The following is a 112,234-nucleotide window of genomic DNA, read 5'->3' on the forward strand; positions in this document are numbered from 1 at the left end:
GACGAGATAGTTCGCGAACCCGAACGCGAACGGCGAGAGATACCAGAACACCATCAACAGGCCGTGGTTCGTCACCGACTGGTTGAACTCCATGTTCTCGAGCAGGCCGATCCCGCCGGACTCCCACATGTGCGTGCGAAAGAGCAGGGCGAGAACGCCGCCGACCAGCAGGAAGAAAACCGAGGTCGCGAGGTAGAGAATCCCGACGTCCTTGTGGTTGGTCGTGACCAGCCACCGCTTGATCGTCGTCCGCGGCGGCAACTCACTCATCGATGCGCACCTCCTGCCCTCCCCGCGTCCCGAGTCGCGCTCGCTGCGGGTCGGAGCCGCCCGTCTCGATCGCGAGTCGGCCGCCGAGACGGTTCGTCGGAGCGGCGACGAGATTCATAAGCACCATAGCCTCCGACGATGCTCCGTATCAAGGTGTCCGGTGCGCCTGCAGGCGATACTTGTTCGACCGTCGGTCCGACGTGTCGTCTCGGCCATATCGGCGTTTGTATGCGTTCGACCGCGATTCGTCTCGAGTCACCGAACGGCTCCAACCGTCTCGAACCGACGCTCCGCCGCTGTCAGGTCGAGTGGTGCGCCCGGTCGCTCGAGCACCCACCTAGTAGCACCTGAAACGATCGACACACGAATCGCAACGCGATCATGCGATCAGGTGTACAACGACGTTCAGGTGCTACTATAACCCGGGATAGTCCGCGATGATCCCGTCGACGCCGGCCGCCGCGAGCGCGTCGAACTGGACCCAGTTCCGCGCCGTCCAGGCGTTGACCGTCCGTCCCTCGTCGTGGGCCACTTCCACGATGTCCCGCTCGAGGTCGGCGTCCCACCCGCCGTCGTCGGCCGTCTCGAGAACGGCGTTTCGCGGCGGGTGGATCGCCTCGCAGTCGTACCGGCGTGCGATCTCGAGGCCGGCCGCGAGGTCGTCCCCGAACAGCGGGGCGGCCGCGTACGCGGCACTCTCGCGCAGCGCTGCGATGGCCCCCTCGCAGAACGACGAAAAGAGCAGGTCGCCGTCGAAGGCCGCACAGTCGGCGACGACGCGGTCGACGAACGGCTGCCAGATCGCGCGGCGCTCGGCGCACTCGGCAGGCGGGAGCGATTCGCCGGGTCGTCGCTCCCGGGTCCCGGGGTTTTTCAGTTCGACGTTGACGCCGACCGTCTCGGGGACGGCCGCGAGCAACGCGGCGAGCGTCGGGACCGTCGCGTCGGTCCCGAGCACTCGCGCCTCCCGAAGCACCTCGAGCGGCGTCTCCCGGACGAACCCGGTCGCGTCGGTCAGTGGGCGGCCGTCGCGGGACGCCGCGAGACGCTCGTCGTGAACGACGACCGGGGTTCCGCAGGCGGCCGGTTGCACGTCGATCTCGATCATCGCGGTCTCCTCGTGCTCGGCCGCTCGCGTCGCCGCTTCGACGGTGTTCTCGGGTGCAACGCCGGCGAAGCCGCGGTGGGCGATAACGGCGGGACGGGCCATAGTGGTCCGTCGACCGGCGGGGTAATGGAAGCTGCGGCGTCCCGCTCGAGGCGATGACGTGGCGCGTCCCGGCCCGTCTTTAATCCGGCTGCCCCGCGAACCGCCGCTATGACCGACCCCACGCTCGCGGACGCCGAGCGCGCCCTCGATCGCGCGGCCGACCTCGAAACCGAGGCGGCGATCTCCGTGTTACGGACGGCCCGACAGGACGTGCAGGCGCTGTCGACCGAGCCCGATATCGACGAGGATCGCCGGCAAGAACTCGAGACACGACTCGAGCAACGGCTCCGCGAGGTGTCGGAGCGCGACGCCTACGACGGCGGACTCGGGTCGGCGATGAGCCCGTCCGAGGACGACGCCCCCTGAGCGGTATCCCGACGGCGGGACGGCCACTCCCGCCGGTGATCCGACTGCTGGAGACTCGCGGTGACCACGGCGTCCGCTGCCCGCCATCCACGGGGAGCCCACGTCCGCTCCGCCCGATTCGCTCACTCGTGTCGCTCGGTTGCGCTTTCCTCATCGCATCACAAGACGCGTCACCGCCGTTGATACCGGCGTTCGGATCGGAATCTCACCGATCGCTGCTCCGCTCGAGCCGTCCGAGAACCCGGCGAGATCGGCCGCGCCCCGGCCCTTTTATTCGAGTGCCGTCCCGAGAGGTGCGTATGCGAATTGCACTACTCGGCGGCACCGGCGATATCGGCGAAGGACTCGCGCTGCGGTTTGCACGCGATACGAGCCACGAGATCCTCATCGGCTCGCGGGACCCCGAGAAGGCCCGCGACGCAGTCGCGGAGTACGAAGACGCGCTCGCGGACCGGACCGACGAGATCGACATCAAGGGCTTCGGCAACGAGATGGCGGCCGATCGCGCGGACATCGTGATCCTCAGCGTCCCGCCGTACTACGCCGGCGATACGGTCGACGCGGTCGCCGACAGCCTCGATTCGGACTCGGTGCTGGTCACCCCCGCCGTCGGCATGCAGGGCGACGAGGACGGCCTTCACTATCACCCGCCGGAAGCCGGCAGCGTCACTCAACTCGTCGCACAGCGAGCCCCCGACGGGGTCCCGGTCGTCGGTGCCTTCCACAACCTCGCGGCCGACGCGCTCTCGAACCTCGAGAACGATCTCGATCTCGACACGCTCGTCGTTGCCGACGACGACGCCGCCGCGGACACCGTCCTGACGGTCGCCAACGAGATCGAGGGACTGCGCGCGCTCGAGGCCGGGCCGCTGGCCAACGCCGCCGAGGTCGAGAGCGTCACGCCGCTGGTCATCAACATCGCGAAGTACAACGAGGAAATGCACGATGTCGGCGTGAAGTGGATCGGTGGAAGCAACTGATCCGGTTTGCACGCCGCTCGCACAGCCTTCATGCGACTACGTGTGTCGTGACGGTCAGCGGCCACGAGAGGCGACGCCGACTCAGTGCGACCCGTTCGTCGCTCTTCCGACGCAAGCGCGAATCGGCACGGGACGGCGCTTCGGCTTCCCGATTCGAACGATCGAACGAATGAACACGCTAGTGGTCGTCCCTACGCGCCGGCCGACTCGAGGGCGTCCTCGATGTCGTCGCGCTGGGTGACGCCGACGAAGCGTTCGACGATACCGTCGTCGTTTTCGATGATCAGTGTCGGCAGCGATCGGACCTGGTATTCGTTGGCGATGTCCTGTTGTTCGTCGACGTTTACTTTCTCGACTTCGAATCGGCCCCCCCAGTCGTCCTCGAGCTCCTCGAGGATCGGATCCTGGGTCTTGCAGGGGCCACACCAGTCCGCGTAGAAGTCCTTAAGTGTGACAGTCATGCGGTCAGCGCTAGTTGCCCCGCGCCGCGCATAAGGGTTTCCCACGCCCAAGGAGTTGCCGTGATCGGCGACGCGGCACGGTCGAAAGGTTTAGTTTCGGGGCCCCGTAGGAACGAGTATGGATAAAGGACAGAACACCGGCGGGCTGATGTCCAGTGCCGGATTGGTCCGGTACTTCGACTCCGAGGACTCGAACGCCATTCGAATCGATCCCAAGACGGTCATCGCGTTCGGCGTCCTGCTGGGCGTACTGGTCCAACTGCTGACGTTCGTCTCGTAACGCGGGACCGCGACCCCGCCGCTTGCGTGGTCCGTCGACTCGAGTAGCGAGCGCACTGCCGTAGCTGTTCTAGACCGATCAGCGGCTCGTTCGCGATCGATTGTCGCCCCATGAGTCGGTCAGGCAGTTCACCCGCACTCGTGTGTCCGCGCCGACGGAGCCAACACTCGCCGGCCTCGCGGTCCGCCCAGAGGTTCCGGACGGCGGCGATGCTCGAGTCACGAAACACGTGTGACGGACGCGGCTCCAGTACTCGGTCCCTCTATTCGCGTTGGTTTCGTCGTACTATCCGTTACCGGACACTCCCTCGCAGATATTGGATCTATCATGAACTTTTATGTTCTAGTGGCGAAAAGGGGGAGGTACAGATGTCGGTCGTACACGTAGCAGCCTGAGTTCGCCATTGCCGACGAGTACCGATCTCCGACGATACTTCAATCCCGACCGACATGAGCACACAACCACTGCAGCCACCGACCGACGCCGAACCGACACGAACGACCACTCGCACGCGACCGACCGCCTCGAGCGATGTCGCCGATCCGCGGACGGCCGCCGACCGCGCCCAGCGGATGTTTTCACACGGCAACACGGACCGACTCGAGAACCTGATCGACGAGTGGAACGCGGCCGTCGCGACCGCGGACACGGAACGCGGCTCGTAAGTCTGCGGTCGGCAGCGATCGCTCGAGCGAACCCAAACCGTCTTTGGAACGACGGCAGTAGAGTCACATGGCCGATGACGATGCACCCGCTCCGAGTCGGACTCGGCATCCGGCGCTGACGAGCCCTATGAGTGCCGAGGCCATTAGTTCTCGATAAACAGTCGCCATGTTACAACCGCTCCATCATCGGTACGTCGTGAGAGGTCGTCCGCTGGGACGTACCATTCCTCGGCTCCGTCGCGGATCATGGGACCGACTCCGACCGAACCGGTTTTGATCCGGGTCAATCCAGTGGCCGAGAGGAGGATATTGGCGATCGGTACGTACGGTCACATGGTGGCTGCGAATATCGCTCCGAATCCAGCGATGAGGCCAACAAAACTGAGTAGCTGTCGGCGAGCACGGACTCGAGTAGATGGGTATTTTCCGATGGGACCCTTCTAGCCGGTCATGCACTCGAAAACGGAGGATGCTCGTTTGCTCGAGAGGCCCGTTCGATGAACCCGACTCGCGTCGACTTTGTGGTCGATCTCGCCTACGGGATTATGATCTTCGCTGCGGTCGCGCTCATCGTTGCGGTGGGGACCGGAATCGGCATCGCGTTCGGGCTCGGCGTGTTGGCTTCCTACGTTATCCACGTCGCGTGGAAGATGGCCCGGTTCGACCCCGATTGGATGACGACCGAGGTCGCCGAACGCGTCGAGGAGACGGTTAGCGATACAGTGAGTAAGGAAGTCGAAGAAACCGTCAGCGATACAGTGAGTAAGGAAGTCGAAGAAACCGTCAGCGATACGGTCAGTAAGGAGGTTGGAGAAACGGTCAGCGACACGGTTAGCAAGGAAGTCGAAGAAACGGTTAGCGATACGGTCAGTAAAGAAGTCGAGGAGACGGTTAGCGATACAGTGAGCAAGGAAGTCGAAGAGACCGTCAGCGACACGGTCAGCAAAGAGGTCGATGAGGTAGCTGAACGGGTCGGGGAGACGGTCAGCGAGGACGTGACCAAGACGGTCGAAGAGACGGTTACCGACACGGTCAGTAAGGAGGTCGAGGAAACCGTCAGCGATACCGTCAGTGAGGAAGTCGAAAAGACCGTCAGCGAGGCAGTCGACGGCTCGGCAGACGACGAGTCAGCCGAGACTGACGCCGATTCGGACCGCGACGGACGGGATGAATCGCGTCCCTCGAGTTCGGCAGCACAGTAATCGGTCCGGGTCGGTCTCGTGCCAGCGGCGGCCGCGAGACACAGCGGACGACCTACTCCCGTGACGTGCGGAACGCGCGGACGGTATCTCGCGTTCCCGACTCGGCGTCGACCTCGCGGAGCCCGAGCCCGGTAAACACGCGGTTCCAGTTGCGGTGGTACAGCGGGAAATCGTCGTTGACGTAGCTCACGTCCGGCTCGGCCGACTGCGACTGATCGCTCTCGCCCTCGTTCTCGACGGTAACGAGAAGGTCGGCGGTGATCCGAGTCAGTTCGTCGAGGACCCACTCGGCGTCGGGGTGGAGGTGCTGGAGCGTTTCCACGGAGTAGACGGCGTCGAACCGCTCGTCCGCGAAATCGCCGACGACGGCTTCGATCGTGTCGTGATGGAACGTCCCGTCGGCAGCGAGGTCGGGATAGGTCTCCGCCATCACGTCGAACGCGTCGTCGTTGACATCGATCCCGTGCAGGTCCTCGAAGCCGTGATCGTGGAGGTGTGCGAGGTGGCGGCCCGAACTACAGCCGAGTTCGAGCACGGCCGCGTCTCGGTCGACGAACCGCTCGAGTCGACTGCGGACCGCCTCGCTGCGCTTGTCGGGGCCATAGTGGGCGTAATATTCCGGTGAGTACGCACCGGTCCGCTCTGCCCATTGGCGACGGACCTCGTTAGAATTCACGTGCGGTATTCACGGTGCGCACCTAAAGACTAGTCGACTCCACCCGCAGCGTCCGGTCCACCGTACAACTCGGATAGTGTTTATTTTTGTTGCAGAGGGGGGCCACCGAGAGATCACAGTTTGCAAAGGGGTTTTGCCTCTCCGGCTCGAGCCGAACGCGCCCCTCGATACGTCGAATGTCGAAACCGATCGGCCCGAAGACGACGCAGCACTCGGGACACGAGACGGATTCGAGAGCGGGAATACGATGGTACTGTCGAATCCCAAAGAGCCGAGACAAGTGCGGAGGGTCGTGATATCAATAGTAAATCGTTTATTGTATAGAGTTACCTACCCACGAGCCTACAGTCGTCGATAGGGGATTCGTCGAACGTCGACATATCGATCGAAAAAATATGAGTTATAGGTCTGGAGTCGAGCGGTTGATATACCGGCCCACACGATCCAATAATGTCTGGTAAATACGACTTAGTAATCGTCGGCGGCGGTATCAGTGGTGCGTCGCTTCTGTACACGACCGCGAAGTTCACTGATATCGATTCGATCGCCCTGATCGAGAAGGAATCCGAGATCGCAGCGATCAACTCCCACCACACGAACAACTCACAGACCCTCCACTTCGGGGACATCGAGACCAACTACACGCTCGAGAAGGCCGAGGAGGTCAAGGAGGGAGCGGAACTCCTCGCCGGCTATCTGGAGAATCAGGACCCCGACCGGGAGATGCATTCGAAACGCAGCAAGATGGTGCTCGGGGTCGGCGACGAGGAGGTCGCAGAGCTCGAGGAACGCTACGAGGACGAAGGCTTCGGCGACCTCTACCCGAAACTCCGGCCGATCGACCGCGAGGAGATCGGCGAACTCGAGCCGAAAGTCGTCGAGGGCCGCGATCCCTCGACGGATATGCTCGCACTCCAGACGCCGGACGGCTACGTCGTCGACTACGGCGAGACGACGAAATCGTTCGTCGAGGAGGCGAACGCCGAGGCGAACGTCGACGTCTTCACCGGAACGGCAGTCGAGGACATCACGCCGACGCTCGACGGCTACACGATCGCAACGACCGACGGCCGCTTCGACTGTGACGCGACCGTCGTCGCCGCCGGCTCGCACAGCCTCCAGATGGCCAAGGAACTCGGCTACGGCCAGGACAAGGTCCTGCTCCCCATCGCAGGGAGCTTCTTCCTCGCGGATGACCTCCTGAACGGCAAAGTCTACACCCTCCAGATGAAGAAACTACCCTTCGCCGCCGTCCACGGCGATGCGGACGTCCACGACGGCAGTATTACGCGCTTCGGGCCGACCGCGAAACTCGTCCCGACGCTCGAGCGCGGCCGCATCTCGACCGTGAAGGACTTCCTCGACGTCTTCGGGCTGAACGCGGCGGCGTTCCTCAGTTACGCCAACATCCTCTCCGACCGTATCCTCCTGCCGTACGTGCTTCGAAACCTCGTCTACGATCTCCCGAACGTCGGCCGGAAACAGTTCCTGCCTCACGTCCAGAAGGTCGTCCCGAGCGTCGAACTCGAGGACATCGAACGCGCGAAGGGGTACGGCGGCGTCCGACCGCAGATCGTCGACACCAAGAACAAGTCCCTGGACATGGGCGAAGCCAAGATCGTCGGCGACGACGTCATCTTCAACATCACGCCGTCACCGGGTGCCTCGACGTGTCTCAAGAACGCCATGCGCGACACGCACACGTTGCTCGAGTTCCTCGACGGCGAGTACGAGTTCGACGAGGAGGCGTTCCGATCGGCGACGATCGACAACTTCCCGCGTGCCGGCGATTCCGACGGGCCGAAAGCGGTCAAACCCAGCGCGGACGACTGAGCAGTCGGACGACGGCAGTTCCGTTCGGCCGTTCGTCTCGTGTCGGGACAGAACGTGCCCTGCAGCGAACCCCGGTCGACTTCTTGCTGAACCCATCGTGACGCCGCGTCCGCGTCCTATGGCGCTTCTCATACACCAGTATTGTCTTCTTAGAACAATATAATCGGCAGTAGTGAAATTCAATTACTGTAATTCTCCACAGTTGAGTTGCATTTATCACTACTGATTCTGGCTTTCTAGCAAAAAGACATGGCTATAGGACACAGGAATGCCCCATACGTGTTTTTATTCTAGATCGTTTCTTGTGGTATCAGAAAACCGATTTACGCGTGGTTTAGCCCTGATAAGGGTCAAATAACATTTACTGTGGAGTTTTCATGATTGCTATATGGCTGAATTTCTGCTCGGTCCGTACCGTCCCCCTATTGGGACACAGAGGGGACAGTGACCGCTCCACCAGTGGCCGTCGCCGCGTGTTCTCGCTGCGATCCGGGACGCCAGTTCGACATCCTCGGTTTCGTGATCTCGCCCGTTTCGCTGGTCGGTCTCGCACGGTCCTCGAGGCCGGCCTCCGTCTGCTTACGGCTCACTGTTCGCCGCCACGTATCCGTAGCTGTCGTGCTGATTGGACCCGAACAGGGCTCGCACGTCATCGATGTCACCACGTGCCGACAGCGCCACGAGGAGTTTGATGCGGGCTTTGTGAGCGGGGAGGTCCGATCCGAACACGACCCCGGCGTCCTCGAGGGTCTTGGCTCCGCCGTCGGAGCCGTACACGGGGGATACGACCCCATCACGACACCGGGTCGTGACGACGACGACGACATCGTTGTCGATCGCGGACTCGATAGCGGATGCCACGTCGGTGGGAACGTTTCCGAGTCCGAGCGCATCGACGACGAGACCGTCAACGCCGCGGTCGACGGCGTGTCGGATCGCGCTTCCATCGGTGTCCGTCGATGTCGTCACTAACTCGACGGTCGCGGTTATCGTCCGGGCCGGGATCGTTGCCGAGAGGCTCTCCGGCTGCCGGTAGAACCAGAACCCCTCGGGTGTCCGTTCGGCGACGAGCCCGTAGTCCCCGGAATCGTAGGCATCGAGATTGCTACTGTGCCGTTTCGTCACGGCTCGCGCGGCGTGCAGTTGCTCGTTGAACAAGACGTAGACGCCGTCCTGAACGTGGTCGTGGGCCGCCGCATCCAGCGCCCCACGTACGTTCGCCGGGCCGTCGGGACTGATCTCGTCGTGGGTTCGTTGTGCCCCGGTCAGAACCACGGGCACGTCCACGTCGAGCACGAGATCGAGATAGTAGGCCGTTTCTTCGATCGTGTCCGTCCCGTGAAACACGACGACGCCGTCCACGTCGGCTGCGGCGGCTCGAATCCGATCGCCGAGTGCCTCGAGGTCGTCGGTGGCTAGCTCGGAACTCGGGAGCTGCGCGAGCTGGTCCAATTGCACGTCGACGCGATCGAAAACGCCCGAATAGGCATCGGCCAATTCCTGTACCGACTCGGTCGGCACGGCACCCGCTCCGGTCGAGGTGCTTGCGATTGTCCCTCCAGTCGCGACGACGTGTACGGATCGCATACCCGGTACTGATAGACAGGATACGTATACCGATTATGATTAGCCATACCCCGCCACGAAGGGAGAGCACGGCCGAGACGCGCCGCCGTCCGATGGCCCAAAACCGGATTCGACGACCGATTAGAGCCCGAAGGTGACGAACGCGAAGACGAGGCAGAGATAGACGATGACGATCCCGACCGCCGCGAGGGGGATCGACGTGAGGAGGTCGTACTGGCCGTTTACGCGCGCCCCGTCGGATCTGGTTCCGTTCTCGAGCGCGTCGGTGTCGATCTCCCCGTTGTCGATGGCGTCGGCGGTCGGCATGACTTCCGGGAGGTTCTTGCGACGAGCATCGAACTTGTTCAAGACGACGACGGCGACCGCGGTGAGTACGACCGATAACGGGAGCAGGATCATCGCAGAGGTGATGCCAACCGCGTACAGGAGCAACACCAGAACGGTGACGCCGGCCGCGGTCATCGCGAACGGGATCTGCGTCCGCACGTGGTCGATGTGGTCCGACCCGGCGAAGATCGAAGACATGACCGTGGTGTCGCTGATCGGCGAGACGTGGTCGCCCCAGATCGCACCCCCGAACAGGACGCCCACGAGAACCGGCAGGATCGAGAGGCCGACGAGTTCGTACCCGAGTGGAATCGCGAGCGGCGTCAGGATCGCCATCGTCCCCCAGGAGGTTCCCGTCGTGAACGCGATGAACATCGCGGCGAGGAAGATGAGAAGGGGCAGGAACGACCCGGGAATACCGCTGCCGACCATCATGTCGACGATGTACTCGGCGGTTCCGACCTGTTCGGCGGCGTGCCCGATACTCCAGGCGAGAATGATGATCGCGGTCGCGATCATCATCGTTTTGAAGCCGTTGACCACGGTGTCACTCGCCTCCTCGATATCCATCGTCCCGAAGCCGAGGGAACCGAGCATTCCGACGGCCATGAAGGCGAACGAACCGTACAGGAGCCCGAGCGCAACGTCGGTTTCCTGAAACGCGGTCGCAATGTCGACGCCCGGCTGATGACCGCCGCCGAGCCACCACAGAGAGACGATACCGACGACCAGCAACGTTAGAATCGGGGCGAAGAAATTGAACAGCGACGGGTTTCGTTCGCTTGGCTCGCCGATATCCGTCGAGATGTCGGACAGCGGCGTCGCGTCGTCCCGAAGGGTTTTCTTCTCCTTTCGCGACCGCCATTCGGCATTGAGCATCGGTCCGTAGAACCGCTGCGTGATCGAGATGAACCCGACCATGAAGAAGGCCAGAAAACAGTAGATGTTCCACGGGATACTCTGCAAGAAAAGCCCGAACGCGGTAATACCGACTTCCTCGGCCGTGAACCGCGCAGCTTCGAACCCGACGATGATCATCGATACCTGGTATCCGATCCAGTTCGACACCGGTCCGAACGTCGTGACGGGCGACGTCGTCGAGTCCAGTACGTACGCGTGCATCTCCCGAGACGTGTGGTTACTCTCGGAAAGTTCACGGGTTGCGTTCCCCGTCACGATGGTACTCGTGTAGGAATCGAAAAAGATGAAGATCCCGATGAGCCACGTCAGGATCTGTGAATCGCGGGCCGTATTGACCCGCCCCCCGATCCAGTTCTGCAGCGCCAGAATGCCGCCGGATTTGTAGATGAACGCGGCACCTGCGCCCATGAACATGATCAGCACGAGGAACTTCGTGTCGAACGGCGACCGAACGACTTCGACGATCCAATCCATCGATAGCGCCGTTGCCGCGATCGGGTTCCAGTCGGCGATCATTAATGCCCCGATCCAGACGCCGGCGAACAGCGACACGAGCACCTGCCGCGTATACATCGCGAGCACGATCGCGATTATCGGCGGTGCTAATGACAGCGCTGCGAACGGTAACGATTCGTATGACATACACTTGCTAACGTGATGTAGGCCCTATTTCAATCTTTTGGGTGATGGCGACAAAAGCGTCCGTATGGATGTGTGACTGAAGCTTTTCTGCGTGATGTTCAACTAGATGGTCGCAGGCCACGGAGGAGTAGTGTATTCTGCCGCCATAGGGAACGGAACCGTTCGCTCGCTCGGACCCCGGTCAGACGAGACCTTGTGACTCGAGTGCCGCCTCGAACTCGGGAACGACCCGGTGGAGGATGTCGGGGAACTCCTGGTGGAGATCGGTGTCTTCGATCCTGTAGGCGGGACCGGAGACGGTAAATCCGCCGATGACGGTTCCGGACGGGTCCTCGGCGAGGCAGCCGGCAACGCGTTTCCCGTGGATCGATTCCTGATCGTTGACCGCGTAGCCGCGTTCTCGAACCCGGGCCAGTTCGTCGTCGAGTTCGCCTCGAGACGTAATGCTTTGCTCGGTGATCTGCGGGAGCCCCCACCGATCGACGATTCGGTCGATGCGGGACGCGGGCAAGCGTGCGAGTATCGACTTGCCGATCGCCGTGGTGTGCATGTACTCGTAGTTGTTCAGTCGCGAACTCGGGTTCGCCGAACTCCCGACGGAGTCGAACAGCGTCACGATGCGACCGTTTTCCTCGATCCCGAAGTCGGATTCCTCGTTCGATCGGTCCGCGAGTTCGATGACGTACTGCCCGGCCAGTTCGTAGACCTTGCTGCGGTTCCGGACGTACATTCCGAGATGGTAGAACCGGGCCCCGAGCTGATACTCGTCGCCGCTGGAAACGACGTAGCCGTGCTTCGTGAGCGTAAACAGGTGTTTGTAGACGGCGCTTTCGGATAGATCGAGTGACGCCGCAAGCGCTGCCGGCGTCGCACCGTCCAATTCGCGGATGGTTTCGATAACCGCTAACGACGTGTCGGTCGTCGTCAGCAACTGACTCTCGTCGGGCATTGGCAAGTCGTTATCATCGATGTGCATAAATCCACGTATTATGGAATCATGGCAGTCGTGCTGAACTCGAGCCATCGGTCAGTCGCCGATGAGGGCCTGTTCCGGTGTTACAGCGTCCAGCCTCAGTTGCGACGGACGCGGTACGTTCTACTGGATATAGAATTCATAGCTACTGCCTCGAACGATATGGCGGTCGGGACCCGGCATCCGACGCGGCCGCGTCGAGACGGGGCAGCGGCAGGTCCCGACAGTGTCTCTGGGGTTCGGTACCTGCCACTGGTTACAATACTACGGATGTAATACTTCCGAGAGCCGACAGGGCTTTCACACCAGATTACTCCGTCAGAAAAGGAGTTCCACAGTGCGTAGAACACGCCTTCCATGCTCCGACGATCGTTCTCTCACCGGCACTTTCGTGATCAGGAGCTCCGTAAGCTGGTGTTCTGAAACGCTGTCGGTCGTGTTTAGTTTGTAGCGTTCTGCCAGACGGCGAAGGCTTGGAGCCACGATTCTGCGGTTGATGGTTTAGCATGACTGAAACAGTTTGAGAACGAAGTGGTACGGCGTTTTATCTCTTTAAAGATAGGTTCGACAATCTTCCGATTTCCGTGTTTTTCGTATCGAAATTGGGGTCAGTGTCGATGGAGTGCTGTCCGGAGATGCTGTGCGCCATCAACGAGAAACACGGTATCTTCGACATCGTGTTTCTCCATGAGTTCTTGCAGAAACGTTCAGTCGATGCGGTTGCAGCCGTCGAGAACAGCCGTATATGGAGAATTTTGTTCGTTTCAGGATCGACGGCAGCGTACAGCCAATACCGGTGATCATCGATTTGAATCACGGTCTCGTCGAGCGCAACGTGATTCGGAGTCGCGTCAGTTGCTGGCTGTAGCTCGGCTTTCTGTACCCAATCGTGAACGGCCTTTCGTGATCGCTTGATACCGGACTTCTCGGGTTCTCGAACTGTATTCGAAATCGATAGTTCAGCAAGGTGAAGTCGAATACCGAGCTCCATTGGCTGACGCGGTGTCCGCTCTCGCTCCACAACACTCAAATTGATCCAGTCGCTACACCCGCTGAGGCGGCCGATTTTTGGCATGGACACCATGAAATCGTACCGCCTCACTGTTCACGCTTAACGAAACAGCACCCGCTCGAGTAGCCGAACCAGGATCAAAGCGACTCGTGACCGATGGTGGGCGGAGGTGGCCGCCGCTCACAGCCCTCCAGCGGGACTGTCTCGAGGGGATCGCGTGCCTCGAGCGCGGGGAGCGGCGGGGCGACGGCCGGGTCGAGTATACACCAACTGACGCCGGCCGGGCTCTCTTGCGGGCGCGCATCGAACGCCTCGCCGACGCCTGCGGGCTCATTCTCGTCGACCGTACTGACGGCACTCCGACGCGAGAAACCGACGGGTGACGACTGTCCGCTCGCCATCCCCGACGACGGTATCCGGTTCGTATGATCGAGTCCCGCCGCACGGGTACCCGGTCCGAGTGGGACCGTCGTCCTTGAGCCTGTAAGCCCGACAATCCGGCGTTGTGCGTTTCCATCGCCGTCGCTCGTCTCTTCACCGGTCGCAATGAGCAGTACGCCGCTCTCTCGACGCCGCTCTCCGGTCTCCCATCGACGAGGCAGGAGTACCAAACTGGACCCAAGTTCGGATCGGTTCATCAGTGACGTGTTTGGGCGGCGTGTGGCCGGCTATTCAGAGTGCCGAGAAACATCGATAGTTGTGCATTGAACGCAAAGCACATGCTTATTATTCCGGCGTGTCAGTTACGGGGCAGAAACAGATGACGAAGCCAATCGAAGGCGAGACGCGAACGTACGAGCGAACGTTCACGGTCGACGATGTCCAGCAGTTCGCAGCGCTCACGGGTGACGACCAGCCTCGACACACTGAGCCGGATGCGGACGGACGGGTGATGGTGCAGGGATTGCTGACGGCGACCCTACCGACGAAACTGGGAAGCGATAGCGAAGTACTGGCCAGCACGATGGAGATTGATTTCCATCGGCCGGTCTACACCGGCGAGCCGATCACCTGTCGATCGACGTACGACACGGTCGTCGAACGGGACGACCGCTACGAGTTCACGTCGGACGTGGTTTGTGAGAACGCGGCCGAGCGGGTCGTCTTGACTGCAGTGACCGAGGGAATCATCCAGAAGGACTCCTGACGGCGGGGCGGTCGCCCGCGTCTCACAGGCTGATTCGCGACGAGGGCGGTCGAGGAGCCGACCCGTCGTGCCGTCGCTCTCGATCGGTCGGACCCGACCCCTTTAGGTCGCCCAGCCCTCGAGTGATAACTATGACCGCCGAGCCGCCGCTCGTCCTCGATATCGACGGCACGCTGACCCGCCCGGAAGGCTGGGGGATCGACCCCCGCGTGTTCGAGCCGCTGTACGAGTGGGACGCACCGATCGTGATCGCCACCGGGAAGGCCTTTCCCTATCCCATCGCCCTCTGTCACTTCGTCGGGATTCCGGAACTCGTCGTCGCCGAGAACGGCGGCGTCGTCTATACCGGCGACGATGTCCACTTCACCGCAGATCGGGAGGCCGCTCGAGCGGTCGTCGAGGACTACCGGGCCGCCGGCTACGACCTCGGCTGGGGCGCGGCGGACACCGTCAACCGCTGGCGCGAGACCGAGATCGCGGTCAGCCTGGAACAACCGCTCGAGCCCTTACGCGAGATCGCCGCGGAACACGGCCTCGAAGTGATCGACACCGGCTACGCCTACCACGTCAAGGACACCGACCCGAACAAAGGCGAGGGAGTCGTCCGGATCGCCGATCACGTCGGCATCGACCCCGCGGACTGCGTCGCCGTCGGCGACTCGATCAACGATGTCTCGACCTTCGAGACCGTCGGGCGCGGGTTCGCCGTCGCAAACGCCGACGAGGCGGCGAAAGCCGCCGCGGACGAGGTGCTTGACGACGTCCACGCCGAGGGGACGCTCGCCGTCCTCGAGCGGGTTCGTGGCACGACGTGACGCGGTTTCGGGGCCTCGAATAGCCGATTCACGGCCGCGAAACCCGCTCCTACTTTTATGTCTCTCCTGGCGACAGTCCGAACTACCGTGTCTGCCCTTCCGAACTGGATCGATGAGCGGATCGACCGGAACCTCGACAATACCCTGACCCAACGGCACGTCGTCGAGACGATGTTCGAGTCCGAGCGGCCGTTCTTCTCGATTCGACAGTTGCAAGCGCTCGTCAAGCCAGACATCAGCAAGGCGACCGTTCGAAACCGCCTCCACGAACTCCAGGAGATCGATGTCGTCGCCACCGAGACGTATCCGGAGTCGGTGACGCTGTACTACATCGATTACCCGGCATCGGATTGGCCCCTGTCGCCGGAGGGGAAACGGGCGCTCGTGACCGACTCCCCGCTGGATCGGCTCTCCACGCGGGATTTTCTCACGATGCGGGATACGGCCGGCATCCGAACACTCGTCCTTGCCGGGTTTCAGCTGACCCTCGTGGCGTTCGCGCTCGGCGGCGGACTGACCGTCGTCGGCGCGGACATCGGCACGGAGAGCGATATCGTCCTTTGGGGGACGGCATTCGACCTGTTCGGGATCAGTCTCCTGTTGTTGCTCACCGAACGGGGGGCACGCTGGCTGCGGTCGCGGAACGTCCCGCCGAACGCGCTCTCGCGCGACTGAATCGACGAACTGATCGACCGGCGATATCGATCAAGACACGGGACCGAGTCCACACCCGCCGCTCGCGCCTCGAGCGCGATCGGTATCCGTTTCGAGCCGGTCCATTCGGCGGACGGCCCACACCCGCCAGACCCATCGCTATCCCGGCAGTCAGCGGTCCCGTTTCGGTCCGAACTGCATCCGCACAGCGACGACGCTTCCGGTCGAGGGGTGATTCGGCTCGAACGCCTGACTAGCCGTTTCACGGCTGCTAATGGGCGGTTCGTGGCCGCGAAATTCGTGCCCGGGTTTACCTATCCGTGATCGTTTGAGACGATTGCAATGTTCGGACTCCGAAATCGGTCCCCCCGACAATGCGAGAGCGAATCATCGACGACGACCACCGCCGTGAGCCGGCGGCGCGTCCTCCAGGGCGGTGCGGGTATGACAGTGCTGACCACTGCCGGCTGCCTGGGTGAGACGCTTACCGCCGACGACTCGAGCAGCGGCGACGGCGAGTCGACGAGCGCCGACGGCGGCACGGACGGCGACGAATCGACGGCGCTCGAGGACGAACTGCGGCCGCTCATCGACGACTATCTCGATGCGGCCGCCGCCGAAGACACCGAGACGATCGCGACGCTCACCCACGGCTCGAGTCCGCTTCATCCGGCGGGCTGGGAAGACGCGGGCTGGGAGTTCCAGGGCGACGCCTACGATGACATCGACGGCTACGAGATCGAACGCGTGATCGAAACCGCCGCCGTCGAGGACGTCTCCGACCTGGCGACCGCCGACTTCTGGTTCGAGGACGACGAACTCGCGACGGCGGTCGGATCGAACGATATCGCGATCGTCGAGGTTGCGTCCGACGACCTCGCGGCCGAAGAACTCGATGTGTGGGTGTTCGTCACGGAAGACGAGGCGTGGAAGGTATTCCTGATCGGGACCGAAGACGAGACGCCGGAGGACCCGACGGAGGCGTTCGAAGAGCCCATCGAGGACGCGGAGAACGATGTCGTCGCGGGGATCGACTGGGAGTTCGATCAGGACAACCTCGGCGAAGAGACGGAGTGGGCACGGGTCCACCTCACTGACTCGCCGGGTGTCGACGCCGATACCGTTCGCATCGAATCGACGATTGCCGGCACGGAGATCGAGTTCTACAACGACGAAAACGGTGACCTCTCGTCGACCTGGGCGGGCGCAAGCGGCACCGTCGAACTGAACCCGGACGGCGACCAGATCGTCGTGACCGCGATCGACGGAGACGACGAGCGGATCGTGCACCGCCAACACTACGAGCCCTGAGAGCGGTCGCTTCGACCGACGACACCCCTCGCCATTTTAGCTCTTTTCCGGGTTCGAGTCGTCACCACCCGCGCTGTCGGCGACCTCCTCGGTTTCGTCCTCGGCGGACGACTGCACATCGGCCATGTCGACCCTCGTGTCGACCTGCTCCTCGTCGATGACCCGCTCGAGGGTCTCTTTCTCGGTGACTGCGCCCAGTCCCGTCTCCGCGACCGCGGACCGGATCTCGCTGGCGTCGATCGCTGAATCGACGGTCCGATCGTTCGTCGACGACTCGAGCGCCCGTCGGACGATCAGGTACCCGACCAGCGCCGCGCCGCCCGAGGCGACCGCGCCCGGAATCCCGTATCGTTTGTAGCCGAAGGTGACTGCCTTCTTGCCGACCGTGTAGGCACCGATCATACACGACTAGTCGGCCGGAACGGGGAAGAACGCGCGGCTTTCGTACGGAAGCGAGGCGCGGACGGCCGGACGCGTCTCGGATCGCTCTCGTCGCCGATCCCGCGTACTGCCAGCCGTCGGCGCGTCGACGAGTCGCCGCGAGCCGGTCGGCGAATCGCGACACTGACTTACAGCCGGCGGGATAACTCGAGATATGGTTTCCCTGCAGGTGATCGCCGTCGCCGTCGTCGGGTTCGCGGTCGTCCTCGGCTGTGCCGCCGCCGTCTACAGGGACGCGACCCGGCTCGAAATCTCGCGGCCGGGGCTGTGGGCGGGGCTCGTGGCCGTCACCTGTGGCGGTGGCCTGGCCACGTATCTGGGTCCGCCGGACGTGCCGATCCCCGGGCTGCTCGTGATGGTGATCGCGGGCCCGGCGCTGTACCTCTTCGAACGCGACGATGCGAGACACGGCGACGAACCCGCCGATCCCCACGCGCTGCCGGACGGTCCCGGCGGCGACGGCGCGACCGAACGCCGAAACGAGGAGTAAGTGGCCCGGACACCACTGGCCTTTTGCCCGCGCCCGCCCAACGACAGGCATCATGAGCGACTCCGCGAATCCCGGGGCCGACGGAACGAGCGGCGACGCTACCGCCGAGGGCGACGGCGGCGGCCCGGCACAGGTCTCGAGCCCGGAGTATCACAGCGAGAACCACACGGCCGCCCAGACCTGCGGCTGGACGGCAAACGCCCTGCGTGGCGAGGGGAAGTGTTACAAGAACATCTTCTACGGGATCGAATCCCACCGTTGCATCCAAATGACGCCGGTCGTTCGGTGCAACGAACGCTGTGTCTTCTGCTGGCGCGACCACCAGGGCCACTCCTACGAGATGGACGACGTCGCGTGGGACGACCCCGAGGCGGTCGTCGACGCCTCGATCGACCTCCAGAAGAAGTTGCTCTCGGGCTTTGGCGGCAACGAGGAGGTGCCACGCGAGGTGTTCGAGCAGGCGATGGAGCCCCGTCACGTCGCCATCTCGCTGGACGGTGAGCCGACGCTGTATCCCTATCTCCCCGAGCTCATCGAGGCCTTCCATGACCGCGACATCACCACTTTCCTCGTCTCGAACGGGACCCGCCCCGAGATGCTCCGGGACTGTGACCCGACGCAACTCTACGTCAGCGTCGACGCCCCCGAACGCCACACCTTCGATCAGGTCGTCGGCGCGATGGAGGACGACGCTTGGGAGAATCTCCTCGAGACGATGCACGTCCTCGCGGAGAAAGACGACACCCGAACCGTCCTCCGGACGACGCTCGTCAACGGTGAGAACATGCACAACCCCGACTGGTACGCCGGCTTCTACCAGCAGGCCGACCCCGACTTCATCGAACTGAAAGCGTACATGCACGTCGGCCACTCGCGGGGTCGACTCGACCGATCCGCGATGCCCGAGCACGAGGAAGTCGTCGCGTTCGCCGAGGACGTTCGGGAACACATGCCCGGATTCGACGAAGTGATGGGCGTGCCGGCCTCGCGCGTGGCCCTCATCTCGAAGACCAACGACACGTGGGTGCCGAAACTACAGAAAGGCAGCGAGTTCTGGGAGCGCGACCCGGTCACGGGCGACTGAATTGGCGTTCCATTAAAACACCAATATTACCGTCTCCAGCAGGTAGAAAACGGCGGAATAGAGCGCCAACAGCACGACCGAAACACCGACCGCGGCGGACGGCCCGTACCACGTTTTCACGAGCCATCCGACGAGAAGAGCGATACAGAGCGCCGGTCCGACCGCGAGAAGCAGGAGATCGTAGGGAGACGGGATGTTCACGTAGTCGAACAGTCCAATCAAGAGTAGGATTTGAACGACGTACCCGGGGATGAACAGGCCGATACTAAGTATCGCTACCGTTGCGTGGCGCCCGTACCCTTCTGGGGGCGTCAGTGACCAGTACGAATCCATGACCTATATTCCATTCGAAATATTGTAAATATTGGGATGGCGTGACCGCTCGTTGCTATTCTTTCCAGATCCGCACGAGATACGACTCGACCCAGTTCCCATGGGTGACTTGGTCAGGATGCCTGGCTTTATTTTGTCCATGGTGGGCCTTGTAATAGTGGTCGTCTAAAAGTGCATTCGACTCGTGGTCATAGCCAACCACTGTAACTGCATGGCCTGACGTCAGACTGCTGTACGGTCCACCGACCATAGAGAGGACGACGGGCCGGTCGTTCTTGATATATTCGTGGATCGACGATGCGACACCGAATTTGTCTCTATTAGCATCGTACGAATACTGCCCGCGCGAATAATTCTTGACGTTATCGAGATCTAGCCTGTCGGTATTCCCATCATCATCTGTATTATGGATATCGTGAAGGTGATCAATCAGCGCATTCTTCTTATCTTCTTCCCGCCGACTGATGTCTTCGTGATACCCGATTACCATAGACGAAGCAATAGGGACGCAACCGTCCCAGCCGCCCCAAGCGTCCCGACCGTTACCATAGTTAGTTGACGACACACCACCGCCGTCAGATTCCGTCCAGTTCGGAACTCCGGTAATTTCCTCATCAGTGCTGCGCTCCCAGTCATCTCCATCTCCGTCCTTCCCTGCAATATTCACAGTCCCCGAGTCTGGTGACAATGATTCCATATTTTTCGCTAAAGGCTTCTCCCTTACGTACCCACCACGGAGATCAATATACGGACCTTCTTTTGATACGATACCAAATTCCACACCACCGTTGTAGAGGAACATCCGTTGCGCAGAGAGTCCCCGCGAATTAGCTGTCGCTCCGGCCTCGTCATAATAGCGTTGTGGCGCAGAACTCCGCCCATATGCGAGCACGGTGGAACCTGATTTTGTAGCATCAATTGTGATATACCCGACATCATCGCCTCGGTTTTCAATCGGGAAGACCCATGCACGTGGCTTATATGAAACACTTTGTCCGTTTTCGATTTGAGCCATGAAGAGTTCTGGACGGCGAATGCCTTGTGACCGCCAATCGCTGTATTCATCACGATTCCCCAGAATATCGGCAGCCTTTCGAGCCAGCTTCTTTGCCTCACGCTTTTTAACTGATACCATTCTTTCAGGCGCTGCACTGACACCTGAAGCTAATAGGCTGCTACCTAGTCCAATCGAACCAATTGTTCGGATTATACTTCTCCGAGTGCTATTACTATCCACCATAGCAAATAGATATAATATACTGACGTATTTAAAATTTCATAATACTATTAATAAAAACCATTAAATAAAATATATTTAAATACTTAACAACATTATATTGAAAGCTACACGTGCTGCATGTCATAGTCGAGATTAAATACAAAATTAAAATCAACAGCAAATTAGGGAGGTTCACTATATCGAACTGAGAAATCAATTAATAAACTAGGAACATGGTCCTTGGTCAGTTGAATGATGTATTAAAGCATTTCCGATGGGCTCGGCCAGCAATGGACCGACCGGCGGGAATGTGTAACTCAGATCCAATCCGCGATCACCGCCATCAATTAAGTGCGACTGTCATGATCACAAAGAGTCACCATCGCGTCCTCATGGTTGTTGGTCAATAGGCCATCCTGGTAACCGATATTTTCACAACCGATACGCGGGGACTCCATGAAATCGAGCTACCCCTCCTCACTAAGACCCGGGATACGTGGGTCCCGAAGCTGCAGAAGGGAAGCGAGTTCTGGGAACGTGACCCGGTCACGGGCGACTGATTCGAGTCCGAGCGCGGTACCAGCCTGCGAATCGCCAAGGGCGTCTGGTGGTACGGCGATGGTGCCGTTCTCGCGACGGTCTGGAGGGTCCCACTCGAGGAATACCTCTTTTTCGTGTTCCAGCCCGTTCTCACGTCGCTCTGGCTCTGTCAGTGGATTTGGCCGATAAACCGCTCGCTGTGGCTCCCGCGATCACACCGGGGTCTCGGGGGCGTCGGCGGGCTCGCGATCGAACTCGGGATCTGGGTCATCTCCGAGGCCCACACGACCGGCTACGTACTGGGCGGGCTGCCGATCGAGGAGGCGCTGTTCTTCCTCGTAACGAACGTCTTCGCCGTTCAGGGCGTGGTGCTGTACCTGTGTCTGCTTGACAGGCGACACGAGATTCCGTCGGTCGAGGGGCTCCGAAACGGCACTCTTAGCGCCGGTGACTGATCCATATTGAACTCGAGTCGTGAGTCGGCGAGAACATTTACGTGCCGAACGACGGAACGTTCACAGGTGTCCCTGCGATCGTTTATCGACGATATCGGAACTCCCGACCGGACGATCGCCGTCATCAGCGACGACACGACGGGACCCCTCGAGCGAATGCTCGCCGAGACGTTCGCGGAGCAACCGGTCGGCGTCGAATCGAACGTGACGATCCCGGCGGCTTCCGATATCGGTCCTGAGATCGAACGCGCGCTCGAGACGGCGGGCGATACGGCCGTGCTCTTCGAGGGCGGGCAGCCGGTCGCCGCCTCGCCGATGCTCGAACTGTACGATTCGATCCTCGCGATCAACTCCGATCTGTTCGTGACCGGCGCGCGCGGCGTCGGCGAGATCGAACTGCCGGCGGTCCTCGCGAACCTTGACGAGATGCGACTCCGGCTCTGTGGCTACCCGCTCTCGGACAAGGAGAAACTCCTGCTGATCATCGTCTCCCGGTACATCGAACAGCGCGCCTGGGCGACCGGTCGCGGCACGATTCGCTCGGCGTTCCAGCGCCTCTCGCGTATCGGCGACGAGATCGGCACGCGGGATGTCTACGCGAAACTCGCCGCGACCGGTGTCGAGACGCACGTCTACGGGGTCGACGACGGCGCGACGGTCGATCTCGACGTAGTCCCCCACACCGGCTCGGGAAGCGAGTATCGGGACGCCTGGTTCGTCGTCTATGACCCGGCCGGGACGGGGGCGACCGCCGCTGCCGAGTCGGCAAGCGGTCCCGTCGCGCTCGTGTGCCTCGAGACGGAACCGCGGACCTGGGACGGGTTCTGGACGTACGACCCGAATCGGGTCGCGGCGATCGACGCGTACATCGCTCGAGAACTCTAGAGGTCGAGTCGCGAACTGCGGACGACGCCCCTGATCGTCACGCGGAGTTTTTTGCTGATGGCCGCCAGCGTGACGCCGTAGACCGCCGCGCCCAGTGCGACGACCGCGAGGAGGTGATACCAGTGATCGATGGCAACAGCGCGCTCGACGGGGACGATCACGGCGACCATCACGAGGCTGGCGGCGAACTGTTCGCCCAGCGTCCGCGGGAACAGGACGACCGTCGAGAGTTCTCGTTTGACGACGGCGGCCGAGAGGGTGTAGCGGAGCGTTTCCGCGACGGCCGTCGCGACGACGACGCCGATCGCGCCGTAGGCGAGCGTCAGTGCGACGCCGAGGATCACGTTGATCGCGAGCGTCACGGCCGAAATTCGCGTGTTGCTGTCCGGGCGATCGATCCCATAGAGCACGCTCGTGAGCACGCCGGCCTGAGTTTTGGCGACCTGATAGGCCGCGAGGCCGACGAGCAGCGTCGCAGCCGCGCCGTACTCGGGCCCGAAAAGCGTCACCACGAGTTGCTTCGGCATGGCGACGGCACCGAAGAACATCGGGATCGCGATGATGCTGGTAAACGAGAGCGTATTCGAGATGTCGGGGCCGAGCGGCTCGCCCTCGCTGTGGCGGTGGCTCACGCGGGCCATCAGCCCGCTCGAGGCGGCCATCGTCACGAACGTCGCCGGAACCGTGAGTTTGAGCGCGACCTCGTAGTGGCCGGCGGCGGCCGGTGCGAGCAGGTAGCCGAGCAGGATGATGTCGAACCGATCGTAGGCCTGTCCGAGAAACGAGTTCGGAACGCTGTATCTAGCGTACGACCAGAGGTTCCCGACCGTCTCTCGAGTCGGTGCGACCGGCCGCGTCCGGATGAAACACCAGAGGACCGGAACCGTCAGGAACGTCGCGGCGGCGAGTCCGTACGCCATTCCCGCCGCGCCGAACCCGAGCACGATCAGGCCCAACTGGAGCGGGAAGGTGAGCACCGACCGGAGCGTGTCGGTCCACATCGAGGCCCCGACGCGCCCGCGGGCCTGAACGATCAGATCGAGCGGCTCGAAGAGTGTGACCGCGAACAGCAAGACGACGAACAGGATCGGCGCGTCGGGGAGCCCCGTGTAGGAGACGAGCCAACTCGAGGCGACGACCGCGACGCCGACGGCCAGCGCCATCCACACCAGGGTGAACAGGCCCAGACTGCCGAGCAGTTCCCCCGACGGCGCGTCGGCCTCCGAGTACCGCTTTTTCACCGCTGTGCCCCACCCGTTGACCGCCCGATCGGCGAGTTTCACGAGCGAAAACAGGAGATAATAGCCGCCGAACCCGGTCGGACCGAGCACCCGCGCGAAGACGATCGTGCCGAGGAACCCGATCGCGGCCATCGTGAACTTCGCCGCCGTTGCCTTGACGGTCTCGCCCCCGAGGCTGACCGACGTCGCGTCACTCATCGCTACCGGTGCGTCGGTTGCCGTCGCTCGTTCGATCGCCCGACGACGGTCGGCGGGAGCCGTCGCCGACCCGGTCGCTCGCACGCATCGGACCCAGGGTCACAGATATCCTAGCTCCTCGAGTTGGGATTCGAGACCGGAGAGATCGGCCTCGGAGAGCCCCTCCCGGCGCTCGAGGCCGGCGACCTGCCGATCGAGTGCCGCCTCGAGCGCCGCCGGATCGCAGTCGCCGATCGTCCGGGATTCGGTCAGATCCTCGAAGTAGTAACAGTCGGTCGTCGCAAGCCCGTGACGTTCGGTGTCGACCCGCGCGACCGCATAGCCGTCGGCCTCGAGCGAGAGCCGGCGTCGCCTGGAAATGCCGTGAAACTCCGAGAGCGTGTTCGACCGGAGTTCCAGCGCGGGCGGGTCGCTCGAGAGCAGCGGCCGAAGCGAGTTGCCTCGGCGGTGGTCGGAGTCGATGCCCGCGAGATCGAGCAGCGTCGCGTAGACATCGAGATGGGTCACGAGGGCGTCCCGCGTCGCTCGCGTCCCGCTCGCGTCGGGCGTCCGGTGGCCCGCGTGCGAACCGGGTGCGGAGACGACGAGCGGGACCCGTATCACGGGTGGATAGAGTCCGCTGCCGTGTTCCCACGCGCCGTACTCACCGAGGGCTTCACCGTGGTCGGCGAGCGTGACGACGTAGTCGAACTCCGCAGCGAGTTCCCCGTAGATGGCCCGGTATATGTCCGAGAGGTATCGGACGGCGTCGTCGTACGCGGTCGTGATTCGCTCCGGTTCGTACGGTGGCTCCTCGAGCGTGGCCTTCACGCCGTCGAAGTGTGGCGGGTCCGCGTCCGGATCAGTGTGGTACTCGTCGGGCGGGTCGTACGGCCGGTGGGCCTCCATAAGGTTCGTAAACAGGAACTCCCGATCGCGGTCCCACGAGCGGTCGCGAACGTACTCGAGCAGTTCTGTCGCGCCGTCGTCGCGATGGCGTCCCTTGAGCCCCATGTCCCGGAGCTTCATCAGGGCACCCTGCTTCAGCGATTGCGTCGTATCGCAGTCGCCGTCGACGCAGCGCCAGAGCGCCCGGAGGTACCGGTCGGGGCCGTCGGACTGGTGCTCGGCGATGAACGCGTCCCAGTCGAAGACGTTCTCGCCGAGCCCGCGGAGCCGCCAGCCGCCGTCGAACTCGTCGAACCCGTGGTGCCAGCCCAGCCGTTCGGAGATGTTGACGTTACAGCTGAACGCGCGCGTCCGATAGCCGCGGTCGCGGAGGAGTTCGGGGAGGCGCGTCGTGTGTTGATCGAAATCCTGTGAATTGATCGTCACGCCAGCCTCGCTCGCGTAGCGGCCGGTGAACAGCGACGCGTGGGCCGGGGCCGTCCAGTGGCTCGTGCTCCATGCGTTCGTGAACTGCACGCCCGGCAGCCAGTCGAAGTGCTCGTCGAATGCATCCGCCCGGAGCGTGTCGAGCACGACGAGGGCGATGGATGGCTCGTCTCCCATGGTCGCGTGTCCGCTCATCCTACCAGCCCTCCGCCGAAGAACCTGTCCCCGGCACTGACCGACCGCGGAACGGTCGCTGCCGGTCCACTGTGCATCGCGCTCATCACGCTCACAGGACCGTCGCGATCGCCTCTTCGAGCGCCGCGACCTGCGCGTCCGTCTCGCGCTCGAGGGCGTCCATATCGAACCGGACCGGCTCGCTCGTGACGTCGCCGTCGATCGGCACCCGATCGAACAGGTTCGCTCGCGGCGTGTCGAAGTAGAACTGCGCCCGGTTGCCGTAGGTCAGGGCCGGGAGGCAGGCGTGGATCCGGTCCGACCGCACCACGTCCGCGTTGGCGTAGAGAAAGAGGTAATCGGTCACGAGATCCGAGACGAAGGCGTTTTGCGTCTCGAACAGCGGCGTCTCGAGGCCGACCAGTTCCCGTGCCCGCTCGCCGACCGGGAAGTGATACGGTTCGTCGAACGGCGCGTGATCCGGCCGAATGATCGTCGCTGCGCTCTCGATGTCGGGCTCTGCCCGTTTGTCAAATGTATGGACATCGAACGGCTGATTCGCCTCGGGCGGCTGGTACCGATCGGCCAAAAAGAGCGAACAATCGATGCCGTCGTATCGGTACTCGACGAGATCGCCGTACGCCTCGTAAGCGGTTCGGTCCCGCGTGAGCAGGACCTCGATGTCGAGCGCGTCGAAGACGGCCGCGACGTCCTTCCGTTCGGCCTCGTCGTATTCCTCGCCGCCTCCACCGACGATGACGATGGGAATGTCCCGCTCCCGGAGCCGACTCAGCGTATCGAAGTACTTCCGGAACGTCGGTCGGGAGAGCACACAACCCGGGAGAACGGCCAGATCGGCGTCGAGCAGTTCGCTGATATTCACTGCGTTGTGCCGAAGCTGATGAGTCGGCGACTCGTAGTCGGACCCCCCATACCCCGCCATCCGCTCGAGTTTTCGGGTGCCCCGCCACAGTGCCGCGGTGTCCGCCGCGTGGTTGGGATAGCCGCCCGTTTCGACGATCTCCGCGTCGGGAACCGCCCGCTCGAGCATCGCCTTCGCCCCGTAGTCGATGAACCCGTTCCCGATGTTCGTCGTCCACGTCCGCAAAAGCAGGATTCGCATTGCGCTCCTCTCCACCGGAATCGGGCATAATTATGCGGGGGCTACACCCCCGAAACGCCCAGTTCGGCGTCGGAGCCCCGGCTACTCGTTCGGGTATCGAGAACGGGGCTGGCGGTCCTTCGATCGGAAAGACGCCACCGAGGGGGCCAGTGCGGCCGACGCGGACGTGGTCGTTCGGCGTGGGGAAGACCGGACGCGAATACCAAGCCTTAATCGTGGCCAGCAGAGAGGAACAGACAGCGGGATGGGATAGCCAGGAGATTCCGGCGGGCTCATAACCCGCAGACCGGTAGTTCAAATCTACCTCCCGCTATGTTTTAGCCGAACGCAGCAAGGAACGGAATGACGAGTGGTGTGGGCGTCGACAATCGTTCGGAGCGGAGTCGAAACGCGATGCGTCGCAGTCCACTATCGTGGCAGCAGAGAACGACCACACCCTCCCCAGCCGATTCGCTCCCTGCGGTCGCTCATCCCTCGCGCAGTGGTGTCGACCGCCCTCGCTCGCACTCGGACGGTCGACAGCGCGCGCCGCCGCATATCGATCAATCGGAGCGATACATCGCCTACTGAGACGGGGCGCGTAGATTCCTCGAGGCTAGTCCGAACGGGTCCACGAGACTACTGACTGCCGGTGTCGATCGATTCGGTGTACGATCAGTCGAGATAGCCGAGTTCGCGCAGGCGGTCGGTTGGCATGTCGATCCCCTGGTCGCGGCCGGCCGTGCCGGTGTCGGACTGGGCTGCGCGTTCCTCCACCCATCGTCGGACATCGTAGACCGACTTCGGACAGGTCTCAGCCGTCGAACTCGCGTACGCGCGCCAGGAGTGACTCGCCGGGTTCTCGCCTGCGTCGGGCGGATAGAATTCGGTTCGCATGCCGTGGTCGCTGACGACGAGGAGCTCGTCGTCCTCGCCGAGGGCGGCGACGATTTCGTCGACGAACCCGCCGACGCGGTCGTAGGCGCGCCCCAGTGCGGCCTCGTCGTCGGCGTAGGCGTGACCCGCGGCGTCCAGCGTGTGGACGTGGACGCCGGCGATCGAGACCGGATGCGCGAGCATCTCGCGGGCCCAGCCGAACTGCTGGGCACAGAGCCCGAACAGTTCGCGTTCGAACTCGTGGCGGGGCATCCCGTCCGCCACGGCGTTCATCAGGTCCCAGGCGCGCTGGAGCGGCCGACCGTCGTCAACGCCCGGCCAGTTGTGGACGACCGCGTCGTCGGCGTCGAACATCGATTCCCGATCCGTCTCGCCGATGCGCTCGCGCGTGCCGGTCCGCGACCGAACGAGTTTGCCGAGCGTCCCCCGAGTCGACTCGTCGAGGCGACCGGTGACCGTCGACGCGAGATCGAGGGCGGGGTTCGCCCACTCGCTGGTACCGCCGCCGGTGATCCCGTGTTCGGCCGGCTCGAGCCCGGTCGCGACGGTCGCCCAGACTTCGGGCGTGTACGGAACCGCCTGCGTGTTCGCGAACGTCTCGATCTCGCCGCCCGACTCGAGGCGAACGGCGTCGAGGTCGAAGTGGTCGACCAACCCGGCATCGAGCGCGTCGAGCGCGAGGACGACGACCGTCATGCGTATCCCAGGTCCTCCAGATCCTCCTGCAGCGCGTCTTCCTTGACGACGTAGGCGGGATCGAACCGCTCGAGTTCTCGCTCGAGGGCGGGGTCCGCCACCCGCTCGCCGTCCTCGAGTCGAGACGTTCCGTCATCCGTCGCGATGTGGGCGGCGGTCATGGCGGCCTTTCGGTCCCCGTAGGCGGCGAAGGCGACCTCGCGATCGAGCGTGCCGACGCCGTGTTCGGTCCCCGTCAGGATCGTCGGGACGTCGACCAGCGAGACGACGGCTCCGAGGTCGGGGGCGTTCCGCGTGCCGAACGGGACGTTCAGCAGTTCGGGTCGCATTTCGCCGGGGTGGCCCCACAGCCCGTCCTCGCCGAGCAGTTCGCCGTGGTCGCCACAGAAGACGATGCGCGTCTCGTCGGGAACCGCATCCCACAGTCGCTCGAGCGCCGCGTCGAGTTCGGCGACCTCCCGACGGTAGAGGTCCCGTACGAGGGCTTCGTCCGCCTCGGAGCCGCGCCCGGAGAGGACGCGGCGGGTGACTCGCTGGGCTCGCGCCCGGTCGATCGTCGCGCCGTCGGGATCGTACGGGTGGTGCGGTTCCATGAGGTGCAGCCAGCCGAACCACTCCTCGTAGCCGTCGATCTCGGTCAGGAACTGGTCGATAACGGCATCCGCGGGACGGAACGACTTCGTCGTCTCGGCGACGTAGCTGCGGAGCTGCTGGTACCGGTTGTAGCCCCAACTGGCGAGCTTGTAGGGCAACGAGCCCCGCTCGAGCAGGATCGCACCCTTGTCCTTCAGCGACTCGCCGCCGCCTTTCGGCGACGTGAACGAGTCGAAGCCGGCCGCGTAGCCGTACGCCGCGGACAGCAGGTGGTTCGTCGTGATCCCGACGCAGTGAGCGTCGAACTCGTGGGCGACGCTCGCCGTCGACTCGAGGCCGTTGCCGGCCGGGTATTCTCCGCCGATAATCGCCGGGAAGCTGCCGGGCGTCGCGGTGCTCGTGGCGAAGGCGGCATCGTGGGTGTCATCCAGAGCGGCCAGGGTTCGGGGCATGTACTGGACGTGATCGGTTCTGAGCGAGTCGACCGTGACTAGTAAGGTTGTCTCCGTCATGGGTATGGGTTCGTGTGCACCGTCGGCAGCGGACTCGTGTTCGTGGGTGGCCGCGATCCGCTCGTACTCATAGGTAGCCCAGGTCCTCCAGTCGCGCGCGACTCGCCGCGTCGATCGTCTCGCCGATCGCCGCCTCGTCGCGCTTGGCGGCGGTCACCCAGTCGCCGAAGGCGGCCTCGAAGCACCCGTCCGGGACCGACTCGCCGGGGAGTCCGGCCTGCTTCGACGGCGGCCCGGAGACGTCGTACACCGCCTCGGTGCCGAGCTGGTCGCGGTAGTACTTCCGGTCACCTCGGTAGACGACCCGCTGGCCCCGGTCCCAGTAGGATTCGTCGCCGCCCTCCGGGATGCCGGAGCCCGAGCCGACGATCTCGGCGCGAGCGCGCTCGCGCTCGAAGGCGAACGGATCGAACGGCTCCTCGCTCGCAAGCGCTCGAATCACGCTCCCGAGGTCGGCGTGGGAACTGAGCCCGTCGACGTCGACCGGAACAGTGCCGTCGTCGACCGCGACCTCGAGGGGACGATCACCGGTCGTGATGACGTCGCACGGGACGTGCAACAGCCCTTCGGAGAGGCTGCTCATGTGATTCATGAGGGTGCCGTCCGATTCGTAGCCGAGGTTCTCGCCGTGGTCGGCCGTCACGATCAGGATCGATTCGCGATCGTCGCCACTCTCGAGGGCACTCACGAGGTCGGCGACGACTCGATCGAGGTAGTCGACCGTCGCCGCGTACAGCCGGCGAACGCGTTCGACCGCCGCACCGAACTCGCCGAGGCCGTCCGCGGCGTTGACGTCCGAATCGCGGAACGAACTCGAGTGGAAATCGGCGGGGACGCCGTGAATCGAGTCGTCCAACCCGCGAAACGGCGTATGCGGGCCATGGGCATCCATGAAGTTGGCGAACGCGAGTACCGGTCCGTCGGGTTCGGTGACCGCCCGCTCGAGGGTTCGGGCGATCGCGCGGCCGCCGAAGTCGGTCGGTTTCTCGATCGGCAGCTTCCGGCTCAGGTCGTCGAGTTTGAGGAGGACGCCGTTGCACAGCGACCGCAGCGGGTGGTCGTGTGCGAGGGCCTGGCGGACGAAGGCGGCGTAGGCCGCCACGCCGTCGGTCGACCGATCGGCGATATGGCGCTGGACGTCCATCCCCGCGGGGAGTCTCCGACTCGGCGAAATCGGGATCGTGCGATCGAAAAAGCGATCGAACCCGAAGACGGGGCTGGCGTAGATGTTCGACGAGACACAGACCGACTCGTATCCCTGCCGTTCGAGGGTCGCGATCCAGGTGTCCGCGGCGTCGATCGGGTCGAACCGGCGCTGGTGGGCGTGGACGCCCGTCTCCGACGGGGCCGACCCCGTCAGGAGGCCGGCGTGACTCGGGACGCTCCAGCCGGCGAGCGCCCGCATCCCCTCGAACCGGACGGTCGCCATCTCCCGGAGGCGAGCGGCGTACCGGTCGTAGACGTCCTTCCTGACAGTGTCCAGACAGAGGACGACGACGTTCGGACGGGGGGGTCCGTTCATGTGACGTTTCGGAGTGCGGCGCTGAAGCGCTTCCGCTGGTTCGATTCGGTCAGGTCAGTGACGAGGTTTCGCTGGTCGCTCGCGACGGAGCGTCGCTCCGCGGGCGACAGGTCGGCGAACGCCACTAGCCCGTCGAACAGGCCCGCCTCGGTCGGCGGGACGACCTGTCGAGCCGGCAGCAGTTCCCGGACCCCGGTCGCCTCGGTGACGATCGTCGGCGTTCCCGAGAGGAGCCCCTCAAGCGCGGCGACGGGAAACGCGTCGCCCCGCGAGGACTGAACGTAGACGCTCGCGCGGTCGAACCAGTCGGCGAACGCGTCCGGATCGACGAAGCCGGGCGTGACGACGCGGGGCAGTGCCGCGTACGGCTGCTCGTCGTGGCCCTCCCCAAGGACGACCAGTCGAACGTCGGCCTCGATACTCCCGGCGACCCGCCCGACGGCTCGAGCCAGCCGATCGTAGCCGTTCGCGGGTTTGGCCTCGCCAGCCGAGAGAACGGTAAACGGGTCCGCGGGCGAACGCGGGGAGAGCGCGGCGAGCCGTTCGTACTTCGCGTCGCCGATCGGTGGTCGGACGTACGCGACCGGAACGTCGCCGATGTACGGTCTCGCCCAGCGGGAGGCGTCGCGGCCGACCGCGATCACGCCGTCGAGCAGCCGGTTCGTGAGCGGTCTGAGGCCGCGCCAGAGGTGTCGCGTCGGCCGTTCGGCGAGCGTATAGAAGGTCTCGTCCGCGGCGAGGTAGACGAGGGTCGTCCCCGGATGGCGCAGTTTGTAGGCGAGTCCCGTCTGGAGCGGTGCGCTCCCCTCCGCGATGATCGTCCCGTAGGTGGGCAACGTTCCGGCGGTTCGAAGCCGGTCGAGAGTCCGATTGGTGTTGCCGCCCGGTTCGGGCGGTCGAGTACCGGTTTCGAAGTGGCGGCGATCGGCGTTCACGGCGTCGGCGAAGACCCGGTGGGCCGGGTGTGCGTCGCTGTTCTGATAGAGCAGGCACCGGTCGCTCGTCGCCGCTCGCCGCGGACGCGATGTCTCGGTCGGTGCTCGAGTCGTCGAGTCACCGTCCCGATCGGGTGCGGTCGTCCTCGTGCTCACGGATCGAGCACCTCCTCGGTACGCCACCGATCGGGTCCGTGAGCGTCGTCCGCGCGGTCCGAGTCCGAGGGAGCGTCGGCGGCCGCCGTCTCGGCGACGACCTCGCGAAGTCCCGCCGCGAAGCGGTCGTACTCGTAGCGCCGGGCCGCCGCGCGGATCTCGTCGGCGTCGAAGTCGTCGGGATCGAACCGTCGGATCGTCTCGCGGATGGACGCGACCGTCGGCTCGAAGCACAGCCCGGTTCGTCCCTCCCGGACTTGATACCGCGTGAACCCCTCGTCGACGCCGAGCAGCGGCTTGCCGGCCATCATGGCCTCGGCCCCGACGAGGCCGAAATCCTCCTGTTTCGGCGCGTAGACGACCGCGGTCGCTCGTGCGACGAGCGACTCGATGTCCTCGACGTAGCCCCGGACCTCGATGTTGTCGTAGTTCTCGGCGACCGTCTCGAGTCGGTCGCGCTGTTCGCCGTCGCCGGCGATCACGAGGCGTTCGTCGAGCCCCGCAAACGCCGTCGCGATCAGATCGATCCGCTTCTCGGGGGCGAGCCGGGACCAGGTAACGAAGTAGCCGTCGTCGCCCTCGTTGCGCCAGTCTCCGGTGACTGGCGGGTAGACCACCGCAGCATCGCGGTCGTAGAACCGCCGGATGCGGTCACGGACCAGTTCGCTGTTCGCGACGAACTGATCGACGTAGTCGTTGGCCTCCTTGTCCAGCGCGCGCCATGCCTTCGCGTACGCCTTGAGACCGATCTCGACGACCGGTAACTCGAACGATGAGAGTCGGTCCCGATAGAGATCGTACAGCCATCGCGGCGGGCTGTGCGGGTAATGGACGATCCGCTGGCCCACGTCGGGGACGTAGTACTTCGACAGCGGCGCGCTCTCGAGGACCACGTCGTACTCCGTGAGGGCCGGGTGAGCGTCGGTCAGATCAAGCGCCACGTGCAGCGTCTCGAGGGGGTTCATGCCCTCGTTTTTCCACTCGAGGAGGGGTCGCCACGGGAGCGACGTGTACTTGGATTGCTGGAACGGAATGACTTCGATATCGGGGGGCAGTTCCGTCTCCGCGGCGACGTAGGTCGTGTAGATCGGGGCGTCGAGCACTCTGGCGGCCTCGATGGCGAACTCCTCGCCGCCGCCGATGCCGGGGAAGCGGTCGTGGAGGATCGCCACGTCGGTCACTGTAACACCTCCCGGAGTTCCCGATCGGGCGACCAGGTGCCGTCGTGGGTTTCCTCGTCGCCGGTGGCGTGGGCGCGGAGGAGCGAGACGCTCGCCCGAAACAGCGAGATTTGGCTGTCGAACAGCGCGTACAGCGGTTGGGCCGGGCCGAGCGCGTCACGAGAACCGAGCGCCGTGAACGCGATGACGCCGGCGGGCGTCACCAGTCCGAGCGGGCCGAGGACGGCCAGCGACCCGATCGTCGCCACGCCGAGTCCGGCCGCGACGAGCCACGGCGAGACGATCATAAACCACCAGTTGAAGGGGAGGACGACGCGGCCGTAGGCCCCGTGTCGGCCGAGCGCGTCGCGCTGCCGCCACAGGAGTCGGAGTAGCCCCATCGCGCGCCGGTCCTTCTGTTCGCGGCGCTTGCCGAACTCGGAGTGGGCGGCTTCCTTGTAGCGGATGGCCGGATCGAAGACGACGCGGCCCCCGTTGCGCCGGATTTTGAGGGCGAGTTCGCTGTCGTCGGCGATCGAGTCCTCGTCGATCGGAACGATCGCGTCGCGCTCGAACGCCGAGAACGGCCCGTGGAAGATCAGCGTCGAGTCGATATGCGACTCCAAGACCTGAATCATCGTCTGAATGTCGCGATACCCGCGCTCGACGTCGCTGTCTCCGATGACAGCCGCATTGCGCCCCGTCACCGCCGCGACGGACGGGTCGGCCAGGTTCGCGGCAGCCTTGCGGAGGGCGTCCGCTGCGATCCGGGAGTCGCAGTCGGTCTTGACGACGACGTCGTTCGCCGCGGCGGCGTAGGCCTCGTTCAGCGCGGGTGCTAACCCCCGCCGCTCGTCCTCGCGGATGAGCGTCAGCGTCGGGTCCCGGCGGCCGGCGAAGAAGGTCTCGACCAGATCGGCCGTCCCGTCGTCGCTCGAGTCGACGACGACGATCTCGACTCGATCCATCGGATAGTCGAGTTCGACGAGTTCCTCGAGTTTCGACTCGACGATCGCCGCCTCGTTGTACGTCGGCAGAACGATGCTCACCGAGGGTTCTCGGGGCCAGGTCTCGGCGGGCGTTCCCGATGGCCGCCGGAGATAGTAGACGCCGAGGTAGATCAGATACGGCAAACCGGTCAGCGCGACGACCCCGAACAGGGCCTCGAGGAGACGCTTCATGCGAGTACGCCTCAACGCTCAACGGTCCACCGCAAAGCCCGTCGGCTTGCATTGTGCAGGGTGAAGCGATCGGGACTGTCATCGATCGGGACACGTCCGTCGCTTGGGGGGACACTCCTCGAGCCCGCGACCGGTGACCGCCGGGCGGAATCCATAGAATCGGTGGCCTTTTGCCCCACGGCTCGACACCTTCGAGTACGCGATAAACGCTCGTGAACTGCGTCACAGTTTCGTGACGCATGCCACTTTCGATATGCTTTTACCGGCTTAGGGAATACGCACGTGTATGTCTGTGATAGCCGAGTCCGCCATCGGGCACGACGAACTCGCCGTGCTCAAACTCCTCGCGCTCGAGGGTGGACTCGAGGGCGATGTCAAGATTTCCTGTTCTCACCTCGCGGACCGCCTCGACGCGTCGAACCAGACCGCTTCGCGACGACTCCAGCGCCTGGAGAGTGCCGACCTGCTCGAACGTGATACGGTCAACGACGGCCAGTGGGTCGCCGTCACGGAGACCGGCGAGCGAACCCTCCACGCCGAGTACGAGGATTACCGTCGTCTCTTCGAGACCGATTCGCACGTCGCGCTCGAGGGCACCGTCACCAGCGGCATGGGTGAAGGTCGCCACTACATCTCCCTGCCCGGCTACAAGCGGCAGTTCGAGGACCGACTCGGCTACGAACCGTTCCCCGGCACGCTGAACGTCGATCTCCGCGAGGACAGCGTCCGCCGACGCAGCGCCATGGCCTCGCTCGAGCCCGTCCCCATCGACGGCTGGGAATCCGACGACCGGACCTACGGCCCCGCCGTCTGTTATCCCGCGACGATCGAGACGACCGAGGGCGAGATCTACGAGAACGCCTACACCATCGCCCCCGAACGCACCCACCACGACGACGATCAACTCGAGGTCATCGCCCCCGACAAGCTCCGCGAGGAACTCTCCCTCGAGGACGACGACCACGTCACCGTCTCGGTGGGTGATCGGGAATGACGGGCCACCACGCCGGGCCACAGTCGAACGCCGACGGCACCACGGCGGGCTCGAACGCGAGTGCGAACCCGTCGGGACACTCGTTCGAACACGCCCTCGAGTCGCTGCGCGCGGGCGAACCGATCCTCGTCCACGACGCGGCCGACCGCGAGGGTGAGACGGACCTGATCTACCACGCCGACACCGTGTCGCCCGCGGCCGTCGCCCGACTGCGCAACGACGCCGGCGGCCTGGTCTGCGTCGCGCTCGGCCACGATGTGGCGGAGGCGTTCGACCTGCCGTTCTACTCGGACGCGATCGACCACCCCGCGACGGCCGACCACGAACTCGGCTACGACGACCGCTCGTCGTTCTCGTTGACGGTCAACCACCGGGACACCTACACCGGGATCACCGACGCCGATCGCTCGACGACGATCCAGGCGCTGGGCGAGGCCGCCGCCGCGCCCGGCGCGATCGACTTCACCGCCGAGTTCCGGGTCCCCGGCCACGTGCACCTGCTCAAAGCCGCACCCGACCTGCTCGCCCAGCGCGAGGGCCACACCGAACTCGGACTGGCGCTTGCGGGTGCAGCCGACCTCTCGCCGGCCGTCGTCGTCTGCGAGATGCTCGACGATCAAACCGGCGAGGCACTGACGCCCGCCGACGCCCGTGCCTACGCGGATCGCCACGGTTTCCCCTATCTCGAGGGGAGCGACGTTCTCGACCGCTGTCAGTAACACCCGGCCGCTCGCGACCGATTACGAGCGACGTGCTCCCCGATTCTCGAGGCGGCAACCGACGTGTCCCTGTCGCAACTGGCGAGCGGAACCGCGAACACTTAGTACGGTGGCTTGTAACAATCCCGATTATGGGATTCGACGAGATGGATGTCGACACGATTTGGATGGACGGCGAGTACGTCGACTGGGACGACGCGCAGATTCACGTGCTCACGCACGGCCTCCACTACGGGTCGGGCGTCTTCGAAGGCGTGCGCTGCTATGACACCGAAAACGGGCCGGCGCTGTTCCGCTGGGAGGAACACCTCGACCGGCTCTACGAGTCCGCGAAACCGTACGATATGGAGATCGAGTTCACGAAAGCGGACCTCACCGCGGCGACGAAAGAACTCATCTCGCGCCAGGAACTGCCGTCCTGTTACGTCCGACCGATCGCCTACTACGGCTACAACTCCCTCGGCGTCAGTCCCTCGGACTGTCCCACCCGGACCGCCATCGCCGCGTGGCCGTGGGGTGCCTACCTCGGCGAGGACGCACTGGAAAACGGCATCGACGTGATGGTCTCCTCGTGGCGGAAACACGCCTCGAGCCAGATTCCGACGAACGCCAAGACCACCGGCCTCTACGTCAACAGCATGCTCGCGGGCGAGGAGGCTCGTCGGAACGGCTACGCGGAAGCGATCGTTCTCAACAAGGAGGGCAACGTCGCCGAAGGTCCCGGCGAGAACGTCTTCCTCGTGCGCGACGACGAGATTTTCACGCCCGGGCTCTCGGAGTCGATCCTCGACGGCATCACCCGCGACTCCGTCATTCGGATCGCGGAGGAACTCGGCTACACCGTCCACGACGACGTTTCCATCTCGCGTGGCGAACTCAACACCGCCGACGAACTGTTCTTTACCGGCTCCGCCGCCGAAGTCACGCCGATCCGGAAGGTCGACAACGTCGTTATCGGGAACGGCTCCCGCGGGCCCGTCACCGAAGCGATCCAACAGCGGTTCTTCGACATCGTCGAAGGGGCTCCCGAGGAGTACGACGAGTGGTTCGAGTACGTCGAGATGTGAGAAGTCGGTCCGTAGACCGCACCTGATCGGCCGCGAAATACGGTCTTCCCGCTTGCTTTTCCGGTCTTCGGGAGCGGAATCGTCGCCGGGACCCGCTCGAGCGCCGCGACGGCATGGCCGCCGTCACGGATCGCAGCGTGACATGTCGTTCTTACTCGTCGCCGCGATTCGACTGGCCGGCCCCGTCCCCACCGTCGGTTCTGGCCTCGTCGACCACATCGATGGAGATACCGGCGTCCATCCCGCGATGATTGGCGTCCCCGAAGCCGGCGCTGAGGACACGCGTCAGCGCGTCCTCGACGTCCTCGTCGAGTTCGGTGATCCGATCGGGTTCGACTTCGATGACGTAGCCGGTCGTGATGTTCGGCGAGGTCGGTAAGAAAAGCACCACGCGGCCGTCGTCTGCCACCTTGCCGGTCTTGAACGCCGTCATTCGAAGCCCGTCCCAGGTCTCGAGTTTGACCGGTTCCTGCAGCGATTCCTGCTCTCCGAAGGCCGTCTCCGCGGCCATCTTCGACGCGTTGTAAACGACCCGAACCACGGGCAGGCGGTTCGCGACGTTGTCGACGAGCCGTTCCATGAGCCCCCCGACGGTCGTCCGCATGAGATAGCCGACGGAGAACGTCAGAATGATGAACACCGTCAGGGCGACGACCACGCGGAGGAACTGTGCGACCTGCTTGCGGGTTTGGGGCGCGTTCTCGAGCAGGCCGAACTCTTTGAGTGCGGTCTGCTCGAGAATGAGCCCGGGCGTGATGCCGGCGACGAGCCCGTAGAGCCAGTAGACCGCGTAGAGCGTAATGAGGATCGGGACCAGGACGATCAATCCGCTCGCGAAATCCCGTTTCCACGAAGCCATGTCCCGAAACTCACACTACTGGCTAATGAGCGCTTCCCTTTGTCATATCCCGCTCGTGGAGCAGGTCGTCGACGGCCAGCGGGTGCGCCCGTCGCGAAGCTCACCGTCCGCCGCCGCGATCGGTGTCGATCGAGGCCGAGACGCGGGCAAGACCAAATTTCAAGCCCGGTCACTGCGAACCGAGCCGTATGAGTCTCGAACAGGAACGGGAAGACGGCGCGGCCGATCCGCTGGACCCGTTTCGGCAGTTCCTCGCGCTCGAGCGGGACGTCCTCGTCCTCTCGGCGGCGATGTTCGCGTTCAGCCTCGGCTTTCAGATGACCAATCGATATATGGCCGAATACATGTCGGCACTGGGTGCGTCGGCGGTCGTCATCGGCCTGTTCGGCTCGTTCGGCAACGTCATCAGCGCCGTCTACCCCTATCCGGGCGGGGCGATTTCGGACCGGATCGGATCGCGGTACGCCCTGACCGCGTTCGGCTGCTGCTCGACGGTGGGGTTCGGAATCTGGCTGATTGCGCCCGCGTTCGCCGACATCTCGGTCGGTCCGACATCGCTGGCGATCGTCACGATCTTTCTTGGCATGCTCCTCGCGCAGGCCTGGAAGTCATTCGGACTCGGCGCGACGTTCGCCATCGTCAAGCAAGCAGTGCCGCCCTCGCAACTGGCCGCCGGCTTCGCGAGCACCGAGACGCTCCGCCGGACGGCGTTTCTCGTCGGGCCCCTGTTCGCCGCGGCGCTGTTCTATCCGTTCGGCTCGAGCGACGGCGAGATCGTCACCGCCTTTCAGCTGATCCTGCTCATCGCGGTCGTCGTCGGCGCGCTCGGCACGGTCGTCCAGCACCTCCTCTACCGGCCCGACGACGATATCGGCACGGAGTTCGGCGGCGTCTCCCAACTGCTCGCTGATCTCCGCTCGATGCCGGCCGAACTCCGGCCGCTGCTGGTCGGCGATACGCTCGTGCGTTTCGCTAACGGAATGGTCTACGTCTTCTTCGTCATCGTCGTGACTCGAGTCCTCGAGGTGGGGCTTACCCTGTCTCTGCCGACGGTCGGCACCGTGACCCTTTCGCCGCAGTCGTACTTTGGACTCCTGCTGGGCATCGAAATGCTCGTCGCCCTCCTGACGATGCTGCCGGCTGCCAAGGCCGCCGAACGGATCGGTCTCAAGCCCGTCGTCGCGCTCGGGTTCGCCGTCTACGCGATCTTCCCGATCATGTTGATCAACGCGCCCGACGATGCGGCCGTCCTCGCGGGACTGTTCGCCTTCTCGGGGCTGCGGTTCGCCGGGTTGCCGGCGCACAAGGCGTTGATCGTCGGTCCCGCCGAGCTGGGGGCCGGCGGCCGGGTAACCGGGGCGTACTACCTCCTGCGGAACCTGATCGTCATTCCGAGCGCCGCGCTCGGTGGGTTGCTGTGGAGTGGCGTCCCGAATCCGGTGACCGGCGGCGAACTGTTCGCCGGCGATCCGACGGTCGCGTTCGGCATCGCGACCGTAATCGGGCTTGTCGGCACCGCCTACTTCCTAGTGTTCGGGACGGAGTTCGAGGCGTACCGATAGTCGCTTACGATCGGTCGGCTGGCAGTCACCACTCGATAGCGAAGGAGCCGAACGCGGCGAGTCCGACGACGCTCACGATCGTCGCCGCACCCGCAGCGATCAGTCCGGCGACGCTCCTGGAGAGCCCGACCACCAGCAACAGCTCCGTGCCGCCGCTCACCAGGACCACGACGCCGAGCGCCGGCACTACGAGTGCGACCGCGAGGAGGAGTCGGCCGAGCAACGCGGTGGCGATCCGCTCGAGAAGCGCTCGCAACACGGATGTCCGTCAGGCCGCTCGGATGATAGTAGTGGCTATTGTCCGCCGTGTGGACGACGAGCCGTGGGCGAGCGTCGAGGTGGGAGGGCCACAGCGCACCGCGTTTGAATCGGCTCAGAGGAACGGCCGATAGTAGTACGGGCTCACGAACCCCTCGATGACAGCCGCGACCGCTAGCAACACGGCGACGCCAACGAGCACCCAGAACGCACGCTCGAGCGCGTCCGCGAGGGCCGGTATCCCGACGTGCCCCCGCCACGTCCGCCAGGCGGTGACGCCGACGGACACCCCGAGCGCGCTGGCGATCAGGATCGCCGGAATCTCGATGACACCGTGCGGGACGACGAAGGCGGCGAGTTCACGCGGCGCGACCTCGAGCCGGGCGGTGAACCCCAGGGCGACGCCGTTGAACAGCACCGAGACGATCGCCGGGACCGCGAGGGCGATGCCGGCGTAGGCCGTCGTGAGCGCGACCAGCCAGTTGTTGCCAAACAGTTCGACCGCCATCGCCGGCGGGAGCCATCCCTCGAGCCGGGCCGCGATCGACGTCTCGAACCCGCCAGCGACGGAGCCGGCGGTCGCCCAGCCGATCCAGAACCCGAGGACGCCGAGGGCGACGATGAGCGCGTGGGTCCCCGGCGTCGCCCGAACGAACGCCGTCATTTCGGCCCAGCCGCGGCGGAGCCCGGATCGAAGCTGGCTGCGAAGCGAGCGTGCCGGCGGTTCCGGCGGCCGCAGTCGCCCCCGGTAGTCGCAGTAAACCGTCGTTTTCAACAGGTCCAGCGCCGGAAAGAGGACCAACACGGAGAGCAATGACTCGAGCGCGACGATGTCGACCAGCGAGAGCAGGCCGGCGATCGTCGCCAGGCCGACGAACGCCAGAAACGCCACGATGTAGTAGAAGATCGCCGCAACCGGCCGCGCCCGGATGAATCCGCCGGCATGTCGGACCGCGCCGACGACGCCCGCATCGTCGACGACGATCGCGACCGAAGCGAACGCGAACAGCGCCCGGATGGCGACGATGAGGACGATCGCCACCAGACCCGCGAACAGCGCGGCCAAAGCGGGTCCCACCCCCGACCCAGTCGCGAGCGACACCGCGCCGGCCAACAGCGCGGCCCCGATGCCGACGGCGACGAGCACGACGCCCCAGCAGAGCACCTCGAGCACGAAGAGCCCGAGGAACCGCAGCCAGTATCGGCGGGCTCCCGCGAGTCCGGCTACGAGCCCGCGCTCGCTTCGCAACCGTCCGTAACAGGCCGCGAGTTGTCCCGCAGCGACGGCGGCCGACAGCAGTGCGAACAGCACGATGCTCACGACGACCGTCACCGCAGCGAGGGTGAGAAGCGGCGGCGTCAGTATCTGGTCGAACAGCGGCTCAAGGCCGCTGGCCCACGCGTCGAGCGCCTCGGGGTCGGTCGGCGGTGGCTCCAGTTCGGCCACTGCCGTCCGGACCGTGTCCAGTCGGCCGGTCGTCGCGAGATAGAGGGTGGCGATGACGAGCGCGGCGAACGGAACGACGCGCACGATCCCGGTGATCGCGATCCCGAGGACGTACATCGGCAGGAGATCGCCCGGGCGGCGGCGGAAGACTGCGGCGACGGCGGCGACGAAATCGGAGAGGGCCATACGGACCGTTGGCCCCCATTTCAGTTAAATGACCGCTTCGCGTTCGCGGCCGAACACCTGTTCGGCTTGAGTCACCGCGAATAGGTCTCGAGGTGGTCGATGTGACCGTCCTCGATGTGGAAGAAGTCCGCGAACTCGAAGAGTACGGTGCCCTCTTCGACCACGCGGCCGCGGACGGCGACGTGAGCGCCATCGGCAACGATCGACTTGATGTCGTGGCTCGTGTCCGGGTTCGGCCGCTGGTCGCGCATGAATGCGACGAACGACTCGCGGTCCTCGAACGTCCGATCGGGACGGCACTGGACGAACGCGGGCGAGAGCAGCCGTTCGAGGACGGCGTAGTCGTGCTCGTCGAGCGCGTCGTAGTACTGACGGACGAGGTCGTGACGATCGGCGGTCGCGTTCGGTTCCGTGTCCATATCGGTCCTTTCGTCGCCACGGGCAAAAGCGTCCGACTCCCGCCTCAGGGGTCCGCCGTCCCGTCGGCATCGGTTTCGGGGAGGTCGTCGGGTGCGGGTGGGTCCTCCCGATCGACGGCGGCAGCGTGAGCGCGATCGGCGTCGGTCCGGTAGTCGTCACCCGCCGCCTCGTCGCCCCGTCCGTAGTGGTCCGCCGCCGTCGCGTACCACTTCGCCGCGTTGCGTCGGTCGGTCGCCTGTTCGTTCGCGCGTTCCGCGGCCCGACTCACCGCATCGTCATCGGCGTATCGCCTGGCGGCGTCGAAGGCCTCGAGCGCGTCGGTGAGCGGGCCGACCGCATCGTCGAACGCGGCGGCCGCAGTCACCCAGTCCTCGGTCGCGACCGCCTCGCGTCCCCGTTCGTAGTTGTCGAGTCCGTCCCGATAGTGCGTGGTCGCGATCCGGTAGCGCTCGACGGCCGCGTCGTCGTCCGAGACGGTCTCGATCGCCTCGCGGATCTCCTCGAGATCCGGCTGCTGGAGCGGGTCCTCGTCCGACCAGACGTACCGGATCGTTCGGTCCCCGTCGAGGACGAACACGGATCGCCTGGCGAGATCCGGATGGCCGCCGAACAGTTCGTCCTCGAGGACGCCGTAGGTCGCGGCGATCGAGCCGTCGCTGTCGGAAACGAGCGGAAAGCCGAGATCGTATTGGGCCGCGAACGCCCGGTGGCTGAAGGCGGTGTCGGTCGAGACGCCGACGATCGAAACGTCGTTCTGGAGGCCGAACAGATCGAGGTCGCGAAGCGAACAGAGTTCCTCGGTACAGCTCGGGCTGAAGTCCGCCGGGTAGAAGAGCAACAAGACGACGCCGCTGTCGTCGATCAGTTCCTCGAACGTGACCTCTCGAACCTCCCCGTCGATGGCCGCGGGACCGTCGAACGTCGGTGCGGTCTCCCCCGTCTCGAGCATGCTACTGAGTCGGGCCACGAGCGGCATATGTGCACCGATCGAACGAGAACCGCTGCGCAGCCGGAAGCCGTGTCACGGTCCACGATCCGGCACGCTCCCGTCGGGATCGGGCCGGTTCCACGACCCTTTTGTCCCGACACCGCCTAGTTCCCCGCGTGGAGTGTCACGTCTACTACGAGGGCGACGACGACCCCGAGAAGTGTACCGCGCGTCGCCTCGAGAAGTTCGATAAGGCGACCCTGTATCGATCGATGGGGCAGGTGCCCTACGGGGTCGTCCTCAATCCCCACGCCGAGCGGGCGCTCTCGCCGGCCGATCTCGAGGCGGGGCTGGGGACGCTGGTCGCCCTCGATTGCTCGTGGGAATCCGCCGAGGAGGCGTCGTTTCAAATGCGCGGGGTTCACCGGGCGCTCCCCTTTCTCGTCGCCGCGAACCCCATCAACTACGGTCGCCCGTTCCGGTTGACCACCGTCGAGGCGCTCGCGGGTGCCTGTTGTATCTTCGACGAGCGGGAGCGAGCCGCGGACCTGCTCGAGCCGTTCCGCTGGGGCGAGACCTTCCTGACGCTCAACGAGGAACCGCTGCGACGGTACAGCGAGTGTGCGGACTCGAGCGAGGTCGTGGCGGTGCAGGAAGAGTATTTAGCCGACGAGGACGCGGAGTAGCGCGGACGGCGGCGTCTCCGTGGCCGACCGGTATCGGGAATCCTGTGCGGGTCGGTCGGATCACAGCGATTAAATGCACCACGGGCAAAGGGCGAGTATGGCCAGTTTCGACGCAGCTGAGAAACGGATGCTCGAGAAGATGATCTGTATGCGCTGTAACGCTCGCAACTCCAAGCGAGCCACGCGCTGTCGCAAGTGCGGCTACAAGAAGCTTCGTCCCAAGGCGAAGGAAGCGCGCGCCGCATAATCGGCCGACGCGGCCGGCTCGTTTTCCAGATGGTGTTTCCGTAGTGACATCCGCGGGCGCGGCCGATCGATTCCGCGGGCGCGCTCAGTCCTCGACGGGGTCCCCGACGCCGGCCGCGGCCGGATCGGTGGCCGACGCGATCGTGCGTTCGTTGTTGGCAACCCAGCGCAAAAGCAGGGCCGCGAATAGGTACTTCGCGCCGATGTCGAGAAGCGAGTAGCCCCACGAGGTGAGTCCGACCGAGTCGACGAGAGCGAAGCCTTCGACTCCGAGCGCCCACACGATCGGATAGCCGAGCCAAAGGACTACCGTCAGCCCCCGCAGGGTGCCGAATATATCTCCCGTGCCGGCAGCCTCGGCGTTCGTCGGCCACTTCGCGAGCAAGGCATAGAGGACGACGACGAAGAACGCGGTACTGACGAGGTAGAACGCCCACCGGAACGCGTACGACGAGGTGGTCAGTGCCGCCGCGAGACCGGTGAGACACATCCCGATGTCGGCGGCGATAACGACGAACAGGTCAGCGGTATCGACCTCCGCCAGCCACCCGAGCGCCAATAGGATCATCGGTGTCGACAGCGTCCACGTGAGATACCGTCCCCATTGGCTGAGTACGTCCTCCCCGGCCAGCGCGTGGCCGGCGGGCATCTCTATCGGACCGGCCGTGAGCCCGGTTACCAGACCCAGGTAACTCGATAACGACACCAACGGGATCATGAGCGTCGCGCCGACGATCAGTCGCGCCCGATTCGCTCGGACGGTCCGAGCCATGTACAGAAACACCAGGATCGAGAGCCCCGCCAGTGCGATGTTTACCCATAGCGATGAATGCAACAGCGTGTCGGTCCGGATCTGGGTCGCCACCTCGCTCCGTGTCGTCTGTATCGGACCCAGCGTCCGTGTCGCGATCGCAGTCGGTCCGTTGACTCCCATACGCCCCACACACCGACTGATCGTGGTAAGTTCTTGACCTCATAGTGTTGGATTATGCCACCTTTTCGTGGTTCCCGCAACCCTTCGGCGTTCGACGCCGGCGAACACGAACCCGCGCCGGAGATATCGGGTTCGCCCCCGCGCCCTGCTCCGGTCTCGAGAGCGGCGCTCCTTCGCGACGGCGCTCGGGATCGGTCCGACGACGGGAGAAACGTCGGCTTTCCGACCCGGTTACTGGTCGGGGTACTTCGGCTCCCGTTTCTCCGCCCGCTCGAGCGCGGTTCGCACCACGTCACGCACGTCGCCGTGGAAGACGCCGCCGTGACCCGGGTACATGTGCTCGACGCCGGCGGGCATGCGCTCGAGCAGGTCCCGAATGCTCTCGATGAGTCGCTCGCGGGACTGGCCGGCCCTGTCGGTGCGACCGAAGCTACCGTAGTCGAAGGCCCCGTCGTCGTGGACGACGACGTCCCCGGAGAACAGCGCCGACTCGGAGACGAACGAGACGTGGTCGTCGGCGTGACCCGGAGTGTAGACGACCTCGAAATCCTCGTCGCCGATCCGTACCGTGTCGCCGTCGTCGATCGCGTGGGTGCGAGCCGGATGGTCGTCGTAGGCGTACACGTCCGGATCGAACGCGTCACGGACGGTCTCGAGTTGGGCGACGTGGTCGCCGTGTTGATGGGTCATGACCACGGCCTCGAGGTCGTCGGTGTGGGTGCGAATCGCGTCGACGATGCCATCCATCGCCCCGGCGTCGACGAGCGTCGTCCGGTCGCCGACGACGAGAAAGGCGTTGCAGGTGAACGTCTCCGCAGCCTCGGTGACGTGGTGGACTTCCATATGAGGACCGTGGATAGCCGTCGGCAAAAACGATCCCCTCGACCGCGACACGGCGATATCGTCCCACGCATGATATGGCGGATATTTTATATTGGGTCGGCGTCCCCTCCGTTCCAGCGGCGCTCCCGAACGTGTTGCCTGGTTGGGGAACGGTAATAAACCGGTAACCGCGGAATTTTTCAATCGGAACCCCGTAGGGAATACTGTATGGGATTCGGGAGCTACGACGAATCCGAGCAACAGGAAGTCGACGCTGATTTTGACGACGATGACGCGGTCAAGTCGGGAGAGAACAGCCACGACGGAACCATCGAGTTCGAAAACGGTGCGTCGAGCGACGAGTTGCTCGACCGTCTCAAGGAGATCAAAGACGAGAGCGACTGACGGATGAAAGCCGGGGTACGGGCGCTGGGCATCGCCGAATCGTACCGCGGCGATCACGATCAAACGCGGAGCACGCTCGCCGGTGCCGTCGTCCGTGCCGACCGGGTCTGGGACGGACTCGCGTACGGTACCTGTCGCGTCGGCGGCACCGACGGAACCGACGCCGTCATCGACCTCGTCGACGGCCTCGACCGTCCGGACGTCCGGTACGTCCTGCTCGGTGCTATCGCCCCCGCGTGGTACAACGTTCTTTCACTTTCGCGCGTTCGGGAGGCCGTCGACCGGCCGGTCATCGCCGTCACCTTCGAGGCCAGCGACGGCCTCGAGGCCGGCCTCCGGGACGCCTTTTCGGGACCCGAACTCGAGGACCGCCTCGGGACCTACCGAGCGCTGCCGGATCGGCGCGAACTGTCGGTCGACGGCGAGACCGTCTACGTCAGACACGTCGGCCTCGAGGCCGCCGACGCCGACGACGTCGTCCGGGCGTTCACGCCCGACGGCGGCCGTCCCGAGCCGCTTCGGATCGCGCGGATGACGGCTCGAGCGGCCGATTCGTACGTTCGAACGGTCGAATGAAACCGCTCCGCGTCGGTCGACCGAGAGCGGCGTGCGGTCGCATCTCGGTCACCCACAGCCCGCCGGGAGAGGCCGAGGGAGCCAGTCGGTCTTCCGACCGCGGGTGCGTCCCGAAAGACGTAGGAGGCGACCGCTTGAGCCCCCCTGTATGGGAGCAATGGAGGACTGCTGTGTCACGGAGTGTACGCGCTGTCCGGCGCTCGTCGACTCACGCAGCCGGATCGTCAACGGTGTCGGTCCCGAGGACGCCGACCTCTTGTTCGTCGGTGAAGGCCCCGGAGCCAACGAGGACGAGCACGGCGAGCCGTTCGTCGGTCGCAGCGGGTCCGTTCTCGACGACACCCTCAGAACCGCCGGTCTCGATCGAAGCGACGTCCGTATCACCAACTGCGTTCGCTGTCGGCCCCCGGAGAACCGCGATCCGAAAACCGACGAACTCGCCAACTGTCGGCGCTACCTCGAGCGGGAACTCGCCACGGTCGATCCGGAAGTGATCGTCACGCTGGGGAAGGTGCCCAGCGAGCACCTGCTCGAGCGATCGGTCGCGGTGACCAAGGAGGCGGGCGATCTCGAGGAGGTCCGGATCGACGGCGTGCCGCGGCGACTCCTGATCTCCGTGCATCCGGCGGCGACGCTGTACGACCGGAGTCAGGCGGAACCCTTCGAGAACGCCGTGCAGCGCGCGGCCGAACTCGCCGGCGTTGCGGACAGCGAGGGCGGACAGTCGCGCCTCGATGGCTTCTGATCGCGCCTCGCGCGCGGCGTCCAGTCAGGACGGCGTCCAGATCGATTCCTGTCATTACAGACACGCCCCGTCACCGTGCCAGTATAGACCACACGACCGCTGCTAGCGATCAGGACGGTCGTCGCAATGACTCTCAGCGGTGACGGCAACGGCGGTCGCGACGACGGACGCCGATCGACCGACTCGTCGACCCGCGGGTGCCCGACGGGCGGGTAACAGTCGGTTGCCCGAAAGGCAATTCACTTCAACGCGCCCCGCCGAGTACGCGTATGAGCACCGTTTCGTCTCCACAGGCGCAGTCCCTCGCCTCCGTCGTCGTCGTCGACTACGGTCTCGGGAACCTCCGCAGCGTTACGCGCGGTCTCGAGCGGGCGGGGGCCGACGTCGAGATCACCGACGACCCGGCCGCCTTCGCCACAGCGGATGGCGTCGTTCTCCCGGGCGTCGGTGCGTTCCGCGAGGGCGTCGAGAACGCCGACCCGCTCCGCGAGGACCTCCTCGAGGTGGCCGAGAGCGGGACCCCGCTGTTCGGGATCTGTCTCGGCATGCAGATGCTGCTCACGACCAGCGAGGAGGGTGACACGGACGGCGAGTCGGCCGTCCAGGGACTGGACCTGATCCCCGGAACGAACGTCCGGTTCGCCGAGGGACAGAAGGTCCCGCACATGGGCTGGAACGAACTTCACGTCCAGCGCGAACACCCGCTCGTGGAGGGCGTTGCGCGTGGCACAACGGAGAATCCGAACGGGAGCAGCCCGCGAGGAGGGAGCGTGGACGGCAACTACGCCTACTTCGTCCATTCCTACTACGCGGCTCCGGACGACGAGCGCGCGACGGTTGCGACGACGGACTACGAGCGCGAGTTCCCGTCGATCGTCGCGAACGAGGCCGGCACCGTCTTCGGGACGCAGTTCCACCCCGAGAAAAGCGGTGAGACGGGACTGCAGATCCTGCGGAACTTCGTCGAAATCTGCGCCGAAGCGTAACGCGACGACGGTGACGGCAGTCGGTCACCGGAACTGACCCTGTTCGTCCGCTCCGCGTTCCCTCGACCGGGTTGTTTATTACAGCTATCCTATACGTTTCGGATATGGTGTGGTCCGAACGGCGGAGTAGTGTCGGATTCGGGTGCCTGCTCTTCATCGTGTGTGGCTGGACGGCCTGGGCCAACTCTCAGTCTACGGTCGGTGCTCCCGCCACCATCGCTCTCGTCGCCAGCGGGTGGACGGCGCTCGGGGCAACCGCTTTCGTGACCGCGGGCCGCCGCGATCGGATCACGGTCGGCGACCGTCGACTCGAGTGGTGGCAGATCCAGGGACTCGGCTTCGTCTGCCTCGGGACAGCCGTGCTGACTCCAGCGGCGAGCGGCATGTACGCATGGCTTAACCCGATCACCCGTGTTCTGCTAGCCGGTGCGTTCGGGATAAACGGTGCTCTCCGGCTTCGATACGAGCCGTCGGCGGACGATCCCGTCGAACCGTCAGTGCGGCGGCTGGTGCGGGTTGCCATCAGTTCGGTGGTCGTTTACCTCGCCGTGCGTGCAGTGCCGTTCTGAGCCGGGACCGATTCCGACCGTGGGTCCGTGGGCGACGCCCGACGCTTCGAACGAAATCCGGAACGAACCGACCGCTGGGCACTACAGCAGTTCGCGCACGTCGGAGTACCACATGTCGTGGTAGTCGACGTGCCCGACCCGGCGAGCGATCGCGACGGCCAGCGAGTGCCAGCAGCGTTCGGTCGGGTCGTCGGCATCCAGGTTATACTCGCTGTCCTTGCAGGTACAGCCGCCGTCCTCGACGATGTACTCGTCATCGTAGCCGACGACGATCGTAAAATCACGGTAGGACTTCACGCGGTTTTCGCCCACCGCTTCGATGGCCCGAACCCCGCGGTCACCGTGGATATCCGTGATCCGGCCGACGATCTCGGGCGTGAGTTCGCCGGCTTCCTCGAGAGTTGCTTGCCATCGCTCGACGGGGTTGGCCTTCGGCACAACTGAACCTGTGCATCGGACTGTAAAATCGGTTTGGTTGTCCATCGACCCGCCGCGCCGGGTCGATCGCCCGCTCGAGACCACACCGTTTTTCGCCCGCTACCGACGAGACGAGGTATGCGCGTCACAGAGGGCGGGGTCGAACTCGAGGTCCCCGGCGAACAGACGGAGGGCATCGAGGAGGCGGTCTTCTACAACCCGCGACAGGAACTGAACCGGGATCTGACGATCGCGACGCTGCGGGCCTACCGCGAGCGTGAAGAGCGGGCCACGTCGTATCTGGACGCGATGACTGCAAGCGGCGTCCGGGGGGTCCGGGCCGCTGCCGACGGCTGGGACGTCACCTGCTGTGACGTCGACGAGGCGGCGGTCGACCTCGCGCGGGCGAACCTCAAGCGAAACGAGTTGGCGGCCGACGCGTCGGTCGAACACCGCAATGTCACCGCCCTCATGCACGACGAGCCGTTCGACGTGATCGACCTCGACCCCTACGGGACGCCGATGCCGTTCGCCGACGCCGCGTTCGCGAACTGCCGGGATCTGGTCTGTGTCACCGCGACCGACACCGCGCCGATGTGCGGCGCGCACTTCAACAGCGGCGTCCGCTCGTACTCCGCGGTGCCCCGCAACACGGATTACCACGCCGAGATGGGCGTGCGAATCCTCGTCTCGGCGCTCGCGCGCAGCGCGGCCCGGTTCGACGTCGGTATCGAGCCACTCCTCACCCACGCGACCAGCCACTACGTCCGGACGTACCTCGAACTGACCCACAAGCCCACGGCGGCCGACGCCGCGATCGACGAGTTAGGCCACCTCTATCACTGTGAAGACTGCCTCTACCGCGAGGCCGATCCCGGACTGATCGCCGACCCCCTCGAGACGTGTCCCCACTGCGACGGCAATCGGATGCTCACCGCCGGCCCGGTCTGGCTCGGCCCCGTTCAGGACTCGGCGTTCGTCGGCGCAGTCCGCGACGAGATTCCCTACACGTTCGACACCGCGCCAAGAGCCCGCGAACTCTGTGACACGCTCGCAGCGGAACTGGCCGAACCCACCCACTACGACCAGCACAAGCTCTGTCGGAACTGGGGGCTGCCCGCGAACGCGATGGACGAGTTCCTGGCCGACCTTCGCGATGCGGGCTACGCAGCGTCTCGAGCCCACTATGGGGGGACGACGTTCAAGACGGACGCCAGCGTGGGCGAGATCCGCGCGGCGACCGAACCCAACCTCGACTGATCGCGGTCATTCTCCGTCGGCGGACGGGACCTGTCCCGCGGTTCGGCTAGCACCCTCTGCAGTTTCGCTGTCGGCGTCGGATCGGTCCCCCACCGGTCCGTCGTGGTTCCCGGTCGCGATGGCCGGCGGTTCACTGGTCGAAAGGAAAGATTACGGGAGTTCGCTCGGATCGAGCCGGAGACACCGTGCCGAGCACCCCAGCGTAAGCAGCTGTTGTGGGCCTGTCCGACGGGACTACATATAGCGGCTCGCGTGGAAGCACTGCGCGTGCTCGACCCCAAACGGGGCGTGGCGGTAGCGGGAGCGGCGTTTCGGCTCGCTCGCAACGAACAACTGACGCTGCTCGCGGCGGGCGTCGCGTTCTACGGGTTCATCTCCCTCGTGCCGCTCATGCTGCTTGCACTCGGCATCGCCGCATCGATCGGCGGCGACGCGCTCGCGGCCCGGCTCACGGCGGCGGCCAGCGACGTGCTCACGCCGGCGGCCCGGGAACTGCTCGCGGAGACGCTCGTCGACGACACCGGTCGGCAGGGGGCGACCGTCGTCGGCATTCTCGGGCTTCTGTGGGGCTCGAGTCGCGTCCTTCGCGGGCTCGATCGGGCCTTCTCGCGGGTGTACGGCACTGCGGGGGAAAAGTCGCTGCTCGATACCATCTGGGACGCGACGATCGTGTTTCTCGGTATCACGCTGGGACTCGTGATCGTCGGGCTCCTCGAGGTCGCGATCCAGTTCCTTCCCGGATACGGCCTCTCGGCCGTCGGACAGCTGTTCGTCGTGCTCGGCCTGGTCGCGACGTTTCTGCCGCTGTACGTCGTCTTTCCGGGTGCAAACGTCGGGCTCCGCGAGGCCGCACCCGGAACGACCGTCGCCGCCATCGGCTGGTACGCACTGAGCCGCAGTTTCTGGCTGTATACGGATCTCGTCACCGGGTATGCGGTCTACGGCGCGCTCGGAGCCGTCTTTCTCGTGCTCATCTGGTTGTACGTCGGCGCGATCATCCTCGTCTTCGGTGCCGTCCTCAATGCGGTGCTCGTCACCCGTGAAGCGGATCGGCAGCTACAAAGTCCCGGACACCGACAGATTTCGACAGAAGCGATGACCGACGACGCTACGGGGGCCGACGAGGGAGCCACGGAGGACCGCGCGAGCGACCGTGCGACCGCGAGGAGCGCCAGCGCCCGGACGCGCGATCGCGCGAGCGACGCCGCGGCCCTCCGCGAGGAGGTCGAGCGACTGCGCGACCGCGTGGCCGCCTTCGAAGACGATGTCGAGGACCGGACCGTTCGAAGAGAGTCGCTCGAGGGCGACCTCAAACGCTACGTGCGCCGACGGGTCCGCCGTGGCCACGCCCGCGACTGGGGGCCGTATCTCGTCTTGCTGTACGGGACGGCGATGTCGATCGCGGCGTTTTACTTCCTGAACGGTGGCTGGGCGATCCTCGCACTGCTGGTCGTCTGGACGTCGACGCTCGGCGTCTACGTCCTGATGGTCCTGTTCGGGTTCGGTCTCTCCCTGCTGGGGATCCCCGGCCGGCTCCGAAACCTGATCGGAGAGCGACGCTCCTGAGACGACTCGGCCTCGCCCGGCCGCTTCGGTTCGGCATCCGAACTCCGACCTCGAGCCGATCCCGGCTCGAACGGTCCCGGCGCGAACTCCTTACTGCTGTGCGGGGGCGGTCCGTTGGGCGACCCGTCGACCCCGCTCCGTGTACGTTGTCGGCCGCTGGTGGGTGCAGATGTGGTTGGCGTCAGTCCTCGCGCTCGAGTTGGTCGCCGCCGAACTCGTCGTCGCTCTCGATGCGGGAGGCCTGTGGACCGCTCTGATCCTGATACTTCGACCCGCGCTCGCTTCCGTAGGGCCGTTCGGCCGCGGTCCTGAGTTCGGTGAAGGTGAGCTGTGAGATGCGCATTCCGGGCGTGAGCGCGACCGGGGCGGAGCCGAGGTTCGACAGCTCGAGGGTGATCTGGCCCCGATAGCCGGGATCGCAGAGGCCGGCCGTCGCGTGGACGACGACGGCGAGCCGGCCCAGCGAGGAGCGACCCTCGACGTGGGCGATCAGGTCCGCCGGGATCTCGACGCGTTCGTGGGTGGTCCCGAGCACGAAGTCGCCGGGATGGAGGATGAAATCGTCGTCCTCGTCGACGACGGTTTCGGTGACATACTCGTCGACTTCCCGTTCGGAGTTGGGATGGATACAGGGGATGTTCGTCCGCTGAAACTCGAGGAATTCTCGGCCCAGCCGGAGGTCGACGCTCGCGGGCTGGATCTGTAGCTCCGGGTCGTCGAGGGGCTCGACGACGAGGTCGCCGGCGTCGAGGCGCTCGCAGATGTCCGCATCGGAGAGGATCATACCGAGTAGGAGCGAGCACGGGGCCCTAAATTCCTCGGTCCGCGTTCGGACGGCGCGTCGAGCAGTCGGAACCCGCGCCCCGCTCGCGGGACGCCGGTGGGTCCGGCGGTATCACGGCCGGTCGCATCCGCTCGAGCGACGCTGGAACCGCGTGGTATCGATTCGAACTGTTCTCTCGGACGGCCTAATTCGTTATACCGTTGGGTCCCCAACCCAATCGCATGGATGGGACGCAGGACCGATTTAACGGGAACACGCGGGTTCTGCACCAGCGCGCGGTCAGAATCCCGCTTCCCGACCGGGACGCCGAGCGAGTCTTCCACGAGAACATGATGAACGTGGCGGTCGCCCGGGAGCGAAAAGCGGACCTGCTCGCTGATCCGACCGTGTCCGTACTGGACGCGTACGAAGTCCAGCTCGAGCACATCGCCGAGAGTTTCGAGCGGCGGCTCCGACGGACCGTCGGTGACGACTACGAGGAGGTCGCGATGGCGTACAACCGTGGTGAACGGGACGACAAGATCGGTGCGCTCGCCGCGTACTATTTCGAGGGTGTCTGGCGAGCCCAACAGCAAGCGACGATTACGGACATGTTGTACGCCCCGCTGATCCTCCGCTATCCCGATAGTTTCACCACGAACATCCGGTTTGCCAGCGGCTACACGACGACGAAGTCGGTCCGCTACGAATCGCCGGCCCACTGCTCGGAAGAGCTCGACGACGAACATACCGAAACCTACTACGAAGAGAGCCTGTACTCCCAGAAGCAGGCAGCGGACTACCTCAGGGAAAGCGCCGCGATCATCCGCGAGGAGTTCCCCGATCCCGACGAAACGTCGTTCGAGGAGCGCAAGTACGGCGGCATCGTCTCGGCGAACGGCCGACGTGGCTCGGTCTTCTCGGCGATGCTCGAGCGGGTCGAGCCGGACCCCGATCGGTTTGCCGAGTCCATCAGCGAGCCGACCCTCGTGGAAGCGGGCCCGGAGGCGCGACGGACGGAACGGACGTTCCGCCTCGAGAGCGAAGTCATTCACTGATGCGGCCCGAGAGCCGGCCGTATAGGTACGGCTAAAGGGCTCCCCGTTCTCGTCCCGGTCATGAAACAGGCCATCGTTGCCCGCACGGACATCGGCATGGGACAGGGAAAGCTCGCCGCACAGGTCGCCCACGCGTCGCTGTCCGCCTACGAGAAGGCCGACGGCCAACTCCAGCGCCAGTGGCAGCAAGGCGGCCAGAAGAAAGTCGTATTGCAAGGCGAGAGCGAACGCCAACTGCACGAACTCTCCGAAATCGCGGATCGAGACGGGATACCGAACGCGATCATTCGTGACGCGGGCCACACCCAACTCGAGCCCGGGACCGTTACCGCGCTGGCCGTCGGGCCGGCTGCGGACGACCGCGTCGACAGCGTGACCGGCGACCTGTCGCTCTTCTAATCGGCACGGGGACGGTCCTCGGACGGTACGGCGACCGATGCGAGGTGGAAACCCACGGACGGAACGGGACGCGTTAGTCCGAGCGGTAGCCTCGCGGTTCCTCCCTGACCGGCGACTCCTCGTCGGGCAGGGACACATCGGTGACGACACCGGGAGACAGCGAGCGGATGTCGATCGATTTGCTCCCGAGCACCGCGAAGCCGGCGAAGATCGTCAGGAAGCCGGCGACCGCCAGCGCGTCGATCGTCTCGCCGAGCAGTGCCCAGCCGCCGAGCGTCGAGACGACGGGCACGACGTAGAAGATCAGGTTCGCGCGGATCGCACCGGCCGCGTCGATGAGTCCGAAGTAGGCGATGTACGCGAGGACGCCCGCGAAGATGCTGACGTAGCCAAGCGCCAGGACCGCTTCGGTGGTCCACGTGATCGCGGCCGCCGACTCGCCGCCGGACCAGGCCAGCAGGTGACACAGCGCCGCGGCGAAGGGGAGTCCCCAGGCGACGCGGACCGTACTCGAGAGGTCGCTGTCGGCCCGCCGGATCAGCACGGCCCCGAGCGCGGCGGCGATCGCGCCGACGAACAGGATGCCCTTGCCGACGGCACCGCCGAGCAGGTTCGCGGGATCGGGGCTGACGACGAGGCCGACGCCGAGCAGGCCGAGTCCCATGCCGGCCGCGCCGCGCGGGGAGAGGCGCTCGTCGGAGAGCAAGAGCGCGGCGAATATCGGCGTCATGATGGGGTTGAGGCTGTACATGATCGAGGCGACGGCACTGGTGACGTACTGCTGGCCGACGAACAGCAAGGCGTTCGTCAACCCGATCGCGAGCACGCCGGTCGCGAGGATGGCCCCGATGTCGCCGCGCGTCCGCGGGAACAACTCCGAACGGGACGTCGTCAGACCGACGTACGCCAGCATGACGACGGCCGCGACGTCGAACCGGAGGGCAACGAACAGCAGCGGCGGGAAGTACGCGAGGCCGGCCTTCGCGGCGACGAACGTGCCGCCGAAGAACAGACTCGAGAGGGCGAAGAACAGGGCAGTGCGGCGAGCGACCACTACGCCGCCACCCCCGTCGGAACCGTCCGCGTCGAACCGAGAGCGGCCGACGCGTGGATAGCGAAAATCATCGTACTCCACCCTATGAGCGCCGGGGTTATAGTTTCGTTCAGAAAATATTTCACGGGAAGAAGCCGCGGCAACGCGGGAAAGAGTTGGCGCACACGACAGCGTTGCAGACCCTGCAATAGTTTCACGGTGCGAAACCCGTTTATCACTGGGGACACGAGCGGGCGTATGGAATCTGCGCTCGAGGAGATCGAGTTCCTCGCGCTCTCGTCGAACCGCGTCGAGGTGCTGGGGCTGCTCGCGGCTGGGCGATGTACGCGCACCGAGTTGGCGGACGCGACCGGGGCTTCGCAGGCGACGCTGGGACGAATCCTGAGTGACTTCGAGGACCGGTCGTGGATCAGACACGACGGCAGCGAGTACGTCGCGACGGCGACCGGCCGACTCGTCGCCGAGGGGTTTACCGAACTCCAGGAGATCCTCGAGACCGAGGCCAAACTCCGCGAGATCGTGGACTACCTGCCCACGCACGCGATGGACTTCGATCTCCGCCGGCTCTCGGACGCGACGATCACGGTCCCGAGCGCGACGCGCCCGAACGCGCCGCTCGGACGGCTGCTCGGCTTCCTCCGGGAGGCCGACGAAGTCCGTGCGTTCTCCCACACGTTCAACGAGCAGGCGCTGCGGGTCGTCCGGGAGCGCGTCACCGCCGGCGACCAGCGATTCACGGGCGTTTTCGGCCGGAGCGCGATCGAAGCGCTCGCCGACGAATCGGAGCTGCGACGGCAACTCGAGGCGCTGCTCGCGGCCGCGGACGCCGAGATCAGGGTCCGCGAAGAGGGCGTCCCGATCGCGATCATGATCGTCGACGGTGTCGTCTATCTCCTCTTGCGCGACGAGAACGGGGTCCTCCGGGCGTCCGTCGATACCGACGATGACGCGGTGCGGGCGTGGGCCGAGGACTCGCTGGATCACTACTGGCGGACGGCGACGCCACTCGAGCCCGAGACGCTGTCCGAGTGAGCAGCGAGCGGCGGAACACCGCTCGAGGCGCTACGCGGGGGCGGACCCGAGCGGCCTCGGGCCGGGAATGCTCGATTCGAACTCGAGGGTCGGCGCGGGCCGCGCGCGGTCGTAGCGTTCCGAGCCGACTGCGATCGACGCGGGTTCCGGCGTCGTCTCCTCCTCTCCGGTCCGTTCGATGACGTACTCCTGCCCGATCGTCGACGCCTGCAGGTTCTCGACGGGCGCGTGGTCCGCGGTCAGTACCGGTACGTCGTCGGTCTTGGGCGGGTCCAGTGATGCGTCAATCTCGGTGCGCAGGTCGAGTCCGAGGTCCCGCCGCTCGTTTCGCTCGGCGAGATCGGCCTCGGTGAAGTCGGTGTCCGCTTTCGTCGCGACCACCTCGATGTTCTGTACCGACCCCCAGTCCGAGGTGCGGTAGCTGTACGTCGAAGCGAAGGCTTCGTCGATCGTCTTGTACTGCGCGCGATAGAAGTCCGAGCCGGCACCGCTGGGCGCGGAAATGACGTTCGCGAGGAATACCCCGTCGTCCGTCAGCCGATCCGCGGCCAGTTCCATGAATCCGACTTGGGTCAGGTGAACCGGAACCTGGTCCTTCTGGTAGGCATCCAGTACGATCATGTCGTAGTTCTTGTCGGTCTCTCGGAGGAACTGCCGGCCGTCTTTCGTGTGTACCGTCATGTTCTCGCTCTCCTCGAGGCGGAAGTAGTCCTTGGCGGCCTGCGAGACTTCGGGGTCGAGTTCGGCGACATCGACGTCGACGTCGTACGTCCGTTCGTAGTCCTTCGGGCCGGTGTACCCGCCCCCGCCGATGAACAGGACGTTCTCGACCTCGGCGGGGTCGTCGACCATCAACATGGGGATGTGGAAGTACCGCGTGTACTCGAAGACGTGTCGCTCGGGGTCGTCGAGATCCATCGCACTGTGACGCGCACCGTCCAGGTACAGCGTCCGCTCGTCCCCGTTGTCGATGACCTCGAGTTCCTGATAGGCCGTCTGGGTCTGGTAGACGACATCGCCGCGGTGGTCGAACGCGACCGGGCCGATACCGGCCGCGACGACGAGCACCAGTGCGATGGCGACGCTCGCCGCCGCCGGTGTCGGTGCGAGAGTGGGAAGCGTCAGCGCGAGTGCAGTGCCGACGAGGACGAAGCCGAACAGGAGGCCGATCGCGTCGATCCCGAGCGCCGGAATCAGGAAATACGTCGTCGCGCCCGCGCCGACAATGCTGCCGATCGTTCCGAGCGCGTAGACGTGGCCCGACGCCTCACCGGTGCCCTCCTTCGCGGAGAGTTCGGCCGCGTACGGGCTGATAAATCCAAGCAGGTAGGTCGGCGGCCCGAAGAGGACGAGCACGGCGGGTAGCGAGGCGTACCGGGCCGGCAACGGTAGCGCGGACGCCGAGAGCAACAGTTGATCGCTCCCGTAGACGACGATCGCAACGTAGCCCGCGGTCCCCAGCATGAGCCAGCACATGCGTCGGTTCGACGCCTCGCCGGCCTGCTTGCCGCCCTGCCAGTAGCCAAGGCTTAACGCGGTGAGGAAGACGGTGATGATGCTGCCCCAGGTGTAGATACTGCTCCCGAACTGGGGGGCAATGATCCGGCCCGCGAGAATCTCCAGCCCCATACTCGTGACGCCGGACACGAACACCGCGATATCGGGCTTGGTCGGCCGGTAGGCGGAGGGCTGCCGCACACTCATTATCGGACAGTAGTGAGCCGCCGCCGAGAACCTGTCGCCTCACTCCGTCGTTCCCCATGACGCACGTCCCCACCCCCGCTACGCTCGTCGAGCCGCCGGTGCGGCGTGCCCGAGATCGGACCGAAATGGCGTCTTCAGACACTCTCGTCGCGACGTTCGATTCAGCCGCCGGGAGTAGTTACCGAAACAGAATGTGATGAAAACCTACTTGTGATGTCAGGAAGAAATTCGAGTCGTATGCCACAGTGTCCCCGCCGTACCCTCCTCGGCAGTATCGGCACGACGATGACCGTCGCACTGGCAGGAAATGCCGTCAGTGCGACCGACGGACGGTCCACCAGCGACGCCGGCGAGCCGGCGTTCGACTCCCTCTTCGATTATTTCCCGGCCTCGGCCGGATCGGACTCGATGGCGGTCGTGACGAGGGATCACGAGCAGCAGCGAAAAGCCAACGATCCCTACGGACGCATGTCGACGGGCGGAGGGTTGGGGATCGACCCCGAGTCGATCTCGAAGCACGCCTTCGTCTACACGACCGACGACGATGAATTCTCGATGCCGATCGTCGTCGTCGTCGCCGGCGACTTCGAACTCGAAGACGACGGCGACATTCGCGAGACCGACGGCGGCGTCGAGTACGAGCGCCGCGAAGACGACGAGATGGTCGCCGCCGTCACCGAGACGGTCATCGTCGCCGCCGAAGACGACGAGCGGATCGACGAAGCCTTCGCGGCGAACGCGGGCGAGGCCCAGCGGCTGTTGGACGCCGAACCCCTGCTCGAAGAGGCGCTCGGCCTCTTCGACGGGGAGCATGCCGACTACACGGTCCAGATCGGCGAGGGGTATCAATTCTCCGAGCTCATCGACGACGCCGCTATCGAATACAAGGCCCAATCAACGACCGTACTCGATCCGGATACCCTCGAGATGAACATCGGCATCGCCTTCGAGGACGCCACGGAGGTCACCGACGAACTGGTCGATGCGCTCACGAGCGAGTTGAACTACATGGCACTCACCGGCGAGCCGACGGTCGAACGGGACGGGTCGCTCGTCACCATCACCGCCGAGCGCGATCTCGCCGCCGAACGGGAAGCCAACGACCACGAGAGTCCGGGCAGACTCCGGCCCGAGGAGGACATCGATCTCGAAGACGACGAACTCGAGATCGAGATCGGACGCGGCGATCCGACCCCGGTCGAGGATCTCACGCTCGAGGTGGACGACGAGGAGTACGACCGCGATATCTGGACCAACGGCCACAGCACCCTCGAAAAGGGAGATACGATCGTCATCGATATGGACGACGTCGAGCCGAACCTGTCGATCACCATCACTCACGACCACGCGGCCGGGACCAGCGCGAGCGGAACGTCGATCCTCGATCGGTTCGAGTTCGAGTACGACTACGACGTCGACGCCGGAACGCTCGCCATCGAGTACGCGGACGAGTTCCCGCTCGACGGCGAGCGGGTCTCCATCGCCGTCTACGACGAACGGCCGTGGTATCATTCCAGGGAAGAAGAAATCGAGCCACGAACCACCGCTCAGCCGTGGTCCGGGACGATGCGGTCGGGCGACGGGACGACGCTCCAGGACATCCGCCCGGGTGACTTCGTCCTCGTCTGCTGGGACGGAACGACCCTCCAAGACAGTATCGCACACTTCCATGCCCGGCCCCCGGGGACCGTGGCCTTCGACTACGACTTCGAGCGCAAGACGCTCTCGGCGACGCTCGAACTCGAGGACGAACGCGAGCGCCCGGCCGACGCCTACGAACTGCTGATCGACGACGAGTCGGCCGAGACGCAGTGGTCCGACGAGGTGGACACCGTCTCTTCGGGGGCGACGATCGAAGTCGGCGACGTCGAGGCCGGAGCGGCTGTCACCGTCGTCTGGGGTGACGACGATGTCCGTGTCGGCGGAGCCCATCCGCGACCGCGGATCGAACTCGGGTTCGACGAGGGCCAGGGTGCGATCGAACACGTCGGCGGCGATTCGGTCTCCGCGTCGGAGCTTACGCTTCAGGTCTGGACCGAAGACGACTCTAACGAGATCGACCTCGGCGAGGAAATCGACGGTGAGTTCGAGAAGGGCGATACCGTTTCCGTCGATGCCGACGCCGACGAGATCCGACACGCGACACTCCAGTACGATGCCGACGGTCACGTCCTGTCGGTCGGTCAAGCCGTTCCATCGCGGGAATAACGATTCCGGCGGTCATCCGCGAGCGATCCGCACCGCGTACCGCCGACCGTGCCGCGTCTTCCGTCGCACGTCGCTCGAGCGCAGTGCCCGCCGGGTCGGTCGTCGGCAGGAGGTCGTGACAGCCTCGCTGCCGTCCGTGGTCGCATCGAACGAGGACGCGTGCTGGGCTCGGGCCGGCGACGTGCCGACGGTCCCGCGGGAGCAGCCAACTTGCGGTCGCTCAGTTCGTCGTGATGACTTCGATCACGTCCCGCGCCTCGACCTCGTACTCTTTGCCCAGTTGGCGGTTCGTCCGACAGTCGATCGCGTGGAGGAAGCCGTCGCCGATGTCGGAGTGGAGGCTGTAGGCGAAGTCCTCCGCGGTCGAGTTCGGTGGAATCAGGTAACAATCCGGCAGCACCTCGCCCCGTTCGTTCCCCAGTCCGTTCGCGCCGCCTGGGAACACGGGCGTGACGCCGAGCACGTCGAAAAGCGCCGTCTCGAGGGCCGCCTGGACGCCCGTCGCGCCGAACTCCTCGAGGAAGTCCCGAATCCGCTCTAGGCCCTGTTCCTGTTCGCCGGAGACGTCGTCGACGATGTCGAAGTCCGGGTCACCCGGTCGGTAGTCGACGACGCCGGCCTGATCGGCCGACTTCAGGGCCTTCTCGGCGTGGGCGCTGCAGGGAACGATCGTCAGGTGGTCGTAGTCGGGATCGCTGGTGATCTCCGCGAAGTTCGCCTGCGCTTCGGGCGTGTCCATCTTGTTCGCCGCGATGACCATCGGCTTGGTCTCCTTTCGGATCTCACGGGCCAACTCGAGGCGGTCGTCCTCGTCCCACTCGTCGGGGTCGAAGCCGACATCGACGCGTCGAATGAGCCGTTTAATCTCGTCTTCAGTCGTCTTGAACGCGCTCATCTGCTCGGCGAGTTCCGCTTCGATAGCGTCGTCCTCGGTGGTGTAGCCCGTCTCGTATCGGTTGATGCCCTTCTCCAGGACGCCCAGATACCACTGGTCGAGTTCCTCCTCGAGAAATGCGATATCGTCCCGCGGGTCGTGTCCCTCGGTGGGTTCGCCCTCGGCGTCCGTTTCCCCGGAGAAGTCGACGACGTGGACGAGCACGTCGGTTTCGTTGAGATCGGAGAGGAACTGGTTGCCCAGCCCGTTGCCCTCGTGTGCGCCGGGAATCAGCCCGGCCACGTCGACGAGTTTCGTCGGGACGAAGCGGGTCCCGTGGTCGCAGTAGCCAACCGACGGCGTGCATTCCTCGTCGAACTCGGGTGCCGCACAGTCGACGCGGACGTAGGCCTCGCCCACGCTCGGGTCGATCGTCGTGAACGGGTAGGCCCCCTCGGGAACGTCGTTCATCGTCGCTGCATTGAAAAAGGAGGACTTGCCGACGGAGGGTTTGCCGACGAGTCCGATCCGGTAACTCGTACTCATTATCCGTCGGTGGCGCGGCCCGCCTAAACGGGTTTCTGTCCGCAGGCGAAGTGGTATGCGTGGACGTGGCACGTCCGCGTGGCCGACTCGAGCGCGCCGATGCGGTCGTCGGATCGAACTCGAGCCCACGACTGCCGTCCCGATCAGACGTGCGTTGGCTGCTCGGCTGCCGTTTCGATGTCGAGTTCGTCCGCGACATCGGCCAGGAGGTCGCCCGTGATCTCCGCGCTCCGCCAGCCGATCTCGGCGACCAGCGGCGGGTCGAACTCCGAGCGGATGGTCTCGAGACGGGCCGCTTCCGTCTCGACGCGCTCGCGGAGGTAGCGTCCGCCGCGGCCGGTCTCGTCGGGGTCGGGCGACGGCGTGAGTTTGTTGGCGACGAGACCGCGGACCGCGAGGTTCTCCTCCCGAAGGGCGACGATCGCACGTTCGGTCTCGTTCACCGAGAGTTCGTCCGGGGTCAAGACGAGGAAGAACGCGGCGTCGTCGTGCAGCGCCGACCCGGCGAACTCGAAGAACTCCTTGCGGTCCTGCAGGCGCGCGAGGACGGGATCGCCCTCCATCACGCGGCGCGGTTCGGCGTTCCCGACGGCGGCCTTCTCGAAGAGGTCGATGCTCGTTCGTCGCTTGTGGATCAGTCGGTCGATCCACCCCTCGAGCAGGTCGGGGAGGCCGAGCAGCCGGAGCGTACTCCCCGTCGGCGAGGTGTCGAAGACGACGCGGTCGTAGGAGTCCGCGTTCCGCATCACGTCGATGAAGCGGTCGAACAGCGCCGATTCGTAGGCCCCGGGGGTCCCGTGTGCCATCTCGAGTTGACGGTTGATCTCGTTGACCATCGACGCCGACACCTGTTCGGAGAGGTCCTGTCGGATCTCGTCCAAGTGGCGGGTTACTTCGTCTTCGGGATCGATCTCCACCGCGTCGAGTCCGCCGATCCCGTCGACCGACCGCGGGGAGTCGTCGAACGGCTGGTCGAACACGTCGGTGACGGAGTGGGCCGGGTCGGTCGAGACGACGAGGGTTCGCTGGCCGTCGCGCGCACAGCGGAGCGCGTACGCACACGAGACGGTCGTCTTGCCGACGCCGCCCTTGCCGCCGAAGAAGACGAACGGGTCCATCAGAAGTGATACTGCTGTCCTTTCCGTTCGAGGTACGTTCCGCGGTCCCACAGCCGCCGCTCCCACGATTCGAACTCGTCCTCGAGGTAGGGGAGCAGTTCCGCGGTGTAGTAGGACACCGGCGACGGGATGCCGAACGCGTCCGGGAAACACGCCAGCACGAACGCGTCCTCGGTGTCTTCCGCTTCCTTCTCGATCTTCTCGTACGCCGGATGCGAGATCAGGCCGTGATAGAGGCCCCGCAGCCACTCGTCGAGTCGCTCCCGAAACGCGTCGATCCGATCGGCCAGCTCCATGGCAGTAACTGTGTATCGAACGATAAAAACCCTCGTGGCTCGCTTTCAAGGCGCTCCGATCACAGTACTCAGTATGCAGACGAACACGGACGGGCCGATCCCGGTGACGATCCTCTCGGGGAGCCTGGGTGCCGGCAAGACGACGCTGCTCAATCACCTGCTCTCGAGCGCCGACCGGACGCTGGCGGTGCTGGTCAACGACATGGGCGAAGTCAACGTCGACGCCGAACTCGTCGCCGAGGGCTCGGAACTCGAGATCGATGACGGCGTCGCGGAACTCTCGAACGGCTGTATCTGCTGTGAACTGCAGGATGACCTCGAGACCGCAGTGGTCGGGCTGGCTCGGGATCGCTCGTTCGACCACCTCGTCGTCGAGTCGTCCGGCATCTCCGAGCCCGCGCCCGTGGCCCGACTGTTCACCACCGAGTCCCGCGTCGCGGCGCGCTATGACGTTGATACGCTCGTGACCGTCCTCGATACGCCCGCGTTCCTCGAAGCCTTCGCGGGTGAGGAACGGCCAGAGCGGCGAGGGAACGAGGGCGACCGGCCGCTCTCGGATCTGCTCGTCGAACAGGTCGAGGTTTCGAACCTCGTCTTGCTCAACAAGGCCGATCTGTGTTCCGACGCCGAACTCGCGGCGGCCGCGAACCTCGTCTCTGCGCTCCAACCCGAGGCCGAGACGATTCCGACGACGTTCTCGGCGATCGATCCCGACCGCCTGCTCGGTGCCGACCTGTTCGGTTCCGGGCGCGTGACCGATCGGCCGGGCTGGCAGCGAGCGCTCGAGGCGGCCGACGATCACGACCGCAACGAGAGCGAGCACGCCGCTCACGACGGCCAACGGGCCGAGACGGGGGAGCGCCACGATCATCACCACCCCGGTGACGTGTACGGCGTCTCGTCGTTCGTCTACCGATCCCGCCGGCCGTTCCATCCGGAACGGTTCGCCTCCGTCCTCCGGACCCTGCCGCGATCGATCGTCCGCTCGAAGGGGGCTGCCTGGCTTGCCGGCACCGAGATGCGACTCTCGATCGCTCAGGCCGGGCCATCGGTCAGGGCCACCGCACAGGGGCCCTGGATCGCGAGCCTGCCCGAGGTCGAACGCGACATGTACCGGTCGAACCGGCCCGACCTCGAGTGGCACGACAAGCACGGCGACCGACGGACGGCACTCGTGGTCATCGGCACCGACTACGACGAGGGAGCGCTCCGGGCGGCGCTCGAGGACGCGCTCGTCACCGACGAGGAGTGGGGGACGGCGTTCGATGGCGGCCCCTTCCCCACGACGCAGGGCGCGGAAACCGTCATTCGGAAGCCCTGATCAGCACGCGCAGTTCCGGCCCGTCGAGCGTTCGAAGCGCATCGCCACGCCACAGTCCGGACAGACCGGCTCGCCCTCGAGATCAATGTCCCTGATCCGGACGGCACAGTCGTCACACCAGTAGGCACCCGCGGAGCCGTCGTCGGGACGGCCGTTCGGCGAAGGCGACGCGAGCGCCGATTTCACCGATTCGATGAGGCCCATGGTTGACGATTCGCCGGGGACAGCAATAATAGTATGCGACTATGTGTCATTGTCCCCCGACCGATGACGCGTGACCGGCGGGTCCCGTCCGTTGCGGGAACGGTCGCCCATAGTCGCAACTGAAAGTCATTGCATACCTGATCGCACGACGGCGACGACGGTGCACACCGCCGCGGAAAGCGCGATCGCGATCTCGAGGGGGAGTCCCAGCGTCTGCTCGTACAGCGGCCCGAACGACAGGAGGAGCATGAACACGAGTCTGACGACCACGACGAACGGCACGGGGTCGATCCGCACGCCGTGACGGTTTCGGAGGTGCATACGGACCCTGCCCTGCCGAACGACACCGTGTGCCGTCACGGTCGTCCGCGTTTCCCGGCCCCGGCGCTGGACGCGCCGGTAGAGACAGCGAACAGTATAAGTGGCGGTATCGACCTCTCCCTGTATGAGCGACGGTGACACTGATCGCGACGGTACCAGGGACGGGTTCGAGGCGGGCGTTTCGTCCTCGCAGGGCGATCCCCGCGTGTTGGTCGCGCTGAATGCCGTGCTGTCGGCGCTGTTCGCGTGGGCGGTCGTCTGGGGACTGTCGTTTCTGGACGTTCTCGAATTCGGGTTCGTCAACGTCGCGACGGCCGCGATACTGTTGTTCGCGATGACGTATTTCGTAACGATGTCGTGATCGCGTCGCCTGCGACCGGCGACGCTCCTACCGTCCGTAAATGAGCCGCCGACCGAGGTCGTCGAGTCGCTCAGTCACGCGTCCGGCCCAGGCACCCGGCGAGATCCGTCGGAGTTCGTCCTCGTCGACCTCGATGGTGGCCTCGCCGAACGGGTCCCGGCCCGCGTCGCCGTCGGCTCTCTCGTCTTCGTCGCCGGACGAGACGATATCGACGACTGTGGACATGGAACACCGGCCGCAGGCTTCGGTTTGCTTCCCACCCATGAGATTCTCTTGCACGATAGTGCGTCTCCGACGGCTAAAACCTATCGGCTGCCGGTGCGCGGCGGCAATCGACGTGGCCTCACCCCGGCTCACCGACGGGTATTTGATACCGCGACGGTAACCGGTGGTATGAGTGGACGCGACATGGGCCACGATCGCACGGAACTGCTGTCGGGCCGTGACCGATCGCAGTCACGCGCCACCGACGCACGATGAGCGACAACGCACGGCCGGCGGAACTGCCGGCGGAGATCCGCGAGGCGGTACCCGACTGGGACGACGAGTATCTCGATCGGGTGTCCGACCGATTGCTGTACAGCTACGACCTCGAGAAGAACCACCGCGCCGGCGGCGAGCAATGGGACCTCTACGGGGAGCTGCGTGTACGCAGCCAGAAACAGTTCTTCCATCCGGCATTGAGTTATGCCGACCACGAGACCGAGGAGTACCTCTTCGCTCGACGCGAGTCCGAGCCGACGGTCGCGGAACTCGAGCGACTCGTCGCCCTCGGTCACGACCTCGCGGACGACCGGGTCGTCGCCGACGAGGAACACTTCGGGACGGATGTGACGTTCGTCCTCGTCGCCGACAGGATACCCGACGACGTTCGCGAGTTCGTTGCCGGGTTCCGCGACCGGACGTTACTGACGTTCGGGTATCACGGCCACTACGAGATCAATCTCGTCGTCGTCGATCCCGAGTCCGAGGAGCACGTCGGCAGCGAGGCCGCCGACGTCGTGGAGGCGTTTACCCTCTGGGAGACCGTGAGCGAGCCCGAGGAGGGACTGCTGTCGCGGTTCGCAAAGCGGTTCTGGCGGTAGGTGACGGTTGGTTCGGGTCACAGAGACCGGTCTCGGTGCCGGTCAGCGGCCGACCGAAAACGCGGCGGTCGGGAGCCGTTAGTCGTCGCCGGGTTCGACAGCCGATGGCTCAGGGCCACGGCGGACGGTCCGGATGTTCTTGTAGCCCAGCCTGACGAGCGCGAGCGCCAACCCGATGAGGACCAGTCCGAGAAGCATCTGTACTCCCGAAGAGATCATGGCACCGACGGTCTCCGCGCCACCCTGAATCAGGTTCAGGTAGAGGTTCTCGTAGAACACCAGGATCGAGAGCCCGAGAACGGTGATCACGACCATGATCGCCATCGGCACACCGGTGGAGACGAGCTGTTTGTTGTCGTCCCAGTTGGCGAGCCAGACGGTCACGGTCAGCAGTGCAAGCGCCGCGAGCAACTGGTTCGCACCGCCGAACAGTTGCCAGAGGACGACCCACTGGCCGGAGACGACCAGCAGATACGCGGGGACGATCTGGACGATCGGGTTCGTGTACCGGCCGCGGACGATCGAGCGGAGATTCATGTTCAGCCCGGTATCGGTCCGTCCTGCGCGCGTGCCGACGATTTCCTCCATCATGTACCGCCCGAGGCGGACGGCCGTGTCAGTCGAGGTCAGGAGGAAGCTACACAGAACCAAGGCCATGAAGACGGCCCCGGCCGTCTCGGGCACGCCGAGGCTCGTCAGGATGACACCGCCGCCGGACGCGAAGTTCGGCAGTGCGGCCCCGATTCCGCCTTCGACATCGGGAGCACCCCACACCGCGAGCGTCGAGAGCGCGACCGCGGCGAGTAGCCCCTCGCCGAGCATCCCGCCGTAGCCGATCAGGCGGGCGTCGGTCTCCTTGTCGAGCTGTTTTGCGGTCGTCCCCGACGAGACCAGCGAGTGGAAGCCGCTGATCGTCCCGCAGGCGATCGTGATGAACAGCAGCGGAAACAGTGGGGCGAGACCGGCCGCCTCGACGCCCCAGAAGCCTTCGAACGCGCCGATCGAGCTGTCGATGGTGAGCGGTTCCGCAGACGTCCCGAGGAACGTCCCGACGAGAATCGCGACGGTCGCCCCGCCGACGCCGCTGTAGAGCAGGAACGACGAGAGGTAATCACGCGGTTGGAGCAATACCCACACCGGCAGCGCGCTCGCAATCGCGGCGTAGACCATGATGATCGGGATCCAGCCTGCGGTGTTGCCGCCACCGACACCGGCGAGCGCCTCCGCTCCCGGTACCCACTCACCGGTACCGCCGAGCAGCACGATTGTCCCCGCCGGATACTCGCCAGCGAACAGTGCCAGCGGGTACTGGAGGCCAACCCAAACGGCGGCGAAGACCCCTGCGACGAACAGGACCGTCCCCGGAATGAACGGCCCATTGAACTGGTACAGGTACACGCCGAACACCAGCGCCAGCGCGATGTAAATAAACGAGGCCGTCACCACCTGTGGGTACGCATTGAACACGATTCCGACGACCAGCGCGAACACCGCCACGACGAGCACGATCGTCAGGAACGCGAACCACAGCAGCATGTTCTTGCCGCTCTCGCCGACGTACTCGCCGATCATGTACCCGATCGACTTCCCCTCGTGGCGAAGGCTCCCCGACAGCGAGACGAAGTCGTGAACGGCACCCATCAGGGGATTGCCGATTGCGATCCATAACAGCGCCGGTACCCACCCCCAGATGGCGCCGGCAGTAATCGGGCCGACGATCGGTGCCCCACCCGCGATACTCGAGTAGTGATGCCCCAATAACACCGGTTTCTTCGATGGAACGTACTCCTGCCCGTCCTCGTACTTGTGTGCCGGTGTTTCGGTGTCCTCGTCCAGTTCGACGAACCGAGTGAGATACCGCGAGTACCCCACGTAACCGACGGTGAAGGTCACCAGTACTGCCGCGATGATCCAGACAACCTGTGTCATGATACGTCTACACAAACCCAGAGAGGCCAGCGACCTTAATTGTTATTTGTTGTGGTTAGTGGTTCGAGCCGTCGCTTTCGATAGTCTGAAGACGTGAATGGCGCGCCGGGGGGACGCGCCAACAGGGAATAACGGACACGAGAACGACTCGAGACGGGTTTTTCTACTCGTCGCCCGGGCCGAAAACGGTGCGGAAGCGAGCGCGGCGGCGGGCGGACCGATCGGCGTACGACTCGAGGGGCAGCGGATTGCCCGGCGCTACAGGACGGCCTCGAGCGCGTCCATCGTCCAGTCGACGCGGTCGCGGCGGGCGTTGTGCCCCATGTGGCCGATCCGGAGCACGTCGTCCTCGAGATCGCCGAGGCCGGTCGCGAGGACGAGGTCGTGCTCCTCGGCCAGCGTTCGTTGGAGAGTCGCCGCTCGACCGGGGACCTCGAGCGCCGTCACGGTCGGCGACGACCGCGCCGCGTCGGGGTAGATCGACAGCCCGAGGCGGTCCGCCCGCTCGCGACACCGGGCCGCAGCCGTCTCGTGACGTTCGAAGACGTTCTCCAGTCCCTCCTCGAGCAGCAGGTCGATCGCGGTGTCGAGGCCGTACAGGTTCGACGACAGGTGCGTGTAGGGGAACCACTCTTCGGCGGCGGCGTCGCGCCACGGCTCGAGGTCGGTGTAGAACCCGTCCGTCTCGAACGACTCGATTTTCCGCCAGGCGCGATCGCTGATCGAGCAGACGGTTAGTCCCGGCGGCGCGCTGAAACACTTCTGTGACGCCCCCAGACAGACGTCGATCCGGTCGGTCGGCACCGGGACGCCGCCGAGCGAGGAGACCGCGTCGACGATACTGATGACGTCGTGCTCCGCGAGGACGTCGAGCACCGGCTCGATGTCGTTCAGGACGCCGGTCGGCGTCTCGCAGTGGACCATCGTCGCCACGTCGAACGAGCCGTCCGCGAGTGCGGCCTCGACGGCCGCGCGATCGAGCGGTTCGCGCCACGGGGCGTCACAGATCACCGCGTCCCCGCCGTACATGTCGACGAAATCGGCGAACCCCTCGCCGTAGCGCCCGTTCGCGATACAGAGCACCCGATCGCCCGGTTCGACCAGCGACGCGACGGCGGCCTCGAGCCCGAGGATCCCCTCGCCGCCGAGGATCACGATCTCGTCGCCGCCGTAGAGCGCCTCGAGGTTGTCCGTGAGGTCGCGATAGAAGTCGAAGAACGCGGGCTCGATGTCGGGGTTGGGTGTCGGTTCGCTCATCCGTTCGCGGACGGCGGCCGGCACTGCCGTCGGACCGGGCGTCATGCGCAGTCGATCGTCGGTCATACGGCTTGTACCGGGCCGTTCGGGCATAAAGCTACTCGAGGGGGAGCGTTGTCCGAACGAGGTCAGGTTGAAACCGAGCGGGCCGCGAGTGAGACGGGGCGTGCGCTTCGGAGTGGGCCGCCGTCGATGGCCACCTCCGTCGATCTGGGTTCCGATTTCGATATGAAAAACATGGAAATCGGAACGTGCTGAACGTATCTTCCGTGAAATAAAACGATGTACCTCTTCATTCTCAGGCCGTTTTAGCTACGCAAAACCGTCAACAGCAGAATCGTGGCTTCAAGCCTTCGCCGTCTGGCCTAATGCTACAAAATAAACACGCCCTATCAAACCGCTCTATTAAATTGGCTCTTATTTCGATCGGCGGTATTTTTCCTTGGACGACATAGGATCAGTTCTAACCATCTGTACGTTCCCTTTCAAGACGACTTTACGATGTACTAGTTTCGGCTGATACGCCGGTGCCGTTGTTTCCCGTCGTGATACTCTCACGGTCATGGGTGATGATCAGGGAGGGCGACCGACGACAACTCGAGCCCCGGCGTAGCTGCCGAGACCATCGCGCAGCAGGCTCACGGAACACGACGGGTGACGCGGGAGATCGGAGGCCCGTGCCGCTTCAGCGAGCCGGCCGCTCGGCGACGTTGTGTCACGGCGAACTGACCGTCTCGATAGCCGACAGTCAATAGGCCTCGAAATGTCCGGTACCAAGACGTTGATAGCGCTTCCGAGTGAACGGACCGCTATGGCGACCGATCAAGCCCGGAGCGATGCGAGCGAGACGGACACCTACGAACAGTTCGAAGCGCGAGTACAGCGCATCTCCAACGTCGGAAACGCCGCCGGCATCCTGCGGTGGGACCAGGAGGTCGTGATGCCCGACGAGGGGACGCCGGCCCGTGCACAGCAGCTCTCGACGCTGTCGTCGCTCAGTCACGAACTCCTGACCGCCGACGAGACCGGCGAGTTGCTTTCGACCCTCGAGTCCGATACCCTCGACGAGGACGCGACCGCCGTCGTCCGCGAAATCCGCCGCCGGTACGACCGCGAGACGAGCGTTCCACAGGACCTCGTCGAGGAGATTTCGGCAACGGCATCGAACGCACATCCGAAGTGGAAGCAGGCCAAGGAGGCCGACGACTTCGACCACTTCGCGCCGACGCTCGAGAAATTAGTCGCCCTCAAGCGCGAGTACGCGAACCACATCGATCCCGACGCCGACCCCTACGCCGTGCTCTTTGCGGACTACGAGCCCTACATCGACCTCGGGACCGCGGAGCGGGTCCTCGAGCGGCTCCGTGAGACGCTCGTCCCGCTGATCGATGCGGTCCAGGACAGCGACGCGGCGCTCGCAACCGACGCGTTCGCGGGCGAGTTCGATGACGACGATCAGGAAGCGCTCGCACGGGACGTGCTGGATTCGCTGGGCTACGACTGGAACCGTGGCCGGATCGATACCGCGCCGCATCCGTTCTCGTCGGGCACGCAGTTCGACGCCCGCGTGACGACCCGATTCGAGCCCGCGGATCTCCTGGGGTCGCTCACCTCGACGATCCACGAGTTCGGCCACGCGAACTACACCCTGGGCCTCCCGGACGAGGGGTACGCCACGCCGCTGGGCGAGGCGCGGGACCTCTCGGTCCACGAATCCCAGTCACGGCTCTGGGAGAACCACGTCGGGCGGTCCCGTCCGTTCTGGGAGCACTTCCTGCCGATCGCCCGCGAGCGCTTCCCCGAACTCGAGGATGTCACGCCCGAAGAGGCCTACGAAGCCGCGAATCAGGTCTACGACGACAATCTCATCCGGGTCGAAGCGGACGAACTCACCTACCACCTCCACATCGTCATTCGGTTCGAGATCGAACGCGATCTGATTCGGGGCGATCTCGAGGTCTCTGAGGTGCCCGAGGTCTGGAACGACAAGTACGAGGAGTACCTCGGCGTGCGCCCGGATACGGACGCGGAGGGCTGCCTACAGGACATCCACTGGTCGCACGGGGACTTCGGCTACTTCCCGACGTACTCGCTGGGCTCGGTGCTCGCGTCCCAGCTGTACGCCGCCGCCGAGGATGACTGCGGCGAGTTCGACGACGACATCCGCGAGGGCGAGTTCGCCGAACTCAACGGCTGGCTCCGGGAGAACATCCACCGGCACGGCAAGCGTTACGTCACGCCCGATCTCATCGAGCAGGCCACCGGCGAGGAGCTGACCGCGGACTACTTCCTCGAGTACGTCGAGTCGAAGTACGGCGACCTCTACGATCTGGACGGCTACTGACCGCGCGAGTCGCGCGGTCGTCGGCGATCGCCGCGGGCGCGAGTCCGCCGATGTCTTCCGCTCCGGCCCGTGTTCGAGCGAGTCCCGTGGCCGCGCTCAGTCCGGACTAAAACGGGGCTGGCATTGCCGGGTGCAGACTCACCCGTTCTCGACCCCCTCCATCGAGTATGCGATTCTCGATTCCGGGCGCGCCGGGCGTCTACTTCGACACCGATGCGGGGTCGACGGCGATCAACGTGGCGCTGACCGCCGCCGGTCGGCGGGCACCGAAACCGCAGGGCTACGCCATTCAGGTCCTGCCCTACCTCTGGTCGTTCGACGTCGACCTTCGGGAGGTCCCGACCGACCATCCGCTCCAGTACCTCCATCCGGAGGGCGCACGGAGCCTCGGGGACCGCGCCTCCCACCGCGGGGTTCGCGAGGTCGGTACCGAACTCGAGTCGGTACTGCGGTTCGTCTGGTCGGTCAACGAGGAACTCGAGACGGCGACGATGCGACTCCGCGGCGCGGACGACGCGACGGCCGACGGCGTCACTATCGAGGTACGGGATGGGCGCATCAACGTCGACGGCTCGCCCCTCGAGACCGACGCGTTCGATATCGACGAGGCCACCACTGACGATTCCGGCGGCGAACACTGATGCTGCGAGTCCGTCGCCGACCCATGGCCGGCCGCCGACAGTGTCGGCGGTAACCTCACGGACCGGTCGACCGCCGACTGGTTGGTTCGATAATCATTTTGCCGGGCGGTCCAAAGCGGTTTCCATGTCAGCCGGACTGACCGCCCTCCGGATACGGATGGTCGCCGCGCTCGTCGGCCTCGGCGTCGTGACAGTCGCGTTTCTCGCGGGCGTATGGGCCGTCTTTTACGGGGTCTGCGTGCTATTCGGCGTCGGCATCGCCGCGCAGGTCGCGTTCGCAGCGACGACCGTGACGCTCGTGACGATCGGCGTCCTCGAGTACAGACAGATCGAGACGATCGAGCGCCTCGCGGACGCACAGCGGGTGGACCGTGAGACGGCACCGATGCTCTCCGAGACGGCGACTCGAGTCGCCGCCCAACTCGGCGTTCCGGAGCCGACGATCGCCGTCTCGGAGCGCGACGCGCCCGAGGCGATGGCTGTGGGCCTTCGCCCGAACGCGGTCCATCTCGTCCTCTCGCTGGGGACGATCGAGGCGCTCGACGACGACGAACTCGAGGCGGTGATCGCACACGAACTCGCCCACGTCGGAAACAGGGACGCGATAGTCATGACCGTCGTGTCGCTTCCCGTGGTACTCGCCGACGGGCTGAGTTCGCGGCTCGACCGGATCGAAAACCCCGGCTATATGGCTCTCGTTACCGTCCCACTGCGGGCGCTGTCGGGTGGCGTCCGGATCGTCGGGCGAACGATCACGGCGCGGTTCTCCAGGGCCAGAGAGCTGGCAGCCGACCGGGCTGCTGCGGAGGCGACCGGCTCACCCGCCGCCCTTGCGAGCGCGCTCCGACGCCTCGACCGGGAGATCGCCGACACCCCGAATCGGGACCTTCGGGAGGCCGGGAGCGTTTCCTCGCTGTCGATCCTGTCGCTCGAGCCGACGGAACCGGAGAAGGTCATGCTCGGGCCCGACGGAGCGACCGAGCCGTCGTACTGGTGGCTTCGGAAACGACTCCACCGTCTCGAGCGGTTCCTCTTCGAGACCCATCCGCCGACCGAGGATCGGATCGACGCGCTCGCGGCCCGCGAGCGACGACGGTGAGCGGCCGTCGGCACGGCGGTCGAGACAGGTATAACACCCTGGGCCCGCTGGGTCGACTCGATGCCACGTCGCGCGTTCCGAATCGCCTACGACGGGACCGATTACCACGGCTTCCAGCGACAGCCCCAACCCGACATTCCCACGGTCGAGAACGCCGTTTTCGACGCCCTCCGTGCGCTCGCGGTCCTCGACCCCGACGCCGACAAACCCGCGGGCTACGCGGCCGCCGGCCGTACCGACGCCGGCGTCTCCGCACTGGCCCAGACGATCGCGCTCGAGGTCCCCGACTGGCTCACACCCCGGGCATTGAACGCCGAACTCCCCGCAGACGTGCGGGCGTGGGCGGCCGCCGACACGCCCGACGAGTTCCACGCGACTCACCACGCGAGCCGCCGGGCGTACACCTATCACCTGTACGCGCCGCCCGCCGACGCTGCGCCGTCCGATTCGGATGCGACCGCTACCGCCGTCGACGACGAGCGGTTCCGCGCCGCTTGCGACGCGCTGTCCGGCACCCACGACATCCACAACCTGACGCCTGACGATCGGAACACGGAGCGCTCGCTGACGATCGCGGCCGAGCGCGACGGCGACTACCTCGTCATCACCGTCAGCGCGGGCGGCTTCGCCCGGGAACTCGTCCGTCGACTCGTCTCGCTCGTCCGGGCGGTCGGTGCCGGCGACTCCCCGCTCGCGAAGCTCGATCGCGTCCTCGAGCCGGAAGCGCTGCCCGGCCACGAGGGGATCGCTCCCGCACCGCCCGAACCGCTCGTCCTGACCGCGGTCGACTACCCCGATCTCGCGTTCGAGATCGACGCGGACGCGGCCGAGAGCGCTCGCGCCGTGTTCGACCGCCGCCGCATCGACCGGCGGACGGGGGCGCGGGTCGCCGGACAGGTGGCCGACGGGATGCGCTGAGCGAGGGAGCGGGTCGACTCGAGCCCGATCCATCGCCCCCGAGCCGCACACGAGCGTTTTTCATCGCCGGGCGCACACGTCGGCGTATGGAACTGTCTCCGGAAGAGTACGGTGCGTACTGGCGTGGGTCGATCCGCATCGCCGCGGGGCTGCTCGTGGCCTTCTTCGGACTGCGTCTCACGTCGCCGCTCCGGACCCATCCCGAGGTCGGGGCGTCCGCCCTCGGTGTCGTCCTGCTCGCGTTGCTCGTGGTCGCCGGCACGTTCGTCGCGACGCTCGGTCTCGCTCGCGTCGTCCGGACGGCGGTCGACGCCGAAACCTGAACGCGCCGACGGGACTCGCTCGCGAACGGACTCGAGGAACAGGGTGTTGTCGGCGCGTCTCGACACCGAGCGGGCCGGAAGAACCGAGCGTGGGACCCGATTCAGTCGTCGCTTGGATCGACGATCGCGGAGTCGCCAGCCGACTCCGAGTCGGCGGGGTGGGTGTCGAACAGCGGGCTCTGCTCGCCGGGAACGAACGTGTTGAGCAGCAGTGCTGACAGCGCCGTTACGATGACCGGCTGGCCGAAGAACGTTTCAGCGGCGGCCGGGAGTCCCGCGAGCGCGTCCGGCGTGGTCGCGATGCCGAGGCCGAGGCCGAGCGAGACGGCGACGATGACCGTGTTCCGGCGATCGAGAGCGGCGTTCGTGACGACCAGACGGAACCCGCTGGCGGCGACCATGCCGGCCATAAGCAGGACCGCACCGCCGAAGACCGCGCTGGGGATCGTCGTGACGGCGGCACCGACTTTCGGACTCAGTCCGAGGAGCGCGAGGAAGACGCCGCCGATGCCGACGACGTGACGGCTCATCACGCCGGTGAAATTGACGATGCCGACGTTCTGGGAGAAGGAGGTGATCGGGAACGCGGCGAAGACGGCACCGATCGAACTCAGCAGGCCGTCGGTGAACAACCCGCCGCGGAACTCCTCGTTCGTCGGGTTGCGTCCCTCGGCGGCCGTAACGCCGGACATGTCGCCGACCGTCTCCATCGCGGAGACGAGAAAGAGGAAGGCGAACGTGACGATCGCGATCGGCTCGAACTCGAAGCCGAACCGGGTGGGGGACGGGAGCGCGATCCACGCGGCGTCGCCGATGGCCGAGAAGTCGACGAGTCCAGCAGCAAGCGCGGCGGCGTAGCCGACGCCGATCGCGACGAGGATCGAAAGCAGTCGCGTGACGCCGCGCGTGAACATATTGAGACCGACGGCGGTCGCGAGGACGAGCGCGGCAAGACCGATGTGATGGAGCGCGCCGAAGTCATCGGCGTTGGCCCCGCCGGCGGCGTAGTCCATGGCGACGGGCACGAGGTAGAGGCCGATGATGACGACGACGAGGCCGGTCACCAGCGGCGGGAAGAAAGGCCTGATTCGTTTGAATTGCCAGCCAATGAGGCCTTCGACGACGAACCCCGTGACGAGGATCGCGCCGAACACCGCTGCCATCCCGAAGTCCGCACCGATCGAGATCGACGCGCCCACGAACGTGAAACTCGAGCCCATAACGATCGGCAGACGCGCGCCGACCGGGCCGACGGTGTACGCCTGGACGATCGTCGCTAGCCCGGAGAACAGGAGGACCATCTGGACGATGTAGGCCGTATCCGTCAGGTCGAGTCCGACTCCGCCCGCGACGACGTACGCCACCGCCGTCGCCGGTACGATCATCACCGCGACGTGTTGCAGGCCGAGCAGAATCGATTTCGGCAACGGCGGTTTGTCGTCCACTCCGTACTCGAGTTGGATGCCTCCGTCCGGTTCGGTCGACATTCTATGGCCGCCAGGTTGCAGAGGGGTGCATAAAAAGATTCGTAAACGCGCTCAATCGGGCGCATAATCCGACCCAAATAGGCATGTATGTGTATAGTTTCGATTCCGGATATACATGTATCTGTGTATCCCTCCGTTGTCGCTGTACACATGCGAGGCGGAGCGTCGTCGGCCGTCGATTCTCGACCGGTGCGTACTAGTGGACCGTCACCTCGCCGTCCTCGACCGTGATATCGATGAGGCTCGTCGCGTCGTACTCGGTGTCGTCGAGCGCCGAGTCGCCGACTTTCCGCATCACGACGACGATGTCGACGATCTCGGCCCCGATACCGTCGATCGCGTCGCAGATCGCCGCCAGCGTGCCGCCGGTCGAAAGCATGTCGTCGACGATCACGACGCGATCCCCTGCCTCGATGTCGTTGATGTACATTTCCGACTCGGAGTACCCCGTCTCCTGGTGGAGCGATACCTCGCCCTCGAGCCCGTAGGGCCGTTTCCGGATGACGACGAGCGGGATGTCCGTCTGGAGCGAGAGCGCGGTCGCGAGGTGAATGCCCATCGCCTCGGGGGCGACGATCTTGTCGACGTCCAAGTCCGCGGTCTGCATGACTTCGGTGACGACCTCCCGCAACAGGGCGGGATCGAGGCGCGGAACGCCGTTGCTGATCGGGTGGACGAGGTACTCGTATCCGTCCTTGTCGATGATCGGTGCGTCGTCTAACGACTCGAGGAGCCGGTCCATGCTGACGATTCGGGAAATCGGAGTGAAAAGCGGTTCGTTCTTCCGGTTCCCGACCTCCCCGAGACGGTCCCCGCGGTCCACGGAGCCCCGCGTCGACTCCGTCCGTTCCTGACACGGTCCGACACGCTTTAGCGCCGCCACTTCGAAGCCGTCTCCATGAGTTCCGTTCCCGAACGCTCGGAGGTCGACGAGGACTATACCTGGGACCTCGAGAGCATCTACGCGACCGACGACGACTGGGAGGACGCCTACGAGACGATCGCCGACCGCGTCGACGACCTCGAAGCCTACGAGGGCCGGGTCACCGACGACGCCGAAACCCTCCTCGAGGTACTCGAACTCCGCGACGAGATCATGCGCGAGGTTTCGACGGTCGCGGCCTACGCCCGCATGCGCCGCGACGAGGACACGACGAACCAGCACTACCAGGCGCTGACGGCACGGTCCCAGTCGCTCGCAGCCGACGCCCAGTCCGCGGCCTCGTTCATCGACCCCGAACTCCAGACGCTGACCCGCGAGCAGTTCGACGCGATGACCGCGGACGAACCCGCCCTCGAGACCTACGACCACTACGTCGACGACGTGCTCCGGATGAAACCGCACACGCGATCGGCCGAGGTCGAGGAGTTGCTCGCCGACCTGAGCGAGGTCACGGGCGCGACCGGAGACGTGTACAACATGCTCTCGAACGCGGACATGACGTTCCCGACGGTCGACACGCCCGCGGGCGACGAAGCGGACGCGGTCGAAATCACCCAGAGTAACTTCACGAACCTCCTCAAACGCCCCGACCGCGAGTTCCGCAAGCGGGTCTACGAGGGCTACTTCGACGAGTGGGAGTCGGTTCGGAACACGGTCGCGGCCAGCTACAAGAACAGCGTCAAAGCCGACGTCAAAACCGCTCGAGCGCGCAACTACGATACCGCACGCGAGGCCGCACTCGACGGTCCGAACGTTCCCGTCGAGGTCTACGACACCCTCGTCGACACCGTCCACGACAACCTCGACAAACTCCATCGCCACGCCCAACTCAAGGAACGGGCGCTGGGCGTCGACGAACTCCAGATGTGGGACCTCTACATGCCGCTGACCGGCGACGAGGGTCCCGATCTCGAGTACGACCAGGCGACCGAGTACGTCGTCGACGCGCTCGCGCCGCTGGGTGAGGCATACCAGACCCAGGTCGCCGAGGGGCTGGAGTCCCGATGGATCGACGTCTACGAGAACGAGGGGAAACAGTCCGGCGCGTACTCCGGCGGCACGTACGATACCCAGCCGTTCATTCTGCTGAACTACCAGCAGGACATCTCCTCGATGTACACGCTGGCCCACGAGCTCGGCCACTCGATGCACTCCGAATTCACGAAGGAGGAACAGCCGTTCATCTACTCGAGCTACGAAATCTTCGTCGCGGAAGTCGCCAGCACGGTCAACGAGGCCCTGCTGACAAACCACCTGCTCGAGACCGTCGACGATCCCGAGTTCCGCAAGCACGTGTTAAACGAGTTCCTAGAGCGTGTGCGCTCGACGCTGTACCGTCAGACCCTCTTCGCGGAGTTCGAACACGAGACACACCGCCTCGAAGAAGACGGCGAACCGCTTACCGCCGACCGATTGGACGACCTCTACCGCGGACTCAAGGCCGACTACTACGCACCCGCCGCGATCGACGACCGGATCGCACGCGAATGGATGCGTATCCCCCACTTCTATCGGGCGTTCTACGTTTACCAGTACGCCACCGGTATCTCGGCCGCCCTCGCTATCGTCGACGACATCCTCGAGAACGGCCGGTCCGCCGCCGAGGACTACCTCGAGTTCCTCCGCCACGGCTCGCGGGAGTACCCGCTCGAGCTCCTGCGGATCGCCGGCGTCGATATGAGTTCCTCGGACCCGATCGATCGTGCGCTCGAGACCTACGGCCAACGCCTCGAGGAGATGGAAGCGCTCATGTCGTAAGTCATCGGCACGGACGCTGCCGCTCGAGCCGTTGCGACGCGTGACGCGGCGTCAGCGGTCGTCTCTCCCGGTAGTCGCGGTTCGATGTGGGGGTCGAAAACCATCCGCGACCCAAAGGCACATTTACCATCGAAATCCTATCGGCGTACATCAGGATGTCTCGAAGCCCGTCTATACCCGACCGACCTCATCGCGATATCGACTCAGATCTCCCCGACGACGAACGGCTCGAGGCGCTCCGCGGGCACTACGAGGATCTGGTCGACGTCAACGACCAGCTCTCCGACCAGCTCGACGACGCCGAGGACCGCCGCGAACGCCTCCGGGAGAAGGTCGACCGCGTCGAGCGGGAAAACGAGACGCTCAAGAGTTCGTCGCTGTACATCGCCACCGTCGAGGACATCCTCCCGGACGAGCAGGTCATCGTCAAACAGCACGGCAACAATCAGGAAGTGCTGACCGACGTCTCCTCCCGGATCGTCGATCGCGTCGAGCCCGGCGACCGCGTCGCGGTCAACGACTCCTTCGCGATCCAGACGGTCTTGGACACCGAGACCGACGCGCGCGCCCAGTCGATGGAGATCACTGAGAAGCCCGAGGTCACCTACGCCGACATCGGCGGGATCGACGAGCAAGTCCGCGAGGTCCGCGAAGCCGTCGAGCAACCCCTGACCGAGCCCGAAATCTTCAACGAGGTCGGCATCGACCCGCCCAGCGGCGTCCTGCTCTATGGCCCGCCGGGCACGGGCAAAACGATGCTCGCCAAGGCCGTCGCCAACGAGACCGACGCCACCTTCATCAAGATGGCCGGCTCGGAGCTGGTCCGCAAGTTCATCGGCGAGGGCTCGCGGCTCGTCCGCGACCTCTTCGAGATGGCCCGCGAGCGCCAGCCCGCCATCATCTTCATCGACGAGATCGACGCCATCGCGACGCGGCGCACCGAGTCCAAGACCTCCGGCGACGCCGAGGTCCAGCGGACCATGATGCAACTGCTCTCCGAGATGGACGGCTTCGAGGCCCGCGGCGAGATCCGCATCATCGCCGCCACCAACCGCTTCGACATGCTCGATCGCGCCATTCTGCGTCCGGGCCGGTTCGACCGCCTGATCGAAGTCCCCGAACCCGACCGCGACGGCCGCGAACAGATCCTCTCGATCCATACCCGCGGCATGAACATCGCCGACGGCGTCGACTTCGCCGCGCTCGCCGACGACACCGACGGCTACTCCGGTGCCGACATGGAAAGCCTCGCTACCGAAGCCGGCATGTTCGCCATCCGCAACGACCGCGATGAGGTCTCCCATCAGGACTTCGCCGACGCCTTAGAGAAGATCGAGGAGGACGACTCGAGCGACGTCGTCTCCTCTGCGGGCTATTTCTATCAGTAATCAACGGCCCGATTTCGACGGCTCCATCGGTGACGGTCGCCACGTACTATTGTGCGTTCGGTTCGGAACCGCTGATTACAGGAGAGGCCGTCCGGATCGGACGGACAGGCTCTTACTCAGTACGTTACGTGTCTCTGTCCCAACTATCGATTCCCTGTCGTTCGGGACTCGGATTCGGTTTTCCCTTCCGGTACTCGTAGACTTTGCACCGCTGCTCCGCGGTGAGTTCTCCCCACGTCGCGCCCGTCTCCCATCGACTCCAACCGAACAATGTCGCTATCTCGTCCAACCGGTCTTGGACACGACCGAGGAGGTAGGTGGCTCGCTCAATGTCGCTTTTGTCCGGCGTTTTACCACGTTCTAAATCATCGATAATCGATGTCGTGGAGTCCACGAGACGGGCCGTATCACTGGTCGTCGATTCGGCTGGCGGGCGAAGCCGTTCGATCAATCTGTCTCGAGCGAGCGTTTCGGCCATTCCCGTATCGAGGCTGTCATCGCCCATCAGCACACACCCCGGATTCGATCGATCGCCAATCGTCGGTCGTGGATCGCCAATACGTGTACCATCCCGGAGTTTTCAAGTCCGGTGCGGGGTAACGTTGTCATGGGTTCTTCACTGACGGTGGGAACCCGGCCCGCGTGCCATTACACGCGGGCGTTTCTATGATGGATTCGCCCAACAGGCCGGGCTTCCACATCCAATGCATTGTAATGCATTGGTGAAAAGAGTTTCCGTTCCGAGTATCATCCGTGAATAGATGTGCGAAGTCAAAATCGACTTGTGTAGACAGAGACAATAGACGGCGCGATGCCGAGGGAACGAAACGAGGAAAGTGGGAAATATACCGAGCGATATCCGCCGGACACGTTCGTTACGGCGCTCGAGGAACTCTCGGGAGCGGCGACCACACAGGAAGTGGCCGACGAGGTCGGCTGTGCATACCGAACCGCGTTCGCTAAACTCTCCGAACTCGAAGACGCCGGCGAGATCACGTCACGGACGGTCGGCAATGCGTATCTCTGGCATCCCGTCTCCGCCGAGTGATCCGGTCGAAACGGTGGCAACGGAGCGGAACCGCACGAACTCGATCCGGACGGACAGTTCCGAATCGCAAGCCCTTACGCCGCCGACCCCGGAGACCAGATATGAGCACGATTCGAGTCGTCTGGGGCTCCGCGTCGGCACCCACGGCGATGGCCTCCTACGACGCGGCCCTCGCCGAGGCCGGCGTCGAGAACTACAATCTCGTTTCCGTTTCCTCCGTCATCCCGGCCGGCGTCGACGTCGAAGCCGTCGGCACCGCACCGGATCTCGGCCCCGCGGGCGAGCGCCTGACCGTCGTCGAGGCTCGAGCCACCGCTGCCGGCCCCGGCCGCGTGAGTGCGGCGCTCGCGTGGGCCCAGTCCGTCGATGACGGCCCGGGACTGTTCTACGAGACTGCGGGTGAGACGGACCGCGACGACGTCGAGCGCCGGGTCCGCGAGGGACTGGCCGCGGGGCAGGAGCTTCGCGACTGGGCGTTCGTCGATCCGCGAGTGGCCGTCGAGAGCCGGCAGGCCGAGTCGGGTGACCACACGACGGCGGTCGTCCTCGCGGTCTACGGCAAGAGCGAACCGATCCTCGCGGATTGACCCAAAGCGAACCCTTTTGAACCGGCGACCCATTGATACGGGCACACACTTCTCATGAACGGAAATACGCCGTACGCAGGGCTACCGGGCGAGACTGGTGCTGGGCAGCGTGCAGCGGCGGACGTTCCTGACCTCTCGAGCGCGCAAAAGCGGCTGCTCCACCGCGACGTCTCGCGGATCGCGGCCCGCACGCGCGAGTTCCTCCCGAACGAATACGTCGTCGACGCCGACGTCTCGAACGGCATGACCGGACCGGAGGTCACCGTCGCCGTCCGACCGCCGGTCGGGCACGCCGTCTCCGCCGGCTTCACGCCCGATCTCGAGGAAGCGGTGGCCGCCGAGGAAGTCATTACCGCCGCCGAACGCGACGAAGTCGCCCGCGGGCTCGCGGCGAGTGCGGCCCTGCAGGTGAAACAGGCGATCAGTAACAACGTGCGGCCGACCGGGAAGTAGGCGACCGCTTCGCGCCATCGAACCCGTCGACCCGCTTTTCCACGTGTCGGTTCGCGTCAGTAGAGCAACTGCTCGAGTTGGTGGCGACGCCGCTCGAGGTCGAACGCCGGTTCGACCGACGGATCGTCGCTGAGGCGCTCGAGTAACAACAGCGGGTCCCCGCCGGCACTTTCGACTTCCCTGAGCAGCAGTTCGATAGCGGTTCGGTTCGTCGCCAGCGACGGGCAGAGACCGAGTGCCAGCGCGAACGGCACCGCACGATCGGGCCGAGTCGGGAACGCGTCGCTGACGCGTTCGAAATCGGGGGTAGCGGGTGCTTCCTCGTCGGTTCCGGCTCCGTCGCGGTCCGCTTGCGGAGCCGGCTCGAGGGACAGACAGCGGGTACAGAACGAGATGACGGCTGCCGGCGCGTCCGTGCGGTACTCCGCCGGCACGGAACACAGGGTCGTCGGGGCACCGCACTCGGAACAGGTCATCGGGAGTGACTGTGCAGGTGGCTGGCTGGTCGTTCGACGATGGGACGGTCCGCCTTACTGGTTGGCCGCGGGCGACTGCGCGGCGGTCTCCGGCTGTGCGTCCTCGAGTGCCGCCTCCTCCTCGGCTGCCCGCTCGGCCTCTCGTTCCGCCTTCTCCTCGGCTTCCTTCTTTTCCTTGATCTTCTTCAGGCGGAACGTCTCCTCGCGTTCCTGTTCCTCGAGTTTCTGCTCGATGTACTCCTGGTTCTCGTAGAGTTCGGGTAGGAGCTTGAACTCGAGGGCGTTGACGCGGCGCTTCGTGGTCTCGATCTCCCGGAGCATCTTCTTCATCGCCGTCTCGACCTCGGCGGCGAGGATGATGCTCTCGAGGAGGTCCTCGTAGGCCTCGGCGGCCTCGTCGATGCGGGCGGAGGTGCCCATGATCCCGTAGCCGCGCTGCTCGAGGCTCTTGGAGACCCGCGAGGATTCGATCTGCGGGACGACGACGCCCATGATGTTCTTGGACTCGGTGGTGATCTCGGGGTGTTCCTGCAGCGCCGATGCGGCACCGCGGACGGCGACGTCACCCTCCATCGCGCGGGCCATGTTGATCTTCTTCTGGGCGTCCTCGTAGTCCTGCGCGAGGTCACCGCGGACGTCCTGGGCCTTGTCCAGAATGTCCATGAACTCCATGATCAGCCCGTCGCGTTTCTTCTCGAGCGTGCCGTGACCCCGCTCGGAGAGCTCGATGCGATCCTCGATCGCCATCAAGTTCTTGCGGGTGGGCTTGACGTCGTTGGCCATCTTGTGGGGGGATAGCGGGCCCAGTCGGATAACTGTTTACAGTTTTGGCTGTCGTTCGCCCCGCTACTACGCAGTTGTGGTCCCATCCGGGAACCTAACGTGACGAGATCGCCTCACTTCACCGAGTGCCCGTGAATTCAAACTAGTCTCACTCGAGAAACAGGTCGGTCAGGTTGTTCGTCTTCCCACTCTTGTAGAGTTCAGCGTAGCCGCAGTTGGTTCAAGACGACCCGAAAACAGAGGCTCTGGATGTCGAATAATCTCGGAAAAACGGTTCCAGTTGACGAAATGTTGTCGACGTGGTTTCTGTGTGTCCGCACTTGGGACACCTCTGTTTATTACCGTGTCATTTTGAACATGTTAAACACACACATATTACATAGGCCCGAAACGAAGAAGTTACTGATGGCTGAAGGTGCTGTCATCATCTTGTGACTGTTCGTCAGACTTGCCTTCACCTTCGGACTATACGCACTGATCGACACAGAGACATAATCTCTGACCGTTGTCAATCGCGCCACGACTGAACAAGAAGTGTCGGTTCAGGATGGACACTCGGAGACGAACTTGCAGATCGACGCGGTCGATCGGTGTCCCCTACCGCAGTTTTCTCTCAATAGCGTATACGATATTGCCGACTACTAGCCCTGCGAGACCGTATCGAAACGACGAAAAGTAGGTTCCTGCTAGATACACTAACAGTCCACACCCGATACCGACGAAGAGGATATCGAAGCCTATCCAAATCGATGACCGGTCAGTAATCCCGAATCGGGCGAACTCACTTGATCCCGAAATTTTATTATACACTGATAATATGATTGCCCAACTGGCTCCAAGTATAAACGCGCCTGCAGTATCTGACACAAACATCAGTTCCATGTATTAAAACAATTTAATTGTTCTAAACGAAAAACCTTCCTTTGTATTTCTTATCCCTCTACTTCTATTCACTATCCTAAACTTTGTTATCGGAATAGTTCAGTGTGAACACCTGTGAATTGCTCCTCTGGTCCATTGTCACGCAGGTCTTCGGGGTCGGGATCATACTCGCTTGACCCACCGAAGGCAAGTTTCGATACGCTGATTGTACCGCCGGTTTCTCTGTCCCAAAATCCAACTGTTCCGTCCCCGCCAGAGAAGATATCGTCTAATACATCTCCGAATATAAATCCACAGATAGTTCCGGGGATTCCATCGATAAGGTTCGAGTCGGAAATCGTATCTAATATCTTTTTGATTGTCTTGCTTTTCGATCCAACTAATGTAAAGAGAGCGCTACAAACGACTGAATAGCCGAGATTATGGCCCAAATCATCGAGATCGTAATCGCCCAATTCCATCGCGATATGATAGTATTTGTGGTCATCGTAGGCGATCGTACCACAGCTTCCTAAGTGTTGTTCGGCTACATCTACTTGCTTGAAGATCACACTGCTTGATGCAACATCAACGCCTCTTGTGGCCTCAGCGATATCCACTGGATCAACGGCTCCCGATTCAGCATCCGCAGATTGTGCAGTTGCAATCTCGACACCAGTCATGGAACGAGTCTTCTCCCTCAGATTTTCATCTTTTGATGAAGCCGTTATATCCTGTTTGGCCATTGTAGATTCAATCTCGGCAAACACAGCTTCGCCCTTCTTTAGATTAAGCCGTAACAGCATATCCGTCTCTGCTGTCTGAATTCGGCGATAAATGTATTTTTCTGTTTTGACATAATCTTCGGCATCGAAATTCTCCCCAAGCTCGGACTCTTTCGACTCTTCATCCTGCGCTGTCGCAGATCCGGTAAGACTGATTCCACCGAATCCAATGACCGCTGAACTCTTGAGCACGTTGCGTCGATTTATATCATCTTTTCCGGGCATAGGCAGTATCCAATTGCTATTGCTATAACTTATTAGCTTTCATTTGGGATTGGAAATCTGTTCATCATATTTATAAAAATATAGTTTTTACATCTTCATTATTCATTGAATATATATTTGGGACATATTAATTATTAATAATATATTTGGAACTGTGGCGGGTCGTATCCTTGAGTCGGACCGCAGGCTCGTTCAGTCGTCAACTATCACTCCCGCAACTTCTGACCCCTCTTTGCGATAGTGTTCGGCGATCAGGATCTCATCAATGCAGTTGAGTTCCTCCTTCGGCAGTATCGAGAAGAGATTCCAGCAAATCTCTAAGATTTCGTTGACTGAGCGGTTCGTATTGAAGCCCTAACCGACAAACTCACTTACGAAACGGTCGACGAAATCCTACTTATTACTATTCTCGGAAAGAGCCTCATGCCCGACGATGTTCACAAGTCTGTGCAGATTCTCACTATCCGCGTACGTGGCGTATATCTGGACGGAAATGTCCTGATATTCCTCACCCGACCACCGCTACGCGTCGCGGCACTTACTCCGACTCGAGGACGTGGACCCGATCTTCGTCGATCGAGAGCGACACGGCGTCGCCGGCGCGGTATCCGTCGAGGCCGTCGGCGCGTAGCGTGACGGTCGTTTCATCCGGGAGCGTCGCCGAGAGGTGGGTCCGCTCGCCGAGGTAGGTCACGTCCGCCACGTCGGCCCGAATCGGCCCCGAGCCGATTTCGAACGCCTCGGGACGGACCGCGACCCTGACCTCGCCGTCCGTTCGGGCCGCGACGGGGAGTTCCGCGAACCCGAGATCGACGTGGCCGTTCTCGGCGACGCCCTCGAGCAGGGTCGAACTCCCGACGAAGTTCGCGACGAAGGGGTTGGCAGGCCGGCGGTAGATCTCCGCGGGCGGGCCCACCTGCTCGAGCGTGCCGTCAGCCAGGACCGCGATCCGATCGCACATCGCCATCGCCTCCTCCTGGTCGTGGGTGACGTAGAGGGCGGTCACCTCGAGGTCGGCCAGCAGGCCGCCGATCTCGTCGCGCAGCCGGGTCTTGAGTTCGGCGTCTAACCCCGTCATCGGCTCGTCGAGCAGGAGGACGTGAGGTTCGATCGCGAGCGCTCGCGCGAGGCCGACCCGCTGTTGCTGGCCGCCGGACAGCGTCGTCGGCCGCCGGTCGGCCAACTCGGCGATGTCGAGCATGGCGAGCAGTTCGTCGGCCCGCTTCCGGCGCTCGGCCTTCGGGACTCCGTGCATCTTCGGCCCGAACGCGACGTTTTCGCGGACGGTCATGGTGTCGAACAGGGCGTAGGACTGAAAGACCAACCCGACGTTCCGCTCTTCGGGTGGGACGTGTGTCACGTCGACCCCGTCGAACAGCACCCGGCCCTGCGTCGGCGTCTCGAAGCCGGCGATGGTCCGCAACGTCGTCGTCTTTCCACAGCCCGAGGGGCCAACGACCCCGAGGATCTCGCCGTCCCGGATCGTCAGATCGATCCCGTCGACGGCCACCTCGTCGCCGTAGGCCTTCGTCAGCGACTCGAGGGAGACGTCGCTCACGGGCGCTCACCCCCCTCGAGTGCGAGCCGGTCGATCGGTGTGCGAGCGATTCGACGCCGTCTCTCCGTCGGAGCGTGTCTCATTGGTGTGCGGTCGAGAACCCTCGTTTGCCGAGCAGTTGCAGGACAACGATCGCGGCCACGACGATCAGGAAGTAGACGGACACCGCCGCCGCCGACTGCAGGTACGAGGCATTGGTCGCGATGTTGCGATAGAGAAACATCGCGAACGGATCGGGGCTGCCGCTGGCGACCTTGTGCGTGAAGTTGAACTCCGCGGCCGCGAGCGTCCAGGTGATGATCGCGCCGGCGACGATTCCGCGTCTCGCCTGGGGGACGATAACGGTGAGGACGGCTCGGGGCCACGAGGCCCCAAGCGATCGGGCGCTCTCCTCGAGGCGGACCAGATCCATCGACTGGAACGAACTCTGCACGGTCAACACCATGTAGGGCGATTTGAGCAGACAGTAGCCGGCGAGCAGTCCTAGTGACGATCGCCCGTGTTCGGGGTAGGTCTGGATGAAGGCGATCCCGAGGATCAGTCCCGGTACGAGCGGCAATATCGCGAACGTGTTGATCCAGTTCCGAGCGTAGAAGTCGTATCGCGCGAGCGCGTACGCGATCGGAACGCCGACCAAGACGTTCAGGATCATCCCGCCGGTCGCGATCAGGAGGCTGTAGGTCAGCCCAGGGATCGCGTTCTGTCGGACGCCGTACTCGCCGAACCCGAGGACCTGCCGCCAGTGATCGAGTGTGACGAATCCCGTGGGCAGGACGCCGCTGCCGCTCTCCGCGAACGAGGAGACGAACGCGACGAGTACCGGCACCGTCAGGAATGCGGTCACGATGGCGACGATGCCGGTGACGATCGGACGACCGAACAGCGTCGAGAGGGCCCTGCCGGCCCACGACCAGCGGCGGTTCCGGGCTGCCGTTACCGAGCCACCGTCGGAACCAGTCGTCGACGCGGCGACGGCCACGGTGTCCGCGTTCTCGACCGCGGTCGAGCCGTCGTCCGCTCGCGGTGACGTGTCCCCGGTCATCTCAGACCTCCACCGCGTCGTCGTCGACGAACCGCAGCCCGACGAACGTGAACGCGACGATGAAGACCACGTAGACGAGTCCGATCGCGGCCGCCACGTCCGGGGCGTACGAGCCGACGCTGATCTCGTTGTGTATTTGCAGCGTGACCACCTGATGACTCTGCAGGATGAGTACCGTCCCGAAGATCGCGAGGCCGGAGCGGAAGGTGAGGATCGCGGCGGCGGCGATGCCCGGCCTGATCTCGGGGAGCGTCACGTGATAGAACGTCTCCCAGCGGCTGGCACCGAGCGCGCGGGCCGCCTCCTCGGCCTGTGTGTTGACCGCCGCGTAGGTCCCCCGAAGCACCATCGTCGCCCGCGGCAACAGCGAGTAGACGTAGCCCAGAAAGAGGCCGGTGATCGCCGTCGCGCTCGCGAGATCGAGTGCGCTCGCACCGGTCACGGTCGCGATCGCGTTGGTGACCACTCCCTGGTTGCCGAGCAAGACCGTGATGAGGTAGGCGACGACGATCCCCGGCAGCGCGATGGGAAACGACACCGCCGCGACGACGACCCGCTCCGCCGGCAAGTCGTACTTCTCGAGGGCGTGTGCGACGGCGACCCCGAGCGCGACGCTGACTGCCGTCGCCAGCCCGACGAACCACAGCGTGTTCCAGGCGACCCGCCGGTACGCCGGGGTCGTCGCGAGCGTCTCCCAGGCCCCGAACGACCAGCCCACCATCCAGATCGTGTCCTCCGCGAAGCTGATCCGGACGAGCATCGCCAGCGGGACGAACCCCGCTACGATCGCCAGCGCGAAGAAGGGGAGACAGAGGACCGCGATCCGCCGGCGCTCGCGCTCGCGTTCGGTCGTCGGACGGGCAGTCGTCGACGCGAGCGTCGCGATTCGACGGACCGACGCCGTCGCCGATTTCCGGACCGACATCCGCGATCACTGGGCTCCCTGCAGCGGGGTTCGGTCGACGAGTTCCTCCTGGATGTCGGTCTGCTTCTCGACGAGGGTCTCCTGGTCGACGGTAAAGCCCGCCGCCTCGTAGGACGACTGGTCGGGGAACTCGTCGGGCTGGTCGAGTTCGTCCGCCCGGATCGGGCGGACGTAGGCGTCGAAAAACAGCTCCTGACAGTCCTCGGTCAGGACGTAGTCCATGAACAACTTCGCCGCCTCGGGGTTGGGCGCGTTCCGCAGGAGGGCGTAGCCGTAGGGGACGCTCATCGCGCCCGGTTCACCGTCGGGCCCCTCGAGGATCGTGACCTCGATCTGGTCCTCGTCGAACTCGTCGTTGTTGTACTTGAGGTTCAGCCCGGTGTAGTCGTACTCGACGACGGTCGAGATCTCGCCGCTGGTCATCGGCCCCTCGACGTTGCGCCGGAAGTCCGCCCCATGGTCGGCGATTTCCTCGTGGTACTCGATGACCGGATCGAGGTCGTCCAGATCGCCGCCGTAGGCCCGATTGACCGACAGCGCGGACGCCTGTCCGTTGGCGGTATGCGGCGGTGTGAAGGCGAGATCCTTCGCGATGTCGGGGTGTTTCAGGTCCTCCCACGTCTCGGGCGCGTCGAGCCCGCGTTCCTCGTAGACGTCCGCCCGGTAGGTCACCGCGGTCGTCATCTGCCGGGTCGCGGTCACGTGTCCGTTGTCGGTCTTCAGATCGTCGGGGACGACATCCCAGTTGGCCGGCTTGTAGTCGGTCGTCAGGTTATCGTTCATCGCCTGCAAGCCGAACGAGTAGCCGCCGTTGTACGCCGAATGGGTCGGGTTCCGTGCGTTTGCGCGCATGTCCTCGAGCGCCTCGCCGGACGATCCCTGCGCGTCGTACAGCGAGATCCCGTACTCGTCTTCGAACGCCTCCATGACGGCCCCCCAGTTCGACCACCCGGTCTGGACACAATAGATCTGCAACTCCGTGGGAAACGCGGCGGTGTCGACATCCGTTTCGTAGTCATCGTGCCCAACAGTGTACGTCTGGCCGCCGCCCTCGCCGGTAAAATCGCTCAGACAGCCCGCCAGCGAGGTGATCCCGGCGGCGGCCCCACTCGAAAGCACTGCGCGTCGTGTCGTCCCTGTCGGCTCGGACATACCCGAGCATCCGCCAAAACGTACTAATCCGTTGCTATGTTGGGAATGCTGACCTATATAGGTGGCCGTAGCGACACGAAGCAGTTGGGTTCGGTCCCTACCCTCCGCCGGCCGCGAGCGTCAGCCCTGTCCGACCATCCGCTCTTCGTCGTCGCACTCCTCCTGGCGAAGTTCGTATTTTTGGACCTTGCCAGTCGCGGTCGCCGGCAACTCGTCGACGTACTCGATTCGGCGGACAGCCTTGTAGCCCGCGAGTTGCTCGCGGGTGAACGCAGTCAGTTCCTTGGCCGACACTGGCGGACCGGTCGGACCGCCGTTCGACGGCACGACGAAGGCCTTCGGCGTCTCGCCCCACTCGTCGCTCGGTGCCGGGATCACCGCCGCGTCCGCGACCCCCTCGTGATCGAACAGCGTGTCCTCGAGTTCGATGCTCGAGATGTTCTCGCCACCGAAGATACCGATGATATCCTGTTTGCGGTCCCGTCTTGGTCACCCCGTAGACGTGTTTGAGGTACCAGCCGAACTCGTCCTCGACGGTCCGGATGGTCGCAGTGGTGGTTCCGTCGTATAAGTACCGAGCGGAGAAGCGGGGGGAACTTACGGAGCCGTCGCCCGCCCGCACGATGTTCGCAGCGTTGAGCACCGAGTGGCTCCGGAGCACCACGAACCCGATCCGACCTTCGCGGAGAGTTCGAGCAGCACGAACGCCCGGTCTCCCAGTTTTGGGAAGAATACCGAGTCCTTCGGCCCCGACGAACCACATGACCGAGTACGCGACCCACGACACGAGCAGCATATCGTGTCCTGACTCACTGGGTCACGGTCACCGTTCCAATCGACCTAGTCTCACCTTCCTTTGAGGAACCGTCGACGGCGATTCTGCCCGCCAGTTCGTGCTCACCCGGTTCCTCGAAGGTGTAACTGAACTCGTACTCCGGGCCGCTGGCATGTTGACAGTCTACCCCACTGTCGACTCTCCCGTCGCGAGTTTCTACCGCTTCGCCGTCAACCAGGAGTGTGGCAGTGAATGCCGTCCCAGCACCGAACGTTGCAATACTGAATATTACCGTGACGTCCTCGCCGACCGACACTGTCTTAGGCTCGAACTCGGGCCGCCAAACATTGACAGTTGGCGCATCCAGATAGTGAGACACGGTGAGTTGCTCCGACGCAAGGATATCGCTCTCCGGGCCACGAATCCGTACACGTTTGTCGCCGGGACTGGGAATCGTCCGTACTTGTCCTGGACCCTCGCCGAAACCGATCGACCACCGACCGTGATTGGTCTCGAAGGGAACTTCCTCGATGGTCTCGTCCTCGTCGACCATTTCGAGGATTAGTTCTTCGTTGCAGTCCCCTGCTTGTCCCTCTACACTCCCGGACCTGAGTGGACCGGCACCACACCCGTAGTCCACGGAAACGGACGCTCGGGTAATCTCGACAGCATCGCAAACTCGAGATTGTGACGAGTTCGAGAGACAGCCAGCAGAAAGCAGGAGAGCCGAGCCTGTAAATGTCGTGAGTAAATCACGCCTTTCCATCAAAAAACTAATCTCTGTAAGAATATATAAACCTTCTGTATAGACGGAGCAAGAGCGGCAACGTATCACGGCAAGCGAAGTAGATCGTGGTTTCACTCGACGCGACGATGGGAGCAGTGAGGTATTTTACCTGATTTTTGCGACCGAGGAAATCCAACGGCGTAAACCGAGGTCGCTTGCGCGTAGCACACTGTTGAGTTCAGAGCGTCGCTCGAATGGCGTGTTTGAGCGCATCTTTTCCGCTTTTCTGTATAGTTCCCGCCGTCGCTGAAACACTCCGAGAGACTGTGTGAGTTTGTCCTTCGAGATGCCTCGATGCGGCGAGACCCACCGTCGCGTCAGCGACGCGTGGCTCTCGCAGGTATTGACGTGAACCTCGCCGTCGGCGTCGTCACCGTCGCCATGGACAACGTATTCACGGTCGAATGCGTCGTCTTCCTTGGGCGGTTCGGACGCCCGAAAGCCGTCGGTCGAGACGATCAGCGACTCGTCCGTTGTTTTCGCCGGAAGCAGGCACCGCTTTCCAGTTCTGCGATCAGCGAGAATGAACACGGGGTAGTTTGTCACCGTTGTACGACACCAGTATCAACGATCTCCGATGGAAGATCGATCCCAGTAAACCTGGGCCGATCAGTCAGCCTGCACGGCTTCGGCAGTTTCCGACTCGTCTTCGCGGTAGTGCTCTTCGATGAGTTCCTCGTCGATCCGGTTGAGTTCCGTCTTCGGCAGATCCGAGAGCAGGTCCCAGCCGAGCTCGAGCGTGTCGTCGATCGAGCGGTTGGTGTCGTACCCCTGCTGGACGAACTCCGCCTCGAACCGGTCGGCGAAGTCGAGGAACTTGTTGTCCCGCTCGGAGAGCGCCTCGCGACCGACGATGTTCACGAGATCGCGCAGGTCCTCACCCTCCGCGTAGGCGGCGTACATCTGGTCGGAGACGTCGCCGTGGTCCTCGCGGGTCAGGCCCTCGCCGATCCCGTCGTCCATCAGCCGCGAGAGGCTGGGCAGGACGTTGACCGGCGGCTCGATCCCCTGACTGTTGAGGTCCCGATCCATCATGATCTGGCCCTCGGTGATGTAGCCGGTCAGGTCCGGAATCGGGTGCGTGTCGTCGTCGCCGGGCATCGTCAGGATCGGAATCTGCGTGACCGACCCTTCCTTGCCCTCGATACGACCGGCGCGCTCGTAGAGTTGCGCCAGGTCGGTGTACATGTAACCGGGGTAGCCACGGCGTCCCGGGACCTCCTCACGTGCGGCACCGATTTCGCGCAGCGCCTCACAGTAGTTGGTCATGTCCGTCAGGATGACCAGCACGTGGTAGTCCTTCTCGAAGGCCAGGTACTCGGCCGTGGTGAGCGCGAGACGTGGCGTGACCTGTCGCTCGACCGCCGGGTCGTCCGCGAGGTTCATGAAGACGACCGATCGCTCGAGTGCACCGGTGCGCTCGAAGTCGTCCATGAACTCGTTTGCCTCTTCGGCGGTGATCCCCATCGCGCCGAAGATGACGGCGAACTCCGACCCATCGTCGTCGCCTTCCTCTTCCTCCGGAACGGTCGCCTGCCGGGCGATCTGGAGTGCGAGTTCGTTGTGGGGCAGCCCCGAGCCGGAGAAGATCGGCAGCTTCTGGCCCCGGACCAGCGTGTTCATGCCGTCGATGGCGGAGACCCCGGTCTGGATGAACTCCTCGGGGTACTCCCGGGAGTAGGGGTTGATCGCCTCGCCGACGATGTTGTGTCGTTCTTCGGGGACGATCTCCGGACCGCCGTCGATCGGGTTCCCGGACCCGTCGAGCACCCGCCCGAGCAGATCCTCGGTGACGGGCATTTTCATCGTCTCGCCCAGGAAGCGAACGGAGGCGTTGCGGTCGATCCCGCCCGTGCCTTCGAACACCTGAATCGAGACGATCCCTTCGCTCGATTCCAGGACCTGGCCGCGGAGCGTTCGCCCGTCCTCGGTCTCGATTTCGACGATTTCGTCGTAACCGACCGGCTCGTCGACCTCGGCGAACACCAGCGGACCGCTGATTTCCGTGATAGTCTGGTACTCTTTCATCGTTAGTACAGTGCTCGTAGTTGTTCTTTGAGGTCGTTCTCGATCTCGTCGATGAACTCGTCCCACTCTTCGGCCGTGCCCATCCGGTTGAGCTGTGGCGCAGCGTCGACGTCCGTGATCTCTTCGGGTGGCACACCGGCCTCGAGTGCGTCGAAGGCCTCGTCGTTGAACGTCTTGATCGCGCCGAGCATCCGGTAGGTCTTCTCGGGTTCGCAGTAGGTGTCGACGTCGTGGAGCGCGTTCTGCTGGAGCCAGGCCTCACGCAGGTACCGTGCGACCTCGAGCGTGAGCTGCTGGTCCTCCGGCAGCGCGTCCTTCCCGACGAGCTGAACGATCTCTTGGAGTTCGTCCTCTTCGTCTAACACGTCGACCGCCCACTGGCGGGTCTCCGCCCAATCGCCGGCGACGTTGCTCTCCCACCACGGGTCGAGCTGGTCCTTGTACAGCGAGTAGGACTCGTTCCAGTTGATCGAGGGGAAGTGCCGACGCTCCGCGAGGTCGGCGTCCAGCGCCCAGAACGTCTTGACGATACGCAGCGTGTTCTGGGTGACCGGCTCGGAGAAGTCACCGCCCGGCGGCGAGACCGCCCCGACGACCGAAATCGAGCCTTCGCCGCCGTTGATCAGTTGGAACTTGCCGGCGCGCTCGTAGAACTCCGAGAGCGCGGCCGCCAGATACGCGGGGTAGCCCTCTTCGCCGGGCATCTCCTCGAGTCGACTCGAGATCTCCCGCATGGCCTCGGCCCACCGCGAGGTGGAGTCGGCCATCAGCGCGACGTCGTACCCCATGTCGCGGTAGTACTCTGCGATCGTGATGCCCGTGTAAATACAGGACTCGCGGGCCGCGACGGGCATGTTCGACGTGTTGGCGATGAGGCAGGTCCGGGCCATCAGCGGGTTCCCGGTCTGCGGGTCCGGCAGTTCCGGGAAGTCCTCGATGACCTCGGTCATCTCGTTGCCACGCTCGCCACAGCCGATGTAGACGACGATGTCCGCGTCGGACCACTTGGCGAGTTGCTGCTGGGTGACGGTCTTCCCGGAGCCAAAGGGTCCGGGAATCGCCGCCGTCCCGCCCTTCGCGAGCGGGAACAGGCCGTCCTGGACGCGCTGGCCCGTCACCAGCGGCTCGGTCGGCGTCTCCTTGTCACCGGCGGGACGGGCCTCGCGGACCGGCCACTCCTGGTGCATCTGGATCTCCTCGCCGCTCGAGAGTTCGGCGACCGTCTCCTCGACGGTAAACTCGCCGCTCTCGATCGACGTGACTTCACCGCCCTCGTAGTCCGGCGGCACCATGACCTTGTGGTCGATGGTGACGGTCTCTTCGACGACACCGACGGCGTCGCCGGGTTCGACCGCGTCGCCTTCCTCGACGGTGGGTTCGAACTCCCACTGCTTCTCGAGGTCGATACCGGGGGCGTCGACCCCGCGGTCGAGGAACGCCGTCCCCATCTTGTCCTCGAGGACGTCGAGCGGGCGCTGGACGCCGTCGTAGATGGAGTCCATCATGCCCGGCCCGAGGTCGACACTCAGGGGCTCGCCCGTGTTCTGGACGGGTTCGCCCGGGCCGACGCCGGAGGTTTCCTCGTAGACCTGAATCGTGGTCAGGTTCCCTTCGATCTCGATGACCTCGCCCATCAGTCCTTCGTCGCCGACGTAGACGACGTCGTTCATCCGGGCGTCGAGGTCCGTGGCGGTCACGACGGGACCACTCACGCTTTCGATTACACCGTCTTCGTCGACGGATTCGATGTCTTCTGCCTGGCTCATAGTTTAGCTCTCTTCGTCCTCGTCCATCAGGTCGATACCGATCGCGCGTTTGATCTGGTCGCGCAGTCCGCCGCCACCGGTGCCGCTCCCGATCGTGACGACGACCGGCTCGACGCTCGTTTCGACCTCCTGGCGGACCGACCGCGACAGGTACTCGAGGTCGTCGTCGTGCATGACGACGATGCCGACGCCCTCGTCCTCGAGGGCCGCCGTCGCCGCCGCATCCAGCCGCTCGTCTTTCTCGTCGTCCGGGACGTTCTCGAACCGTCGCACTCCCGCGAGGCGGAAGCCAGTGGTGAACTCCGGACTGCCGACGACTGCGATTTCCTGGCTCATAGGATCACCAGCTCTTCTTCGATCTCGTTTTCGTCGAGTCCGACCTCGCGACCCCGCGCGATCGCGCGGATGTTCTCGACCTCGCGCTCTTTGGCGAGGACGAACGACAGAACGGGCGAGATCGAGGTCGGGTACACGCTCGAGAGCGTGTCGGCGTACTCGAGCAACGCAGCGTCTAGTGCGTGCTCGAACTGGATAAGGCTGTCAGCATCGCGCAGCCGATCCAGTGCTTCCGAGAGGCGGTCGCCGTAGCGTTTGTTCTCGGCGATGTGGTCGACGAGCGCGTCGTAATCGCCGACCAAGCGGTTCAGGTCCGACTCGTCGAACAACACGCCGCCGTCGATGTAGTAGGCGGCGGGGTCGAGATCGGCCCCGCTCCGTGCGAGGCGCAACGCGTTCCGTGCGTTCAGGAAGTCGATCTCGGCCTCGAGGAACTCGACGTACTTCGCTTCCGGCCCCTCCCGGGGTCGGCCGAGGTCCTCGAGCAGGTTCTCGTAGAACGCGCGATCGAGCGCGTTCTCGAGGGGCACGAGCGCGCCGCTCTCTTCGAACTCCTCGTAGGCGTCTTCGAGTTGCTCGGCGAAGATCGTCCCGTCGAGAATCTCGATGACGTCCTCGATCGAATCGACTTCGACCAGCCGGTCGATCGTCCCGTCGTCGAGTTCGCCGGCCCGAATGAGATCCGTACTGATCTCCTCGGGGTCGGAATCCGTATAGATTCCGCGGACGATCGTCTTCAGGTTCCAGACGTCGAACTTCCGGAGGTACCGAACGATGCGGTCGTAGAGTTGCCCTTCGGACCACTCGAGGAGGTCGTCGAAGTGCTTCGCGAGGTTGCGGTTCAGTGCGTACTCGATCAGGTCGACGCCGGAAAACCGCGTTCCGAGCGCGTTGATCTCCTGTTCGTACTCCGTTTCCTCCATGAACCGCGCGATCTCGCTCGGCCCCATCCGGATCAGCTTGCGGTAGTCCTCGTCGGACAACATCGCCGCTCGACGCGAGCGAACGCGAGCGTTCACGTACTCCGGATTCGAGGCTCCCGTACTCATTGCTCGAAGAGTCGGTTACTGATCTCCTGAAGGTTGTCTTCCCAGACGTCCTCGAGCACCGAATCGAAGGTGTTGTTGACGCGGACGCGAGAGGCCTCGCTCTCGACGACGACGCCGCCGAGACAGTCGTAGTCACCGGCGTATTCGTAGCCGTCGTAGTCGGCGAGGATCGATTCGAGCAACTCCGCGTCATCGGACCGGCCGTAGACAGCGACGTCGTTGCCCTCGTCGAACTCGACCGTCGCCGCCTCGAGCAGGTCGCGGGTAATCCCCTCGCGGATCTCGCCCTCGAGGGCGGCGAGTTCGTCCTCGACCGCCTCGCGGACTTCCGTCAGGACGTCGCGGCGTGCCTCCAGGCGCTGCTGTTTCGCCTCCAGTTTCGCACTGGAGAGTCGCTGTTCGCGCAACTGCTCGATCTCGCGGTCGACGTCGGCTTCGGCGTCGGCGACGATCTCGTCTGCATCCTCCTGGGCGGCCGACTCGATCTCTTCGGCGCGCGTTTCGCCCTCAGCGCGGATGTCCTCCGCACGCGCGTGAGCCTCTTCTCGAATGTCCTCAACGACTGTATCCAAACTCATTGTAAGAAAGTTCGATGGGACGCTTTAGACGAAGAGCGCGACCAGTGCGAAGATCACGAGCGTCTCGGGCAGGACCGTCAGCAGAATGCCGATACCCGGCGAGATGGAGTCCTCGGCGAGCGCGCCGACGACCGATGCACCGATCGCTCGCTCCGCATACCCCGCACCGATAGCCGCCAGACCGATGCCCAGCGCCGCTGCCGCACCCTGCTCGATCGCCGGACCGCCGTTCCCGGCCGGAGCGGCGGTCTCCTGCAGTGCAACCGCGTTCTCTGCGAGACTGTTCAGCACGAGCGCCATTTCGGGGAGAGTTTCGATTGTCATGTTTGAGTTTCCTCGTGGTTTTGCAACCGGACAGATGGTACTACTCCCCAGCGTGTTCTTAAAACTTCCCAAACCAAACAGCCGATTTCCCCGTTATAACCCTCGATACTTGCTATCCAGGGGTATTATCCTTTCGATACAGGTGAGAAAATACGAGTCGAACTAGCACGAGATTTGGTCGCCGAGACGATAGCCGACGGGGGTTAGTTCTCGTCGTCGGATCGAATCCCGCCGAACGGTTCGAACTTCCGGCCACCGCCCTCGTAGAACCGGTTGAAGAACTCGACGTACTCGAGACGGATTCCCTGAAGCCCGGCACTCGTGATCCCCAGCAGGAGGACCACAACGTGGCCGAGGACGAGGACGATCACGCCGATGACGGCCATCAGGGTACCCCCGTGGAGCAGGCCGCCGAACATGACCTCGGTCACCTCGTGACCGTGGTAGGTTCCCTGCTCGAGCATGTGCTGGGGCGCGTGACTTGTACCGAAGTGCCACTCCGCGCCGTGCTCGGTCTCGACGACGTACACCCCGAAGAACAGCATGTTAACGACGAACGCCATGCCTGCCTTCGCGAGGATGACTGCGGCGATCCGCAGATACGAGAGCACGTCACCGAGGACGTTGAAGCTCTCGAGTGCGCCGATGATGATGCCGAGCCCGCCGTAGTGTTTGACTTCACCGTAGATCATCGTCACCAGCCCAATCACCGCAACCGGGAGGCCGATGAAGAGACCGGTCTCGGCCGAGAAGCCCGTAAAGCCGAGTTCGAACGCCGCCTCGGGTCCGCTACCGAGCGAGGTGTAGAGGAACGGCGGCTTCGGGCCATTGAACTCCGGCGCCGGTCCGACGCCGTGACGGCTGAAGATCCAGACCCAGACGCCGATCATGAGCAGCGCCCACGAGCCGTTCTCGAGGAATGCGTCGCCGACGCCGTGGTCGAGATCGTTGACGAACCCGAAGGCGTAGCCGAGCGTGAGGTGGGCGAGTCCGATCAGGACGCTCGCCACGAGCCACGTCTGGCCGTAGTTCGCGTACACGGGCTGGAGTCCCTTGTGCAACGGCGGGCTGCCGCCGAAGAGGACTTCTCCCAGGAAGTGCATCCCGAAGAATTCGCCATAGAGGACGCCGAACAGCATCGTGAACCCGCCGGCCCACATGCCGATCGCACCCAGGCTTCGGATGATGTCCTCGTCGAATCGACTGTACAGGAAGAAGCCGGCGACCGTGTACAACATCCCGTAGCCGAGGTCACCCAGCATGAAGCCGTAGAACGCCGGGAACGTCAACAGCAAGACGACGGTCGGGTCGAGTTCGCTGTACTTCGGTCGGTCGATCAGCCGAAGCAGGAACTCGAACGGTTTCACGGGACCGGTGTTGTCCTGAATGACCGGCGGTTCGTCAACCATCGTCACGATGTCGCCGCTGGCCGCGGTCGTTCCGCCGTCGGCGATCGCCTCCTGCGTCGCGACGTCCCGTTCTTCCTCCTCGGTCGTCTCCTCGGCACCGCCGGAGCCGCCGTGGTCGACGTCTTCCGTCCGCGTCGGATATCCCTCGTCGTTGTAGTCAGCGCGGACGAGTTCTTCGACCTCGACACTGTCGCCGACCGCATCGTTCAGTGTCGCGACGAGCCGGTCGTACTCCTCGGTCGGGAGCCAGCCCTCCGCGACGAACGCGTGGTCGGTCGTCGCGAACTGCAGCGGCGCTTCCGCCTGCTGAACCTCGATCGTCAGCTCCTCTTCGACACGCAGGAGGAAGCTGGCTTCCTCCCGCTTGACCTCCTCGAGTTCCGCGTCGATGTCGTCGAGTTGGGACTCGAGGTCGCGCTTTCGACTCTCGAGGTCCGCGACGTAGTCGTCGGGACTCTGGTCGGTATCGGGCACCTCGTAGCGGGTGAACTCGACGCCGACCAGGGCGTCGTCGATCGGACTTTCGTCGGCGCTCTCGGCGGGCGCGGCGACGATCGCCACGACGTTCCCGCCGGTAAACGTCTCGAAGGCCCGAATGTCAGCCGAGGCGCTGACGGCCGCCTCGACGTCCTCGAGCGAGCCCTCGCCGACGAGGACGTCGACCGACTCGTAACCCGACAGCAGATCGATATCGATGCCGAGCTCCGCGAACGGAGCCACGCGATCGATCCGATCGTCGACCTGCCGCAGTTCGTCGTTGATCTCCGTGCGCCGGTCGTCGAGTTCGTTGATCCGCGTGCGGATCTCCTCGAGTCGCGCCTCCCAGCCCTCCTCGAGGGTCCCCGGCTCGGCCTCGTCGGCCGAGAGATCGAGGGTGCTCTGGAGGGCGCGGACGGTGATCAGCTTCTCGGAGGCGTCGTCGGCACCCGCCATCGGGTCGCCGTTGTCGAACGCCTCCCAGGAGCCGTCGTAATCCGACAGATGCACCAGGCGCAGCTCGTGAACCGTCTCGATGACCGTGGGCATAACGCCCCTGGAGCCGGTCACCGAGACCTTACTCATTCGCTCAGGTCTGAGCATGAACGTCCTCCTGGAACAGTTCGACGACGTAGTCGGTGACGTCGTCGGCCCGTTTCCGGGCGCGCTCGGCGAGCTCCTCACGCTCCTGTTCGCCTTCTTCGAGGACCTGCTCGCAGTCCGCATCGATCTCCTCGCGAGCTTCCTCCAGGCGGCGCTCCCGCAACTCCTGGGCCTCCTGTTCCGCTTCCGTGCGAATCTCCTCGGCACGTTCCCGGGCCTCGGCTATTCGCTCGTCGCGGTCGTTCTCTGCCAATGCGACGATCTCGTCGGCCTCCTCTTCCGCCGACTTAATTCGTTCGAGAACCTCTGGCCTCGGCATACTCTAAGCAGTCGGACGTTTGCCAGAGCGCGTATATGGTAGTTGCGAAAGTGCCTCAGCGCGATTCGCCCTCGGTCGGTCGGTAATTCGTCCTTACTCAGCCGTTCGTCCCGCCGAGAACAGCAGACATATGCCGATCGGATCGAAACGCTTCAGTAATGGGACTTCTCGAGAACAAGGCCCGTGCTCGACTGTTCTACAAGTACCTCTCACGGGTCTACGACCAGGTGAACCCCTTCATCTGGACCGAAGCAATGCGTACCGAGGCCCTCTCCTTGCTCGAGATCGAGGACGACATGACGGTCCTCGATGTCGGCTCCGGGACCGGGTTCGCGACCGAGGGGTTACTCGAGCACGTCGACGAGGTGTACGCCCTCGATCAGAGCGAGCATCAGCTCGAACAGGCCTACGAGAAGTTCGGTAAACGCGCCCCGCCAGTCCATTTCCACCGCGGCGACGCCGAACGACTCCCGTTCGCGACGGACACGTTCGACGTCGTCTGGTCGTCGGGGTCGATCGAGTACTGGCCCAACCCGATCCTCGCGCTCCGTGAGTTCCGCCGCGTTCTCAAACCCGGCGGCCAGGTGCTCGTCGTCGGCCCGAACTATCCCGACAACGTCGTCAGCCAACTGCTCGCCGATTCGATCATGCTCTTCTACGACGAGTACGAGGCCGATCACATGTTCAAAACCGCCGGCTTCGAGGACGTGAAACACGCGTTCATGGGACCGTCCTACGATCCCGAGGTCGCGATCACGACGATCGGGCGCGCACCGGAATAAGCGACGAACCCCGTCTCAGGTTGCCGTCGTCTCGAGGGCGGCGATCCGCTGCCCGTCGACGGCGAGGGTCACGGAAACCGAGTCCCCCGTCCCGAGCGCCGGGGTGTTGGTATCCGCGACCGAGACCGCGGCCCGCTCTCCAGCCGTCCAGTCCGAATCAGCCCTCGAGTTGAACGGCCCGTCCGGAGTCCCGTCGAACCCGCTCGCGCCGACGAACGGAACCGGCGGCTGCGCGCTCAGTGCGCGCCCGTTTACCGCGATCGTCACCGACAGCGACTCGACGTCGATGCGCTCCCCGGCGACGTGTTCGATCGCGATCATCGAGCGCTCCCCGTCGACCGAGAGTTCGAAGCTCGCCGTCGGCTCGGGCGACTCGAGCGCCCAGGTGTTGACACCGACGGCGACGACGGCCCCGAGCGCAACGGTGAGTATGAGTAATAGAACGACTCCGACGACCGGACTGACGGCGCGTCCGCCCGCCGATACCGCTGGCCGCGTGCCGCGACGGTCCCGCGTTCGGTTCACGGTCCGCTCTGGTCGCTCGTTCCCGTAAAAATCTCAGGTCGCGGTGGGCGGGTGTCCGGCTCCGAATGGCTCTCGCCCCGTTCGTCCGCTCCCGGGAGCCCGATCAGGAAACAGCGTCGATCGTCGCGTTGACGCTCCCAGCGTCCGTTTCCACTGTGACCTCGCTTGGACCGAGTGGCCGCACGATCCAGTGGGTCCCGTCGTCGTCGGTCTCGCCGACTTCGATGCCATCGACGGAGACGGTTGCCCGTACGGGTTCACCGGTCTCCGCGTCGACCACCGTCACCTTCACTGGTCCGCCCGCAGCCGTCTCGGTCATCGTCAGCTTGAGCCCGCTGCTGATCCAGGTCCGGTCTTCGTCGGTCGGAAGCGACGAGACGGACAGCTCCTGTATTTCGCGGTAGACGTCACCCGTTCCGCTGTCGAAGTAGAACTCGAGGCGACCGTGGTCGTGTCCCACGTCCGCCCAGTAGTATCCGGGGCTGTTATCCTGGAAGGACGGGCCGAACTCGCTCGCCCACGGGTAGAGGTCGCCGATGTGATCGTACGCCTCGCCGCTTTCGAACTGGTCCGGTGCCGATTCGTCGCGGTTATCGAACCGGCTCGTTTCGACGACGTACTGATTGCCATCCATCATCGCGACGCTGTAGCCGGTCGATGAGGTCGAGACGACGACATCGTACTGAACGTTGTCGGTCGGCCGTTCGGACAGTCGTCCGAGCGTCGATCGGAGCGGCGTTCGGTGCGCATCGAGCGTCGTATGGGTCGCACGGGTTCGGCTCCCCGACAGCGAATAGCCCGGCACCTGATCCGCTCGGTTACCCAGTTCCTCGAGATCACGCGACAGCATCGCCGCCTCGTTGTGATTGCGTAACAGCGTCCGGAGGAGTTCCGCCGACGACCGCTCGCCGGCGGCGTGTGCCTTCGTTACGTTGCGTTCGCGTTGCTCGAGTTCGTTCGCTCGGTCCTTGAGTCGGTCGTAGGCCGCCTGAATCATCGCTTTTCGTTCCTCGCCCGTCGCATCGTCGAACTCGCTATCGACGATGGTATACTGGTCGTGGTCGACCCGGAGCTGGTCGTCCGCGCTCGCAAGCGCCGTTCCGAGGTCCGGTCCGTACTCGGTGTACTCGCTTCGGACCTCGCCGCTGAGCGGGAGTCTGTTGGTCGTATTGTTGACCGCCGTCGGCGTCTGGGAGGGCGACGTTTGCAGCTGCACCGTCTCTACGGCGCTGTTACCCCCGTCAGCAGGCCCGGCCGCAACGATCGTTATCGCGGGCACGGAGAGGACGAGAAGCAACGCGAGGAGGGCGGGGGTCGCGTTGGTCATCGCCACTCCGTACGGGCTCTTGATACAAAAACAGGTCGTCTCCAAACGGGCAGCCGGGACTGCTTTTAATCACCTGCTTACCGCCCGGGAAACCCGTTAGCGCCGTCGGTAACGTTTTATTTTCCGATGGAAAGTGTTTTTTCCCCCGGGAAACCACCCGTTGATACGCATGCGGATGTCCACTGCCGCCACACTCGCCCTCGCGGTCCTCCTCGCTACGACCACGCTGGGGGCAGTGGCCGCAACGCCGTCGGGTCAGTCCCACCCGACGGACGAGCGGTCCCCGCCAGCGCCCTCCCCTCACGTCTCCGCCCTCGAGTCGCCGACCGCCACCTCGGCCGCAGTCACACCACCTTCGCTCGAGCGACCCGACACCCGGCAGATCATCAACGTTCGAATCACCGAGTCCGGGAACGCCGAATGGACGGTTGAGAGTCGCTTCCGTCTAACGAACGATACCGATGCGCAAACGTTCGACGAGTACGCCGACGCGGTCGTCTCGGGACACCGAGACGCTTCGTACGACCCTCGATTGTTCATGCAATACGTGGGCATCGTATCCGAGGCGACCGGGCGCGAGATGTCGGTCGAAAACGAAGGGTGGGACGACCCTCGAATCGAAGAGCGCGACGAATCGGATCAGGACTCGGACGGGACGGTCGATCGGATCGGTGTCATCTCCTACTCGTTTACGTGGACGAACTTCGCTACCGTCGACGGGGATCGAATTCGCGTCGGCGATTCGTTCCAGGCGGCTGATCGGAACGTGATCCAGACGCTGGGGGCCGGTCAGCGCCTCGTCGTCGAGCCGCCGCCGAACTACGGCTTCGTCGACGCACCGACAGGGACGGAAGACGGTGCGCTCGTCTGGGACGGCCCCCACGAGTTCGGCCCGGACGGTCTCCAGATGACGATTCTCGCAGGTGCCGGTCAGGGCCCTCTCCTCTTTTCGGGCGGCGGCTGGCTGCTCGCCGCCGTGCTCGGCCTCGTAATCGTCGTCGGTGGCGCCGTGTATCTGCTCACGCAACGAACGCTCGACGTCCCGATCTCAGCCGACCGCCTCTCGTCGCTCGGCATCCTTGCGAGACTCGGCGAGGATACCGGAGACGACCGCGAAAGCCCGACAGCCGATCGAGCCGGCGGTTCCGAAGCGGTCGCGTCCGCGGCGGCCGACCCGGCCACCAACGGTCCCGAACCGGGTACCCACCTCGAGTTCGAGGAGTCTGTCGAAGACGAGATCGATCCCGAACTGTTGAGCGACGAGGAGCGCGTCCTCCGCTTGCTCAAACAGAACGGCGGGCGGATGAAACAGGGGACGATCGTTACCGAGACCGGCTGGTCGAACGCCAAGGTCTCCCAACTGCTCTCGAAGATGGCCGACGACGACGAGATCGAGAAGCTCAGGATCGGCCGGGAGAACCTCATCACGTTACCGGGCGTCGACCCGACCGAGATCGACTGAGCCTCGTGGAGAACGGTCGATCCGTGGCCGTCACCGATCATCCCGTCCCGAAACGCACTGCACACTCGAGCCGACGACCGCTTGCGGTCGATCGTGACGGTTCAGGTAGACGCGGCGCTCTCGCTCGGTTCCGACTCGTCGGCGGTCGCACTCAAGCCGTCGTGCCCCCATCCGGGGCGTACTGAATCTCCCTGCCCACGGCGTCGTAGATATCGTCCCAATCCTTGTCCTCGTCCATCAGGAAGACTTCGACGGTCAGCGGGCCAGCACCGAACTCCTCGAGACCGGCCGGCCGAACGTCGATGCGATACGTTCCGTTCTCGTCCATTCGAACCTGGTCCGTCCGTTCGACGAGCTTCTGCTCGTCTTCGTTGATCTTGACGAAGAAGTACGGTTCTCCGATCACGTCGCCGTGTTCCGGCGGATCGACGGACTCCATGCTGGTGTTGGCGACGATCTCGAGGGTAAAACTCGAGTAGCCGTCGCCGTTCGCTGCGGGTTCCTTGTCGACGAACGTGACGGACTGAATCCGATCCTCGCGCTTGTCTTCCAGCGGACGGTTCGGTTCCTCGGGCGGCTGCCACGCCGCCTCTGCGGTGTTATCTCCGCTGTCCGCGTCCGTGTCCGTGTCGTCGTCAGTTCCGTTCGGATCGGCGTCGCCGGCGACGGATTCGATATCATCGGCCCCATCCGCGTCCGTCTCGGTCCCGTTTAGCGGGTCCGTCTCGGCGTCGGAGCCGGTCGATGGCCCGTCCGTTTGCGAGCCCCCGAGGGCGCTGCACCCGGAAAGTGCCACGAGCAGTGCGACGGCGACGACGGCGACAGTTCGGAAATGCATCGTACTCCGGCGTTCCGGTCCGGCCCGGATTATTACAGCCTCGCTAAGCGACAGCGTCCCCGTTCAGTTCGGAAACGAGACTGAGCGGCTTTGAAACGGCCGTGCTCTTGCGTTGGCCACTGTGGGACGGTGCTTATACTGTGCAAAAACGTTCCCGCCAGGCCGGTCCGTGATCGGACGTCGTCCCGAGTCGCCCGCTGCTCTCTCGTCGAGGATTCGACAGCGGCGGTCGCACGGCTCGAACCATCCGCGACAAAGCCGTTCGGCCGCCGCTGTTCGCTCGCAGTACTTAGGCGAGGGGCGTCCGCTCGACCACTTGTCCGTCGTAAGTCGGATACTGTTCGACGATCTCGCCGTCCTCGAGATCGCCGTCCTCGATCATCTCCTCTAGGAGCCACCAGGCGACCTCGACGTGGTCGGTTTTGACGGTGTAAAACTCCTCGGGGACGCCCAGGGCTTCGAATGCCGCGGGGTCGGCGTGGGTCTTGCCGTAGACGAGCGTGCCGTCGTCGGTGACGTCGTCGAACTCGCGACGGATGTTGCGGGCCATGCGCTTGAGACGGCGGCGGTGCTGGGCCGCGTCCTTGAAGACGGAGGTACAGAAGTAAACCTTCTCGTGGTCGCCCATCACGTCGAGGATCTCCTCGCGGGAGCCGTCGACGGCACTCATGTGGTCTTCCTTGAGTTCGTACCCCTGTTCCTGCATTCGGCGGTAGTTCCCGTCGCTCATCTCGAACTCGTTGATGTTACAGAACTCGGCCGCGCCCTCGTCCAAGAACTCGAGGAACTCCGCTTCGGCGCGGATACCGGGGATTTCGAACGCGGGGGTCAGCCCTTCTTCGCGGGCGATGTGGAGGATCTCCTCCCATTCGGTCCCGTGGAGGTCTCCCCACTGTTCGTAGGGCGGGTGGAACCGGATTTCGTCCAAGCCGGCCTCCGAGAGCCGACGCATGTTCTCGCGGCCGCCGGTGATGCCGGTGTAGAGGTGAGTGTGGTGGTCCTCGCCGAACTCGTCTTTGAGGAGCTCGAGGTAGTGACAGGTCCGACCGAGGGCCTCCTGGGGTTCGCCACCGGTAATCGACGTCCCCAGTGCATCCATCCGGTGGGCTTCGGTGAGGACGTCGTCGTCGCTCTCGACGAGTCGTTCGTTGGCGTAGACATCGGTGACGTTCTTGCGGTTCTCGCCGAGCGGGCAGTAAAAGCAGTCGCGCTGGTCGCAGTAACCGTAGACGAACAGCACCATTTTCCCACCTTTCGCGCACTGCTCACAGCCCTTCGAGATCATTCGAGGGAACATATCCGCCCGAGCCTCAAAAGCCGTGCGAAATCAGCGAGGGTCCACCGACGCTATTATATCACTGCGACGGAATGTACCGCATCCGATGTCATCGGGGATTCACGTCCTCTGTATCGACGACGACCCCCACTACCGCGAGTTGACGGCGACCGTTCTCGAGCGGCGCGACGACGATATCGTCGTGACGACCGCCGAAACCGGAGGCGAAGTGCTGGCGATCGTCGACGGCGAGTGCGATACCGACCCCGATCACGGGATCGACTGCGTCGTCAGCGATTACGACATGCCCGGCATGGACGGCCTCGCGTTGGTCGCGGCGATGCGGGACCGGGACCTCGACGTTCCGTTTCTCCTGTTTACGGGGGCCGGGTCCGCGGAGATCGCAGACGAGGCGATCTCGGCCGGCGTCACCGACTACGTCCGGAAAGGGTCGGGAACCGACCAGTACGACGAGTTGGCCGCCCGAATCGAAACCGCCGTCGAGAGCCACCGCGCCGACTGCGGGAGCGACGTCCGCTGACGCGGTCCGCGACCTGCTCTCCTCGACGACCGAGCGACGTCTCAGGCACGATTTCGGACGCCGGACGGGAAGGAACGAGTTCACGACGTACGGACCGGGCACCTCCCGCTCGCGGCGGCTTCGATTCCGTCGTCCAGAAGAGAGAAATACCGCGGCGTGCAACTACGAGGCGATGCTGTTGGTCCTCTGTGTCGATCTCGACGACGATCTCGGCCGCAAGACCGGCTTTTCGACGCCGGTCACCGGCCGCGAGCCCGTCGAAGAGGCGGCCATCGCCCTCGCGACCGCCGATCCGGAGGACTCGGACGTCAACGTCATCTTCCAGGGCTTGCACATCTACGACGATCTCGCCGACCGCGAGGAAAGCGTCGAGGTCGCCGTCGTCACCGGGAACGATCAGGGCGACGTCAGCGCCAACCGCGAAGTCGGAGACGAAGTCGATACCGTCCTCGCAAGCCTCTCGACCGCGGAAGACGTCACCGCCCTCGTGGTCACGGACGGCGCACAGGACGAATCCGTCATCCCGATCATCCGCTCGCGCGTCCCCATCGACGGCGTCCGGCGAGTCGTCGTCCGACAGGCACAGAACTTGGAATCGATGTACTACACGATCAAGCAGGTATTAGACGACCCTGAAACGCGCGGGACGGTACTCATTCCCCTCGGGATTCTCCTGTTGATCTACCCGCTCGCACTTGTCGGCTCCGTACTGGAGATGCCCGGGTTCGTGCTGGGGACGACGTCGGCGTTACTCGGCTTGTACCTCATCTCTCGCGGGCTGTGCCTCGGCGATCGACTGGATGCCACCGTCGAGCGCGCCCGTCACTCGCTGTATGCCGGCCGCACGACGCTGCTGGCGTACGTCGTCGCCGCGGCGCTGTTCGTCCTCGGCGGCGTCAGCGGGATGGAAACCCTCGAGTCGGTGCGCGACTCGACCACGGGGGACCTCGACGTACCGGTCATGCTCGCGGCACTGGTCAACGGCGCGATTCTCTGGTTCGCCGCCGCGGGGCTGACCACCAGTCTCGGCCAGATCACCGACGAGTACATCGCCGGCTCGCTCGAGTGGCGCTATCTGAACGCGCCGTTTTACGTGCTCTCGATCGCGGTCGTCCTCCACGCGGTGAGCGCGTTCTTCCTCGAGAGAGTCGCGATCACGTATCTCGCGGCGTCGCTGACGGCCGGCACGCTGCTCGGGATCGTGAGTACGCTCACGTTCGCCGTCGCGGAGTCGCGGTTCTCGGACGCGGATCGGGACGACGGACGGCGCGGGGCCGAACGCGTCTGATCCGGTCGGTCGCTCGAGACGCTGCCGACCGTGTCGTCACACCGGCTATTGGTCCCGCTCGACGACGAATTCGGCGAGATCGAGGAGATACTGTCGTGCGTCGGGATCGGCGACCTCGACCCGATCCAGGGCGTCGATCGCCCGGTCGGCTTCCTGCCGGGCGTGGGCGTTCGCCTCGTCGGGCGTGAGATCCGTCACCTGAACGACCGACGGGCGCTCCAAGGCGGCGTCGTGGCCGGTCGGCTTGCCGAGTTCGTCGGGATCGGCGACGGCGTCTAAGACGTCGTCCCTGATCTGGAAGGCGACCCCGACCCGTTCGGCGTATTCGCCGAGGGCCTCGACGGTGACGGGGTCGGAGTCGGCGGCGATCGCCCCGAGCTCGGCCGCGGCCCGGAACAGCGCACCGGTTTTTCGACGGGCTAACGTCATGTACTCGTCTTCGTTGGTGGGTTCGGCCGACAGTTCGGTCGCCTCGCCGACACCGAGTTCGACCATCGCTTCGGCGACGACGCGCGTCGCATCCGGATTCGCCGAAAAGAGGGCGAACGCCTCGCCCAACAGCCCATCGCTGGTAATGATCGCCGGCCCGTGTCCGAACTCGGCCCAGGCGCTGGTCGTTCCGCGTCGCAGTTCCGAGCGATCGATGATATCGTCGACGACGAGCGAGGCGCTGTGGACGAGTTCGATACCGACGCCGAACTCGACGGCGTCCTCGGCCCGCCCGCCGACCGTCTCACAGGCCAGTAGCGTTACCATCGGACGGACGCGCTTGCCGCCCGAGAGCGCAACGTGGCGCAGTTCGTCGCTGAGCGTCTCGGGTTCAACCCCCTCGACTACCTCGACGAGACGCTCCTCGATCAGCGCCCGTCGGCGCTCCAGCAGTTCCATCACCCGCGCTTAGGACGGCGATAAAAAGTACGTGACGGTTCGACCGTCGACTCGGCCTTACTCGTCGTCGAACCGAGTGAAGGTGAACTCGTCGTCCGACGATCCGTCGGCGTCCGTGTCGTCGGCGTCCGTGTCGTCGGTGCCCGTGTCGTCAGCGTCCGCCTCGGACCCGGTCCCCGTGTCCGCTCCGTCTTCGCCGGCATCGCTTCCGTCTCCCGCATCGGTCACGCCCCGCGTGGCCTCCGTCGATGCTCGGTTGTCGGGTTCGGACTCGGTTGCAGTCTCTGCTACCGCATCGGAGTCCCCATCACCGTGCTCGAGCATGTCGTCGGCGTCGCTGTCCGACTCGTCGAACTCGATGGACATCTCGTGGTCGGATTCGTACTCGTCGATGGAGATGTCTTCCGCTCGGTCGGTGTCGAAGTGATCGAGCGTTTCGCTCAGGTGTGCCGCCTGATCGGCGAGCGAACTCGCGCTCTCCGACACTTCCGAGAGGGCGGAGGTCTGCTCTTCGGCAGCCGCCGCGACGCGCTGCGATTCGGCCGCGGTCGATTCGGAGATGTTCGTCGCCGACGAGACCATGGCGACGACCTCCTGTGTCGAGGCCGCCTGTTCCTCGGTCGCCGCCGAAATCTCCTGGACGCCGTCGTTGGTCCGATCGGCGTAGTGAGCGATCTCGTCCAGCGCCTCCGCGGCGTTTTCGACGGAGCCGACGTGCTCCGAAATCCGCTCCGCGGTGCGCTGGACCTCGGTCGCCGTTTCGCTCGTCTGTTCGTCGATCCGCTCTAACCGCTTTTCGATGTCCTCGGCGGTCGATTTCGTGTCCGCGGCCAACTCCTTGACCTGCGTGGCGACGGCACCGAACCCGGAGCCGTCCTCGCCGCTGTCGCCCCGCGAGGCTTCGATGTTCGCGTTCAGGGCGAGCATGTTCGTCTCACGGGCGACGTCGGAGATGAAGTCGACGAGTTCGTCGACCTGTGCCATCTCCTCCTCGAGGTCCTGGATCGCATCGACGGCCTCAGTGGATTCCGATTCGATCACGTGCATCCCGTCGATGGCTTCCTGCGCCGCTTGGCGGCCGAGCCGTCCCGTTTCGGCCGTCTGCTCCGCGAGGTCGGCGACGTTGTTCGAGGAGGCCGCGATCTCCTCCGTCGTCGTCGACAGGTCGCTCATCTCCTGGTTGACCGACTGCAGGTTCTGATTCTGGCGGTCCGCACCGTCCGAAATGGACTGAATCGAATCGGAAACCTGCTGTGACGCCGAGCGAACCTCCTCGGAGCTGGCAGTCACCTGTTCGCTGGCCGCCGCCACCTCGTCGGCGAAGGCCTTGACGTTGGCCGTCGTCTCCTCGAGCTCCTCGAGCATCTCGTTGAACGCAATCGCGATGTCGGTCATCGCATCGCTCTCGCTCTCGGGATTGAGCCGTTGGGTCAGGTCGCCGTCGGCACACTCGTCCATGACGCTGCTGAACTCCTCGGCTTTGGTCTCGAGGTGGCGGTTCATCGATTCGGTCTCGTCGCGGGCCGCTTCCGCCTCCCTGCGGGCGACCTCGGCCGCCTCGATCTGGTTTCGCAACGAGGTGCGCATGCTGTCGAAGCCGTCGTACAGCCGGCCGATCTCGTCGACGCGGTTCGTCTCGAGATCGACGTCGAGGTTGCCCTCTTCCATCTCGGCCGTCCGGTCGCGGAGCCGAGTCAGCGGGACGACGGTCTGCCGCCCGAGGACGACGCCGACGGCACCGAGCGCGATGAGGCTCGCGAGTACCATCGTGATGACGTTGGTCCCGACGTCGCTCGCGACGCCATAGGCTTGCTCCGCCGGGACGCTCGTGACGGCGACCCACGGGGTGTTGCCCACAGGGACATACGCTCGGACGATATCACTGTCGTGGGTGAGACTCATCCGGCCGCCGAGGGCAGCCTCGATCGCCTCCTTGTCGGCCGTGTCGGCGTTGAGCGACGCCGATTCGGCCTTGAAGACGGTTGCGCCGTCGCCGCTGATAATGGCCGTCGAAGCGGACGTGTTCTCCTCGTGGAGTTGGTTGACCTGATACTCGAGGGTGCCGATGATGACGACGGCCCGATCGTCGCGGTCGGTGACCGGACTGGCGAATGCCATCACTTTGTCGCCGAGAGTGTCCGACTCGTAGGCCGATTGGGAGTGCCAGACGGACTCGTCGAGTCCGAGAGTGTCCTCGAAGCCGTCCGTGGCCCACGGTTCCGACAGATCGGCGAACGATTCGCCGCGATAGGCCGCGTTCGTGCTCGTGACGATTTCGTCGTTCTCGGTGTCGACGTAGTGGATCGCACGGACGTCGACGTCCATCCGGGCCTGCTCTTCGACGAGTTTGCCCTGGACCGCCTGCGGATCACCCTCTCGAAGGACCGACGAATCGGACGCCGTTCGGGTCTGGACGC

General features: G+C 64.4%; 112 protein-coding genes, 1 tRNA gene and 6 pseudogenes (2 of these 119 cut by a window edge). 51 read left to right on the forward strand and 68 right to left on the reverse strand.

Annotated elements, in window-relative coordinates; translation table 11 throughout:
- The 3 genes from FGF80_RS08315 to FGF80_RS08320 form a co-directional block, all read right to left on the reverse strand.
- Positions 1-270, reverse strand: the start of a protein-coding gene (locus tag FGF80_RS08315) for a cbb3-type cytochrome c oxidase subunit I (protein WP_138653307.1). It extends 2,193 nt beyond the left edge of the window; 270 of the gene's 2,463 nt are visible here — the first part of the coding sequence; its start codon is at positions 268-270; its stop codon lies off the left edge, out of view.
- Positions 263-397 (reverse strand): hypothetical protein, encoded by a 135-nt coding sequence (locus tag FGF80_RS19770; protein ID WP_269150348.1) that lies wholly within the window; start codon positions 395-397, stop codon positions 263-265. Before FGF80_RS19770 ends, FGF80_RS08315 begins: the two co-directional genes overlap by 8 nt.
- 288 nt (positions 398-685) lie before the next feature.
- Complete coding sequence (locus FGF80_RS08320; protein WP_138653309.1) at positions 686-1,480, reverse strand: glycerophosphodiester phosphodiesterase; 795 nt, start codon at positions 1,478-1,480, stop codon at positions 686-688.
- 108 nt (positions 1,481-1,588) lie between these two features.
- Here FGF80_RS08320 and FGF80_RS08325 point away from each other — a divergent pair, with 108 nt between their 5' ends.
- Together FGF80_RS08325 and npdG are read left to right on the forward strand one after the other, a co-directional pair.
- Positions 1,589-1,846, forward strand: a complete 258-nt coding sequence (locus tag FGF80_RS08325) for a hypothetical protein (protein WP_138653311.1) — start codon at positions 1,589-1,591, stop codon at positions 1,844-1,846.
- Positions 1,847-2,145: 299 nt separating this feature from the next.
- Positions 2,146-2,826: an NADPH-dependent F420 reductase gene (npdG, locus tag FGF80_RS08330; RefSeq protein ID WP_138653313.1), complete on the forward strand. Its 681-nt coding sequence runs from the start codon at positions 2,146-2,148 to the stop codon at positions 2,824-2,826.
- Positions 2,827-3,017: 191 nt separating this feature from the next.
- Here npdG and FGF80_RS08335 read toward each other — a convergent pair whose 3' ends face one another.
- Entirely contained in the window at positions 3,018-3,287 is a 270-nt protein-coding gene (locus tag FGF80_RS08335; protein WP_006185603.1) for a thioredoxin family protein, read from the reverse strand.
- A 118-nt stretch (positions 3,288-3,405) separates the two neighbouring features.
- Here FGF80_RS08335 and FGF80_RS08340 point away from each other — a divergent pair, with 118 nt between their 5' ends.
- From FGF80_RS08340 to FGF80_RS08350, 3 genes are all read left to right on the forward strand, one after another.
- The gene (locus FGF80_RS08340) at positions 3,406-3,567 is read left to right on the forward strand and encodes a preprotein translocase subunit Sec61beta (RefSeq protein WP_006185602.1); all 162 of its coding nucleotides are present in this window, start codon (positions 3,406-3,408) and stop codon (positions 3,565-3,567) included.
- A gap of 449 nt (positions 3,568-4,016) precedes the next feature.
- Positions 4,017-4,232 (forward strand): hypothetical protein, encoded by a 216-nt coding sequence (locus tag FGF80_RS08345; RefSeq protein ID WP_006185601.1) that lies wholly within the window; start codon positions 4,017-4,019, stop codon positions 4,230-4,232.
- A 497-nt stretch (positions 4,233-4,729) separates the two neighbouring features.
- Positions 4,730-5,434 carry a hypothetical protein gene (locus FGF80_RS08350; protein WP_138653316.1) on the forward strand — a complete coding sequence of 235 codons (705 nt, stop codon included), beginning with the start codon at positions 4,730-4,732 and terminating at the stop codon, positions 5,432-5,434.
- Positions 5,435-5,486: 52 nt separating this feature from the next.
- On the opposite strand, the gene FGF80_RS08355 is transcribed toward FGF80_RS08350, so the two are convergent.
- Positions 5,487-6,110 (reverse strand): class I SAM-dependent methyltransferase, encoded by a 624-nt coding sequence (locus tag FGF80_RS08355; protein ID WP_006185599.1) that lies wholly within the window; start codon positions 6,108-6,110, stop codon positions 5,487-5,489.
- Between the two features lie 450 nt (positions 6,111-6,560).
- Between FGF80_RS08355 and FGF80_RS08360 the strand changes: the two genes are divergently transcribed.
- Positions 6,561-7,943, forward strand: a complete 1,383-nt coding sequence (locus tag FGF80_RS08360; protein ID WP_138653320.1) for an FAD-dependent oxidoreductase — start codon at positions 6,561-6,563, stop codon at positions 7,941-7,943.
- A gap of 579 nt (positions 7,944-8,522) precedes the next feature.
- Here the strand turns inward: FGF80_RS08360 and FGF80_RS08365 are convergent.
- From FGF80_RS08365 to FGF80_RS08380, 4 genes and pseudogenes are all read right to left on the reverse strand, one after another.
- Positions 8,523-9,530 (reverse strand): asparaginase, encoded by a 1,008-nt coding sequence (locus tag FGF80_RS08365; protein ID WP_138653323.1) that lies wholly within the window; start codon positions 9,528-9,530, stop codon positions 8,523-8,525.
- Between the two features lie 120 nt (positions 9,531-9,650).
- Entirely contained in the window at positions 9,651-11,420 is a 1,770-nt protein-coding gene (locus FGF80_RS08370; protein ID WP_175417007.1) for a Na+/H+ antiporter NhaC family protein, read from the reverse strand.
- 181 nt (positions 11,421-11,601) lie between these two features.
- The gene (locus tag FGF80_RS08375) at positions 11,602-12,369 is read right to left on the reverse strand and encodes an IclR family transcriptional regulator (protein WP_138653326.1); all 768 of its coding nucleotides are present in this window, start codon (positions 12,367-12,369) and stop codon (positions 11,602-11,604) included.
- Positions 12,370-12,833: 464 nt separating this feature from the next.
- Positions 12,834-13,468: pseudogene (locus tag FGF80_RS08380) on the reverse strand (IS6 family transposase).
- A gap of 86 nt (positions 13,469-13,554) precedes the next feature.
- Here FGF80_RS08380 and FGF80_RS08385 point away from each other — a divergent pair.
- From FGF80_RS08385 to FGF80_RS08405, 5 genes are all read left to right on the forward strand, one after another.
- Positions 13,555-13,788 (forward strand): hypothetical protein, encoded by a 234-nt coding sequence (locus FGF80_RS08385; RefSeq protein WP_138653329.1) that lies wholly within the window; start codon positions 13,555-13,557, stop codon positions 13,786-13,788.
- 377 nt (positions 13,789-14,165) lie between these two features.
- The gene (locus tag FGF80_RS08390; protein WP_138653332.1) at positions 14,166-14,552 is read left to right on the forward strand and encodes a hotdog family protein; all 387 of its coding nucleotides are present in this window, start codon (positions 14,166-14,168) and stop codon (positions 14,550-14,552) included.
- Between the two features lie 131 nt (positions 14,553-14,683).
- The gene (locus FGF80_RS08395; RefSeq protein WP_138653334.1) at positions 14,684-15,367 is read left to right on the forward strand and encodes an HAD-IIB family hydrolase; all 684 of its coding nucleotides are present in this window, start codon (positions 14,684-14,686) and stop codon (positions 15,365-15,367) included.
- 87 nt (positions 15,368-15,454) lie between these two features.
- Positions 15,455-16,042, forward strand: coding sequence for a helix-turn-helix domain-containing protein (locus tag FGF80_RS08400; RefSeq protein ID WP_006185590.1), 588 nt, complete (start codon positions 15,455-15,457; stop codon positions 16,040-16,042).
- A 423-nt stretch (positions 16,043-16,465) separates the two neighbouring features.
- Positions 16,466-17,332, forward strand: coding sequence for a hypothetical protein (locus FGF80_RS08405; RefSeq protein WP_238705364.1), 867 nt, complete (start codon positions 16,466-16,468; stop codon positions 17,330-17,332).
- A 36-nt stretch (positions 17,333-17,368) separates the two neighbouring features.
- Here the strand turns inward: FGF80_RS08405 and FGF80_RS08410 are convergent, their stop codons facing one another.
- Positions 17,369-17,734: a hypothetical protein gene (locus FGF80_RS08410; protein ID WP_006185588.1), complete on the reverse strand. Its 366-nt coding sequence runs from the start codon at positions 17,732-17,734 to the stop codon at positions 17,369-17,371.
- A gap of 193 nt (positions 17,735-17,927) precedes the next feature.
- Between FGF80_RS08410 and FGF80_RS08415 the strand changes: the two genes are divergently transcribed.
- Both FGF80_RS08415 and twy1 read left to right on the forward strand, forming a co-directional pair.
- Positions 17,928-18,263 (forward strand): hypothetical protein, encoded by a 336-nt coding sequence (locus FGF80_RS08415; protein WP_006185587.1) that lies wholly within the window; start codon positions 17,928-17,930, stop codon positions 18,261-18,263.
- A gap of 52 nt (positions 18,264-18,315) precedes the next feature.
- Positions 18,316-19,347 (forward strand): 4-demethylwyosine synthase TYW1, encoded by a 1,032-nt coding sequence (twy1, locus tag FGF80_RS08420; RefSeq protein ID WP_138653339.1) that lies wholly within the window; start codon positions 18,316-18,318, stop codon positions 19,345-19,347.
- Between the two features lie 12 nt (positions 19,348-19,359).
- Here twy1 and FGF80_RS08425 read toward each other — a convergent pair whose 3' ends face one another.
- Both FGF80_RS08425 and FGF80_RS08430 read right to left on the reverse strand, forming a co-directional pair.
- A complete protein-coding gene (locus tag FGF80_RS08425; protein ID WP_138653341.1) occupies positions 19,360-19,680 on the reverse strand; it encodes a hypothetical protein in 321 nt (106 codons plus the stop codon).
- 55 nt (positions 19,681-19,735) lie between these two features.
- Positions 19,736-20,815 (reverse strand): C39 family peptidase, encoded by a 1,080-nt coding sequence (locus tag FGF80_RS08430; protein WP_175417008.1) that lies wholly within the window; start codon positions 20,813-20,815, stop codon positions 19,736-19,738.
- A gap of 674 nt (positions 20,816-21,489) precedes the next feature.
- Here FGF80_RS08430 and FGF80_RS08435 point away from each other — a divergent pair.
- Both FGF80_RS08435 and FGF80_RS08440 read left to right on the forward strand, forming a co-directional pair.
- Entirely contained in the window at positions 21,490-21,894 is a 405-nt protein-coding gene (locus FGF80_RS08435; protein WP_394348252.1) for a lycopene cyclase domain-containing protein, read from the forward strand.
- Between the two features lie 66 nt (positions 21,895-21,960).
- Complete coding sequence (locus FGF80_RS08440) at positions 21,961-22,779, forward strand: histidine kinase (RefSeq protein WP_138653347.1); 819 nt, start codon at positions 21,961-21,963, stop codon at positions 22,777-22,779.
- On the opposite strand, the gene FGF80_RS08445 is transcribed toward FGF80_RS08440, so the two are convergent.
- The 3 genes from FGF80_RS08445 to FGF80_RS08455 form a co-directional block, all read right to left on the reverse strand.
- Positions 22,776-24,218, reverse strand: coding sequence for an oligosaccharide flippase family protein (locus tag FGF80_RS08445; protein WP_138653349.1), 1,443 nt, complete (start codon positions 24,216-24,218; stop codon positions 22,776-22,778). The genes FGF80_RS08440 and FGF80_RS08445 overlap by 4 nt on opposite strands.
- A 99-nt stretch (positions 24,219-24,317) precedes the next feature.
- On the reverse strand, positions 24,318-25,727 hold the full coding sequence (locus FGF80_RS08450) for a sulfatase-like hydrolase/transferase (protein WP_138653351.1): 1,410 nt from the start codon (positions 25,725-25,727) through the stop codon (positions 24,318-24,320).
- A 91-nt stretch (positions 25,728-25,818) separates the two neighbouring features.
- Positions 25,819-26,829, reverse strand: a complete 1,011-nt coding sequence (locus tag FGF80_RS08455; protein ID WP_138653353.1) for a glycosyltransferase family protein — start codon at positions 26,827-26,829, stop codon at positions 25,819-25,821.
- A 238-nt stretch (positions 26,830-27,067) separates the two neighbouring features.
- On the opposite strand from FGF80_RS08455, the gene FGF80_RS08460 reads away from it, so the two are divergent.
- Positions 27,068-27,142 (forward strand) — tRNA-Met (locus tag FGF80_RS08460).
- Positions 27,143-27,483: 341 nt separating this feature from the next.
- Here FGF80_RS08460 and FGF80_RS08465 read toward each other — a convergent pair.
- From FGF80_RS08465 to FGF80_RS08490, 6 genes are all read right to left on the reverse strand, one after another.
- Positions 27,484-28,401 carry an alkaline phosphatase family protein gene (locus tag FGF80_RS08465; protein WP_138653355.1) on the reverse strand — a complete coding sequence of 306 codons (918 nt, stop codon included), beginning with the start codon at positions 28,399-28,401 and terminating at the stop codon, positions 27,484-27,486.
- Positions 28,398-29,507 (reverse strand): sulfatase-like hydrolase/transferase, encoded by a 1,110-nt coding sequence (locus FGF80_RS08470; protein ID WP_006185580.1) that lies wholly within the window; start codon positions 29,505-29,507, stop codon positions 28,398-28,400. Before FGF80_RS08470 ends, FGF80_RS08465 begins: the two co-directional genes overlap by 4 nt.
- Before the next feature lie 67 nt (positions 29,508-29,574).
- Complete coding sequence (locus FGF80_RS08475; RefSeq protein ID WP_138653357.1) at positions 29,575-31,029, reverse strand: sulfatase-like hydrolase/transferase; 1,455 nt, start codon at positions 31,027-31,029, stop codon at positions 29,575-29,577.
- Entirely contained in the window at positions 31,026-32,120 is a 1,095-nt protein-coding gene (locus FGF80_RS08480; RefSeq protein WP_138653359.1) for a glycosyltransferase, read from the reverse strand. The genes FGF80_RS08475 and FGF80_RS08480 overlap by 4 nt, the downstream gene beginning before the upstream one ends.
- On the reverse strand, positions 32,117-33,301 hold the full coding sequence (locus FGF80_RS08485) for a glycosyltransferase (protein WP_138653361.1): 1,185 nt from the start codon (positions 33,299-33,301) through the stop codon (positions 32,117-32,119). The genes FGF80_RS08480 and FGF80_RS08485 overlap by 4 nt, the downstream gene beginning before the upstream one ends.
- Positions 33,298-34,461 (reverse strand): glycosyltransferase, encoded by a 1,164-nt coding sequence (locus FGF80_RS08490; protein ID WP_006185576.1) that lies wholly within the window; start codon positions 34,459-34,461, stop codon positions 33,298-33,300. The genes FGF80_RS08485 and FGF80_RS08490 overlap by 4 nt, the downstream gene beginning before the upstream one ends.
- 286 nt (positions 34,462-34,747) lie before the next feature.
- Between FGF80_RS08490 and FGF80_RS08495 the strand changes: the two genes are divergently transcribed.
- The 3 genes from FGF80_RS08495 to FGF80_RS08505 all read left to right on the forward strand — a co-directional run bounded on the left by FGF80_RS08495 (position 34,748) and on the right by FGF80_RS08505 (position 37,241).
- Complete coding sequence (locus FGF80_RS08495) at positions 34,748-35,455, forward strand: DUF120 domain-containing protein (RefSeq protein WP_138653363.1); 708 nt, start codon at positions 34,748-34,750, stop codon at positions 35,453-35,455.
- A complete protein-coding gene (gene ribB / locus FGF80_RS08500) occupies positions 35,452-36,174 on the forward strand; it encodes a 3,4-dihydroxy-2-butanone-4-phosphate synthase (RefSeq protein WP_138653365.1) in 723 nt (240 codons plus the stop codon). Before FGF80_RS08495 ends, ribB begins: the two co-directional genes overlap by 4 nt.
- 131 nt (positions 36,175-36,305) lie before the next feature.
- Complete coding sequence (locus FGF80_RS08505; RefSeq protein WP_138653367.1) at positions 36,306-37,241, forward strand: branched-chain amino acid transaminase; 936 nt, start codon at positions 36,306-36,308, stop codon at positions 37,239-37,241.
- A gap of 151 nt (positions 37,242-37,392) precedes the next feature.
- On the opposite strand, the gene FGF80_RS08510 is transcribed toward FGF80_RS08505, so the two are convergent.
- Positions 37,393-38,100, reverse strand: a complete 708-nt coding sequence (locus tag FGF80_RS08510; RefSeq protein ID WP_138653369.1) for a DUF502 domain-containing protein — start codon at positions 38,098-38,100, stop codon at positions 37,393-37,395.
- Positions 38,101-38,288: 188 nt separating this feature from the next.
- Between FGF80_RS08510 and FGF80_RS08515 the strand changes: the two genes are divergently transcribed.
- A complete protein-coding gene (locus FGF80_RS08515) occupies positions 38,289-39,662 on the forward strand; it encodes an MFS transporter (RefSeq protein ID WP_138653371.1) in 1,374 nt (457 codons plus the stop codon).
- Between the two features lie 25 nt (positions 39,663-39,687).
- On the opposite strand, the gene FGF80_RS08520 is transcribed toward FGF80_RS08515, so the two are convergent.
- The 4 genes from FGF80_RS08520 to FGF80_RS08535 form a co-directional block, all read right to left on the reverse strand.
- Positions 39,688-39,921 carry a hypothetical protein gene (locus FGF80_RS08520; RefSeq protein ID WP_049908071.1) on the reverse strand — a complete coding sequence of 78 codons (234 nt, stop codon included), beginning with the start codon at positions 39,919-39,921 and terminating at the stop codon, positions 39,688-39,690.
- Between the two features lie 114 nt (positions 39,922-40,035).
- Entirely contained in the window at positions 40,036-41,553 is a 1,518-nt protein-coding gene (locus FGF80_RS08525; RefSeq protein ID WP_138653373.1) for a stage II sporulation protein M, read from the reverse strand.
- Positions 41,554-41,624: 71 nt separating this feature from the next.
- A complete protein-coding gene (locus FGF80_RS08530; RefSeq protein ID WP_138653375.1) occupies positions 41,625-41,972 on the reverse strand; it encodes a nuclear transport factor 2 family protein in 348 nt (115 codons plus the stop codon).
- A gap of 44 nt (positions 41,973-42,016) precedes the next feature.
- Positions 42,017-42,922 (reverse strand): redoxin domain-containing protein, encoded by a 906-nt coding sequence (locus FGF80_RS08535; RefSeq protein ID WP_238705365.1) that lies wholly within the window; start codon positions 42,920-42,922, stop codon positions 42,017-42,019.
- 155 nt (positions 42,923-43,077) lie between these two features.
- On the opposite strand from FGF80_RS08535, the gene FGF80_RS08540 reads away from it, so the two are divergent.
- Together FGF80_RS08540 and FGF80_RS08545 are read left to right on the forward strand one after the other, a co-directional pair.
- Entirely contained in the window at positions 43,078-43,587 is a 510-nt protein-coding gene (locus FGF80_RS08540) for a DUF367 family protein (RefSeq protein WP_006185566.1), read from the forward strand.
- 97 nt (positions 43,588-43,684) lie between these two features.
- Positions 43,685-43,834, forward strand: a complete 150-nt coding sequence (locus FGF80_RS08545) for a 50S ribosomal protein L40e (RefSeq protein ID WP_006185565.1) — start codon at positions 43,685-43,687, stop codon at positions 43,832-43,834.
- Between the two features lie 84 nt (positions 43,835-43,918).
- Here FGF80_RS08545 and FGF80_RS08550 read toward each other — a convergent pair whose 3' ends face one another.
- A complete protein-coding gene (locus FGF80_RS08550; protein WP_006185564.1) occupies positions 43,919-44,767 on the reverse strand; it encodes a bacteriorhodopsin in 849 nt (282 codons plus the stop codon).
- Between the two features lie 231 nt (positions 44,768-44,998).
- Complete coding sequence (locus FGF80_RS08555; RefSeq protein ID WP_006185563.1) at positions 44,999-45,610, reverse strand: MBL fold metallo-hydrolase; 612 nt, start codon at positions 45,608-45,610, stop codon at positions 44,999-45,001.
- Between the two features lie 207 nt (positions 45,611-45,817).
- Here FGF80_RS08555 and FGF80_RS08560 point away from each other — a divergent pair, with 207 nt between their 5' ends.
- The 5 genes from FGF80_RS08560 (at position 45,818) to FGF80_RS08580 (ending at position 48,870) form a co-directional block, all read left to right on the forward strand.
- Complete coding sequence (locus FGF80_RS08560; protein WP_006185562.1) at positions 45,818-45,994, forward strand: DUF5786 family protein; 177 nt, start codon at positions 45,818-45,820, stop codon at positions 45,992-45,994.
- 3 nt (positions 45,995-45,997) lie between these two features.
- Positions 45,998-46,570: an endonuclease dU gene (locus FGF80_RS08565; protein ID WP_138653379.1), complete on the forward strand. Its 573-nt coding sequence runs from the start codon at positions 45,998-46,000 to the stop codon at positions 46,568-46,570.
- A gap of 148 nt (positions 46,571-46,718) precedes the next feature.
- Positions 46,719-47,315: a uracil-DNA glycosylase gene (locus FGF80_RS08570; protein WP_138653381.1), complete on the forward strand. Its 597-nt coding sequence runs from the start codon at positions 46,719-46,721 to the stop codon at positions 47,313-47,315.
- Between the two features lie 269 nt (positions 47,316-47,584).
- Positions 47,585-48,301 (forward strand): imidazole glycerol phosphate synthase subunit HisH, encoded by a 717-nt coding sequence (hisH, locus tag FGF80_RS08575; protein ID WP_006185559.1) that lies wholly within the window; start codon positions 47,585-47,587, stop codon positions 48,299-48,301.
- A gap of 104 nt (positions 48,302-48,405) precedes the next feature.
- The gene (locus FGF80_RS08580; RefSeq protein ID WP_138653383.1) at positions 48,406-48,870 is read left to right on the forward strand and encodes a hypothetical protein; all 465 of its coding nucleotides are present in this window, start codon (positions 48,406-48,408) and stop codon (positions 48,868-48,870) included.
- 81 nt (positions 48,871-48,951) lie between these two features.
- Here FGF80_RS08580 and FGF80_RS08585 read toward each other — a convergent pair whose 3' ends face one another.
- Complete coding sequence (locus tag FGF80_RS08585; protein WP_006185557.1) at positions 48,952-49,308, reverse strand: hypothetical protein; 357 nt, start codon at positions 49,306-49,308, stop codon at positions 48,952-48,954.
- A gap of 117 nt (positions 49,309-49,425) precedes the next feature.
- Between FGF80_RS08585 and FGF80_RS08590 the strand changes: the two genes are divergently transcribed.
- Together FGF80_RS08590 and FGF80_RS08595 are read left to right on the forward strand one after the other, a co-directional pair.
- A complete protein-coding gene (locus FGF80_RS08590; RefSeq protein WP_138653385.1) occupies positions 49,426-50,547 on the forward strand; it encodes a tRNA (guanine(26)-N(2))-dimethyltransferase in 1,122 nt (373 codons plus the stop codon).
- 288 nt (positions 50,548-50,835) lie between these two features.
- On the forward strand, positions 50,836-52,113 hold the full coding sequence (locus tag FGF80_RS08595) for a YihY/virulence factor BrkB family protein (protein WP_175417059.1): 1,278 nt from the start codon (positions 50,836-50,838) through the stop codon (positions 52,111-52,113).
- A 181-nt stretch (positions 52,114-52,294) separates the two neighbouring features.
- On the opposite strand, the gene dcd is transcribed toward FGF80_RS08595, so the two are convergent.
- Entirely contained in the window at positions 52,295-52,897 is a 603-nt protein-coding gene (dcd, locus tag FGF80_RS08600) for a dCTP deaminase (RefSeq protein ID WP_138653389.1), read from the reverse strand.
- A 221-nt stretch (positions 52,898-53,118) separates the two neighbouring features.
- On the opposite strand from dcd, the gene FGF80_RS08605 reads away from it, so the two are divergent.
- Both FGF80_RS08605 and pth2 read left to right on the forward strand, forming a co-directional pair.
- Positions 53,119-53,934: a hypothetical protein gene (locus tag FGF80_RS08605; RefSeq protein WP_006185553.1), complete on the forward strand. Its 816-nt coding sequence runs from the start codon at positions 53,119-53,121 to the stop codon at positions 53,932-53,934.
- Between the two features lie 60 nt (positions 53,935-53,994).
- Positions 53,995-54,333 (forward strand): peptidyl-tRNA hydrolase Pth2, encoded by a 339-nt coding sequence (pth2, locus tag FGF80_RS08610; RefSeq protein WP_006185552.1) that lies wholly within the window; start codon positions 53,995-53,997, stop codon positions 54,331-54,333.
- 73 nt (positions 54,334-54,406) lie between these two features.
- On the opposite strand, the gene FGF80_RS08615 is transcribed toward pth2, so the two are convergent.
- Positions 54,407-55,387 carry a DMT family transporter gene (locus tag FGF80_RS08615; RefSeq protein ID WP_138653391.1) on the reverse strand — a complete coding sequence of 327 codons (981 nt, stop codon included), beginning with the start codon at positions 55,385-55,387 and terminating at the stop codon, positions 54,407-54,409.
- A 237-nt stretch (positions 55,388-55,624) separates the two neighbouring features.
- Between FGF80_RS08615 and FGF80_RS08620 the strand changes: the two genes are divergently transcribed.
- Positions 55,625-56,419 (forward strand): helix-turn-helix transcriptional regulator, encoded by a 795-nt coding sequence (locus FGF80_RS08620; RefSeq protein ID WP_138653393.1) that lies wholly within the window; start codon positions 55,625-55,627, stop codon positions 56,417-56,419.
- Positions 56,420-56,449: 30 nt separating this feature from the next.
- On the opposite strand, the gene FGF80_RS08625 is transcribed toward FGF80_RS08620, so the two are convergent.
- On the reverse strand, positions 56,450-58,123 hold the full coding sequence (locus FGF80_RS08625) for a spermidine synthase (protein WP_138653395.1): 1,674 nt from the start codon (positions 58,121-58,123) through the stop codon (positions 56,450-56,452).
- Between the two features lie 237 nt (positions 58,124-58,360).
- On the opposite strand from FGF80_RS08625, the gene FGF80_RS08630 reads away from it, so the two are divergent.
- On the forward strand, positions 58,361-60,331 hold the full coding sequence (locus FGF80_RS08630; protein ID WP_138653397.1) for a hypothetical protein: 1,971 nt from the start codon (positions 58,361-58,363) through the stop codon (positions 60,329-60,331).
- A gap of 220 nt (positions 60,332-60,551) precedes the next feature.
- Here FGF80_RS08630 and FGF80_RS08635 read toward each other — a convergent pair whose 3' ends face one another.
- The 3 genes from FGF80_RS08635 to FGF80_RS08645 form a co-directional block, all read right to left on the reverse strand.
- On the reverse strand, positions 60,552-61,751 hold the full coding sequence (locus FGF80_RS08635; protein ID WP_006185547.1) for a redox-regulated ATPase YchF: 1,200 nt from the start codon (positions 61,749-61,751) through the stop codon (positions 60,552-60,554).
- 143 nt (positions 61,752-61,894) lie between these two features.
- Positions 61,895-62,869: an ArsA family ATPase gene (locus FGF80_RS08640; RefSeq protein ID WP_138653399.1), complete on the reverse strand. Its 975-nt coding sequence runs from the start codon at positions 62,867-62,869 to the stop codon at positions 61,895-61,897.
- Positions 62,869-63,165 (reverse strand): hypothetical protein, encoded by a 297-nt coding sequence (locus FGF80_RS08645; RefSeq protein ID WP_006185544.1) that lies wholly within the window; start codon positions 63,163-63,165, stop codon positions 62,869-62,871. Before FGF80_RS08645 ends, FGF80_RS08640 begins: the two co-directional genes overlap by 1 nt.
- A 73-nt stretch (positions 63,166-63,238) precedes the next feature.
- Here FGF80_RS08645 and FGF80_RS08650 point away from each other — a divergent pair, with 73 nt between their 5' ends.
- Positions 63,239-64,486: a CobW family GTP-binding protein gene (locus FGF80_RS08650; RefSeq protein ID WP_138653401.1), complete on the forward strand. Its 1,248-nt coding sequence runs from the start codon at positions 63,239-63,241 to the stop codon at positions 64,484-64,486.
- Here FGF80_RS08650 and FGF80_RS08655 read toward each other — a convergent pair whose 3' ends face one another.
- Together FGF80_RS08655 and FGF80_RS08660 are read right to left on the reverse strand one after the other, a co-directional pair.
- Entirely contained in the window at positions 64,487-64,690 is a 204-nt protein-coding gene (locus FGF80_RS08655; RefSeq protein ID WP_138653403.1) for a hypothetical protein, read from the reverse strand.
- Positions 64,691-64,816: 126 nt separating this feature from the next.
- Complete coding sequence (locus FGF80_RS08660; protein WP_138653405.1) at positions 64,817-65,011, reverse strand: hypothetical protein; 195 nt, start codon at positions 65,009-65,011, stop codon at positions 64,817-64,819.
- Positions 65,012-65,135: 124 nt separating this feature from the next.
- Between FGF80_RS08660 and FGF80_RS08665 the strand changes: the two genes are divergently transcribed.
- Positions 65,136-65,372 (forward strand): hypothetical protein, encoded by a 237-nt coding sequence (locus FGF80_RS08665; RefSeq protein WP_138653407.1) that lies wholly within the window; start codon positions 65,136-65,138, stop codon positions 65,370-65,372.
- Between the two features lie 27 nt (positions 65,373-65,399).
- Here the strand turns inward: FGF80_RS08665 and FGF80_RS08670 are convergent, their stop codons facing one another.
- On the reverse strand, positions 65,400-65,597 hold the full coding sequence (locus FGF80_RS08670; protein WP_175417060.1) for a hypothetical protein: 198 nt from the start codon (positions 65,595-65,597) through the stop codon (positions 65,400-65,402).
- A 251-nt stretch (positions 65,598-65,848) separates the two neighbouring features.
- On the opposite strand from FGF80_RS08670, the gene FGF80_RS08675 reads away from it, so the two are divergent.
- The gene (locus tag FGF80_RS08675) at positions 65,849-66,457 is read left to right on the forward strand and encodes a hypothetical protein (RefSeq protein WP_138653409.1); all 609 of its coding nucleotides are present in this window, start codon (positions 65,849-65,851) and stop codon (positions 66,455-66,457) included.
- Between the two features lie 78 nt (positions 66,458-66,535).
- Here the strand turns inward: FGF80_RS08675 and FGF80_RS08680 are convergent, their stop codons facing one another.
- Positions 66,536-68,386, reverse strand: a complete 1,851-nt coding sequence (locus tag FGF80_RS08680; RefSeq protein ID WP_138653411.1) for a carbon starvation CstA family protein — start codon at positions 68,384-68,386, stop codon at positions 66,536-66,538.
- Positions 68,387-68,644: 258 nt separating this feature from the next.
- Positions 68,645-69,709: a pyridoxal-phosphate-dependent aminotransferase family protein gene (locus tag FGF80_RS08685; RefSeq protein WP_138653413.1), complete on the reverse strand. Its 1,065-nt coding sequence runs from the start codon at positions 69,707-69,709 to the stop codon at positions 68,645-68,647.
- A gap of 134 nt (positions 69,710-69,843) precedes the next feature.
- Between FGF80_RS08685 and FGF80_RS08690 the strand changes: the two are divergent.
- The 6 genes and pseudogenes from FGF80_RS08690 to FGF80_RS08715 all read left to right on the forward strand — a co-directional run.
- Positions 69,844-70,025: pseudogene (locus FGF80_RS08690) on the forward strand (IS6 family transposase); the annotation flags it as partial.
- A 429-nt stretch (positions 70,026-70,454) separates the two neighbouring features.
- The gene (locus tag FGF80_RS08695) at positions 70,455-71,987 is read left to right on the forward strand and encodes a carboxypeptidase M32 (protein ID WP_006183873.1); all 1,533 of its coding nucleotides are present in this window, start codon (positions 70,455-70,457) and stop codon (positions 71,985-71,987) included.
- 167 nt (positions 71,988-72,154) lie between these two features.
- Positions 72,155-72,628 (forward strand): hypothetical protein, encoded by a 474-nt coding sequence (locus tag FGF80_RS08700; RefSeq protein WP_006183872.1) that lies wholly within the window; start codon positions 72,155-72,157, stop codon positions 72,626-72,628.
- 124 nt (positions 72,629-72,752) lie between these two features.
- The gene (locus FGF80_RS08705; RefSeq protein ID WP_138653415.1) at positions 72,753-73,727 is read left to right on the forward strand and encodes a M48 family metallopeptidase; all 975 of its coding nucleotides are present in this window, start codon (positions 72,753-72,755) and stop codon (positions 73,725-73,727) included.
- 60 nt (positions 73,728-73,787) lie between these two features.
- Positions 73,788-74,645, forward strand: coding sequence for a tRNA pseudouridine(38-40) synthase TruA (gene truA, locus FGF80_RS08710; protein ID WP_138653417.1), 858 nt, complete (start codon positions 73,788-73,790; stop codon positions 74,643-74,645).
- An 86-nt stretch (positions 74,646-74,731) separates the two neighbouring features.
- Positions 74,732-74,968, forward strand: a complete 237-nt coding sequence (locus FGF80_RS08715; protein ID WP_006183869.1) for a hypothetical protein — start codon at positions 74,732-74,734, stop codon at positions 74,966-74,968.
- Positions 74,969-75,069: 101 nt separating this feature from the next.
- Here the strand turns inward: FGF80_RS08715 and FGF80_RS08720 are convergent, their stop codons facing one another.
- Both FGF80_RS08720 and hpt read right to left on the reverse strand, forming a co-directional pair.
- Complete coding sequence (locus tag FGF80_RS08720; RefSeq protein WP_138653419.1) at positions 75,070-76,455, reverse strand: uracil-xanthine permease family protein; 1,386 nt, start codon at positions 76,453-76,455, stop codon at positions 75,070-75,072.
- Positions 76,456-76,651: 196 nt separating this feature from the next.
- Positions 76,652-77,197, reverse strand: coding sequence for a hypoxanthine/guanine phosphoribosyltransferase (gene hpt, locus FGF80_RS08725; protein WP_006183867.1), 546 nt, complete (start codon positions 77,195-77,197; stop codon positions 76,652-76,654).
- A 156-nt stretch (positions 77,198-77,353) separates the two neighbouring features.
- Here hpt and pepF point away from each other — a divergent pair, with 156 nt between their 5' ends.
- Both pepF and pan2 read left to right on the forward strand, forming a co-directional pair.
- Complete coding sequence (pepF, locus tag FGF80_RS08730; protein WP_138653421.1) at positions 77,354-79,156, forward strand: oligoendopeptidase F; 1,803 nt, start codon at positions 77,354-77,356, stop codon at positions 79,154-79,156.
- Between the two features lie 155 nt (positions 79,157-79,311).
- Positions 79,312-80,544: a proteasome-activating nucleotidase Pan2 gene (pan2, locus tag FGF80_RS08735; RefSeq protein ID WP_138653423.1), complete on the forward strand. Its 1,233-nt coding sequence runs from the start codon at positions 79,312-79,314 to the stop codon at positions 80,542-80,544.
- Between the two features lie 124 nt (positions 80,545-80,668).
- Here pan2 and FGF80_RS08740 read toward each other — a convergent pair whose 3' ends face one another.
- Positions 80,669-81,049: a hypothetical protein gene (locus tag FGF80_RS08740; protein ID WP_006183864.1), complete on the reverse strand. Its 381-nt coding sequence runs from the start codon at positions 81,047-81,049 to the stop codon at positions 80,669-80,671.
- A 306-nt stretch (positions 81,050-81,355) separates the two neighbouring features.
- Between FGF80_RS08740 and FGF80_RS08745 the strand changes: the two genes are divergently transcribed.
- From FGF80_RS08745 to FGF80_RS08755, 3 genes are all read left to right on the forward strand, one after another.
- A complete protein-coding gene (locus FGF80_RS08745) occupies positions 81,356-81,592 on the forward strand; it encodes a hypothetical protein (protein WP_006183863.1) in 237 nt (78 codons plus the stop codon).
- A 101-nt stretch (positions 81,593-81,693) separates the two neighbouring features.
- Complete coding sequence (locus tag FGF80_RS08750) at positions 81,694-82,179, forward strand: pyruvoyl-dependent arginine decarboxylase (protein ID WP_138653425.1); 486 nt, start codon at positions 81,694-81,696, stop codon at positions 82,177-82,179.
- 54 nt (positions 82,180-82,233) lie between these two features.
- The gene (locus tag FGF80_RS08755) at positions 82,234-82,632 is read left to right on the forward strand and encodes a DUF5811 family protein (RefSeq protein ID WP_006183861.1); all 399 of its coding nucleotides are present in this window, start codon (positions 82,234-82,236) and stop codon (positions 82,630-82,632) included.
- A gap of 56 nt (positions 82,633-82,688) precedes the next feature.
- On the opposite strand, the gene FGF80_RS08760 is transcribed toward FGF80_RS08755, so the two are convergent.
- From FGF80_RS08760 to ahaH, 19 genes and pseudogenes are all read right to left on the reverse strand, one after another.
- Positions 82,689-83,108 (reverse strand): DUF6276 family protein, encoded by a 420-nt coding sequence (locus FGF80_RS08760; RefSeq protein WP_138653427.1) that lies wholly within the window; start codon positions 83,106-83,108, stop codon positions 82,689-82,691.
- Between the two features lie 54 nt (positions 83,109-83,162).
- Positions 83,163-83,891, reverse strand: coding sequence for a V-type ATP synthase subunit D (locus FGF80_RS08765; protein ID WP_006183859.1), 729 nt, complete (start codon positions 83,889-83,891; stop codon positions 83,163-83,165).
- A gap of 968 nt (positions 83,892-84,859) precedes the next feature.
- The gene (locus tag FGF80_RS08770; protein ID WP_138653429.1) at positions 84,860-85,762 is read right to left on the reverse strand and encodes a hypothetical protein; all 903 of its coding nucleotides are present in this window, start codon (positions 85,760-85,762) and stop codon (positions 84,860-84,862) included.
- A gap of 393 nt (positions 85,763-86,155) precedes the next feature.
- Positions 86,156-86,263 (reverse strand): annotated as a pseudogene (locus tag FGF80_RS19900) (ATP synthase beta subunit C-terminal domain-containing protein); the annotation flags it as partial.
- A 37-nt stretch (positions 86,264-86,300) separates the two neighbouring features.
- Positions 86,301-87,320 (reverse strand): ABC transporter ATP-binding protein, encoded by a 1,020-nt coding sequence (locus tag FGF80_RS08775; protein ID WP_138653431.1) that lies wholly within the window; start codon positions 87,318-87,320, stop codon positions 86,301-86,303.
- Between the two features lie 79 nt (positions 87,321-87,399).
- Positions 87,400-88,362, reverse strand: coding sequence for an ABC transporter permease (locus FGF80_RS08780; RefSeq protein WP_138653433.1), 963 nt, complete (start codon positions 88,360-88,362; stop codon positions 87,400-87,402).
- Between the two features lies 1 nt (position 88,363).
- Positions 88,364-89,287: an ABC transporter permease gene (locus tag FGF80_RS08785; protein ID WP_006183854.1), complete on the reverse strand. Its 924-nt coding sequence runs from the start codon at positions 89,285-89,287 to the stop codon at positions 88,364-88,366.
- A gap of 6 nt (positions 89,288-89,293) precedes the next feature.
- Positions 89,294-90,439, reverse strand: a complete 1,146-nt coding sequence (locus FGF80_RS08790) for an extracellular solute-binding protein (RefSeq protein ID WP_138653435.1) — start codon at positions 90,437-90,439, stop codon at positions 89,294-89,296.
- Between the two features lie 120 nt (positions 90,440-90,559).
- Positions 90,560-90,922, reverse strand: a pseudogene (locus tag FGF80_RS19405) (AMP-binding enzyme); the annotation flags it as partial.
- Positions 90,923-91,248: 326 nt separating this feature from the next.
- The gene (locus FGF80_RS08800; RefSeq protein WP_238705266.1) at positions 91,249-91,980 is read right to left on the reverse strand and encodes a cupredoxin domain-containing protein; all 732 of its coding nucleotides are present in this window, start codon (positions 91,978-91,980) and stop codon (positions 91,249-91,251) included.
- Positions 91,981-92,179: 199 nt separating this feature from the next.
- Positions 92,180-92,535 (reverse strand): annotated as a pseudogene (locus FGF80_RS08805) (IS1595 family transposase); the annotation flags it as partial.
- 75 nt (positions 92,536-92,610) lie between these two features.
- Positions 92,611-94,029 carry an ATP synthase subunit B gene (locus FGF80_RS08810; protein ID WP_006183849.1) on the reverse strand — a complete coding sequence of 473 codons (1,419 nt, stop codon included), beginning with the start codon at positions 94,027-94,029 and terminating at the stop codon, positions 92,611-92,613.
- Between the two features lie 2 nt (positions 94,030-94,031).
- Complete coding sequence (locus FGF80_RS08815) at positions 94,032-95,795, reverse strand: ATP synthase subunit A (protein ID WP_006183848.1); 1,764 nt, start codon at positions 95,793-95,795, stop codon at positions 94,032-94,034.
- Positions 95,796-95,798: 3 nt separating this feature from the next.
- Positions 95,799-96,131, reverse strand: coding sequence for a V-type ATP synthase subunit F (locus FGF80_RS08820; RefSeq protein WP_006183847.1), 333 nt, complete (start codon positions 96,129-96,131; stop codon positions 95,799-95,801).
- Positions 96,128-97,180, reverse strand: a complete 1,053-nt coding sequence (locus tag FGF80_RS08825) for a V-type ATP synthase subunit C (protein WP_006183846.1) — start codon at positions 97,178-97,180, stop codon at positions 96,128-96,130. Before FGF80_RS08825 ends, FGF80_RS08820 begins: the two co-directional genes overlap by 4 nt.
- Positions 97,177-97,758: a V-type ATP synthase subunit E gene (locus FGF80_RS08830; protein WP_006183845.1), complete on the reverse strand. Its 582-nt coding sequence runs from the start codon at positions 97,756-97,758 to the stop codon at positions 97,177-97,179. The genes FGF80_RS08825 and FGF80_RS08830 overlap by 4 nt, the downstream gene beginning before the upstream one ends.
- Positions 97,759-97,782: 24 nt before the next feature.
- Positions 97,783-98,058: a hypothetical protein gene (locus tag FGF80_RS08835; protein ID WP_006183844.1), complete on the reverse strand. Its 276-nt coding sequence runs from the start codon at positions 98,056-98,058 to the stop codon at positions 97,783-97,785.
- 227 nt (positions 98,059-98,285) lie between these two features.
- The gene (locus FGF80_RS08840) at positions 98,286-100,517 is read right to left on the reverse strand and encodes a V-type ATP synthase subunit I (protein WP_138655507.1); all 2,232 of its coding nucleotides are present in this window, start codon (positions 100,515-100,517) and stop codon (positions 98,286-98,288) included.
- Positions 100,518-100,557: 40 nt separating this feature from the next.
- Complete coding sequence (gene ahaH, locus FGF80_RS08845) at positions 100,558-100,890, reverse strand: ATP synthase archaeal subunit H (RefSeq protein ID WP_006183842.1); 333 nt, start codon at positions 100,888-100,890, stop codon at positions 100,558-100,560.
- 158 nt (positions 100,891-101,048) lie between these two features.
- Between ahaH and FGF80_RS08850 the strand changes: the two genes are divergently transcribed.
- Positions 101,049-101,672, forward strand: coding sequence for a methyltransferase domain-containing protein (locus FGF80_RS08850; RefSeq protein ID WP_006183841.1), 624 nt, complete (start codon positions 101,049-101,051; stop codon positions 101,670-101,672).
- A 15-nt stretch (positions 101,673-101,687) separates the two neighbouring features.
- Here FGF80_RS08850 and FGF80_RS08855 read toward each other — a convergent pair whose 3' ends face one another.
- Complete coding sequence (locus tag FGF80_RS08855; RefSeq protein ID WP_006183840.1) at positions 101,688-102,197, reverse strand: type IV pilin; 510 nt, start codon at positions 102,195-102,197, stop codon at positions 101,688-101,690.
- Positions 102,198-102,300: 103 nt separating this feature from the next.
- Entirely contained in the window at positions 102,301-103,524 is a 1,224-nt protein-coding gene (locus FGF80_RS08860) for a DUF7096 domain-containing protein (RefSeq protein WP_138653437.1), read from the reverse strand.
- Positions 103,525-103,693: 169 nt separating this feature from the next.
- On the opposite strand from FGF80_RS08860, the gene FGF80_RS08865 reads away from it, so the two are divergent.
- Complete coding sequence (locus FGF80_RS08865; protein WP_138653439.1) at positions 103,694-104,986, forward strand: helix-turn-helix transcriptional regulator; 1,293 nt, start codon at positions 103,694-103,696, stop codon at positions 104,984-104,986.
- A gap of 101 nt (positions 104,987-105,087) precedes the next feature.
- Here FGF80_RS08865 and FGF80_RS08870 read toward each other — a convergent pair.
- Positions 105,088-105,824 (reverse strand): annotated as a pseudogene (locus FGF80_RS08870) (hypothetical protein).
- A gap of 289 nt (positions 105,825-106,113) precedes the next feature.
- Positions 106,114-107,109, reverse strand: a complete 996-nt coding sequence (locus FGF80_RS08875; protein WP_006183836.1) for a radical SAM protein — start codon at positions 107,107-107,109, stop codon at positions 106,114-106,116.
- A gap of 97 nt (positions 107,110-107,206) precedes the next feature.
- Between FGF80_RS08875 and FGF80_RS08880 the strand changes: the two genes are divergently transcribed.
- On the forward strand, positions 107,207-107,641 hold the full coding sequence (locus FGF80_RS08880) for a response regulator (RefSeq protein WP_006183835.1): 435 nt from the start codon (positions 107,207-107,209) through the stop codon (positions 107,639-107,641).
- Positions 107,642-107,813: 172 nt separating this feature from the next.
- Positions 107,814-108,929, forward strand: coding sequence for a DUF373 family protein (locus FGF80_RS08885; protein ID WP_138653443.1), 1,116 nt, complete (start codon positions 107,814-107,816; stop codon positions 108,927-108,929).
- A 45-nt stretch (positions 108,930-108,974) separates the two neighbouring features.
- Here the strand turns inward: FGF80_RS08885 and FGF80_RS08890 are convergent, their stop codons facing one another.
- Both FGF80_RS08890 and FGF80_RS08895 read right to left on the reverse strand, forming a co-directional pair.
- Complete coding sequence (locus FGF80_RS08890) at positions 108,975-109,817, reverse strand: polyprenyl synthetase family protein (RefSeq protein WP_006183833.1); 843 nt, start codon at positions 109,815-109,817, stop codon at positions 108,975-108,977.
- A 57-nt stretch (positions 109,818-109,874) separates the two neighbouring features.
- Positions 109,875-112,234: the 3' portion of a methyl-accepting chemotaxis protein gene (locus FGF80_RS08895; protein ID WP_138653445.1), read on the reverse strand. 217 nt of this gene lie beyond the right edge of the window; only the last 2,360 of its 2,577 coding nucleotides appear in the window; its start codon lies off the right edge, out of view — the gene reads right to left on this strand; it ends in the stop codon at positions 109,875-109,877.

Origin of the sequence: Natrinema pallidum (genome assembly GCF_005890195.1) — an archaeon.
Classification (GTDB): domain Archaea; phylum Halobacteriota; class Halobacteria; order Halobacteriales; family Natrialbaceae; genus Natrinema; species Natrinema pallidum.

Excerpts from the sequence above, each read along its gene's own strand:
- FGF80_RS19770 (WP_269150348.1), bottom strand. The coding sequence starts at position 397 with ATGGTGCTTATGAATCTCGTCGCCGCTCCGACGAACCGTCTCGGCGGC.
- FGF80_RS08320 (WP_138653309.1), bottom strand. The coding sequence starts at position 1,480 with ATGGCCCGTCCCGCCGTTATCGCCCACCGCGGCTTCGCCGGCGTTGCA.
- FGF80_RS08325 (WP_138653311.1), top strand. The coding sequence starts at position 1,589 with ATGACCGACCCCACGCTCGCGGACGCCGAGCGCGCCCTCGATCGCGCG.
- npdG (WP_138653313.1), top strand. The coding sequence starts at position 2,146 with ATGCGAATTGCACTACTCGGCGGCACCGGCGATATCGGCGAAGGACTC.
- FGF80_RS08335 (WP_006185603.1), bottom strand. The coding sequence starts at position 3,287 with ATGACTGTCACACTTAAGGACTTCTACGCGGACTGGTGTGGCCCCTGC.
- FGF80_RS08340 (WP_006185602.1), top strand. The coding sequence starts at position 3,406 with ATGGATAAAGGACAGAACACCGGCGGGCTGATGTCCAGTGCCGGATTG.
- FGF80_RS08345 (WP_006185601.1), top strand. The coding sequence starts at position 4,017 with ATGAGCACACAACCACTGCAGCCACCGACCGACGCCGAACCGACACGA.
- FGF80_RS08350 (WP_138653316.1), top strand. The coding sequence starts at position 4,730 with ATGAACCCGACTCGCGTCGACTTTGTGGTCGATCTCGCCTACGGGATT.
- FGF80_RS08360 (WP_138653320.1), top strand. The coding sequence starts at position 6,561 with ATGTCTGGTAAATACGACTTAGTAATCGTCGGCGGCGGTATCAGTGGT.
- FGF80_RS08365 (WP_138653323.1), bottom strand. The coding sequence starts at position 9,530 with ATGCGATCCGTACACGTCGTCGCGACTGGAGGGACAATCGCAAGCACC.
- FGF80_RS08370 (WP_175417007.1), bottom strand. The coding sequence starts at position 11,420 with ATGTCATACGAATCGTTACCGTTCGCAGCGCTGTCATTAGCACCGCCG.
- FGF80_RS08375 (WP_138653326.1), bottom strand. The coding sequence starts at position 12,369 with ATGCCCGACGAGAGTCAGTTGCTGACGACGACCGACACGTCGTTAGCG.
- FGF80_RS08390 (WP_138653332.1), top strand. The coding sequence starts at position 14,166 with ATGACGAAGCCAATCGAAGGCGAGACGCGAACGTACGAGCGAACGTTC.
- FGF80_RS08395 (WP_138653334.1), top strand. The coding sequence starts at position 14,684 with ATGACCGCCGAGCCGCCGCTCGTCCTCGATATCGACGGCACGCTGACC.
- FGF80_RS08405 (WP_238705364.1), top strand. The coding sequence starts at position 16,466 with ATGACAGTGCTGACCACTGCCGGCTGCCTGGGTGAGACGCTTACCGCC.
- FGF80_RS08410 (WP_006185588.1), bottom strand. The coding sequence starts at position 17,734 with ATGATCGGTGCCTACACGGTCGGCAAGAAGGCAGTCACCTTCGGCTAC.
- FGF80_RS08415 (WP_006185587.1), top strand. The coding sequence starts at position 17,928 with ATGGTTTCCCTGCAGGTGATCGCCGTCGCCGTCGTCGGGTTCGCGGTC.
- twy1 (WP_138653339.1), top strand. The coding sequence starts at position 18,316 with ATGAGCGACTCCGCGAATCCCGGGGCCGACGGAACGAGCGGCGACGCT.
- FGF80_RS08425 (WP_138653341.1), bottom strand. The coding sequence starts at position 19,680 with ATGGATTCGTACTGGTCACTGACGCCCCCAGAAGGGTACGGGCGCCAC.
- FGF80_RS08430 (WP_175417008.1), bottom strand. The coding sequence starts at position 20,815 with ATGGTATCAGTTAAAAAGCGTGAGGCAAAGAAGCTGGCTCGAAAGGCT.
- FGF80_RS08445 (WP_138653349.1), bottom strand. The coding sequence starts at position 24,218 with ATGAGTGACGCGACGTCGGTCAGCCTCGGGGGCGAGACCGTCAAGGCA.
- FGF80_RS08450 (WP_138653351.1), bottom strand. The coding sequence starts at position 25,727 with ATGAGCGGACACGCGACCATGGGAGACGAGCCATCCATCGCCCTCGTC.
- FGF80_RS08455 (WP_138653353.1), bottom strand. The coding sequence starts at position 26,829 with ATGCGAATCCTGCTTTTGCGGACGTGGACGACGAACATCGGGAACGGG.
- FGF80_RS08465 (WP_138653355.1), bottom strand. The coding sequence starts at position 28,401 with ATGACGGTCGTCGTCCTCGCGCTCGACGCGCTCGATGCCGGGTTGGTC.
- FGF80_RS08470 (WP_006185580.1), bottom strand. The coding sequence starts at position 29,507 with ATGACGGAGACAACCTTACTAGTCACGGTCGACTCGCTCAGAACCGAT.
- FGF80_RS08475 (WP_138653357.1), bottom strand. The coding sequence starts at position 31,029 with ATGAACGGACCCCCCCGTCCGAACGTCGTCGTCCTCTGTCTGGACACT.
- FGF80_RS08490 (WP_006185576.1), bottom strand. The coding sequence starts at position 34,461 with ATGAAGCGTCTCCTCGAGGCCCTGTTCGGGGTCGTCGCGCTGACCGGT.
- FGF80_RS08495 (WP_138653363.1), top strand. The coding sequence starts at position 34,748 with ATGTCTGTGATAGCCGAGTCCGCCATCGGGCACGACGAACTCGCCGTG.
- ribB (WP_138653365.1), top strand. The coding sequence starts at position 35,452 with ATGACGGGCCACCACGCCGGGCCACAGTCGAACGCCGACGGCACCACG.
- FGF80_RS08505 (WP_138653367.1), top strand. The coding sequence starts at position 36,306 with ATGGGATTCGACGAGATGGATGTCGACACGATTTGGATGGACGGCGAG.
- FGF80_RS08510 (WP_138653369.1), bottom strand. The coding sequence starts at position 38,100 with ATGGCTTCGTGGAAACGGGATTTCGCGAGCGGATTGATCGTCCTGGTC.
- FGF80_RS08515 (WP_138653371.1), top strand. The coding sequence starts at position 38,289 with ATGAGTCTCGAACAGGAACGGGAAGACGGCGCGGCCGATCCGCTGGAC.
- FGF80_RS08525 (WP_138653373.1), bottom strand. The coding sequence starts at position 41,553 with ATGGCCCTCTCCGATTTCGTCGCCGCCGTCGCCGCAGTCTTCCGCCGC.
- FGF80_RS08530 (WP_138653375.1), bottom strand. The coding sequence starts at position 41,972 with ATGGACACGGAACCGAACGCGACCGCCGATCGTCACGACCTCGTCCGT.
- FGF80_RS08535 (WP_238705365.1), bottom strand. The coding sequence starts at position 42,922 with ATGCTCGAGACGGGGGAGACCGCACCGACGTTCGACGGTCCCGCGGCC.
- FGF80_RS08545 (WP_006185565.1), top strand. The coding sequence starts at position 43,685 with ATGGCCAGTTTCGACGCAGCTGAGAAACGGATGCTCGAGAAGATGATC.
- FGF80_RS08550 (WP_006185564.1), bottom strand. The coding sequence starts at position 44,767 with ATGGGAGTCAACGGACCGACTGCGATCGCGACACGGACGCTGGGTCCG.
- FGF80_RS08555 (WP_006185563.1), bottom strand. The coding sequence starts at position 45,610 with ATGGAAGTCCACCACGTCACCGAGGCTGCGGAGACGTTCACCTGCAAC.
- FGF80_RS08560 (WP_006185562.1), top strand. The coding sequence starts at position 45,818 with ATGGGATTCGGGAGCTACGACGAATCCGAGCAACAGGAAGTCGACGCT.
- FGF80_RS08565 (WP_138653379.1), top strand. The coding sequence starts at position 45,998 with ATGAAAGCCGGGGTACGGGCGCTGGGCATCGCCGAATCGTACCGCGGC.
- FGF80_RS08570 (WP_138653381.1), top strand. The coding sequence starts at position 46,719 with ATGGGAGCAATGGAGGACTGCTGTGTCACGGAGTGTACGCGCTGTCCG.
- hisH (WP_006185559.1), top strand. The coding sequence starts at position 47,585 with ATGAGCACCGTTTCGTCTCCACAGGCGCAGTCCCTCGCCTCCGTCGTC.
- FGF80_RS08580 (WP_138653383.1), top strand. The coding sequence starts at position 48,406 with ATGGTGTGGTCCGAACGGCGGAGTAGTGTCGGATTCGGGTGCCTGCTC.
- FGF80_RS08590 (WP_138653385.1), top strand. The coding sequence starts at position 49,426 with ATGCGCGTCACAGAGGGCGGGGTCGAACTCGAGGTCCCCGGCGAACAG.
- dcd (WP_138653389.1), bottom strand. The coding sequence starts at position 52,897 with ATGATCCTCTCCGATGCGGACATCTGCGAGCGCCTCGACGCCGGCGAC.
- FGF80_RS08605 (WP_006185553.1), top strand. The coding sequence starts at position 53,119 with ATGGATGGGACGCAGGACCGATTTAACGGGAACACGCGGGTTCTGCAC.
- pth2 (WP_006185552.1), top strand. The coding sequence starts at position 53,995 with ATGAAACAGGCCATCGTTGCCCGCACGGACATCGGCATGGGACAGGGA.
- FGF80_RS08620 (WP_138653393.1), top strand. The coding sequence starts at position 55,625 with ATGGAATCTGCGCTCGAGGAGATCGAGTTCCTCGCGCTCTCGTCGAAC.
- FGF80_RS08625 (WP_138653395.1), bottom strand. The coding sequence starts at position 58,123 with ATGAGTGTGCGGCAGCCCTCCGCCTACCGGCCGACCAAGCCCGATATC.
- FGF80_RS08630 (WP_138653397.1), top strand. The coding sequence starts at position 58,361 with ATGCCACAGTGTCCCCGCCGTACCCTCCTCGGCAGTATCGGCACGACG.
- FGF80_RS08635 (WP_006185547.1), bottom strand. The coding sequence starts at position 61,751 with ATGAGTACGAGTTACCGGATCGGACTCGTCGGCAAACCCTCCGTCGGC.
- FGF80_RS08640 (WP_138653399.1), bottom strand. The coding sequence starts at position 62,869 with ATGGACCCGTTCGTCTTCTTCGGCGGCAAGGGCGGCGTCGGCAAGACG.
- FGF80_RS08645 (WP_006185544.1), bottom strand. The coding sequence starts at position 63,165 with ATGGAGCTGGCCGATCGGATCGACGCGTTTCGGGAGCGACTCGACGAG.
- FGF80_RS08650 (WP_138653401.1), top strand. The coding sequence starts at position 63,239 with ATGCAGACGAACACGGACGGGCCGATCCCGGTGACGATCCTCTCGGGG.
- FGF80_RS08655 (WP_138653403.1), bottom strand. The coding sequence starts at position 64,690 with ATGGGCCTCATCGAATCGGTGAAATCGGCGCTCGCGTCGCCTTCGCCG.
- FGF80_RS08660 (WP_138653405.1), bottom strand. The coding sequence starts at position 65,011 with ATGCACCTCCGAAACCGTCACGGCGTGCGGATCGACCCCGTGCCGTTC.
- FGF80_RS08665 (WP_138653407.1), top strand. The coding sequence starts at position 65,136 with ATGAGCGACGGTGACACTGATCGCGACGGTACCAGGGACGGGTTCGAG.
- FGF80_RS08670 (WP_175417060.1), bottom strand. The coding sequence starts at position 65,597 with ATGTCCACAGTCGTCGATATCGTCTCGTCCGGCGACGAAGACGAGAGA.
- FGF80_RS08675 (WP_138653409.1), top strand. The coding sequence starts at position 65,849 with ATGAGCGACAACGCACGGCCGGCGGAACTGCCGGCGGAGATCCGCGAG.
- FGF80_RS08680 (WP_138653411.1), bottom strand. The coding sequence starts at position 68,386 with ATGACACAGGTTGTCTGGATCATCGCGGCAGTACTGGTGACCTTCACC.
- FGF80_RS08685 (WP_138653413.1), bottom strand. The coding sequence starts at position 69,709 with ATGACCGACGATCGACTGCGCATGACGCCCGGTCCGACGGCAGTGCCG.
- FGF80_RS08695 (WP_006183873.1), top strand. The coding sequence starts at position 70,455 with ATGGCGACCGATCAAGCCCGGAGCGATGCGAGCGAGACGGACACCTAC.
- FGF80_RS08700 (WP_006183872.1), top strand. The coding sequence starts at position 72,155 with ATGCGATTCTCGATTCCGGGCGCGCCGGGCGTCTACTTCGACACCGAT.
- FGF80_RS08705 (WP_138653415.1), top strand. The coding sequence starts at position 72,753 with ATGTCAGCCGGACTGACCGCCCTCCGGATACGGATGGTCGCCGCGCTC.
- truA (WP_138653417.1), top strand. The coding sequence starts at position 73,788 with ATGCCACGTCGCGCGTTCCGAATCGCCTACGACGGGACCGATTACCAC.
- FGF80_RS08715 (WP_006183869.1), top strand. The coding sequence starts at position 74,732 with ATGGAACTGTCTCCGGAAGAGTACGGTGCGTACTGGCGTGGGTCGATC.
- FGF80_RS08720 (WP_138653419.1), bottom strand. The coding sequence starts at position 76,455 with ATGTCGACCGAACCGGACGGAGGCATCCAACTCGAGTACGGAGTGGAC.
- hpt (WP_006183867.1), bottom strand. The coding sequence starts at position 77,197 with ATGGACCGGCTCCTCGAGTCGTTAGACGACGCACCGATCATCGACAAG.
- pepF (WP_138653421.1), top strand. The coding sequence starts at position 77,354 with ATGAGTTCCGTTCCCGAACGCTCGGAGGTCGACGAGGACTATACCTGG.
- pan2 (WP_138653423.1), top strand. The coding sequence starts at position 79,312 with ATGTCTCGAAGCCCGTCTATACCCGACCGACCTCATCGCGATATCGAC.
- FGF80_RS08740 (WP_006183864.1), bottom strand. The coding sequence starts at position 81,049 with ATGGGCGATGACAGCCTCGATACGGGAATGGCCGAAACGCTCGCTCGA.
- FGF80_RS08745 (WP_006183863.1), top strand. The coding sequence starts at position 81,356 with ATGCCGAGGGAACGAAACGAGGAAAGTGGGAAATATACCGAGCGATAT.
- FGF80_RS08750 (WP_138653425.1), top strand. The coding sequence starts at position 81,694 with ATGAGCACGATTCGAGTCGTCTGGGGCTCCGCGTCGGCACCCACGGCG.
- FGF80_RS08755 (WP_006183861.1), top strand. The coding sequence starts at position 82,234 with ATGAACGGAAATACGCCGTACGCAGGGCTACCGGGCGAGACTGGTGCT.
- FGF80_RS08760 (WP_138653427.1), bottom strand. The coding sequence starts at position 83,108 with ATGACCTGTTCCGAGTGCGGTGCCCCGACGACCCTGTGTTCCGTGCCG.
- FGF80_RS08765 (WP_006183859.1), bottom strand. The coding sequence starts at position 83,891 with ATGGCCAACGACGTCAAGCCCACCCGCAAGAACTTGATGGCGATCGAG.
- FGF80_RS08770 (WP_138653429.1), bottom strand. The coding sequence starts at position 85,762 with ATGCCCGGAAAAGATGATATAAATCGACGCAACGTGCTCAAGAGTTCA.
- FGF80_RS08780 (WP_138653433.1), bottom strand. The coding sequence starts at position 88,362 with ATGACCGGGGACACGTCACCGCGAGCGGACGACGGCTCGACCGCGGTC.
- FGF80_RS08785 (WP_006183854.1), bottom strand. The coding sequence starts at position 89,287 with ATGTCGGTCCGGAAATCGGCGACGGCGTCGGTCCGTCGAATCGCGACG.
- FGF80_RS08790 (WP_138653435.1), bottom strand. The coding sequence starts at position 90,439 with ATGTCCGAGCCGACAGGGACGACACGACGCGCAGTGCTTTCGAGTGGG.
- FGF80_RS08800 (WP_238705266.1), bottom strand. The coding sequence starts at position 91,980 with ATGGAAAGGCGTGATTTACTCACGACATTTACAGGCTCGGCTCTCCTG.
- FGF80_RS08810 (WP_006183849.1), bottom strand. The coding sequence starts at position 94,029 with ATGAAAGAGTACCAGACTATCACGGAAATCAGCGGTCCGCTGGTGTTC.
- FGF80_RS08815 (WP_006183848.1), bottom strand. The coding sequence starts at position 95,795 with ATGAGCCAGGCAGAAGACATCGAATCCGTCGACGAAGACGGTGTAATC.
- FGF80_RS08820 (WP_006183847.1), bottom strand. The coding sequence starts at position 96,131 with ATGAGCCAGGAAATCGCAGTCGTCGGCAGTCCGGAGTTCACCACTGGC.
- FGF80_RS08825 (WP_006183846.1), bottom strand. The coding sequence starts at position 97,180 with ATGAGTACGGGAGCCTCGAATCCGGAGTACGTGAACGCTCGCGTTCGC.
- FGF80_RS08830 (WP_006183845.1), bottom strand. The coding sequence starts at position 97,758 with ATGAGTTTGGATACAGTCGTTGAGGACATTCGAGAAGAGGCTCACGCG.
- FGF80_RS08835 (WP_006183844.1), bottom strand. The coding sequence starts at position 98,058 with ATGGCGCTCGTGCTGAACAGTCTCGCAGAGAACGCGGTTGCACTGCAG.
- FGF80_RS08840 (WP_138655507.1), bottom strand. The coding sequence starts at position 100,517 with ATGCCCACGGTCATCGAGACGGTTCACGAGCTGCGCCTGGTGCATCTG.
- ahaH (WP_006183842.1), bottom strand. The coding sequence starts at position 100,890 with ATGCCGAGGCCAGAGGTTCTCGAACGAATTAAGTCGGCGGAAGAGGAG.
- FGF80_RS08850 (WP_006183841.1), top strand. The coding sequence starts at position 101,049 with ATGGGACTTCTCGAGAACAAGGCCCGTGCTCGACTGTTCTACAAGTAC.
- FGF80_RS08860 (WP_138653437.1), bottom strand. The coding sequence starts at position 103,524 with ATGACCAACGCGACCCCCGCCCTCCTCGCGTTGCTTCTCGTCCTCTCC.
- FGF80_RS08865 (WP_138653439.1), top strand. The coding sequence starts at position 103,694 with ATGCGGATGTCCACTGCCGCCACACTCGCCCTCGCGGTCCTCCTCGCT.
- FGF80_RS08875 (WP_006183836.1), bottom strand. The coding sequence starts at position 107,109 with ATGATCTCGAAGGGCTGTGAGCAGTGCGCGAAAGGTGGGAAAATGGTG.
- FGF80_RS08880 (WP_006183835.1), top strand. The coding sequence starts at position 107,207 with ATGTCATCGGGGATTCACGTCCTCTGTATCGACGACGACCCCCACTAC.
- FGF80_RS08885 (WP_138653443.1), top strand. The coding sequence starts at position 107,814 with ATGCTGTTGGTCCTCTGTGTCGATCTCGACGACGATCTCGGCCGCAAG.
- FGF80_RS08890 (WP_006183833.1), bottom strand. The coding sequence starts at position 109,817 with ATGGAACTGCTGGAGCGCCGACGGGCGCTGATCGAGGAGCGTCTCGTC.